The 112092-nt window shown below is 60.0% G+C and carries 107 protein-coding genes and 2 pseudogenes (2 of these 109 running past the window's edge); 58 read left to right on the top strand and 51 right to left on the bottom strand.

What is annotated here, in order from left to right; genetic code table 11:
- Positions 1–362 carry the beginning of an MBL fold metallo-hydrolase gene (locus tag HX868_RS15340; RefSeq protein ID WP_016975212.1) on the bottom strand. Its footprint begins 505 nt before the window's first position, so only the first 362 of its 867 coding nucleotides appear in the window; it begins with the start codon at positions 360–362; its stop codon lies off the left edge, out of view.
- Positions 363–466: 104 nt separating this feature from the next.
- On the opposite strand from HX868_RS15340, the gene HX868_RS15345 reads away from it, so the two are divergent.
- Complete coding sequence (locus HX868_RS15345) at positions 467–1372, top strand: LysR family transcriptional regulator (RefSeq protein ID WP_177003435.1); 906 nt, start codon at positions 467–469, stop codon at positions 1370–1372.
- A 98-nt stretch (positions 1373–1470) separates the two neighbouring features.
- Positions 1471–1647, top strand: a complete 177-nt coding sequence (locus HX868_RS15350; RefSeq protein ID WP_016975214.1) for a hypothetical protein — start codon at positions 1471–1473, stop codon at positions 1645–1647.
- Here HX868_RS15350 and HX868_RS15355 read toward each other — a convergent pair.
- Entirely contained in the window at positions 1640–2518 is an 879-nt protein-coding gene (locus HX868_RS15355) for a helix-turn-helix domain-containing protein (RefSeq protein WP_016975215.1), read from the bottom strand. The two genes, HX868_RS15350 and HX868_RS15355, sit on opposite strands and share 8 nt — an antisense overlap.
- Before the next feature lie 189 nt (positions 2519–2707).
- On the opposite strand from HX868_RS15355, the gene pobA reads away from it, so the two are divergent.
- Positions 2708–3892, top strand: a complete 1185-nt coding sequence (gene pobA / locus HX868_RS15360) for a 4-hydroxybenzoate 3-monooxygenase (protein WP_177003550.1) — start codon at positions 2708–2710, stop codon at positions 3890–3892.
- A gap of 66 nt (positions 3893–3958) precedes the next feature.
- The gene (locus HX868_RS15365) at positions 3959–5476 is read left to right on the top strand and encodes a DHA2 family efflux MFS transporter permease subunit (RefSeq protein ID WP_177003551.1); all 1518 of its coding nucleotides are present in this window, start codon (positions 3959–3961) and stop codon (positions 5474–5476) included.
- Between the two features lie 116 nt (positions 5477–5592).
- Here the strand turns inward: HX868_RS15365 and HX868_RS15370 are convergent, their stop codons facing one another.
- Together HX868_RS15370 and HX868_RS15375 are read right to left on the bottom strand one after the other, a co-directional pair.
- Positions 5593–6432 (bottom strand): cache domain-containing protein, encoded by an 840-nt coding sequence (locus HX868_RS15370; RefSeq protein WP_177003436.1) that lies wholly within the window; start codon positions 6430–6432, stop codon positions 5593–5595.
- 50 nt (positions 6433–6482) lie between these two features.
- On the bottom strand, positions 6483–7256 hold the full coding sequence (locus HX868_RS15375; RefSeq protein WP_177003437.1) for a transporter substrate-binding domain-containing protein: 774 nt from the start codon (positions 7254–7256) through the stop codon (positions 6483–6485).
- 431 nt (positions 7257–7687) lie between these two features.
- Here HX868_RS15375 and HX868_RS15380 point away from each other — a divergent pair, with 431 nt between their 5' ends.
- The 5 genes from HX868_RS15380 to HX868_RS15400 all read left to right on the top strand — a co-directional run bounded on the left by HX868_RS15380 (position 7688) and on the right by HX868_RS15400 (position 12345).
- Positions 7688–9058 carry a glutamine synthetase family protein gene (locus HX868_RS15380; protein WP_177003438.1) on the top strand — a complete coding sequence of 457 codons (1371 nt, stop codon included), beginning with the start codon at positions 7688–7690 and terminating at the stop codon, positions 9056–9058.
- Positions 9059–9159: 101 nt separating this feature from the next.
- Positions 9160–9759 carry a class I SAM-dependent methyltransferase gene (locus HX868_RS15385; RefSeq protein ID WP_177003439.1) on the top strand — a complete coding sequence of 200 codons (600 nt, stop codon included), beginning with the start codon at positions 9160–9162 and terminating at the stop codon, positions 9757–9759.
- A gap of 122 nt (positions 9760–9881) precedes the next feature.
- Positions 9882–11015, top strand: coding sequence for a ribonuclease D (gene rnd / locus HX868_RS15390; protein ID WP_177003440.1), 1134 nt, complete (start codon positions 9882–9884; stop codon positions 11013–11015).
- The gene (locus HX868_RS15395) at positions 11012–11305 is read left to right on the top strand and encodes a YcgL domain-containing protein (RefSeq protein ID WP_177003441.1); all 294 of its coding nucleotides are present in this window, start codon (positions 11012–11014) and stop codon (positions 11303–11305) included. Before rnd ends, HX868_RS15395 begins: the two co-directional genes overlap by 4 nt.
- A gap of 107 nt (positions 11306–11412) precedes the next feature.
- Positions 11413–12345: a D-2-hydroxyacid dehydrogenase gene (locus HX868_RS15400; protein WP_177003442.1), complete on the top strand. Its 933-nt coding sequence runs from the start codon at positions 11413–11415 to the stop codon at positions 12343–12345.
- A gap of 103 nt (positions 12346–12448) precedes the next feature.
- Here the strand turns inward: HX868_RS15400 and HX868_RS15405 are convergent, their stop codons facing one another.
- On the bottom strand, positions 12449–13033 hold the full coding sequence (locus tag HX868_RS15405; RefSeq protein WP_177003443.1) for a nitroreductase family protein: 585 nt from the start codon (positions 13031–13033) through the stop codon (positions 12449–12451).
- Positions 13034–13187: 154 nt separating this feature from the next.
- Here HX868_RS15405 and HX868_RS15410 point away from each other — a divergent pair, with 154 nt between their 5' ends.
- Both HX868_RS15410 and HX868_RS15415 read left to right on the top strand, forming a co-directional pair.
- The gene (locus HX868_RS15410) at positions 13188–13637 is read left to right on the top strand and encodes a YcgN family cysteine cluster protein (protein WP_003172524.1); all 450 of its coding nucleotides are present in this window, start codon (positions 13188–13190) and stop codon (positions 13635–13637) included.
- Positions 13638–13649: 12 nt separating this feature from the next.
- A complete protein-coding gene (locus HX868_RS15415) occupies positions 13650–14870 on the top strand; it encodes a hypothetical protein (RefSeq protein WP_177003444.1) in 1221 nt (406 codons plus the stop codon).
- A gap of 107 nt (positions 14871–14977) precedes the next feature.
- Here the strand turns inward: HX868_RS15415 and HX868_RS15420 are convergent, their stop codons facing one another.
- The 3 genes from HX868_RS15420 to HX868_RS15430 form a co-directional block, all read right to left on the bottom strand.
- Entirely contained in the window at positions 14978–15328 is a 351-nt protein-coding gene (locus HX868_RS15420) for a YgaP family membrane protein (protein WP_033902602.1), read from the bottom strand.
- 68 nt (positions 15329–15396) lie between these two features.
- On the bottom strand, positions 15397–15864 hold the full coding sequence (locus tag HX868_RS15425; protein ID WP_003189607.1) for an RNA methyltransferase: 468 nt from the start codon (positions 15862–15864) through the stop codon (positions 15397–15399).
- A 149-nt stretch (positions 15865–16013) separates the two neighbouring features.
- The gene (locus HX868_RS15430) at positions 16014–16388 is read right to left on the bottom strand and encodes a YajD family HNH nuclease (protein ID WP_016975230.1); all 375 of its coding nucleotides are present in this window, start codon (positions 16386–16388) and stop codon (positions 16014–16016) included.
- A 98-nt stretch (positions 16389–16486) separates the two neighbouring features.
- On the opposite strand from HX868_RS15430, the gene HX868_RS15435 reads away from it, so the two are divergent.
- Positions 16487–17407 carry a ParB/Srx family N-terminal domain-containing protein gene (locus HX868_RS15435; RefSeq protein WP_177003445.1) on the top strand — a complete coding sequence of 307 codons (921 nt, stop codon included), beginning with the start codon at positions 16487–16489 and terminating at the stop codon, positions 17405–17407.
- Positions 17408–17411: 4 nt separating this feature from the next.
- Here HX868_RS15435 and HX868_RS15440 read toward each other — a convergent pair whose 3' ends face one another.
- Positions 17412–18092: a spermidine synthase gene (locus tag HX868_RS15440; protein WP_095015115.1), complete on the bottom strand. Its 681-nt coding sequence runs from the start codon at positions 18090–18092 to the stop codon at positions 17412–17414.
- A 78-nt stretch (positions 18093–18170) separates the two neighbouring features.
- Between HX868_RS15440 and HX868_RS15445 the strand changes: the two genes are divergently transcribed.
- Positions 18171–18449 (top strand): hypothetical protein, encoded by a 279-nt coding sequence (locus HX868_RS15445; protein ID WP_025999649.1) that lies wholly within the window; start codon positions 18171–18173, stop codon positions 18447–18449.
- Here HX868_RS15445 and HX868_RS15450 read toward each other — a convergent pair.
- Both HX868_RS15450 and HX868_RS15455 read right to left on the bottom strand, forming a co-directional pair.
- Entirely contained in the window at positions 18446–18919 is a 474-nt protein-coding gene (locus HX868_RS15450) for a cyclic nucleotide-binding domain-containing protein (RefSeq protein ID WP_016975234.1), read from the bottom strand. The two genes, HX868_RS15445 and HX868_RS15450, sit on opposite strands and share 4 nt — an antisense overlap.
- A gap of 68 nt (positions 18920–18987) precedes the next feature.
- Positions 18988–21030 (bottom strand): S9 family peptidase, encoded by a 2043-nt coding sequence (locus HX868_RS15455; protein ID WP_177003446.1) that lies wholly within the window; start codon positions 21028–21030, stop codon positions 18988–18990.
- 25 nt (positions 21031–21055) lie between these two features.
- Between HX868_RS15455 and HX868_RS15460 the strand changes: the two genes are divergently transcribed.
- From HX868_RS15460 to HX868_RS15470, 3 genes are read left to right on the top strand one after another with little or no spacing between them, the layout of a single operon-like run.
- Positions 21056–21592 (top strand): MFS transporter, encoded by a 537-nt coding sequence (locus HX868_RS15460; RefSeq protein ID WP_177003552.1) that lies wholly within the window; start codon positions 21056–21058, stop codon positions 21590–21592.
- 30 nt (positions 21593–21622) lie between these two features.
- Positions 21623–22399: a class II glutamine amidotransferase gene (locus tag HX868_RS15465; protein WP_016975237.1), complete on the top strand. Its 777-nt coding sequence runs from the start codon at positions 21623–21625 to the stop codon at positions 22397–22399.
- Between the two features lie 11 nt (positions 22400–22410).
- Positions 22411–22953, top strand: a complete 543-nt coding sequence (locus HX868_RS15470) for a DUF2937 family protein (protein ID WP_032888750.1) — start codon at positions 22411–22413, stop codon at positions 22951–22953.
- A gap of 110 nt (positions 22954–23063) precedes the next feature.
- Here the strand turns inward: HX868_RS15470 and HX868_RS15475 are convergent, their stop codons facing one another.
- The gene (locus HX868_RS15475; RefSeq protein ID WP_177003447.1) at positions 23064–23984 is read right to left on the bottom strand and encodes a LysR family transcriptional regulator; all 921 of its coding nucleotides are present in this window, start codon (positions 23982–23984) and stop codon (positions 23064–23066) included.
- Between the two features lie 175 nt (positions 23985–24159).
- Here HX868_RS15475 and HX868_RS15480 point away from each other — a divergent pair, with 175 nt between their 5' ends.
- Genes HX868_RS15480 through HX868_RS15490 form a run of 3 tightly spaced genes read left to right on the top strand, consistent with a single transcriptional unit; the run spans position 24160 to position 26503 of the window.
- Complete coding sequence (locus tag HX868_RS15480; protein ID WP_177003448.1) at positions 24160–24900, top strand: 5-oxoprolinase subunit PxpA; 741 nt, start codon at positions 24160–24162, stop codon at positions 24898–24900.
- Positions 24897–25601 carry a 5-oxoprolinase subunit B family protein gene (locus HX868_RS15485; RefSeq protein ID WP_177003449.1) on the top strand — a complete coding sequence of 235 codons (705 nt, stop codon included), beginning with the start codon at positions 24897–24899 and terminating at the stop codon, positions 25599–25601. The genes HX868_RS15480 and HX868_RS15485 overlap by 4 nt, the downstream gene beginning before the upstream one ends.
- Entirely contained in the window at positions 25598–26503 is a 906-nt protein-coding gene (locus HX868_RS15490; RefSeq protein ID WP_177003450.1) for a 5-oxoprolinase subunit C family protein, read from the top strand. The genes HX868_RS15485 and HX868_RS15490 overlap by 4 nt, the downstream gene beginning before the upstream one ends.
- Before the next feature lie 102 nt (positions 26504–26605).
- Here the strand turns inward: HX868_RS15490 and HX868_RS15495 are convergent, their stop codons facing one another.
- The 3 genes from HX868_RS15495 to HX868_RS15505 all read right to left on the bottom strand — a co-directional run bounded on the left by HX868_RS15495 (position 26606) and on the right by HX868_RS15505 (position 29918).
- Positions 26606–27784, bottom strand: coding sequence for a vWA domain-containing protein (locus HX868_RS15495; RefSeq protein ID WP_177003451.1), 1179 nt, complete (start codon positions 27782–27784; stop codon positions 26606–26608).
- Positions 27784–28629, bottom strand: coding sequence for an AAA family ATPase (locus HX868_RS15500; protein ID WP_003210690.1), 846 nt, complete (start codon positions 28627–28629; stop codon positions 27784–27786). Before HX868_RS15500 ends, HX868_RS15495 begins: the two co-directional genes overlap by 1 nt.
- A gap of 212 nt (positions 28630–28841) precedes the next feature.
- Positions 28842–29918: a DUF748 domain-containing protein gene (locus HX868_RS15505; RefSeq protein WP_177003452.1), complete on the bottom strand. Its 1077-nt coding sequence runs from the start codon at positions 29916–29918 to the stop codon at positions 28842–28844.
- 126 nt (positions 29919–30044) lie between these two features.
- Here HX868_RS15505 and cysK point away from each other — a divergent pair, with 126 nt between their 5' ends.
- Positions 30045–31019, top strand: a complete 975-nt coding sequence (gene cysK / locus HX868_RS15510; protein WP_177003453.1) for a cysteine synthase A — start codon at positions 30045–30047, stop codon at positions 31017–31019.
- Between the two features lie 85 nt (positions 31020–31104).
- The gene (locus tag HX868_RS15515; protein ID WP_177003454.1) at positions 31105–32043 is read left to right on the top strand and encodes an aspartyl/asparaginyl beta-hydroxylase domain-containing protein; all 939 of its coding nucleotides are present in this window, start codon (positions 31105–31107) and stop codon (positions 32041–32043) included.
- A 146-nt stretch (positions 32044–32189) separates the two neighbouring features.
- Here HX868_RS15515 and acnA read toward each other — a convergent pair whose 3' ends face one another.
- A complete protein-coding gene (acnA, locus tag HX868_RS15520) occupies positions 32190–34931 on the bottom strand; it encodes an aconitate hydratase AcnA (protein WP_177003455.1) in 2742 nt (913 codons plus the stop codon).
- A 196-nt stretch (positions 34932–35127) separates the two neighbouring features.
- Between acnA and rlmM the strand changes: the two genes are divergently transcribed.
- Entirely contained in the window at positions 35128–36204 is a 1077-nt protein-coding gene (gene rlmM / locus HX868_RS15525; RefSeq protein WP_016975248.1) for a 23S rRNA (cytidine(2498)-2'-O)-methyltransferase RlmM, read from the top strand.
- Positions 36205–36217: 13 nt separating this feature from the next.
- Positions 36218–36469 (top strand): sulfurtransferase TusA, encoded by a 252-nt coding sequence (tusA, locus tag HX868_RS15530; RefSeq protein WP_177003456.1) that lies wholly within the window; start codon positions 36218–36220, stop codon positions 36467–36469.
- Positions 36470–36577: 108 nt separating this feature from the next.
- Here tusA and HX868_RS15535 read toward each other — a convergent pair whose 3' ends face one another.
- Positions 36578–37972, bottom strand: a complete 1395-nt coding sequence (locus HX868_RS15535) for an MATE family efflux transporter (RefSeq protein ID WP_177003457.1) — start codon at positions 37970–37972, stop codon at positions 36578–36580.
- A gap of 140 nt (positions 37973–38112) precedes the next feature.
- Between HX868_RS15535 and pdxB the strand changes: the two genes are divergently transcribed.
- Positions 38113–39255, top strand: a complete 1143-nt coding sequence (gene pdxB, locus HX868_RS15540; protein ID WP_177003458.1) for a 4-phosphoerythronate dehydrogenase PdxB — start codon at positions 38113–38115, stop codon at positions 39253–39255.
- A 53-nt stretch (positions 39256–39308) separates the two neighbouring features.
- Here the strand turns inward: pdxB and HX868_RS15545 are convergent, their stop codons facing one another.
- Positions 39309–39482 (bottom strand): PA1571 family protein, encoded by a 174-nt coding sequence (locus tag HX868_RS15545; protein WP_016975252.1) that lies wholly within the window; start codon positions 39480–39482, stop codon positions 39309–39311.
- A gap of 247 nt (positions 39483–39729) precedes the next feature.
- Here HX868_RS15545 and HX868_RS15550 point away from each other — a divergent pair, with 247 nt between their 5' ends.
- Complete coding sequence (locus HX868_RS15550; protein WP_177003459.1) at positions 39730–41514, top strand: ABC transporter transmembrane domain-containing protein; 1785 nt, start codon at positions 39730–39732, stop codon at positions 41512–41514.
- Positions 41515–41673: 159 nt separating this feature from the next.
- Here the strand turns inward: HX868_RS15550 and HX868_RS15555 are convergent, their stop codons facing one another.
- On the bottom strand, positions 41674–43602 hold the full coding sequence (locus HX868_RS15555) for a transglycosylase SLT domain-containing protein (protein ID WP_177003460.1): 1929 nt from the start codon (positions 43600–43602) through the stop codon (positions 41674–41676).
- Between the two features lie 213 nt (positions 43603–43815).
- Between HX868_RS15555 and HX868_RS15560 the strand changes: the two genes are divergently transcribed.
- Entirely contained in the window at positions 43816–45735 is a 1920-nt protein-coding gene (locus HX868_RS15560) for an ATP-binding cassette domain-containing protein (RefSeq protein WP_016975256.1), read from the top strand.
- A 171-nt stretch (positions 45736–45906) separates the two neighbouring features.
- On the opposite strand, the gene HX868_RS15565 is transcribed toward HX868_RS15560, so the two are convergent.
- Positions 45907–46347, bottom strand: a complete 441-nt coding sequence (locus HX868_RS15565) for a universal stress protein (protein ID WP_177003461.1) — start codon at positions 46345–46347, stop codon at positions 45907–45909.
- 105 nt (positions 46348–46452) lie between these two features.
- Here HX868_RS15565 and HX868_RS15570 point away from each other — a divergent pair, with 105 nt between their 5' ends.
- The 7 genes from HX868_RS15570 (at position 46453) to HX868_RS15600 (ending at position 55034) form a co-directional block, all read left to right on the top strand.
- Positions 46453–46890 (top strand): hypothetical protein, encoded by a 438-nt coding sequence (locus tag HX868_RS15570; protein WP_177003462.1) that lies wholly within the window; start codon positions 46453–46455, stop codon positions 46888–46890.
- Positions 46891–47485: 595 nt separating this feature from the next.
- The gene (gene fadB, locus HX868_RS15575; RefSeq protein ID WP_095015132.1) at positions 47486–49633 is read left to right on the top strand and encodes a fatty acid oxidation complex subunit alpha FadB; all 2148 of its coding nucleotides are present in this window, start codon (positions 47486–47488) and stop codon (positions 49631–49633) included.
- A 29-nt stretch (positions 49634–49662) separates the two neighbouring features.
- Positions 49663–50838 (top strand): acetyl-CoA C-acyltransferase FadA, encoded by a 1176-nt coding sequence (gene fadA / locus HX868_RS15580; RefSeq protein ID WP_016975260.1) that lies wholly within the window; start codon positions 49663–49665, stop codon positions 50836–50838.
- 97 nt (positions 50839–50935) lie between these two features.
- Entirely contained in the window at positions 50936–51172 is a 237-nt protein-coding gene (locus HX868_RS15585; protein ID WP_028619417.1) for a DUF1653 domain-containing protein, read from the top strand.
- A 114-nt stretch (positions 51173–51286) separates the two neighbouring features.
- Complete coding sequence (topA, locus tag HX868_RS15590; RefSeq protein ID WP_177003463.1) at positions 51287–53908, top strand: type I DNA topoisomerase; 2622 nt, start codon at positions 51287–51289, stop codon at positions 53906–53908.
- Between the two features lie 192 nt (positions 53909–54100).
- Complete coding sequence (locus HX868_RS15595) at positions 54101–54622, top strand: DUF6586 family protein (RefSeq protein WP_016975263.1); 522 nt, start codon at positions 54101–54103, stop codon at positions 54620–54622.
- 178 nt (positions 54623–54800) lie between these two features.
- On the top strand, positions 54801–55034 hold the full coding sequence (locus HX868_RS15600) for a hypothetical protein (protein WP_016975264.1): 234 nt from the start codon (positions 54801–54803) through the stop codon (positions 55032–55034).
- A gap of 207 nt (positions 55035–55241) precedes the next feature.
- Here the strand turns inward: HX868_RS15600 and sulA are convergent, their stop codons facing one another.
- Positions 55242–55715, bottom strand: coding sequence for an SOS-induced cell division inhibitor SulA (sulA, locus tag HX868_RS15605; RefSeq protein ID WP_016975265.1), 474 nt, complete (start codon positions 55713–55715; stop codon positions 55242–55244).
- Positions 55716–55725: 10 nt separating this feature from the next.
- Positions 55726–56334 (bottom strand): transcriptional repressor LexA, encoded by a 609-nt coding sequence (lexA, locus tag HX868_RS15610; RefSeq protein WP_003172575.1) that lies wholly within the window; start codon positions 56332–56334, stop codon positions 55726–55728.
- A gap of 263 nt (positions 56335–56597) precedes the next feature.
- On the opposite strand from lexA, the gene psrA reads away from it, so the two are divergent.
- Together psrA and nagZ are read left to right on the top strand one after the other, a co-directional pair.
- Positions 56598–57305, top strand: a complete 708-nt coding sequence (gene psrA, locus HX868_RS15615) for a transcriptional regulator PsrA (protein WP_016975266.1) — start codon at positions 56598–56600, stop codon at positions 57303–57305.
- A 136-nt stretch (positions 57306–57441) separates the two neighbouring features.
- A complete protein-coding gene (gene nagZ, locus HX868_RS15620; protein ID WP_177003464.1) occupies positions 57442–58452 on the top strand; it encodes a beta-N-acetylhexosaminidase in 1011 nt (336 codons plus the stop codon).
- 93 nt (positions 58453–58545) lie between these two features.
- Here nagZ and HX868_RS15625 read toward each other — a convergent pair whose 3' ends face one another.
- From HX868_RS15625 to mfd, 3 genes are read right to left on the bottom strand one after another with little or no spacing between them, the layout of a single operon-like run.
- A complete protein-coding gene (locus HX868_RS15625) occupies positions 58546–61236 on the bottom strand; it encodes a DEAD/DEAH box helicase (protein WP_177003465.1) in 2691 nt (896 codons plus the stop codon).
- Between the two features lie 9 nt (positions 61237–61245).
- On the bottom strand, positions 61246–61812 hold the full coding sequence (locus HX868_RS15630) for a CsiV family protein (RefSeq protein WP_177003466.1): 567 nt from the start codon (positions 61810–61812) through the stop codon (positions 61246–61248).
- Positions 61813–61823: 11 nt separating this feature from the next.
- The gene (gene mfd, locus HX868_RS15635; protein WP_177003467.1) at positions 61824–65273 is read right to left on the bottom strand and encodes a transcription-repair coupling factor; all 3450 of its coding nucleotides are present in this window, start codon (positions 65271–65273) and stop codon (positions 61824–61826) included.
- Between the two features lie 340 nt (positions 65274–65613).
- On the opposite strand from mfd, the gene HX868_RS15640 reads away from it, so the two are divergent.
- Complete coding sequence (locus HX868_RS15640) at positions 65614–67077, top strand: glyceraldehyde-3-phosphate dehydrogenase (protein WP_021490985.1); 1464 nt, start codon at positions 65614–65616, stop codon at positions 67075–67077.
- A gap of 158 nt (positions 67078–67235) precedes the next feature.
- Here the strand turns inward: HX868_RS15640 and HX868_RS15645 are convergent, their stop codons facing one another.
- The gene (locus HX868_RS15645) at positions 67236–67769 is read right to left on the bottom strand and encodes a chalcone isomerase family protein (RefSeq protein WP_177003468.1); all 534 of its coding nucleotides are present in this window, start codon (positions 67767–67769) and stop codon (positions 67236–67238) included.
- A 234-nt stretch (positions 67770–68003) separates the two neighbouring features.
- Between HX868_RS15645 and sthA the strand changes: the two genes are divergently transcribed.
- Positions 68004–69398, top strand: a complete 1395-nt coding sequence (sthA, locus tag HX868_RS15650; protein WP_016975273.1) for a Si-specific NAD(P)(+) transhydrogenase — start codon at positions 68004–68006, stop codon at positions 69396–69398.
- A gap of 42 nt (positions 69399–69440) precedes the next feature.
- Here sthA and HX868_RS15655 read toward each other — a convergent pair whose 3' ends face one another.
- Both HX868_RS15655 and HX868_RS15660 read right to left on the bottom strand, forming a co-directional pair.
- Positions 69441–70163, bottom strand: coding sequence for a glycerophosphodiester phosphodiesterase (locus HX868_RS15655; RefSeq protein WP_016975274.1), 723 nt, complete (start codon positions 70161–70163; stop codon positions 69441–69443).
- A 44-nt stretch (positions 70164–70207) separates the two neighbouring features.
- Positions 70208–70786 carry a PilZ domain-containing protein gene (locus tag HX868_RS15660; protein WP_016975275.1) on the bottom strand — a complete coding sequence of 193 codons (579 nt, stop codon included), beginning with the start codon at positions 70784–70786 and terminating at the stop codon, positions 70208–70210.
- 94 nt (positions 70787–70880) lie between these two features.
- Here HX868_RS15660 and HX868_RS15665 point away from each other — a divergent pair, with 94 nt between their 5' ends.
- The 3 genes from HX868_RS15665 to HX868_RS15675 all read left to right on the top strand — a co-directional run bounded on the left by HX868_RS15665 (position 70881) and on the right by HX868_RS15675 (position 74129).
- Positions 70881–72131, top strand: a complete 1251-nt coding sequence (locus tag HX868_RS15665; protein ID WP_177003469.1) for a lipoprotein-releasing ABC transporter permease subunit — start codon at positions 70881–70883, stop codon at positions 72129–72131.
- 7 nt (positions 72132–72138) lie between these two features.
- Positions 72139–72822, top strand: a complete 684-nt coding sequence (lolD, locus tag HX868_RS15670) for a lipoprotein-releasing ABC transporter ATP-binding protein LolD (protein WP_020372622.1) — start codon at positions 72139–72141, stop codon at positions 72820–72822.
- Positions 72823–72884: 62 nt separating this feature from the next.
- Positions 72885–74129 carry a lipoprotein-releasing ABC transporter permease subunit gene (locus tag HX868_RS15675; protein WP_095015141.1) on the top strand — a complete coding sequence of 415 codons (1245 nt, stop codon included), beginning with the start codon at positions 72885–72887 and terminating at the stop codon, positions 74127–74129.
- A gap of 84 nt (positions 74130–74213) precedes the next feature.
- Here the strand turns inward: HX868_RS15675 and HX868_RS15680 are convergent, their stop codons facing one another.
- Positions 74214–75554, bottom strand: a complete 1341-nt coding sequence (locus HX868_RS15680; protein ID WP_177003470.1) for a heavy metal sensor histidine kinase — start codon at positions 75552–75554, stop codon at positions 74214–74216.
- A complete protein-coding gene (locus tag HX868_RS15685; protein ID WP_028619430.1) occupies positions 75551–76231 on the bottom strand; it encodes a heavy metal response regulator transcription factor in 681 nt (226 codons plus the stop codon). The genes HX868_RS15680 and HX868_RS15685 overlap by 4 nt, the downstream gene beginning before the upstream one ends.
- Before the next feature lie 155 nt (positions 76232–76386).
- Here HX868_RS15685 and copI point away from each other — a divergent pair, with 155 nt between their 5' ends.
- Positions 76387–76899: a copper-resistant cuproprotein CopI gene (copI, locus tag HX868_RS15690; protein WP_177003471.1), complete on the top strand. Its 513-nt coding sequence runs from the start codon at positions 76387–76389 to the stop codon at positions 76897–76899.
- Between the two features lie 69 nt (positions 76900–76968).
- Complete coding sequence (queF, locus tag HX868_RS15695; RefSeq protein ID WP_177003472.1) at positions 76969–77799, top strand: NADPH-dependent 7-cyano-7-deazaguanine reductase QueF; 831 nt, start codon at positions 76969–76971, stop codon at positions 77797–77799.
- A 36-nt stretch (positions 77800–77835) separates the two neighbouring features.
- Here the strand turns inward: queF and HX868_RS15700 are convergent, their stop codons facing one another.
- Positions 77836–78102, bottom strand: a complete 267-nt coding sequence (locus HX868_RS15700; RefSeq protein ID WP_005786202.1) for a DUF4404 family protein — start codon at positions 78100–78102, stop codon at positions 77836–77838.
- Between the two features lie 110 nt (positions 78103–78212).
- The gene (pcrP, locus tag HX868_RS15705; protein WP_177003473.1) at positions 78213–78821 is read right to left on the bottom strand and encodes an HAD superfamily inactivated hydrolase PcrP; all 609 of its coding nucleotides are present in this window, start codon (positions 78819–78821) and stop codon (positions 78213–78215) included.
- A gap of 195 nt (positions 78822–79016) precedes the next feature.
- Here pcrP and HX868_RS15710 point away from each other — a divergent pair, with 195 nt between their 5' ends.
- A complete protein-coding gene (locus HX868_RS15710; RefSeq protein WP_016975284.1) occupies positions 79017–79706 on the top strand; it encodes an MlaA family lipoprotein in 690 nt (229 codons plus the stop codon).
- Positions 79707–79765: 59 nt separating this feature from the next.
- Here HX868_RS15710 and HX868_RS15715 read toward each other — a convergent pair whose 3' ends face one another.
- Positions 79766–80062, bottom strand: a complete 297-nt coding sequence (locus tag HX868_RS15715; RefSeq protein ID WP_028619436.1) for a PilZ domain-containing protein — start codon at positions 80060–80062, stop codon at positions 79766–79768.
- 276 nt (positions 80063–80338) lie between these two features.
- Here HX868_RS15715 and rssB point away from each other — a divergent pair, with 276 nt between their 5' ends.
- Together rssB and rssC are read left to right on the top strand one after the other, a co-directional pair.
- A complete protein-coding gene (rssB, locus tag HX868_RS15720; protein WP_177003474.1) occupies positions 80339–81520 on the top strand; it encodes a two-component system response regulator RssB in 1182 nt (393 codons plus the stop codon).
- Positions 81520–82002, top strand: a complete 483-nt coding sequence (gene rssC / locus HX868_RS15725; RefSeq protein ID WP_003172602.1) for an anti-sigma factor antagonist RssC — start codon at positions 81520–81522, stop codon at positions 82000–82002. The genes rssB and rssC overlap by 1 nt, the downstream gene beginning before the upstream one ends.
- 111 nt (positions 82003–82113) lie before the next feature.
- On the opposite strand, the gene tal is transcribed toward rssC, so the two are convergent.
- Entirely contained in the window at positions 82114–83040 is a 927-nt protein-coding gene (gene tal, locus HX868_RS15730; protein WP_177003475.1) for a transaldolase, read from the bottom strand.
- 251 nt (positions 83041–83291) lie between these two features.
- Positions 83292–84302, bottom strand: coding sequence for a tRNA dihydrouridine(20/20a) synthase DusA (gene dusA, locus HX868_RS15735; RefSeq protein ID WP_177003476.1), 1011 nt, complete (start codon positions 84300–84302; stop codon positions 83292–83294).
- A 103-nt stretch (positions 84303–84405) separates the two neighbouring features.
- Here dusA and HX868_RS15740 point away from each other — a divergent pair.
- Positions 84406–84981, top strand: a pseudogene (locus HX868_RS15740) (site-specific integrase); the annotation flags it as partial.
- Positions 84978–85376: pseudogene (locus HX868_RS15745) on the top strand (phage portal protein); the annotation flags it as partial. The pseudogenes HX868_RS15740 and HX868_RS15745, both read left to right, overlap by 4 nt.
- Positions 85377–85452: 76 nt before the next feature.
- Here the strand turns inward: HX868_RS15745 and HX868_RS15750 are convergent.
- From HX868_RS15750 to HX868_RS15770, 5 genes are all read right to left on the bottom strand, one after another.
- Entirely contained in the window at positions 85453–86028 is a 576-nt protein-coding gene (locus HX868_RS15750) for a hypothetical protein (protein ID WP_177003477.1), read from the bottom strand.
- A 1191-nt stretch (positions 86029–87219) separates the two neighbouring features.
- Entirely contained in the window at positions 87220–88176 is a 957-nt protein-coding gene (locus HX868_RS15755) for a hypothetical protein (protein ID WP_177003478.1), read from the bottom strand.
- Between the two features lie 353 nt (positions 88177–88529).
- Entirely contained in the window at positions 88530–90146 is a 1617-nt protein-coding gene (locus HX868_RS15760; protein WP_177003479.1) for an AAA family ATPase, read from the bottom strand.
- A gap of 865 nt (positions 90147–91011) precedes the next feature.
- Entirely contained in the window at positions 91012–91254 is a 243-nt protein-coding gene (locus tag HX868_RS15765; protein WP_177003480.1) for a CopG family transcriptional regulator, read from the bottom strand.
- Positions 91255–91412: 158 nt separating this feature from the next.
- The gene (locus tag HX868_RS15770; RefSeq protein WP_177003481.1) at positions 91413–92417 is read right to left on the bottom strand and encodes a hypothetical protein; all 1005 of its coding nucleotides are present in this window, start codon (positions 92415–92417) and stop codon (positions 91413–91415) included.
- Positions 92418–92658: 241 nt separating this feature from the next.
- Between HX868_RS15770 and HX868_RS15775 the strand changes: the two genes are divergently transcribed.
- Positions 92659–93024: a DUF6124 family protein gene (locus HX868_RS15775; protein WP_177003482.1), complete on the top strand. Its 366-nt coding sequence runs from the start codon at positions 92659–92661 to the stop codon at positions 93022–93024.
- A 146-nt stretch (positions 93025–93170) separates the two neighbouring features.
- Positions 93171–93392 carry a hypothetical protein gene (locus tag HX868_RS15780; protein WP_177003483.1) on the top strand — a complete coding sequence of 74 codons (222 nt, stop codon included), beginning with the start codon at positions 93171–93173 and terminating at the stop codon, positions 93390–93392.
- A gap of 139 nt (positions 93393–93531) precedes the next feature.
- Here HX868_RS15780 and HX868_RS15785 read toward each other — a convergent pair whose 3' ends face one another.
- The 3 genes from HX868_RS15785 to HX868_RS15795 all read right to left on the bottom strand — a co-directional run bounded on the left by HX868_RS15785 (position 93532) and on the right by HX868_RS15795 (position 96802).
- The gene (locus HX868_RS15785; RefSeq protein ID WP_177003484.1) at positions 93532–94719 is read right to left on the bottom strand and encodes an MFS transporter; all 1188 of its coding nucleotides are present in this window, start codon (positions 94717–94719) and stop codon (positions 93532–93534) included.
- Positions 94720–94838: 119 nt separating this feature from the next.
- Entirely contained in the window at positions 94839–95729 is an 891-nt protein-coding gene (locus HX868_RS15790) for an alpha/beta fold hydrolase (protein ID WP_177003485.1), read from the bottom strand.
- The gene (locus HX868_RS15795; RefSeq protein ID WP_177003486.1) at positions 95726–96802 is read right to left on the bottom strand and encodes a sugar phosphate isomerase/epimerase family protein; all 1077 of its coding nucleotides are present in this window, start codon (positions 96800–96802) and stop codon (positions 95726–95728) included. The genes HX868_RS15790 and HX868_RS15795 overlap by 4 nt, the downstream gene beginning before the upstream one ends.
- A 109-nt stretch (positions 96803–96911) precedes the next feature.
- Here HX868_RS15795 and HX868_RS15800 point away from each other — a divergent pair, with 109 nt between their 5' ends.
- Positions 96912–97538 carry a TetR/AcrR family transcriptional regulator gene (locus tag HX868_RS15800; RefSeq protein ID WP_177003487.1) on the top strand — a complete coding sequence of 209 codons (627 nt, stop codon included), beginning with the start codon at positions 96912–96914 and terminating at the stop codon, positions 97536–97538.
- Positions 97539–97816: 278 nt separating this feature from the next.
- Entirely contained in the window at positions 97817–99463 is a 1647-nt protein-coding gene (mqo, locus tag HX868_RS15805; protein WP_177003488.1) for a malate dehydrogenase (quinone), read from the top strand.
- A gap of 71 nt (positions 99464–99534) precedes the next feature.
- On the opposite strand, the gene HX868_RS15810 is transcribed toward mqo, so the two are convergent.
- Complete coding sequence (locus HX868_RS15810) at positions 99535–100371, bottom strand: LysR family transcriptional regulator (protein ID WP_177003489.1); 837 nt, start codon at positions 100369–100371, stop codon at positions 99535–99537.
- A 98-nt stretch (positions 100372–100469) separates the two neighbouring features.
- Here HX868_RS15810 and HX868_RS15815 point away from each other — a divergent pair, with 98 nt between their 5' ends.
- On the top strand, positions 100470–101369 hold the full coding sequence (locus HX868_RS15815) for a DMT family transporter (protein WP_177003490.1): 900 nt from the start codon (positions 100470–100472) through the stop codon (positions 101367–101369).
- A gap of 129 nt (positions 101370–101498) precedes the next feature.
- Positions 101499–101828, top strand: coding sequence for a YXWGXW repeat-containing protein (locus HX868_RS15820; RefSeq protein ID WP_177003491.1), 330 nt, complete (start codon positions 101499–101501; stop codon positions 101826–101828).
- Between the two features lie 7 nt (positions 101829–101835).
- Here the strand turns inward: HX868_RS15820 and HX868_RS15825 are convergent, their stop codons facing one another.
- The 3 genes from HX868_RS15825 to HX868_RS15835 form a co-directional block, all read right to left on the bottom strand.
- Complete coding sequence (locus HX868_RS15825) at positions 101836–102180, bottom strand: hypothetical protein (protein WP_095017557.1); 345 nt, start codon at positions 102178–102180, stop codon at positions 101836–101838.
- A 101-nt stretch (positions 102181–102281) separates the two neighbouring features.
- Positions 102282–102677, bottom strand: coding sequence for a type II toxin-antitoxin system VapC family toxin (locus tag HX868_RS15830; RefSeq protein WP_177003492.1), 396 nt, complete (start codon positions 102675–102677; stop codon positions 102282–102284).
- The gene (locus tag HX868_RS15835) at positions 102674–102931 is read right to left on the bottom strand and encodes an AbrB/MazE/SpoVT family DNA-binding domain-containing protein (RefSeq protein ID WP_016975299.1); all 258 of its coding nucleotides are present in this window, start codon (positions 102929–102931) and stop codon (positions 102674–102676) included. The genes HX868_RS15830 and HX868_RS15835 overlap by 4 nt, the downstream gene beginning before the upstream one ends.
- A 155-nt stretch (positions 102932–103086) precedes the next feature.
- Here HX868_RS15835 and HX868_RS15840 point away from each other — a divergent pair, with 155 nt between their 5' ends.
- Entirely contained in the window at positions 103087–103479 is a 393-nt protein-coding gene (locus HX868_RS15840; RefSeq protein ID WP_177003493.1) for a RidA family protein, read from the top strand.
- A 1-nt stretch (position 103480) separates the two neighbouring features.
- Here the strand turns inward: HX868_RS15840 and ppnN are convergent, their stop codons facing one another.
- Positions 103481–104854, bottom strand: coding sequence for a nucleotide 5'-monophosphate nucleosidase PpnN (gene ppnN, locus HX868_RS15845; RefSeq protein WP_177003494.1), 1374 nt, complete (start codon positions 104852–104854; stop codon positions 103481–103483).
- Positions 104855–105003: 149 nt separating this feature from the next.
- The gene (locus HX868_RS15850; RefSeq protein ID WP_177003495.1) at positions 105004–105828 is read right to left on the bottom strand and encodes an aspartyl/asparaginyl beta-hydroxylase domain-containing protein; all 825 of its coding nucleotides are present in this window, start codon (positions 105826–105828) and stop codon (positions 105004–105006) included.
- 308 nt (positions 105829–106136) lie between these two features.
- Here HX868_RS15850 and fabV point away from each other — a divergent pair, with 308 nt between their 5' ends.
- Both fabV and HX868_RS15860 read left to right on the top strand, forming a co-directional pair.
- Positions 106137–107330, top strand: a complete 1194-nt coding sequence (gene fabV / locus HX868_RS15855; RefSeq protein WP_016975302.1) for an enoyl-ACP reductase FabV — start codon at positions 106137–106139, stop codon at positions 107328–107330.
- A 155-nt stretch (positions 107331–107485) separates the two neighbouring features.
- Entirely contained in the window at positions 107486–108109 is a 624-nt protein-coding gene (locus HX868_RS15860) for an HAD family hydrolase (protein ID WP_177003496.1), read from the top strand.
- On the opposite strand, the gene HX868_RS15865 is transcribed toward HX868_RS15860, so the two are convergent.
- Positions 108106–109011: a LysR family transcriptional regulator gene (locus tag HX868_RS15865; RefSeq protein ID WP_177003497.1), complete on the bottom strand. Its 906-nt coding sequence runs from the start codon at positions 109009–109011 to the stop codon at positions 108106–108108. The two genes, HX868_RS15860 and HX868_RS15865, sit on opposite strands and share 4 nt — an antisense overlap.
- Positions 109012–109113: 102 nt before the next feature.
- On the opposite strand from HX868_RS15865, the gene HX868_RS15870 reads away from it, so the two are divergent.
- Positions 109114–110283, top strand: a complete 1170-nt coding sequence (locus tag HX868_RS15870; RefSeq protein ID WP_177003498.1) for an aspartate aminotransferase family protein — start codon at positions 109114–109116, stop codon at positions 110281–110283.
- Here HX868_RS15870 and punR read toward each other — a convergent pair.
- Positions 110264–111187: a DNA-binding transcriptional activator PunR gene (gene punR, locus HX868_RS15875; RefSeq protein ID WP_095015211.1), complete on the bottom strand. Its 924-nt coding sequence runs from the start codon at positions 111185–111187 to the stop codon at positions 110264–110266. The genes HX868_RS15870 and punR overlap by 20 nt on opposite strands.
- A 122-nt stretch (positions 111188–111309) precedes the next feature.
- Here punR and punC point away from each other — a divergent pair, with 122 nt between their 5' ends.
- A protein-coding gene (gene punC, locus HX868_RS15880; RefSeq protein WP_177003499.1) for a purine nucleoside transporter PunC crosses the window boundary here: on the top strand, positions 111310–112092 show its 5' portion. It continues 402 nt past the right edge of the window; 783 of the gene's 1185 nt are visible here — the first part of the coding sequence; its start codon is at positions 111310–111312; its stop codon lies beyond the right edge, outside the window.

Raw genomic sequence — 112092 nt, forward strand, 5'->3', positions numbered from 1 at the left:
GCCACGGTGGCCTTGATGTGGTCGACCACCGGTTGTGGCGCCAGTACCTTGGCGTCGGGGAAGGCGGCGGTGAGGGTGTCGAGGCCGAAGTAGTAGTCCGGGTCGCCATGGCTGATGTAGATGGTGGTGAGGTGCTTGCCGCTGGCGCGGATCTTCTGCACCAATTGTTCGGCCTGGCCTTTGCCGAATTGGGCGTCGACCAGGATCGCGTCCTTGGCGCCGCTGACCAGCACCGAGCTGACCGGGAAGATCGCGGCTTCGCCTGGGTTGTACACATCCAGCTTCAGGTCGGCCGCAGCCGCATGGGCGGCGAAGGCCAGGGCGGCGGTGGCCAGGGTCAAGCGCTTGAAGGTTGAGAACATTGGGCAGCTCCAGCATCGGTAAAGGATGCACAGAGCTTAGTTGCACAAAACCAGACTAAAAATGCGATGCTGGGACATAGTTTGTTTCTGAAAGTGGACAGATCATGGATCGCCTTCAAGCAATGCGCGTGTTTGTCACGGTGGTGGACCTGGGCAGCCAGTCCGCCGCCGCCGATCATCTGGACCTGTCGCGGCCGGTGGTGTCGCGTTACCTGGCGGAGCTGGAAGACTGGGTGGGTGCGCGTTTGCTGCACCGCACCACGCGCAAGCTCAGCCTGACGGCGGCGGGCAGTGAAACCCTGCCACGCTGTCGGCAATTGCTGGAATTGTGTTGCGACATGCAAGCCGCCGTCAGTGAGCCCGATGAAGCGCCTCGTGGGTTGCTACGTTTGAGCGTCAGCACCTCGTTCGGCCAGGCGCAATTGGCCCAGGCCATTGCCGAGTACGTCAAGCGCTACCCGCTGGTGACGGTCGACCTGCAGATGCTTGACCGCACGGTGAACCTGGTGGACGAACGTATCGACCTGGCCATCCGCACCAGCAGCGACCTGGACCCCAATCTCATTGCCCGACGCCTGACGGTGTGCCGCTCGGTGGTGTGTGCTTCGCCGGCCTATCTTTTGGAGCATCCGTCCCCTCGGAAAGTCGAAGACCTGGCCGGGCACAATTGCCTCACCCATTCCTATTTCGGCAAAAGCCTGTGGCATTTCGAGGAGCAGGGGGAGCCTGTCTCGGTGCCGATCAACGGCAATATCACCTCCAACGAGGCCAGCACGTTGTTACGCGTGACGTTGGCCGGTGCAGGGGTGTCGATGTTGCCTACTTACCAGGCCGGCGATTACATCCGGCGCGGTGAACTGGTGCGCCTGCTGCCCGACGCCGAGCCACGGCAGATGAACATCTACGCGGTGTACGCCTCGCGCAAACACATGCCGTCGGCGTTGCGCAGCCTATTGGATTTCCTGGTGCTGCGGTTTCCGGAAGAGCCGGCGTGGGATGTCGGGCTCTAGGCTGGGATCAACCTGTTGAATGTCGTCCGATAATGGCAACTTGGCCTGGTTGACCTATGCTTTAAACAGCACCCTGTAGATCCGCAGAGGTCTGTGCCATGAGCATTAAAACCAGAAAGTACCTGATGATTTTCAGCCTGTGCGCCATTGCCAGCGCACTCTACGGGACCGCCGCCTACCGCGTGGAGCAGACCCGTATGCAGCCGACCTTTGCGATCAGCTGTCATCAGGATCAATGCGTTCCCCGCACCGGCAGTTTCAGCGCGCTCAGGTAGCCGGTTGTTCGGCTTTCAACTGCTCGCGAAACGCCTTGGGTGAGAACCCGACCCGTCGGCGAAACAGCCGAGAGAAGTTGGTCGGGTCGGAAAAACCCAACACCTCCGACATCTCATTGATGGTCATGCTGGTGTAAGTCAGCAGGCGCTTGGCTTCCAGCAATTGGCGGTCATGCATGATCTGCAGCGCAGGTTGGCCGCCCAACTCCCGACACGTCCCGTTAAGGTGTGAGACCGAGATGCCCAGCTTGTGGGCAAGATCTTCGATTTTCGGGTGTTCGCGGTAATGCTGCTCGACCAACTGGGTAAAGCGCCGGAAGTATTCACGCCCCCGTGGCGCCCGTGGGTGACGGCGCTGGATGGCCTGGCGGCTGATCCATACCAGCAACACGCTGACCAACGCGTGCATCATCATGTCCCGTGCCGGTTGTTCATCGGCGTATTCATCCTGCAAGCGCGCGAACTGGCTGTTCAGGTAGTCACTGTCTTTGCCCGCCGGGTAACTGCCGAGTGTCTGCAAACCGTCCACGGTGGTGCCCAACTGTGTTTGCAGGTGGCTGACCAACGGCGCCGAAAGCGTAACCACGTAGCCTTCGACGTCCTCGGGAAAACGGAACCCGTGCACGCACAAGGGCGGCAGGACTTGCAGGGTTGCTTCGTTCAGGGTGGTGCGCTGGCCTTCGATTTCCAACTGTGCCTGGCCTTTGTGCACGTAGAGCAACTGGCACAGATCCGCGTGCCGGTGGGGTTGGATTTCCCACTGGTATTCCCGACTGCGCCGGGAAATGGTTTCGCAGTGCAACAAATCGGGGGTGGGCCATTGCTGGTGTTCCCCGTAAAGCTTGAAGACCGGAATTGCGGTTTTGGTCATGGTTTCAACCCGATACTCGAAAGAGTGGTGCGGTAATCGCCCCGATTGGCAAAAAGCGCAGGCTTTGGCGCAGTTTTCACCTTCTTATGCCGCTCACTCAAGTGAAAAATGTCAGCAACAAGACCAATGACAACTCTTTCACCCGATCCGTTCGGGTGGAACTTGCGGGCCATAAAAATAATGAAAACGCTGAAAACCCAAGTCGCCATTATCGGCGCCGGTCCTTCCGGACTGCTGCTTGGCCAACTGCTGCATCAGGCAGGGATCGAGACCCTTATCCTAGAGCGCCAGAGCGCCGATTACGTGCAAGGCCGCATCCGTGCCGGGGTGCTGGAACAAGGCATGGTCGACCTGCTGAGGCAGGCGGGTGTCAGTCAGCGAATGGATAGCGAAGGCCTGGTGCATGATGGTTTCGAGTTGGCGCTGAACGGTCAACTCACCCATATCGACCTCAAGGGCCTGACAGGCGGTCAATCGGTGATGATTTACGGCCAGACCGAAGTCACCCGCGACCTGATGGCCGCCCGTGCCGCCGCCGGTGCCACCACCCTGTATGAAGCGCGCAATGTGCAGCCTCACGCTCTCAAAAGTGATCGACCCTGGCTGACCTTTGAACATCAGGGCGAATCCTTTCGCCTGGAGTGCGATTACATCGCCGGTTGCGACGGCTATCACGGCATTGCGCGCCAATCGATCCCGGCTGAATCGCTCAAGGTCTTCGAGCGGGTCTACCCCTTTGGATGGCTGGGCATCCTCGCCGATACGCCGCCGGTACACGCTGAGTTGGTCTACGCCAAGCACACGCGCGGCTTTGCGCTGTGCAGCATGCGTTCGCCAACGCGCAGCCGTTACTACCTGCAGGTGCCGGTGGAGGAACCGATTGACGAATGGTCCGATGCACGCTTCTGGGACGAACTGAAAAGCCGCCTGCCCAGCCACCTCGTCGCTCAGTTGGTGACCGGCCCGTCGATTGAAAAAAGCATCGCACCACTGCGCAGTTTTGTGGTGGAACCCATGCAGTACGGGCGCCTGTTCCTGCTCGGCGATGCGGCGCATATCGTGCCGCCCACCGGCGCCAAGGGCTTGAATCTGGCGGCCAGTGATGTGAGCACCCTGTACCGGATCTTGCTCAAGGTCTACGGCGAAGGGCGGGTGGATCTGCTGGAGCGCTATTCCGCCATCTGCCTGCGGCGGGTGTGGAAGGCCGAGCGGTTTTCCTGGTGGATGACCTCGATGTTGCATCAGTTTCCCGAGGCCGACGGTTTCAGCCAGCGCATCGCCGAGAGCGAGCTGGAGTACTTCATCCACTCCGAAGCGGGGCGCAAGACCATCGCAGAAAATTACGTCGGACTTCCATACGAAGCTATCGAATAGCCTGCTATCGTATCGAGCATTCCCGTGGGCCGCCTTTTCCCGCGGGCCCTGCTCGAAGGTCCTGCCGTGACGCACCTCAATCAGCCCGTTCCGCCGCTGCCCGCTGTGCGCAGCATTCTCGCCTCACTGATGATGGCGATCTTCCTGGGGGCGCTGGACCAGACCATTGTCGCCGTGTCCATGCCCGCGATCTCCGCCCAGTTCCATGACGTCAACCTGCTGGCCTGGGTCATCTCTGGCTACATGGTGGCGATGACCGTCGCGGTGCCGATCTACGGCAAGCTCGGCGACCTGTACGGGCGGCGGCCGATGATGCTGATCGGCATGGGCCTGTTCACCCTGGCCTCGCTGTTTTGCGGCATGGCGCAAAGCATGGAGCAACTGGTGCTGGCGCGGATCCTCCAGGGTATCGGCGCCGGCGGTATGATTTCGGTGAGCCAGGCGATCATCGGCGACATCATCCCGCCCCGTGAACGTGGCCGCTACCAGGGCTATTTCAGCAGCATGTACGCGGTGGCCAGCGTGGCCGGGCCGGTGCTGGGCGGCTACATGACCGAGTACCTGTCGTGGCGCTGGGTGTTCCTGATCAACCTGCCCTTGGGTGCCGGCGCCTGGTATGTGGCCCATCGCACGCTGGTGGGGCTGCCGGTGCCGCAGCGCAAGCCGATCATCGATTACCTCGGCACTGTGCTGATGATCATCGGCTTGACCGCCTTGCTGCTGGGCATCACTGAAATCGGCCAGGGCCATCACTGGCGTGACAATCAGGTGCTGGGCTTGCTCGCCTGTGCGCTGGTGGCGTTGACGGTGTTTGTCTGGCACGAGCGTCGGGCGCGGGAGCCGTTGTTGCCGATGCATTTGTTTGCCAACCGCAGTGCGGTGTTGTGCTGGTGCACGATCTTTTTCACCAGCTTCCAGGCGATTTCCCTGACGGTGCTGATGCCGCTGCGGTATCAGACAGTGACCGGTTCCGGTGCTGACAGCGCGGCATTGCACCTGCTGCCCTTGGCCATGGGCTTGCCGATGGGGGCTTATTTTGCCGGGCGCATGACCTCGGTGACCGGTCGCTATAAGCCGATGATCCTCAGCGGCGCGCTATTGAGCCCCTTCGCGATTCTCGGCATGGCCCTGAGCGCGCCCCAGGCGGTGGGGCTGACGGCCCTGTTTATGCTGTTGTGCGGGATCGCGGCCGGCATGCAATTCCCGACCTCCCTGGTGGGTACGCAAAATTCGGTGGAGCAGCGCGATATCGGCGTGGCCACCAGCACCACCAACCTGTTCCGTTCCCTGGGCGGGGCGGTGGGGGTGGCGTGCATGTCGGCACTGTTGCTGGCGCTGTTGCAGGATTCCAGCTTCGCCCACCTGGCCAGCGGCGCGCTGGTGGCCGAAGGCAGTTCCGGCAACGTGCTGCTCGACGGCCTCAACGCCGCCCCCGGCCCGGCGCAGGATGCCCTGCGCGGGGAGTTGGCGGTGACGTTCCGGCATTTGCTGATGGTCAGTGCGGCGGTGTCACTGCTGGGGTTGGCGGCCGCGATTGCGATGCCTAATCGAGTGCTGCGTGGCCGTGAAGACAAAGCACGCTAACCCTGTAGGAGCTGGCTTGCCAGCGATGACGGTGGGTCAGTCAAGATATGGGTTACTGATACAACGCCATCGCCGGCAAGCCAGCTCCTACAGGGGGGAATGCATTTCAATTCTGATCAGGGGCTGTAATAACCCACCGCCACCATGAAATGCCCGGCCTTGCGCACATACGCATGCTTGTTCTCGACCTTGTCGGTCACCGGGTTTTTCCAGCGGTATTTGTATTCGCCCTGATCCTGCTCGGCCATCAGCTTGAGGATCGGCTCACCCACCGGCTTGCCGTCCGGGTCCTTGATCTTGCTGAAGTTGGTGTTGACCAGACGGAGGTTGGTGCCATGGGCTACATAACGTTGGGTATCGAGGTCCACGACGAACACATAAAGGTCATCCTGCAGGAAACCTCCCTGCAATGAGTTGATGGCCTTGAGTGTGCCGGTTTCATCCTTGAGCAAGGCGGTTGCCGCCTTGTTGCGCAGGGCCCGGGCCTGTTCCGGCGTGGCCCGTGGCAGGTAATAACCCACCGCGAGGATGCGTTCGCCCACACGCTGATAAAACACGTGCTTGTGTTCGACCTTGCCATCGTTCCAGTTCTGCCAGCGATAGTCGGCCTGCTGGATGCCCTGGCCTTCCGGCACCTTCAGCGCATCCTTGAAGGACTGGCGCAAATCCGGCCCGAGGACTTCGGATACATCACGGCCAATCAAGGCGGAGGAGGGGCCCCCGCTGGCCAGCAGCACGCCTTGGGTATCGACCACGAACACATAGCGGTCTTGGTCGACGAATTCGCCCTGTCGGCTGAAAGCGGCAAACGCCTTGTCGCCGTTGCTTTGGTAGTAGGCCAGGGCTTTTTCCAGCAGCGCCTTGGCCGCCTGGGCGTCTTCATCCTGAGTCGTTGCAGCGTGCACCTGGCTGAAACACAACAGCAGCAGCCAGGTGAGTCGGAACACTACCTTCATTACCCATCCCTCGTTATTGTTGGTGTGACAACAGCGTAGACGGCTGTGGCTCAAGGCGCCGCCAACCACTGGCTAACGATAGCGTCATAGGCCCCGGTGGCCTGGCTCAGGTGCAGCCATTGATCGACGTAGCTTTTCCAGGCCACATCATCACGGGGCAACAGGAAGGCTTTTTCGCTGTACTGCATCTGCCGCTCGGGGTTCACCGCGCACAGCCCCAGCTTGAGCTTCTGCTGGTAACGCGCTTCGCTGGCGTCGGTGATCATCACATCCGCCTTGCCCGCCAGCAGTTCGTCGAAAATGGTCACGTTGTCGTGCAGGCGAATCTGCGCCTGGCCCAAGTGGGCACGGGCGAACACTTCGTTGGTGCCGCCGGCCGGTTCGATCACGCGGACTTGGGGCTGGTTGATCTGTTCGACAGTCTGGTAGCGCTGCACATCGGCGCAGCGTACCAACGGAATCTTGCCGTCGACGCCCAGGGATTGGCTGAAGAAGGCCTTTTTCTGGCGCTCCAGAGACACCGAAATGCCGCCCACGGCAATGTCACAGCGCTGGGCCAGGAAGTCCGGCATCAGGGTTTTCCAGGTGGTGGGCACCCATTGGATCTTTGCGTTGAGGCTCTTGGCCAGGGACTCGGCCATGGCGATGTCGATGCCTTCATAGCTGCCGTCGGCGCGCAGCGAGGTGTAGGGCTTGTAGTCGCCAGTGGTGCAAACGGTCAGCGTGCCGTGCTGGAGCACCTGGTCGAGGCGCGACGGCGCGGTGTCGGCCAGGGCGCTGGTGGCCAGACTTGCCAGTACACAGAGGGCGAAAGGAGCTTTCATGCGGTCGAGTCCTCGGGGCAGGGGGCTATTGTTTTTGTAGGAGCGAGCTTGCTCGCGAAAAAATCAAGCCGCCGAGTTTATCCTGACGGCCAGCGTTATCGTTAACGACCTTCGCGAGCAAGCTCGCTCCTACAGAGGTAGAGGGAGTGTGGAGGCGGCGAATGTTTAGCCAAGACGCAACCAAACTCCGTCAACCCTGAATTTAATCACCTGTGCAGGCGTGTGACGCTGGCGGTTACCTCTAGCACTGTGATTCCTGCATGGACGGCTCCTCCGACACCCACCCCGCGACACTGCCGTCCGATCTCGCGTTCTGGGCCCTGTTCCACTGCCGACACGCACGCCCACCAGATAGCGCATTCCTACGTTGATCCATCCCCTGGATGGCGTGCACCTGCGCGCCTGCCTGACCCACACGTATGAGAATGCCCATGAGTGTCTTTGCCTGCCTGCACGAAGCCCAGTCCTTTCTTGAACAAAACCCGGACATCGAGATGTTCGAGCTGTTTATCCTCGACAACAACGGCGTGCCACGCGGCAAGTTGCTGCACCGCGATGAGTTGCTGGCGGTGTATGAAAGCGGCCGGCCGTTGCCCAGTACCATTCTTGGCCTGACCATCAATGGCGACGACGTGGAAAACTCCGGGCTGGTGTGGGAGGTGGGTGATATTGATTGCCGCGCCTACCCCATCAGCGGCAGTTTGCAGCGCATGCCGTGGCGCCTGATTCCGACGGCGGCCGTGCAAGTCAGCATGCACCCCACCGAAGGCCTGCCCGCGACCGTCGCCGATCCCCGGCATTTGCTGGCCAAGGTGATCGACGGGCTCAAGGCTGACGGTTACTACCCGGTGATGGCGGCGGAGCTGGAGTTCTACCTGCTCGACCAGAAACCCGGCAGCAACGGCCGCCCGCAGCCGGCGCGGGATGTGGACGGCGGGCGCCCGCGCTCGACTCAGGTCTACGGCCTGCGCGAGTTGGAACAGATCGAACCCTTCCTCGCTGACCTTTACAGCGCCTGCAAACTGCAAGGCATCCCGGCGCGCACGGCCATCTCCGAATATGCGCCGGGCCAGGTGGAAATCACCTTGGAACACCGCGCCGACGCCCTGCAAGCGATGGACGAAGCGGTGCGTTACAAACGCCTGGTCAAGGGTGTGGCGCATAAACACGGGATGACGGCTTGCTTCATGGCCAAGCCGTTCGACGACCTGGCCGGCACCGGCATGCACATGCACGTGAGCCTGGCGGATGCCGAGGGCAATAACTTGTTCGCCAGCGAAGCCACCGACGGCACGCCACTGTTGCGCCAGGCGGTGGGCGGCATGCTCAGCACCTTGCTCGATTCCTTGCTGATGTTCTGCCCCAATGCCAACTCCTACCGCCGCTTTCAGACCAACAGCTACGCCCCGCTGGCCGCCACTTGGGGCGTGGACAACCGCACCGTCAGCCTGCGCGTGCCGGGCGGGCCAGCGAGTTCTCGACATATCGAGCACCGAATCTGCGGTGCCGACGCCAACCCTTATCTGGCCGCTGCCGCGATTCTGGCCGGCATCCATCGCGGTATCCGCGAACAGCGCGACCCCGGCGCCCCGGTAGAAGGCAATGGCTACGCCCAGGCCAAGGAGTTGCTGCCTACCGACTGGTTGACCACCCTGCGCGCCCTGGAAGGTTCGAGCTGGGCGCGGGACGCGTTCGGCAGTGAATTCCTCGACGTGTACCTGGCGGTCAAGCGCGCCGAATACCGCCAGTTCATGGGCGAAGTGGGCGAGCAGGATTGGCGCTGGTATTTGCATCAGGCGTGATCGGCGTTTCGGTGGTGAGCGTTTCGACCTTTTTTTGACATTGCACTGGTTAAGCTGCGCATCAAGGTCGTTCACTGCCGTTCCACCCATATGAGCCCGCGATGTCGCCACAGCCACCATCCTCCATCGAGATCGAATACGCCGAGCGCTGTGACCGCGAGCACGCCAGGGTCTGCGGCGATACACGCCCGCCAGGGCTGCGGCAGCGCCTGGCGTCGTGGCGCGACGAGCGGATGGTGCGCCAGGCGCTGAAAGTCGCCGGTGAACCGGGGTTGGTGTTGGACCTGGCCTGTGGCTCGGGGCGCTTCTGGCCAGTGCTGGCCGAACACGTCAACCGGGTGATCCTGGCGTCGGACAACTCCCAGGACATGCTCGACCATGCCCGCACCCATCACCCGGCGTCCTTGCTCAAACGCGTCAAGACCTTCCAGGGCTCGGCGTTCTCCATCAGCTTGTCGGCGAATGCGGTGGATTGCATTTTCTGCCTGGAATTGTTTCGCCATGTGCCCAGCAGTGAAGGGCGCTTGGCCCTACTGCGCGAGTTCCACCGGGTCAGCCGCGACACGGTGATTGTCTCGGTCAACTCCCGTACCGCCGTCGAAGATGAGTTCCGCCAGGCGGGCTTCAAGGTCCTGCATCATCAAGAATTCATGCCCGGCTCAAGCCTATGGCGGGTCTACGTGCTGCGTAAGAGAGGATAAGTCCCGCCTGTCGGACTATTCTTCAACTCCTGTCTGAGTTTTCATGGTTGCCTGCGCACTGCGAATGCTCGCAAGTCCCTTTCGCGATATATACTGCGCGCCATTCTTCAAGGGAGAGCCGTGTGGCCATCGATATTCACTGGATCTGCGACAACGATAGCCTCGGCCAGCATTGCGCCGAATGGCAGCAGTTGCCATTCGTCGCCCTCGACACCGAATTCATGCGGGTCGACACCTTTTATCCCATTGCCGGGCTGATCCAGATTGGTGATGGCGTGCGCGCTTACCTGATCGATCCCCTGACCATCGGCAACTGGCAACCCTTGGCCGCCTTGCTGGAGAACCCGGCAGTGATCAAGGTGGTGCATGCCTGCAGCGAAGACCTGGAAGTGTTGCTGCGCTTGACTGGCAGCCTGCCAGTCCCGCTGTTCGACACCCAATTGGCCGCGGCTTACCTGAACCTCGGTTTCTCCATGGGCTATTCGCGCCTGGTGCAAGCCGTGCTGGATATCGAGCTGCCCAAGGGCGAGACCCGTTCGGACTGGCTGCAGCGGCCCTTGTCCGAGACGCAGGTCAGCTACGCCGCCGAAGACGCGGTGCACCTGGCTGAGGTCTACACGCGCCTGCGCCCGCAGTTGTCGGACGACAAATATGCCTGGGTGCTGGAGGACGGCGCGGAGTTGGTCGCTAACCTGCGCCGCGAAGTCGACCCCTACGAGGTGTACCGCGACGCCAAGCTGGCCTGGAAGCTGTCCCGCGCCCAGCTCGCCGTCCTGCGTGAGCTGTGTGCCTGGCGCGAGCAGCAGGCCCGCGCCCGTGACCTGCCGCGCAACCGCATCATTCGCGAACACTCGTTGTGGCCCCTGGCCAAATCCCAGCCGGATAACCTCGCCGCCCTCGGCAAGATCGAAGACATGCACCCGCGCACCGTGCGTCAGGACGGCCAGTTCCTGCTGGACCTGATCAAGCGTGCCGGCAGCGTGCCGATGGACCAATGGCCGCCTGCCGTTGCCGAACCGCTGCCGGTGGATGCTGCCGCGCTGATCAAGCAACTGCGCGCCTTTGGCCAGACGGAAGCCGAACGCCTGGAGATGGCGCCGGAACTGATGCTGCGCAAGAAAACCCTCGAAGCCCTGGTCAAAAGTGGCTACCCCGATGGGCCTTATAAATTGCCAGACTCGCTGCGTGGCTGGCGCCGCGAGTTGATGGGCCAGGCGCTGCTCGACAGCCTGGCCACTGCCGGAGAACAGCCTTGAAACGTATTTGCTCCATCTACCGCAGCACCAAACGCGCCGGCATGTACCTTTACGTACTCAAAAGTGATGAGCTTGAACGTGTGCCCGAAGGTTTGCTCGCGGTGTTCGGCCAGCCGCTGCTCGCGTTCAACCTGGTGCTGACGCCCGAACGCAAGCTGCAACAGGAAGACATCGTGCAGGTGTTGGAAAACCTCGACAAACAGGGTTACCACCTGCAAATGCCGCCGCCCGAGGACGAGTACATCGAACACTTGCCCGAAGAACTGCTGCGCCGCAACGACCCGATGTGATCGACCGGTGCTCCGTCCGGGGCACTTGCTTCAATGGAATCGTATAAGTGGGCGGTGGCCGTAAGGATGCGGGCGGCCGTCCGTACTGTTTTTGAAAGGTTTTAAGCATGCGTGTTCTGATTGCTGAACAGGATCACCCGCTCTACGCCCAATTGCTCGGCGAAGCGGCACCGGACCTTGAAGTGCTGACCAGCGGCGACTCGGCAGAACTGTCGCGCCTGGCCGCCGATTGCCCGGTCTGGCTGGGCCAGCCGGACCTGCTGGCGACGCTGCTGCGCCAAGGCCATCATCCGCAATGGCTGCAATCGACCTGGGCCGGCATCACTCCGTTGCTGGCTGAAGGCTTGCCCCGCGACTATCGCCTGACGCGTGCGGTGGGCATTTATGGCCAGGTCATGGCGGAATTTGTCCTCACCTATATGCTCGGCCACGAACGTGAGGTATTGGCACGTCTGGTCAGTCAGGTCGAGCGCAAATGGGACAACCGCATGGGCCAGAGCCTGGCGGGGCGCAAGGTGCTGATCGTCGGCACCGGCGATATAGGCCAGAGCGTTGCCGAGTTCCTGGTACCGTTCGGCGTGAAGCTGTACGGCATCGCCAGTTCCGCTCGGGAACAGGCACCGTTTATCCAAGTGGCCGGGCTTGAAGCCCTGGGCCGTCTGGTGGGCGAGGTGGACTACGTGATCAACCTGCTGCCCAACACGCCGAGCACCCATGACCTGTACGACGCGGCGCTGTTCAAGCAATTCAAGCCGACCGGGTTGTTTATCAACGTCGGGCGTGGCGTGTCGGTAGTGGATGCGGACCTGGTCGAGGCCTTGAAAGAAGGGCACCTGGCCGGTGCGGTGATTGACGTGTGCCGCCAGGAACCGCTGCCGCAACGTCATCCGTTCTGGACCGCGTGGGGCCTGTTGCTGACCGGGCACAGTTCTGCGCCGACGTCACCGGCATTGATGGTGGAGTTGTTCGTGCAAAATGTGCGGGCGTATCAGGCCAAGCAAGCATTGCGTGGAACCGTGGATTTCGAGCGCGGTTACTAGAACCATCACAACACTGTAGGAGCCGGCTTGCCGGCGATGAGGCCAGTGAGTTCAGCACTGTTCTCAAGGCCATCATCGCCGGCAAGCCGGCTCCTACAAGGTGTTACAGGCTGAAGTCACCTTCCGACACCAGCTCGCTCAATGGCTTACGTGGGCTCGGCGTTTCGCGACCTTGCAGGTATTCCGGCAGGCTCGACTTGTCCCCCAGCTTGCCAACCGCAACAGCGGCATGCAGTGCATAACCTTCCGGGATTTTCAGCTCTCTGCGGGTCAATTCCTGATCGAAACCGGCCATGCCGTGGGTGTGCCAGCCGCTGAGGCTGGCTTGCAGCGCCAGGTGGCCCCAAGCCGAGCCGGTGTCGAAGGTGTGCCACAGGGCCGGGGTTTCTTCCGTAGCGCCGGGGGCGGTGAAGTCGGTTTTCGACGCGATGATCACCAGGGCCGAAGCATGCTGCGCCCAGTTGCGGTTGAATTCATTCAGCAAACCCAGGAAACGCTCCCAGTCCGGCGTGTCGCGTCGCGCGTAGAGAAAGCGCCAAGGCTGCGAGTTGTAGGCGGAGGGAGCCCAGCGCGCGGCTTCGAAGAAACTCAGCAGGGTCTCCTTGGAGATGCTCTCGCCGGTGAAGGCGCGGGGCGACCAGCGGTCGGTGAACTGGGTGTGGATCGGATAGTCGGCAACACGTGTCATGGAGCAGTTCCTGATCGTCAATTCGGCGCTCAAAGCTACTGCGCGGCCACTAGACTGACAAGTGTTGTAACACCGCCAGTCGTAAGCGCTTGGCCGCAGGGGCCTTGGGCACTAGACTGGCGGCCTTTTCACATACCGATACTGATGTAGAGCCATGGCCGCCAAAGTCGAACCTTTCTGGATACGCAAAACCCTTGAGCACCTCGACCAGGAGGAGTGGGAGTCGTTGTGCGACGGCTGTGGCCTGTGCTGCCTGCAAAAGCTAGAGGACGAAGACGACAACAGCGTCTATTACACGCGGATCGCCTGCAAGCTGCTCGACCTGAAAACCTGCCAGTGCACCGACTACCCCAATCGTCGTGCGTCGGTGCCGGATTGCATCCAGCTCACCCCAGGCCAGGCCGACCAGTTCAAATGGCTGCCGCCCACCTGCGGCTATCGCCTGGTCAGCGAACGCAAGGACCTGCCGCTGTGGCACCACCTGGTCTGCGGCGACCGTGACGCCGTGCACCATGAACGCATTTCCCAGTCCGGGCGCATGCTCAGCGAAGGCAGCGTGCCCGAAGACGACTGGGAGGATTACCTGATTTTCCGCGCGGGCTGACAAGGAGTGGGTATGAGGGGGGCAATCAAGCTGGCGGCATCGTTGGTGTTGCTGACGCTGAGCACATCGGCGTGGTGCGCGAAGAAAGTCGACCTGGATTATCACGTCAAACTGTTGCCCCAGAGTGATCAGGCCGAGGTGCGGGTGAGTCTGTCCCAGGGCTCGGCGGTGCGCAGCCTGAACTTCGACCTAGGTGCTGATGGTGACTACAGCGACTTCAAGGCCGACGGCCAGTGGAGCGTCACCGAGCATCGTGGCCTGTGGCAACCCAGCGCCAACAAAGCCAGCCTGACTTACCGCGTACGCCTCACCCATGCACGCAAGGCCGGTATCTATGAAGCGCGGATGACGCCGAGCTGGGCGTTGTTTCGCGGCGAAGACCTGGTGCCGACCGCGCGGCTCGACCAGCAGGACGGCGTCGAGTTGGTCTCACGCCTGATGTTCGAACTGCCGGCCAGCTGGAAAAGCGTCGAAACCGCTTGGCCGCGCATCGGCAAGCACAAATTCCGCATTGATAACGTCTCCCGCCTGTTCGACCGGCCCACCGGCTGGATGCTCGCTGGCAACCTCGGCAGCCGCCGTGTGCGCCTGGGCGAGACGGAAGTCACCGTGGCTTCACCCAAGGGCCAGGCCATGCGCCGCATGGATGTGCTGACATTGCTGACCTTCGTCTGGCCCCAAGTGGAAGCGGCCTTCCCGCGCCATCCGGCCAAGCTGCTGGTGGTGGGCGCCAGCGACCCGATGCGCCGTGGCGCGTTCTCGGCGCGGGATTCGATCTACCTCAACAGCCGCACGCCGCTGGTCAGCGAAAACGGCGGCAGTCCGTTGATCCGTGAAGTGGTGCAGGCGATCGGGCGCTTCAATGACCACGATACCAGTGACTGGATCAGCGAAGGCCTGGCCGAGTACTACGGCATCGAACTGGTACGTCGGGCCGGTGGTATCACCGACGAGCGGTATCAGGCAATACAGGCGCGGTTGGTCAAGGAAGGCAAGGACGTGACCAGCCTGCGTGGCGAGCAGGTCAGCGGAGCGACGGTGTCACGGGCGGTGGTGGTGTTGCAGGAGCTGGACCGCGAGATCCGTGTGAAGACTCACAACAAACGGTCATTGGATGACCTCGCGCAGGCGGTGATGCGTGCCAACAACATCACCACCGCGGAGTTTGTGAAGCTGGCTGAGAGCATCATCGGCGAGTCGTCGGTGGTGCTGGACAACAAGCTGCTGCGTTGAACCCTTGCTGAACCTCCGCAATTCCTTGTAGGAGCCCGGCTTGCCGGCGATAGGGCCCTCAAGGACGCCATCGCCGGCAAGCCGGGCTCCTACAGGTCGGGTTGGTGTCAGCCGGTGGTTTTGGTGGCCTTCTCGGCCGCGACTTCGGCCTTGGTTTTCAGATTCTTCAGCTCGGCCCCGGCGCGTTCGATCTTGGTGCGCACCGTGTTCATTTCCTGGCGGCCCTGTTCCAGCTTGTCCTTGAGCGAGCTGTGCCCGGTAAAACCACGGGCCAGCGCCACGCCGCCGATCGCTACCTGGATCAAACCGAAAATCCCGCCACGGCGCAGGCCTTTGCCGACCATCATCACGCCACCGGCCACCGAGCCGATGCGTTCCCAGCCGTGCACGTTCTGTGTGGGCTGGGTCTCGAAAGGCGTGTGTTCGATGATAGGTCGCAAGGTTTTGCTGTCGCTCATGATCTGTCTCCAACGAGGGCTATTGATAAGTAGCTGACTGCCCGCAGGCACCGGATGTTCCCGAAAGATCAGTACTTGGGGCCCGAACGGGTGTTGTTGCCCTTGGCCAGACGGTCGTAGAGCACCACGTTGACGGTAGCGGCAAGGTTCATACAGCCGGTGGTCGGGATGTAGACCACGTCTTCGCACCAGTCGCGGATCTCTTTATCCAGCGACCCGTCTTCCGGGCCGAAGATGTACAGCGCGCGGTCGGGGTGGGTGTATTCCGGCAGGGGGCGAGCGCCTTCCACCAGCTCCACGGCGACAGGAATGCAGCCCAAGGGCAGGATCTTTTTCAGGTCATCGATGCCGATCAGCGGAATGTCGTGGTGGACTTTCTTGGTGTCGGTGATGAAGTCCCGCGCGCGCTCGTAACGCACGCCGGTGTAGAACACCGAGGCCACGCCGTAGCAGCCGGCAGCACGCATGACCGAGCCGACGTTTTCGGGGGATTTGGGGTTATACAGACCGATGCAGCTGTAGCGTTTATTGCCCACGGGGAAGGGTGCCTTGGCGAAAAAGACCGCAGTATAACTGTAGGAGCGAGCTTGCTCGCGAAGAACTCGAGATCACCGCGTTCATACTGAATGCACGCGTTATCGTTGACGATCTTCGCGAGCAAGCTCGCTCCTACAGAGAGGGAGGGTCAGCTGTCTTTCTTCATCAACCCTGCCAACGCCGCAAACGGATTATGCGTGGCCTTGGCAATCGTCGGGCTGCTGGTGGAGCCGTCGCCAAAGTATTGCTGGTCGGTATACCGCGAGTGTTCGTTGTCATGGCAATACAGGCACAACAACTCCCAGTTCGAACCGTCCTGGGGGTTGTCATCATGATTGTGGTTTCGATGGTGTACGGTCAGCTCGCTCAGGCGTTTGCCGGCGAACTCACGGGCGCAGCGGCCGCACACGTGGGGGTACATTTTCAAGGCTTTATCGCGGTAGCCCATTTCCCGGTCGCGCTGGGCATCGGCAAGGATGCGATCCAGCTTGGCGGTGTGGGAGGGCGGGTTGGTCGAGCTCATCATGGCTCCTGGCTATTTTGGGGTTCACGGATAGGGTTGATTCTAGCCGCTCGCGATGCAAATAACCGCTTCACTTTATCGATAAGGATCTGAAACTCATGCGTTTGCATTCATGGACTGTTGCACTGTTGTTGTGTGGGCTCACGGCCCAAGCCCAAGCATTCTCTACACCCCAACCCGGCCAGGTGATCGAGGTGGCCCTCGACCAATTGCACCCGACCCAGGCCGTGGTGGGTTTCGACCAGATTTACTACAGCCTCGGCCTGTTCGCTGACAAACCCGCCAAGGTCTTTGATGAATACTGCGAAACCAACGGCCAGGGCGAAGCCGACAACGTGCCCAAGGGCGCGGACCTGCACAAACCGGCGAGTTTCACCTGCAAGGACCCGGTGGGCACCCATCCCGAGGACATGAAGACCGTGGTGGTCGGCCCTGGCGGCCAGTTGTACCTGACCGACGGTCACCACAGCTTCACCACCTTGTGGGAAGTGCCCGGCGGCGGGCCTCGCCTGAACATGTGGGTCAAGGTCACCGACGACTTCAGCAACAGCCCCACCCTGGCCAATTTCTGGCAGCGCATGCAGGCCGCGCGCAAGGTCTGGCTCAAGGACAATCAAGGGCAGACCCTGCCGCCCGAGCAACTGCCGGCGCACCTGGGCTTCAAGAACCTGCAGGACGACACGTTCCGCAGCCTGGTGTATTTCACCCGCAAGGCCGCGTATGGCAAGCCTGAGGCTGGCGAGATCGCGCCGGAGTTCCTGGAGTTCTATTGGGGCAATTGGCTGCGTACTCAAATTGACCTGGGCAAGTACAACCTGAACAAGAAGGGTGGCTACAAGGACGCCATTGAGGCCGTGGCCAAGCGCATGGTCAGCCTGGCGCCGGGCTCACAGGTCGGCGATAGCGGTTTCACCGCCCATCAACTGGGCGGCATGACCAAACTCGACCGTAACGAGCTGGAAAAGACCTTCGACAAAAAAGTCCCGTACGTGATCGACTACCGCAATTCCCTGCGCTAACCGATCACACCTTCTGCGCAATCCAGATGGTGTGCCGGGTGCCCTTGTTGCCATGGGCAAACACCTGCACTTCCTCGGCCTTGAAACCGGCCTTGCGCAGTTTGTCGCTGAACAGCTTGTCCGCGCTGGCCGACCACACGGCCAGCACGCCTTTGGGGCGCAAGGCCTTGGCGCAGGCGGCCAGGCCGCCGGCGGAATAGAGCCAGCTGTTGGCCTTTTGCGTGAGGCCTTCGGGGCCGTTGTCCACGTCCAGCATGATCGCATCAAAGCCCTGGGGTTCGGCCTGCAGCACCTTGGCCACGTCTTCCAGGCGGATCACCGTGCGCGGGTCCAGCAGCGGGCGGCCGGATTTTTCGCCCAGCGGTCCACGGTTCCACTCCACAACGCCGGGCACCAGTTCTGCCACGACCACTTCAGCACTCTTGCCCAGGTGCTTGAGGGCTGACGCCAGGGTAAATCCCATGCCCAAGCCACCGATCAACACCCGTGAGTCCGCACGCCCGGCGACTTTGCGGCAAGGGATCTCCGCCAACGCATCTTCGGAACCGTGCATGCGCGTGTTCATCAACTGGCCGCCGTCACCGCCCTGAATCTTGATGACGAAATCTTCACCGTATTCGAACAGGCACAAGGCACCGCCGTTGTCGGGGATCGGGGTGGTGTCCAGCAGAACGAAACGTTTCATGGAAATCTCATTGGGAAGGGCATTCTTGCGCGGTTGGGAGTAGCCTTACGACATTCCGGTCAGGCCATGGAGCCATCGATGAAGTGCAGCATTCTAACGGTCATTGTGTTGAGCGCGCTCGCCTCTGGTGCGGCGCAGGCTCAGGAGTTGCAAACCGTACCGGTCGCGCCCGCCCCAACGCCAGGCGCGCCGGGCACCCCGACGCCGACGTTGTACCCGCAAGTCACCCCACCGGCCGTGCCCAAGACCAACGGCTCGCCGCCCTTGGTGCCCATCGTGCTGCCCACGCCACCCAAGGACCAGACGGTGCCGGGCCTGCTGCAGAATGACAGCAAGCCGAAGACGCCGGGCGGCTAAAACTGTTGCGAAAGTAATTGCCCGTCGGCCATGCGCAGGCGCTTGGACAGGGCGATGGCAATCGCGCGGATGATCTTGGCGGCGACCCTGGGCGCTTCGTTGAGCATTTTTTCCAGGGAATCCTTGCCCAGGTTCAACAGCACGCAGTCACTGGCCGCCATGCAACTGGCCGAGCGCCGCTCGCCGTCGAGTACCGCCATTTCGCCAAAGGCCCGGCCGCTGCGCAGGGTGGCGATGGTCAGGCGTTGGCCGTCGTGGTTGGTTTTTTGCACCGCCACTTGGCCGCTGTGGAGGATACACATGAAGGTGCCGGCATCGCCCTCAAGGAAAATTACCTCGTCACGGGCGATGCTGCTGATATTGAAATAGCCGGCGGCGACGTGAAAGTCTTCCGGCAACAGCGGGTCGAACAGGCCGCAATCCATGAGCATGTCGCGGATTTCGGTATTCATTAGCGTCGGTAGTGCCATGGCTGCAATCTTGGTCCATCAATCAGTAGGCGGTCCTGTGTTCAGACAGAACCGCTCTACGAAGTTCCTTAAACCAGCCCCAGCGCCCTGAACACAAAGCCATATTCGAGTGCTACGTCACGTAATCCCTGGTAACGACCGCTCATGCCACCGTGGCCGGCGCCCAGTTCGGTCTTGAGCAGCAACAGGTTGTCGTCGGTCTTGGTGTCGCGCAGCTTGGCCACCCACTTGGCGGCTTCCCAATATTGCACACGGCTGTCGTTGTAGCCGGCGATCACCAACAGGTGCGGGTAGGCCTGGGCGCGAACGTTTTCGTAGGGCGCATAGGCCTTGATGCGCTCGTAGACGTCCGGTTGTTCCGGGTTGCCCCACTCGTCGTACTCGGTGATGGTGAGCGGCAGTTCCGGGTCGAGCATGGTGTTGAGCACATCGACAAACGGCACTTCGGCAATCGCTGCCTGGAACAGCTCCGGACGCTGGTTGAGCACTGCGCCGATCAACAGGCCGCCGGCACTGCCGCCGCTGATGGCCAGTTGTTTGGAGGTGGTCAGGCCCTCGGCGATCAGGTGTTCGGCGCAGGCGATAAAGTCGCTGAAGGTGTTCTGCTTGTGTTCCTGCTTGCCGTTGCGGTACCAGGCCTCACCCAGCTCTCCGCCGCCGCGCACATGGGCGATGGCAAACGCCACGCCTCGGTCCAGCAGGCTCAGGCGTGCGTGGGAGAACCACGGGTCAAGGCTCGAACCGTAGGCGCCGTAGCCGTACAGGTACAGGGGTGTTGTTTTACCCAACTGGTCGCGCTTGACCACCAGGCTGATCGGCACCTGGGTACCATCTGGCGAGGTGGCCCACAGGCGCTGGCTCACGTAATCGTCGGCATTGAACACGCCGAGTACCGGGGTTTCCTTGAGCACCTGTTGCGCGCCGCTGGCCAGTTCCAACTGACGCACCTGGGCCGGACGGTTCAGGGCTTCGTAACGCAGGCGGATCTTGTCGCTGACAAATTCCAGGCTGTTCTGTACGTAGAGGCTGTAGGCGGCGTCAGGCAATTCCACGCGATAGGCCGGCAAGCCCTGCGGGTGCACTTCGATCACCGGCAGGCCACCGATGCGCAGGCTCAAGGTCATGGCATGGGTGTTCAGGCTCACGCCGTCGAACATCACCTCATCGCTGTGGGGGATCAGGTTCTGCCATTCAGCTTCGGTCGGCACGTCGCCAATGTCGGTTGCCACAAACAAGGCGTAGTTGATGCCATCGCGGTTGCTGCGGATAAACCAGGTCCAGGCGCCATTCAACTGGCCGTGGTCGACATCGTATTCATGGTCTTCGACCCGGGGTGCCAGGCAGGTGAAGTCCAGGTGTGGCTGATCGGCGTCCAACGCCCAGACTTCGCTGGTGGTCTTGCTGCCGAGGGACAGCAGCAACTGGCGCTCGGAGCTGGAGCGGTAGCAATGCAGGAAGAAACGTCCGTCGGGTTCATGGAACACTTCCTGCGCCGCCGTGCCGTCCAGGCGATAGCGATACAGTTTGTGCGGGCGATGGGTGTCGTCCAGTTCGCCAAAGAACAGGGTCAGGCTATCGTTGGCCCAGGTCATGCTGCCGTCGCAGTCTTCAAACGCCAGTTCGCTGACTTTGCCGGTGGCCAGTTCCTTCACGTACAGGGTGTAGATCTCTTCACCGCTGGTATCTAGGCTGTAGGCCAAGCGTTGGTGGTCGGGGCTGATGCTGAACGCGCCGAGGGAGAAGAAACCGCCATTGGCCAACACGTTCGGGTCCAGCAACATCTCTTCGCTGCTGTCGTCCACCTGATTGCTGTCGTCGGCCGGGCGGCGGCAGCGGTAGTGGCGGGCGTATTCGTCACCGGCGGTGGTGCGGGTGTAATACAGATACGGGCCCCACGGTGACGGCAGCGACAGGTCGGTTTCGAGAATGCGGCCCTTGATCTCCTCGAACAGGGTTTCGCGCAGCGTTGCCTGGTCGGCGAGTTGCGCTTCCTGCCAGGCGTTTTCGGCCTTGAGGTAATCGAGCACCTCAGTGCTGTCGCGCTCTTGCAGCCAGGCGTACGGATCTGGACCTTGGGCCTTGCGGGCAATCGGAGCGGTCGATGTAGGCATGGGATTATTCTCTATCGGGCGGACGGTGGCAGGCTTTGCAGCCGCGACACGCAAAAGCCGTTATCATAGCCGCCTGTTTGCCAACCTTGCCATGGACACCATGACCGAGAACGACTATCTGACCGCTTGGGGCCTTTACGCCTTCGCCGCTTTGGGCTGCCTGTTGGTGTGGTGGCGCATGACTCGCTGGATCTGGCGCTGGCTGCGCGAGCCGCTGCAATTGCTGATGGCGGTGCTGCTGTTCAGTCCGACCATCGTCGACCCGGTCAAGACCCAGTTCGCGCCGGCCGTGGCCATCACCGCCCTGGACCTGGTGCTCAAGGTCGGCAATAACGCCTGGCGGGCCATTTCCGATCTGTTCATGTACAGCATGATCGCCTTTGGCGTGTACCTGGTGTTTGTGCTGATTCGTTGGCCCATCGAGCGCGCCGCCAAGGCCCGCCGTGAGCGCAAGGCCGCCGCGGATGCCGCGCTGGCTGCCGAACCGGATCAAGACGACGATGACTTGCCTTTGCGCCGTCCCGCACCCGTGAGCGGTCTGCGCGTCGAACCGCGCCTTTAACGTTGTCCGCCCTGCTGCGAGAGCCCTGGCATGTGTGAATTATTGGGCATGAGTGCCAACGTCCCCACCGATATCGTGTTCAGCTTCACTGGGCTGATGCAGCGCGGTGGGCGCACCGGTCCCCACCGTGACGGTTGGGGCATAGCGTTCTATGAAGGCCGTGGCCTGCGCCTGTTCCAGGACCCGGCCGCCAGCAGCGAATCGGAAGTCGCGCTGCTGGTACAGCGTTACCCGATCAAGAGCGAAGTGGTGATCGGCCATATCCGCCAGGCCAACGTCGGCAAGGTCAGCCTGGCCAACACCCACCCGTTCGTGCGCGAACTGTGGGGCCGCAACTGGTGCTTTGCGCACAACGGCCAGTTGGCCGACTTCAACCCACGCGCTACCTTCTACCGTCCAGTGGGCGATACCGACAGCGAAGCGGCCTTCTGCGATCTTCTCAACCGCGTGCGCGAAGCCTTCCCGGAGCCGGTGGACATTGAAAAAGTCCTGCCTGACCTGATCGCCGCCTGTTCCGAATACCGCAGCAAAGGCGTGTTCAATTGCCTGCTCAGCGACGGCGACTGGCTGTTTTGCTATTGCTCGACCAAGCTTGCGCAGATTACCCGTCGCGCTCCATTTGGACCGGCACGCTTGAAAGATGTCGACGTGATCGTCGATTTTCAGGCCGAAACCACGCCCAACGACGTAGTGACCGTGATCGCCACCGAGCCTTTGACCGACAACGAAAACTGGACCCGCTACGAACCGGGCCAATGGAGCCTGTGGCGACGTGGTGAATGCGTCAGCCAGGGCATCACCGAGTAAGGATATCGACCATGTTGCTCAGTTATCTGCGGTTGGTGCTGTTTGCCATTGGCCTGTTGGTCGGCGTGCAAGTGCCGGGGTTCATCAACGACTACGCCAAGCGCGTCGAAGCTCATCTGATCGAGGCCCAGACCGGCCTCAGCGGGTTTGAAACCACCGCACGGCAGTTCTTCAACGGTGACTTGAAGGCGTTGGTCGCGCATTACCGCGCCAGTGATGACCCGGTGTTCCAGAGCGACGCCAACAGCCTGGGCGCCATGCTTGACCGCCAGGTAGCCTTGGACAAGCAATTCCAGGCCATGCAAGGCCCGTGGTACATCCGCGCCCTGCAAGTGGCGGTGGCGGCGGACCCGGATATTCGCCAGGAAACCTGGAACGGCTACAGCTACCAGATCCTGCTGACACCCGAGGCCATGGGCTGGGGGCTGGGCGGGGCGATGCTGTTGTCGTTCGGCCTGGAGTGCCTGTTCCGTTTGATCGACTGGGTGGTGCTGGGCGGCAAGCGCCTGCGCCAGAGCCGGCCGATCGAAGAGCGGGACCTGAAGGGGCTCTAAAAGCTCAACTCGGTCTAATGTGGGAGCTGGCTTGCCTGCGATAGCGGTGGATCAGTAAAAGATGTGCTGGCTGACCCACCGCTATCGCAGGCAAGCCAGCTCCCACAGGTTTAATCGGTCTTTGTCAGTTGCATCCTGTCTTCACCGACTTCTAGGGCATACCGCGCCACCACTTTCTGGCACAACCCCACAATCTCCTCCACCAGCTCCACCCCCACGCGCCACGACACCACCACCTGCAAGTTCGGCAGTTTCTGCGCCATTGGCAGCATCACCAATTCGCCGCGCGCCAGTTCTTCGCTGACCAGCACCGGCGGCAGCGCGCCAATGCCAAAACCATCGCGCAGCAAACGGGTGATGGCCGACACCGAATTCACGCAGTTCATGCGTGGCGCGGCCACGCCGTTGGCTTGCATCAGGCTGATCACGTCCTGGTGCGGGTGGGAGTTTTTCGAGTAGGTGATGATGCGCTCCTGGGCCAGTTCGGCCAGGGAGGCGTAGTCACGGTTGTAGATCGACTGGCTGGCGACGATCCAGGCCATGGGGTGGCTGCACAACTCCAGGCTGCGCACGGTCTCGAGGCGCAGCAGGTCGGTTTGCAGGATCAGGTCGAGGAAGCCTTTTTGCAACTGATCGCTGAGGTTCAGTGCGGTATCGGCGACCAACTCGATTTCCACCAGGGGGAAGTGGTCCATCAGTTCTGCGACCAACGGGCTCAGCCAGGTGTGGATCACCGTGTCCATCGCGCCGATGCGGATGCGCCCGACTTTGCTGCTGGTGGTCTCCAGGGACTGCTTCAGGCCCTGCATGGTCACCATCATCTGCTCGGCATAATCGAGCACCTTCAAGCCTTCCGGTGTCAGGCTCACACCGCGTGAGTCGCGCAGAAACAGCTTCACGCCCAACTCGCTTTCCAGCACGGCGATGCGGCTGGAGATCGACGCCTGGGTGGTGAACAACTTCTCGGCGGTCAGGCGGAAACTCTTGAGCTTGGCCACCCAGACGAAGGTTTCGAGGAACTTCAAATTCATGGGATCAACTTTTTCTTATGCATGGATCGGTTTTTATTAGTTGGACGCCGCACCGGGCCAGCGCCAAAAATCGAGCTATTCCACGATAAGCGCCGTTGGGGTGTCAGGACAAGTTGCGAGTTCTGCGTAAAAAATCCCACACTACAAAAAAATAAAGCCTACAGGAGCACCTACCGTGAGCCGCCTTCTTCTGAATTGCGACATCGGCGAAAGCTTCGGCAACTGGACTATGGGTCTGGACGCCGAGGTCATGCCGTTCATTGATTGCGCCAACGTGGCGTGCGGCTTCCATGCCGGCGACCCGAGCATCATGCGCAAGACCGTCAGTCTGGCGCTCAAGCACGGCGTGCAAGTCGGTGCGCACCCGGCTTACCAGGACCTGCAAGGTTTCGGCCGTCGCTCCATGGCCTACACGCCCCAGGAAATCCAGGATCTGTTGCACTATCAGATCGGCGCCCTCGACGGCATCTGCCGGGCGCAAGGTGGGCGGGTCAGCTACGTGAAGCCCCACGGCGCGATGTACAACGACATGATGGCCAACACGGCGCAATTGCGCGCGGTGATCCAGGCCGTGGCGGCTTACGGCGACCTGCCGCTGATGTTGCTGGCAACCCGCGACAACAGCGCCGCGCAGGCCTTAGGCGATGAATATGGCGTCACCCTGTGGTTTGAAGCCTTTGCCGACCGCGCCTACGACAATAAGGGCCACCTGGTCTCGCGGCAGTTGCCCGGCGCCGTGCACCACGATGCCGACACCATCCTGCAGCAAGCCCTGACCATTTCCAGGGGGGAAGCGCTGACCGCCAGCGACGGCAGCTTGCTGGTCCTGCAAGCCAACACCCTGTGCGTACACGGCGACAACGCCAGCTCGGTCGCCGCCGTGCAGCGTATCCGCGAGGCATTGAAGTCAGCATGAAGCCTCGGATTGAAGTGGTGGCCATCGACTGCCTGATGGTGCGTCTGTTTGATGCAATCGCCGAAGCCAACATGCCTTGGATGCTCGCCGCCACCCAGCGCCTGCGCAGCGGTTTCGGCGCGGCGTTGGTCGACCTGGTGCCGTCCTACACCACCTTGATGGTGCATTACGACCTCGGCGCATTGAACCCAGCCCAGGCACGGGAATTGATTGACCAGGCCCTGACCGACCTGCAACCGCAGACCCAGGGCAGCGGCCAGTGCCATGTGCTGCCGGTGTGGTACGACCTGAGCGTCGGTCCCGAATTGAGCCTGCTCAGCCAGCGCAGCGGCCTGGCCATCGACGACGTGATCCGCCGCCATAGTGCCCACGAATACCAAGTGTTCGCCCTCGGCTTCGCCCCCGGTTTTGCCTTTATGGGCCTGGTGGATGAAATCCTCGCTGCGCCACGCCTCAACACCCCGCGTAAACGCGTAGCGGCGGGCAGTGTCGGCATCGCCGAACGGCAAACCGCCGCTTATCCGGTGGTCTCGCCGGGCGGCTGGAACCTGATAGGCCGCACGCCGGCCAAACTCTTCGATCGTGAGCGAGACGGCTACAGCCTGATGCAACCGGGCGACACGGTGCGCTTCGAATCGGTCGATCACGCCGAATTCATCAAACTGGGTGGCGATGACACGCCGTTGGAGGCGCAGGCATGAGCCGCTTGATCATCGAGGCCAGCACACCGCTGTGCCTATTGCAGGACGCTGGCCGTTTTGGCGTACGCCACCTGGGCGTGACCCAGGGCGGCGCGCTGGATTGGGTGTCGATGTCCTGGGCCAACTGGCTGCTGGGCAACGCGCTGGACGCGCCGGTGGTGGAAATTACCCTGGGCGGTTTTACCGTACAGGCGGAGGATTATTGCCTGCTGGCCCTCGCCGGTGCTGACTTGGGGGCTTACATCGACGAACGCGCCATCAGCCCAGGCCGCAGTTTTATCCTGCAAAAGGGCCAGCGTTTGCGTTTTACCCAGCCATTCAATGGCGCGCGGGCTTACTTGGCCGCGCCGGGCGGGTTCGATGCGCCGGACGTGTTGGGCAGTTGCGCCACCGTTGTGCGTGAAGAGCTGGGCGGCGTGGACGGTTTCGGCAAGGCACTGGCCGAAGGCGGGTGCTTGGCGTATTCCGGCGTCGGCGGCGCAATGAAGGTGTTGAGCGATCCAGGCCTGGCCAAGGCTGCATTGGACGTGATCGTCGGTGCCCAGATCGGCCAGTTCAGCGGGCAAAGCCTGTTCGATGCGTTCAACACCGAATGGACCCTGGACAGCCGCGCCGACCGCATGGGCATGCGCCTGCTGGGCACGCCGTTGCAGTATCAGGGGCCGTCACTGATCTCCGAGGGGATTCCCCTGGGGGCGATCCAAGTGCCGCCGGATGGGCAGCCGATCGTGTTGCTCAATGATCGGCAGACGATTGGCGGTTACCCGCGCCTGGGCGCGTTGACGCCGTTGTCGCTGGCGCGGCTGGCGCAGTGCCTACCGGGGGAGACGGTGCGGTTGGCGCCGGTGGTGCAGGAGACGGCGCACCGGCAGCATGTCGACTTCTTACAGCGTTTTCACTGACCCCTGTAGGAGCCCGGCTTGCCGGCGATGGCGTCCGCCCGTCTTGCATAAGGCTCAAGGGCGCAATCGCCGGCAAGCCGGGCTCCTACAGGTCGTGCGGGGTTACTTGGAGAGGAAGCGCATCCCTTCCTCAAGCCCGCGCAACGTCAGCGGATACATCTGATCCTCCACCAACTCCCGCACAATTCCCGTCGACGCGGTATACCCCCAGGTGTCCTTCGGATACGGGTTAATCCAGATCAGCTTCTTGTACTTGGCCATGAAGCGCTGCATCCACACATAGCCCGGCTCCTCATTCCAATGCTCGACGCTGCCGCCGGCCTGGGTGATCTCGTACGGCGCCATCGACGCATCGCCGATAAAGATCACTTTGTAATCGGCGCCGTATTTGTGCAGCAAATCCTGGGTCGAGGTGCGTTCCGAGGTGCGGCGCTGGTTGTTTTTCCACACCGATTCGTACACGAAGTTGTGGAAGTAGAAGTATTCCAGGTGCTTGAACTCGGTCTTGCACGCGGAAAACAGCTCTTCGCAGATCTTCACGTGGGCGTCCATCGAGCCGCCGATATCGAACAGCAATAAAAGTTTAATGGTGTTGCGCCGCTCCGGGCGCATCTGGATGTTCAGCAACCCAGCGTCACGTGCGGTGTAGTCGATGGTGCCGTCAATATCCAGCTCTTCGGCTGCACCCTGGCGCGCAAATTTGCGCAGGCGGCGCAGGGCGACCTTGATGTTGCGCGTGCCCAGTTCCACTTGGTCGTCGAGGTTCTTGTACTCGCGCTGGTCCCACACCTTAACGGCCTTGCCCTGGCGCTTGCCGGCGTCGCCGACGCGGATGCCTTCCGGGTTGTAGCCGCCGGAACCAAACGGGCTGGTGCCGCCGGTGCCGATCCACTTGTTGCCGCCGGCGTGGCGCTCTTTCTGTTCTTCCAGGCGTTTCTTGAATTCCTCGATGAGTTTGTCGAGGCCACCAAGAGACTGGATCTGCGCCCGCTCCTCATCGGTCAGCGAGCGTTCGAATTCCTTGCGCAGCCAGTCTTCGGGGATCAATGCCTGCAGGTGGTCGTCGAGTTTTTCCAGGCCATTGAAATAAGCGCCGAAGGCCCGGTCGAACTTGTCGAAGTGCCGCTCGTCCTTGACCAGGATCGCCCGGGCCAAGTAGTAGAACTCGTCCATATCGGCGAAGGTCACGCGCATTTTCAGCGCGTTGATCAGGTCGAGCAGCTCGCGCACCGACACCGGTACCTTGGCGGCACGCATCTCGTTGAACAGGTTGAGCAGCATCAGCGATTACCGCGACGGCTCATGAACGCCAGACGCTCCAGCAACTGCACGTCTTGCTCGTTCTTCACCAACGCACCGGCCAGCGGCGGGATGGCTTTGGTCGGGTCGCGCTCGCGTAGCACGGCTTCGCCGATGTTGTCGGCCATCAGCAGCTTGAGCCAGTCCACGAGTTCGGAGGTGGAGGGTTTTTTCTTCAGGCCCGGTACTTTGCGCACGTCGAAGAACACGTCCAGCGCTTCGCTGACCAGGTCTTTCTTGATGTCGGGGTAGTGCACATCGACGATTTTCTGCAGGGTGGTGCGGTCGGGGAAGGCGATGTAGTGGAAGAAGCAGCGACGCAGGAAGGCGTCCGGCAGTTCTTTTTCGTTGTTGGAAGTAATGATGATGATCGGGCGTTTCTTGGCCTTGATGGTCTCATCGATTTCGTAGACGTAGAACTCCATCTTGTCGAGTTCTTGCAGCAGGTCGTTGGGGAACTCGATGTCGGCCTTGTCGATTTCATCGATCAGCAGGATCACCCGCTCTTCGGATTCGAACGCTTCCCAGAGCTTGCCCTTTTTCAGGTAGTTGCGCACATCGTGGACCTTGTCCACACCCAGCTGCGAGTCGCGCAGGCGGCTCACCGCGTCGTACTCGTACAGGCCCTGGTGGGCCTTGGTGGTGGACTTGATGTGCCAGGTGATCAGCTTGGCGCCGAAGGACTCGGCCAATTGCTCGGCGAGCATGGTCTTGCCGGTGCCGGGCTCGCCCTTGACCAGCAGCGGCCGCTCCAGGGTGATGGCGGCGTTGACGGCCAGTTTCAGGTCATCGGTAGCTACATAGGCCTGGGTGCCTTCGAACTTCATCGGTGTTTCCTCGCATTCATCAATGCCCGGACTATACCGCGCAGCCCCGGCGACTGTGAACGCAGGCGGCTTATTCAGTATCTGAATGGCCAGTCACGAACGCTGTAGGAGCGAGCTTGCTCGCGAAGGGCGTCAACGATGACGCGGGGCTACTGATGCCCCGCGGTGTTCTCGGGTTTTTCGCGAGCAAGCTCGCTCCTACAAGGGAGGGGTTAGTCCGCGCTGGGCTTGGGTTGCTCGTAGCGGGCATTGAAGGCCTGGATAAAGCCGTTGCGCAAAATCGCCAAAAACGCGGAGAACGCGCTGACATTTTGCTGGTGCACGCTGCCACTGAGTTCAACACGGGTGGCGAACTGGTTTTTCGCCTGGTTTTTCAGCACGGTTTCGCTGGCGCCGACCACGGCTTCCCAGATCGAGCGGAAGATATTCTTGTCTTTGTTTTCCACGTCCTGTTGCCAATCGAACACTTCGACGTCGCGCAGCAGCGGCTTGATATAGCCGGTCAACTGGCCTTTTTCCGCCTGGGCTTCGATCACCACGTCGCCGGTGCCAGCCTTGAAATCGAATTTGCCGTAGGCCGAGGCAAAGTCATTCATGCGTTTGAGCTGCAGATCCTTGGCGCGAAAACGGAATTCGAAGTTCTCGAAATTGCTTAGCGGGTCGAAGGTGGCAGTGGCCTCCAGCGGCGCCTGGCCTTGCAGCAGGGCTTTGCCCTCGAAGCGAGCGTCGCGCTTGCCTTTGACGTCGACGACGTTGGTCAGGTTATAGAAGCTGGCGTTGACCTCGGTGGCGTTGATGTTGACCGGTGGTTTGGAACTGAAGTTGTGGAAGGCGATCTTGCCGTCTTCGATGCGAACCTCGTCGAGGGTGATGGGCGCCAGCTTGCTTAACTGCTCGCGCCAGTCGGTGCCTTTACCGGTCTGGGACGCCTGCTTGTTGGCGCCGCCGTCGACGAAGTTCACTTCGGGGTTGATAAAACGCACCTTGGCCACCACCGCATGGTCGTACCACAGCGAGTGCCAGCTCACCGCCAGGTCGATCAGCGGCGCCTTGACGAACGGTACGGGCACTTTGCCGTCGACCTTGATGATCTCCAGACCGTTGATCTTGTAGGCGCCGCGCCACAGGGCCAGGTCCACATCGGCCACCTGGCCACGGTAGTCGCCCATGTTGGCGAGTTTTTCATTCAGATAGTTACGCACCAGATAGGGCAGGGCGATGCTCAGGGCGACAAGTACTACCAGTAATCCGGCGACGGTCCATAGTGGCCAGCTGTAGCGACGTTTCATGGTTCAGTCCTCCTTGCTCGTAGGAGATTGACTACTGTGAAGCGCGCAACGTTCCTCCGACTGGACGCTTCGCGGCACGAGGCATACCCTTGTGGCCTTCCAGAAGACCGCCCAATAGGACCCGTCATGAGCCGCATCTTTGCAGACAACGCGCACTCCATCGGTAACACGCCCCTGGTTCAGATCAACCGGATCGCACCGCGTGGCGTGACCATCCTGGCCAAGATCGAAGGGCGTAACCCAGGCTACTCGGTGAAGTGCCGCATTGGCGTAAACATGATCTGGGACGCTGAAAGCACCGGCAAACTCAAGCCGGGCATGACTATTGTCGAACCCACCTCTGGCAACACCGGCATCGGCCTGGCATTCGTCGCCGCCGCCCGCGGCTACAAATTGCTGTTGACCATGCCGGCCTCCATGAGCATCGAGCGCCGCAAGGTGCTCAAGGCCCTCGGCGCCGAGCTGGTGCTGACCGAGCCGGCCAAGGGCATGAAGGGTGCGATCGAGAAAGCCGGCGAAATCGTTGCCAGCGACCCCGCCACCTATTTCATGCCAGCCCAGTTCGAAAACCCGGCCAACCCGGCGATCCACGAGAAAACCACCGGTCCGGAAATCTGGAATGACACCGATGGCGCCGTGGACGTGCTGGTGGCGGGGGTGGGCACCGGCGGCACCATCACGGGTGTGTCGCGCTATATCAAGAATATTGCGGGCAAACCGATCCTGTCGGTGGCGGTCGAGCCGATTGTGTCGCCGGTGATCACCCAGGCGCTGGCCGGTGAAGAGATCAAGCCCAGCCCTCACAAGATCCAGGGCATCGGCGCAGGGTTCGTGCCGAAGAACCTTGACCTGTCGATGGTTGACCGCGTGGAGCTGGTGACCGACGACGAATCCAAGGCCATGGCCCTGCGCCTGATGCAGGAAGAGGGCATTCTGTGCGGCATTTCCTGCGGCGCCGCGATGGCCGTGGCGGTACGCTTGGCCGAGAAACCGGAGATGCAGGGCAAGACCATTGTGGTGGTTTTGCCGGACTCAGGTGAACGCTACCTGTCGAGCATGCTCTTCAGCGATTTGTTTACCGATCAGGAAAACCAGGCTTGATGTGTGTCAGCACTGACACCTTGGGCCTTCTGCATACTGGCCCAAGTGTTTATGATGCCCGGCGCATTTTTTCAGGAGTTGCTGCATGACCTTTTCTTTAGCGGCCAAGCTGTCGGTGTTGTTGGTGTTTATCGGCAGCACACTGTACGTGCACCTGCGCGGCAAGGCGCGTTTGCCGGTATTGCGTCAGTTCGTCAACCATTCGGCGCTGTTCGCCCCGTATAACGCCTTGATGTACCTGTTCTCGGCCGTGCCGTCCAAGCCATACCTGGACCGCAGCAAGTTCCCGGAACTGGATGTGCTCAAGGACAACTGGGAAGTGATCCGCGAAGAGGCCATGCACCTGTTCGACGAGGGTTACATCCGTGCGGCCGAAAAGAACAACGACGCCGGTTTCGGCTCGTTCTTCAAGAAGGGCTGGAAGCGTTTCTACCTCAAGTGGTACGACAAGCCCCTGCCGTCGGCCGAGGCGCTGTGCCCGAAAACCGTGGCGTTGGTGAGCAGCATTCCGAACGTGAAAGGCGCGATGTTCGCGCTGTTGCCGGGCGGCAGCCACCTCAACCCGCACCGCGATCCGTTTGCCGGTTCCCTGCGTTATCACCTGGGCCTGTCCACGCCGAACTCCGACGACTGCCGCATCTTTGTCGATGGCCAGGTGTACGCCTGGCGTGACGGTGAAGACGTGATGTTCGACGAAACCTATGTTCACTGGGTCAAGAACGAAACCGAGCAGACCCGTGTAATCCTGTTCTGCGACATCGAGCGCCCCCTTAGCAACCGCGTGATGACCCGCGTCAACCGTTGGGTCAGCAAGCAATTGGGTCGCGCCACTGCGCCGCAGAACCTGGATGACGAGCGCGTGGGCGGCATCAACCAGGCGTACGCCTGGAGCAAGACCTTCAGTGACAAGTTCAGCGGCGTGGTCAAGCAGTGGAAGCGCAAGCATCCGAAGGCTTACCGGATTGCGCGGCCGGTGCTGGCTGTTGTTGTGCTGGTGTTGCTGTGGAAGTGGCTGTTCGGCTGATCCACGCCGTATAAAAAAGGCGCCGCATCGAAAGATGCAGCGCCTTTTTCATATCTGGAATGCGATCACCGCCTTTGTAGGAGCCCGGCTTGCCGGCGATAGCGTCCTTGAAACCGCTATCGCCGGGAAGCCGGGCTCCTACAGGGTTATGAGGCGATCAGTTGGCGCAGTACGTAATGCAGAATCCCGCCCGACTTGAAGTATTCCACCTCATTGAGCGTATCGATCCGGCACAACACCTCCACCTTCTCGCTGCTGCCATCCTCCCGCGTAATCACCAGCGTCAGGTTCATCCGCGGCACGATCTCCACGTCAGTCAGCCCGAGAATGTCGATCTTCTCCTTGCCGGTGAGCTTGAGCGTCTTGCGGTTCTGATCCAGCTTGAACTGCAACGGCAGCACGCCCATGCCCACCAGATTGGAGCGGTGGATACGCTCGAAACTCTCGGCGATCACCGCCTTGACCCCCAGCAGGTTGGTACCCTTGGCTGCCCAGTCACGGCTGGAGCCGGTGCCGTATTCCTGGCCGGCGACCACCACCAAGGGCGTGCCCGAGGCCTGGTACTTCATCGACGCGTCATAGATCGCCATCTTCTCGCCGGTGGGGATGTACAGCGTATTGCCGCCTTCCTCGCCGCCGAGCATTTCATTGCGGATACGGATATTGGCAAAGGTGCCACGCATCATCACTTCATGGTTGCCCCGGCGTGAGCCGTAGGAATTGAAGTCGCGCGGTTCCACGCCTTGTTCACGCAGGTAGCGACCGGCGGGGCTGTCGGTCTTGATATTGCCGGCCGGGGAGATGTGGTCGGTGGTCACCGAGTCGCCCAGCAGCGCCAGCACGTTGGCACCTTTGACGTCTTTGATGACTGGCAGAGGCCCGGCAATGTCGTCGAAGAACGGCGGATGCTGGATGTAGGTGGAATCCTTTTGCCACACGTAGGTGGCGGCCTGTGGCACTTCAATGGCTTGCCACTGCTCGTCACCGGCGAACACCTCGGCGTATTCCTTGTGGAACATACCGGTGCTGACCTGGGCCACGGCATCCGCGATTTCCTTGCTGCTGGGCCAGATGTCCTTGAGGTACACCGGCTTGCCGTCTTGGTCATTACCCAGCGGTTCGCTGCTGATATCGATGCGCACGGTGCCCGCCAAGGCATACGCCACCACCAGTGGCGGCGAAGCCAGCCAGTTGGTTTTTACCAGCGGGTGCACGCGGCCTTCGAAGTTGCGGTTACCCGACAGCACTGACGCCACCGCAAGGTCGGCTTTCTGGATGGCTTTTTCGATCGGCTCGGGCAGCGGGCCGGAGTTGCCGATGCAGGTGGTGCAGCCGTAACCCACCAAATCAAAGCCGAGCTTGTCCAGATATTGGGTGAGGCCCGCCGCTTTGTAATAGTCGGTAACCACTTTGGAGCCTGGCGCCAAGGAGGTCTTGACCCAAGGCTTGCGCGTCAGGCCCTTTTCCACGGCCTTTTTCGCCACCAGCCCGGCCGCCATCATCACGCTGGGGTTGGAGGTGTTGGTGCAGGACGTGATCGCGGCGATCACCACCGCGCCGTTTTTCAGGCGATAGGTCTGGCCGTCGTATTCATAGTCGGTTTCGCCCACCAAGTCGGCATTGCCCACGGCAACCCCGCCACCGCCTTCGCTTTCCAGGCGGCCCTCTTCTTTGTTGGTGGGTTTGAATTGCAGGTCGAGGAAGTCGCTGAACGCCTGGCCGACATTCGGCAGCGCCACACGGTCCTGCGGGCGTTTCGGCCCGGCCAGGCTAGCTTCGACGCTGCCCATGTCCAGGGCCAGGCTGTCGGTGAATACCGGCTCCTGGCCCGCGTTGCGCCACAGGCCCTGGGCTTTGGTGTAGGCCTCGACCAGCTTCACGGTTTCGGCAGGGCGGCCGGAGAGGCGCAGGTAGTCCAGCGTCACTTCATCCACGGGGAAGAAGCCGCAGGTGGCGCCGTATTCCGGGGCCATGTTGGCGATGGTGGCGCGGTCGGCCAACGGCAGATCAGCCAGGCCGTCGCCGTAGAATTCGACGAATTTACCCACCACGCCTTTCTTGCGCAGCATCTGGGTGACGGTCAGCACCAAGTCAGTGGCGGTGATGCCTTCTTTCAATTTACCGGTGAGCTTGAAGCCGATGACTTCCGGGATGAGCATCGACACCGGCTGGCCGAGCATGGCCGCTTCCGCTTCGATCCCGCCCACGCCCCAGCCGAGTACGCCCAGGCCGTTGATCATGGTGGTGTGGGAGTCGGTGCCGACCAAGGTGTCGGGGAAGGCGTAGGTGCGGCCGTCTTCGTCCTTGGTCCACACGGTGCGGCCGAGGTATTCGAGGTTGACCTGATGGCAGATGCCGGTGCCCGGTGGCACCACGCTGAAGTTGTCAAAGGCGCTCTGGCCCCAGCGCAGGAAGGCGTAGCGTTCGCCGTTGCGCTGCATTTCGATGTCGACGTTCTGCTCAAAGGCGTCGGCGTTGCCGAACTTGTCGACCATCACCGAGTGGTCAATCACCAGGTCCACGGGCGATAGCGGGTTGATGCGCTGCGGGTCGCCCCCGGCCTTGGCCACGGCGGCGCGCATGGCGGCCAGGTCGACCACGGCGGGTACGCCGGTAAAGTCTTGCATCAAAACTCGGGCGGGGCGGTACTGGATCTCACGGTCGGACTGGCGTTCCTTGAGCCAGGCGGCAATGGCCTTGAGGTCGGCGCCGGTGACGGTCTTGTTGTCTTCCCAGCGCAGCAGGTTTTCCAGCAGCACCTTCAGCGACATCGGCAGCTTGTCCAGGTCACCCAGGCTCTTGGCGGCTTCGGGCAGGCTGAAGTAGTGGTAGGTTTTGCTGTCTATTTCAAGGGTCTTAAGGGTACTCAGGCTATCAAGCGATGACATGACACGACTCCTTATGGTCCGCACGGCTACGGACCTGACGGGACGAACAGAGCTATCAACTTAGCCCTGTTTTCATTAGCAGGCTAATAACTGGACTCTATCGTTAAGTCCAAGGTTCCGAACTCCGTTATCATGCGCGGGTTTTCATGACAGGCATTGCGACAGCGCAACGTCAGTTGATTCACTTGGAGAGTTGATGAACACCCTTTTTATGCACTGCCGCCCGGGTTTTGAAGGCGAAGTCTGTTCCGAGATCGCGGACCTCGCCGCGCGCCTGAACGTTTCCGGCTACGCCAAGGCCAAGACCGGCAGCGCCTGCGCCGAATTTGTCTGCACCGAAGAAGACGGCGCCCAGCGCCTGATGCACGGCCAGCGCTTTGCCGAGCTGATCTTTCCTCGGCAGTGGGCGCGCGGGGTGTTCATCGACCTGCCGGAAACCGACCGCATCAGCGTGATTCTCGCCCACCTGCGCGAATTCCCGGTGTGCGGCAGCCTGTGGCTGGAAATGGTCGATACCAACGACGGCAAGGAACTGTCCAACTTCTGCAAGAAATTCGAAGTGCACCTGCGCAAAGCCCTGCTGAACGCCGGCAAGCTGGTGGACGACCCGAGCAAGCCGCGCCTGCTGCTGACCTTCAAGAGTGGCCGCGAAGTGTTCATGGGCCTGGCCGAGTCGAACAACTCGGCGATGTGGCCGATGGGCATTCCGCGTTTGAAATTCCCCCGCGAAGCGCCCAGCCGTTCGACCCTCAAGCTGGAAGAGGCCTGGCACCACTTCATCCCCCGCGACCAGTGGGACGAGCGCCTGCACGGCGACATGACCGGCGTCGACCTCGGCGCAGCGCCCGGCGGCTGGACCTGGCAACTGGTCAACCGTGGCATGCTGGTGACCGCCATCGACAACGGCCCGATGGCCGAAAGCCTGATGGACACTGGCCTGGTGCAGCACTTGATGGCCGACGGTTTCACCTTCGTGCCCAAGCAGCCGGTGGACTGGATGGTCTGCGACATCGTCGAAAAGCCGGCGCGTAACGCCGCGTTGCTGGAAACCTGGATCGGCGAGGGGCATTGCCGCGAGGCGGTGGTGAACTTGAAGCTGCCGATGAAACAGCGCTACGCCGAAGTGAAGCGCCTGCTGGAGCGCATCGAAGACGGCTTCAAGGCGCGCGGCATCCGCGTGGAGATCGGCTGCAAGCAGCTGTACCACGACCGTGAGGAAGTGACCTGCCACCTGCGTCGGTTGGTGGATGTGAAGAAAACCAAGGCCCGTTAATGAGGAGTAATCAATGAGTGATATTAACGACAGCCCTGTTGACGGCGTTCTCGACGCCACCGGCCTCAATTGCCCGGAACCCGTGATGATGCTGCACCAGCACATCCGCGACCTGGCGCCCGGTGGCTTGCTCAAGGTGATCGCGACCGACCCGTCCACGCGCCGCGATATTCCCAAGTTCTGCGTGTTCCTCGACCACGAACTGGTGGGTCAGCAGGAGCAGGCCGGCACGTACCTGTACTGGATCCGCAAAAAAGCCGACTGATCACTCGATGTACTGTAGGAGCGAGCTTGCTCGCGAAAATCCTCAAGGATAACGTGGCGCACCTGGGTTAACGCGGCGCTCTCGGGTTTTTCGCGAGCAAGCTCGCTCCTACAGGTGTGCCTTGTCAGCGCGGATACGCCGGCGTGCACTGCGCGCCAGGCGCACAAGCAACATCCCCGCCGCACAGCTCAGCCCCACGATCAGCCCTTGCCACAAGCCGCTTGGGCCGCTCGGCTCGCCCAGCCAATTCGTCAGCCCTAGGGCGTAACCCACCGGCAGGCCAACGCCCCAATAGGCGAACAAGGTCAGTACCATCGTCACTCGGGTGTCCTGGTAACCACGCAGTGCGCCAGCCGCCGTGACCTGGATCGAGTCGGAAAACTGGAACAGTGCCGAGAACACGATCAGCGTCGAAGCCAGGTGAATGACCACCGGGTCCGGCGTATAGATCGCCGCAATCTGCTCGCGAAACAGCAACATCAGGCTGCAGGACAGGCAGGCGTAGGCCAATGCCGTGCCCATGCCCACCCCTGCGGCGAAGCGTGCTTCACGCGGTTCGCCACGCCCCAGGGCCTGGCCGACTCGCACAGTGACGGCCATGCTCAGGGAGTAGGGGATCATGAACACCAGAGAGCTGACGTTCAGCGCGATCTGATGACCGGACACCACCGTGGCTCCCAAGCTGCCCAGCAGCAGGGCGATCACCGCAAAAATGCTCGACTCGGCAAAGATCGCCACGCCAATCGGCAGGCCAATGCCCAGTACGCGCTTGATCACCGCCCATTGCGGCCAGTCGAAGCGCTTGAACAATTCGCTGCTCTGGTAGGCCGGCCCCCAGCGGGTCCAGGCGGCCAGGCCAAGCATCATCGCCCACATCGAAATAGCCGTGGCCCAGCCGCAGCCTACGCCGCCCATGGCCGGCAGGCCGAGGTGACCGTAGATGAAGATGTAGTTCAGCGGAATGTTCAGCGCCAGGCCGAAGAGGCCCATGACCATGCTCGGCAGCGTACGACCCAGGCCGTCACTGAAGCAGCGCAGCACGTAATAGAACGCAATGGCCGGCATACCGGCGGCGATGCCATGCAAGTAACCCATGGTGGGCGCGATCAGGTCCGGCTCAACCTTCATTGCATGCAGGATCGGCTCGGCGCAGAGCAGCAGCAGTGAGCCGATGATGCCGACCACCAAGGCCAGCCACAATGACTGACGCACCAGAGGCCCGATTTCGCTGTACTGGCCCGCGCCGTAGCGTTGGGCGACTTTCGGCGTGGTGGCCAGCAGCGTACCGCTCATCAGCAGGTAGACCGGAATCCAGATCGAGTTGCCCAGGCCCACCGCCGCCAAGTCTTGGGGACTGACGCGGCCGGCCATCACCGCATCGACAAAACTCATCGCAGTAGTGGCCAGTTGGCCGACCATGATCGGCAGGGCGAGCGTCAGCAGGCCGCCGACTTCCCGGCTGATGCGGGCGGGGCGGCTGAGGGTGGCAGAGGCAGTGTTCACGTACAGGTGTCCAATAAAGGGATGCGCAAGGACCGCGGATTCTACGCTTTGACGCATTGGTCAGGAAAAATCCTGTGTTAGGGATTTGTAAGCGCGGGCCGCGATCCCTGTACACTGCGGGTCCGCGAAAGGAGCCTGCCATGCTGATTGTTGCCGACGAAAATATTCCGCTGCTCGATGCATTCTTCCAGGGATTTGGCGAGATCCGCCGCGTGCCCGGCCGTTCCATCGACCGCGCCACGGTCGAACAGGCTGATGTGTTGCTGGTGCGCTCGGTGACCAACGTCAACCGAGCCCTGCTGGAGGGCACGCACGTGCGCTTTGTCGGCACCTGCACCATCGGCACCGATCACCTGGACCTCGATTATTTCAAGCAGGCCGGCATCCAGTGGTCCAGCGCCCCCGGCTGCAATGCCCGTGGCGTGGTGGATTATGTGCTGGGCAGCCTGATGACCCTGGCTGAAATCGAAGGTGCCGACCTCACTCAGCGCACCTATGGCGTGGTCGGGGCCGGTGAAGTCGGCGGGCGGCTGGTCAAGGTGCTCAAGGGCCTGGGCTGGAACGTGCTGGTGTGTGACCCACCACGGCAGATTGCCGAAGACGGCGATTACGTCAGCCTGGAGCAGATCATCGAGCAGTGCGATGTGATCAGCCTGCACACGCCGTTGACCAAGTCCGGCAATGGCTCCACCTGGCACCTGTTCGACCGCCAGCGGCTCAACCAGCTCAAGCCCGGCACTTGGCTGATCAACGCCAGCCGTGGCCCGGTGGTGGACAACGCCGCCCTGCGCGAGGTGTTACTGGCGCGCGAAGACCTGCAAGCGGTGCTGGATGTGTGGGATGGCGAGCCTGAAGTGGACGTGGACCTGGCGGACCTGTGCGTGCTGGCCACGCCGCACATTGCCGGCTACAGCCTGGATGGCAAGCAACGCGGCACGGCGCAGATCTATCAGGCGTTCTGCGCGCACCTGGGGCAGGCGCCGAGCATTCAGTTGAGTGATTTGCTGCCGCCGCCGTGGTTGGCCGAGGTGCAGTTGAATGCGTCCACCGACCCGGCCTGGGCGCTCGCGACCCTGTGCCGCAGTGTGTACGACCCACGCCGTGATGATGCGGATTTCCGGCGTAGCCTGGTAGGAACGGTTGAAGAGCAGCGTAAGGCGTTTGACATGCTGCGCAAGCACTACCCGGAGCGCCGCGAGATTGATGGCTTGAAGGTGCAAATCAACGGTGAATCGGCGGTGCTATCGAACATCGTCGAAGCATTGGGCGCCGTGAGCGTTTAGACCCCCATAAAAAACCCGGCCACCTGGGCCGGGTTTGCAAGAGCGTCGGCGCTTCAGCCTTGCTGGGCAGGCTTGACCAGTCGCTGTTCCAGTTCGCTGCACGCTTGCTGGATCATCTCTTCGGTAATCTGCACATCTTTGCCATTGGCATCGACGTACCAGCAGGGCAATTGCTGCGGCTGGCGGATTACTTCAATCTTGGCATCGCTGCTGTTTTGCAAGGTCATGGCCTGTCTCCTCATCAGGTTGTGTACCCATTCTGCTTATCACTCTAAGCCGCCCGCGTGACCAGGCTGTTACAACTCCTTTCAAAGTCACCGGTTCGAATACCCAGTCCACCAGAAACCGATACAAATTTCCAGCCAGGGGTTAGACCGATAGCCTCTAGGGTTAGGTATCGGCGGGCATAATTAACCTGACTCATTGTTATTTACCCAAGTTCCCCCAATGTTGAGTACAGGTTCCTCATTGGTGATGCCCTCCATGTTCTCAGTCCGTCAACGCCGCGCGATCCGCCTGGCCAGCCGCTTCATCGCGCCCTACCGCTGGCAGGCGCTCGGCGCCCTGTTGGCGCTGATCGTCACGGCCGGTATCACCTTGTCCATGGGGCAGGGCATCCGCCTGCTGGTGGATCAGGGCTTCATGACCCAATCCCCGCACTTGCTCAACCAGTCCATCGGCCTGTTCATGGTCCTGGTGCTGGGGCTGGCAGTGGGCACCTTCGCACGGTTTTATCTGGTGTCGTGGATCGGCGAGCGGGTGGTGGCGGACATCCGTCGGCAAGTGTTCAACCATTTGATCTACCTGCATCCAGGCTTTTACGAGAACAATCGCAGTTCGGAGATCCAGTCGCGGCTGACCACCGACACCACGTTGCTGCAATCGGTGATCGGCTCGTCGTTATCACTGTTCCTGCGTAACGCCTTGATGGTCATCGGCGGCATCGTGTTGCTGTTTGTCACCAACCCCAAACTCACCAGTATCGTGGTGGTGGCGTTGCCGTTGGTGCTGGCCCCGATACTCATTTTCGGCCGCCGGGTGCGCACCCTGTCGCGGCAAAGCCAGGACCGCATCGCCGACGTAGGCAGCTATGTGTCCGAGACCCTCGGCCAGATCAAGACCGTGCAGGCCTACAACCACCAGGTGCAGGACGAGCAGCGTTTCGCCGTGACCGTGGAAGACGCCTTCACCACTGCGCGCAAACGCATCACCCAGCGCGCCTGGCTGATTACCCTGGTGATCATGCTGGTGCTCGGTGCCGTGGGTGTGATGCTGTGGGTCGGCGGCATGGACGTGATCAGTGGGCGCATATCCGGCGGTGAGCTGGCGGCGTTCGTGTTCTACAGCCTGATCGTCGGCAGCGCCGTCGGCACCCTGAGCGAAGTGCTCGGTGAGTTGCAACGCGCTGCCGGCGCCGCTGAGCGGATTGGCGAGCTGTTGCAGTCGAGCAACGAAATCCAGGCGCCGAGCGCAGGCACCGTCCAATTGCCCGCCCGTGTCAGCGGCCGCATGGAGCTGCAAGACCTGCGGTTTTCCTATCCCTCACGGCCGGACAGCTACGCCATCGACGGCCTAAACCTGACCATCAATGCCGGCGAAACCCTCGCGCTGGTGGGCCCCTCCGGCGCGGGTAAATCGACGATTTTTGACTTGCTGCTGCGCTTCTACGACCCCCAGCAAGGCCGCATCCTGCTCGAAGGCCACCCGCTGACCGAACTCGACCCCATGGACCTGCGTCGTCACTTCGCCCTGGTGTCCCAGAGCCCGGCGCTGTTCTTCGGCAGCGTCGAAGACAACATCCGCTACGGCAACCCGACCGCCACTCGGGAACAGGTCGAAGCCGCTGCTCGCATCGCCCATGCCCACGACTTCATCCTGCAAATGCCCGACGGCTACCAGACCCACCTCGGCGACGGCGGCATGGGCCTCTCCGGCGGCCAACGCCAACGCCTGGCCATCGCCCGCGCGCTGCTGGTGGACGCGCCGATCCTGCTGCTCGACGAAGCCACCAGTGCCCTCGATGCCCAGAGTGAACACTTGATCCAGCAAGCGCTGCCGCAGTTGATGCAAGGGCGCACCACCCTGGTGATCGCCCATCGACTGGCCACGGTGAAGAACGCCGACCGGATCGCGGTGATGGACCAGGGCAAGTTGGTGGCGGTGGGCACGCATCAGCAGTTGATTGCGAGCAATGCGTTGTATGCGCGATTGGCGGCGTTGCAGTTCAGTGATGGGCTTGAAGAACACGCATCACACTAAAGTACAGTCCATAAAAAATGCCCGCATTTCTCAATGCGGGCATCGATGTCTCTGTAGGAGCGAGCTTGCTCGCGAAAAACGTCAACGATAACGTAGCTATCCTGGTTTTAAGCGGCGTCCTCAGGTTTTTCGCGAGCAAGCTCGCTCTTACATAGTGGCCTACTGATCATCAAAATACCGCTCATGCCAATCCACCAGCGGCTGTGGTGAATTGAGCTTCTGCCCGTAGATCACCGAATAAGACAGCACGTTCTGCACATACTGGCGGGTTTCGTCGAACGGGATGCTTTCCACCCACACGTCGAAACTCAGGTGGTCCGCGCCGCGCAGCCACTGGCGTACACGGCCGGGACCGGCGTTGTAGGCGGCAGAGGCGAGTACGCGGTTGCCGTTGAACTGGCTGTGCACCTGGCTCAGGTAGGCGGCGCCGAGCTGGATGTTCTTGTCCGGGTCCAGCACTTGGGCCGGGGAGGCCAGGGGGATGCTGAACTTGCGCGCGGTTTCCTTGGCAGTGCCAGGCATCAGTTGCATCAGGCCACTGGCACCGACGCCGGAGCGGGCGTCGTCCATGAAGGCACTTTCCTGACGGGTAATTGCGAACACCCAGCTGGAATGCAGGCCGCGCACCTTGGCTTCACGCACCAGCGTGTCGCGGTGCGCCATCGGGAAGCGGATGTCCAGGTCATCCCAGTACTGCGCTTGGCTGATGGTGCGGATCGCTGGGAAGTACCACTTCATGTCATAGGCCAGCTTGGCCTGGGCGACCATCTCGTCACGGTTGAAGTGACGGCTGACGTGGTACCACTCACGACGGCCATCGACGATCTGGCCACGGGCATAGAATTCCAGCGCACGGCGTACGCCCGGAGTGTTGCGCACTTTGTTGACCAGCGCCTGGCTCATCAGTAGCGGTTTGTTCTTCAACTGATACGGGGCTTTGGAGCGATCTGCCGCAAGGAAACCGTAGAAGTCACGCTCTTGTGCCAGGTTCTTGTACAACACCAGTGCTTGGGGGTTCTTCGGCTCGGCCAGCTCCAGGCTGCGGGCCTGCCAGTAGCGCCAGCGGTTGGTGGTCGCCAAGTCCTGTGGGAGTTTGCGGGTCAACTGGTAGGCATCTTCCCAACGTGCCAGGCGCAGCAGCAAGCGCAGGCGCCATTCGGAGACGGTGTTGTCGCGCAACTCGGGATCGTACTTTGTCATCACTTCAAGGGCGCGGGGGTCATAGCGCTTGGCCAACGTCAGGCCGATTTCCCGGGCGATCGACACTTTTTCGTCACGGGAGAAGTGCATGCTGCTGGCGTAGCCGTCGAGCAGGGCCATGGCCTTGTCCGGATCCTGGCGGGCCAGGCGACGCAAGCCCAGGCCCACGGCGTCCGACATGGCCTCGGTAGCCGGCAGGAAGCGTGACGGGTCGCTGAGCATGTCGGGCTTTTGCGCCACGTCCACCATCAGGCGGCCTTGGGCGCCGAGGGTGGGCAGCGTTTTCACCAGGCTGTTGGCGAGTGCGTAGTTGCGCGCTTCGGCGGCGAGTTTGGCGCGGTCCCAGATCTTCTGTTCGGTGAGCTGCCCGTCAGCCGCCCATTGGCCGAAGGTGGCATCGCAGGCAGCCGGTTGAGACTTGCCGGTCATCCAGAGCTTTTCGGTGGTCTTGTAGCCTTCGGCTTTCAGGTTGTGGGTGAGCTGGTACTGGCCCTGAAGGCAGTCCAGCTCAACGAAATTGAGCTTGGTGTCGTAGTACTTTTCAAAGGTCTGCCAATCGCCACGCTCGGCCAGCCAGCGCAACCAGCGCAGCTTCATCCAGTTGGCCTGGGGCAGGTCGCCGTTTTTGGCGAGGAACTGCTCGATTTCCTGGTTGCTCGCGGTTTTCAGGCGCGCCGTCAGTTCGTCGTAGGCCAGGTAAGGCGTCAGCGGGTAATCGGCCAGGGCCTGGCTGTATTGCATGTACGGGCCGGTATCGCCCTTGGCCAAGGCGCGTTTGGCTTCATCGTAATATTGACGTTGGGTGGTGAGGTCCACGGCCTGGGCGGATTGAACGGCGGTGGCGGAAAGAAGCAGAGAAGATAAAAAGCTGAAAAGGCGACTGCGCATGAGACGTCCGTGCAGAGGAATCTGGACAAGTGCCGACGTCGTCGACACTGATTGCCCCTAGCTTAGCCTTTTGCCCGACGCAGACGAAAGCTTTGCTGGGCGGTTCGTTCAAGTTCGTTGGAAATGTCCTACAGAACGTGTCGGCAACGAAAATGCCAGCCGCATCCCACCCCTAACTCAGGTAGAATGCGCGCCCAGTTTTTGGAGAAGCGTATGACCCTGCTCAAATTCAGCGATGTGTCCCTTGCTTTCGGCGCTATGCCGTTGTTGGACAAGGTGTCCTGGCAGATCGCCCGTGGTGAGCGGGTGTGCATCATCGGCCGCAACGGCACCGGCAAATCCAGCATGATGAAGCTGGTAAAAGGCGACCAGAAGCCCGATGACGGCTCCGTATGGCGCGCGCCGGGCCTCAAGATCGGCGAATTGCCGCAAGAATTGCCGGTGGCCGACGGACGGACAGTGTTCGACGTGGTTGCCGAAGGCCTCGACGGCGTGGGCGCACTGCTCGCCGAATACCATCACCTGGCGCAGAACTGCGTCACCGAAGACGACCTGAACAAGCTGATGCACGTCCAGCAAGACCTCGAAGCCCGTGATGGCTGGCGCTTGCAGCAACTGGTCGACAGCACCTTGAGCCGCCTGCAACTGCCGGCCGACAAGACCCTCGCCGAGTTGTCCGGCGGCTGGCGTCGCCGCGTGCTGCTGGCCCAAGCCTTGGTGTCCGAGCCGGATCTGCTGCTGCTCGACGAACCGACCAACCACCTGGACATTGGCGCGATTGCCTGGCTGGAAGAAGCCCTCAAGGAATTCCAGGGCGCCGTGCTGTTCATCACGCACGACCGTTCCTTCCTGCAGAACCTGGCGACCCGCATCCTCGAACTGGACCGTGGTGGCCTGATCGACTGGAACGGCGACTACGCCAGCTTCCTGGTGCACAAGGAAGCTGCGCTGGCCGCCGAAGAGACCGCCAACGCGCTGTTCGACAAGAAGCTGGCCCAGGAAGAAGTCTGGATCCGCCAGGGCATCAAGGCCCGTCGTACCCGTAACGAAGGCCGCGTAAGGGCTTTGAAAGCGCTGCGTGTCGAGCGTAGCGAACGCCGCGAGCGCACCGGCAAAGCGAATATCCAGCTGGACACCGCCGACAAGTCGGGCAAGCAAGTGATGGTGCTGGAGAACGTCAGCTTCCATCACCCGGACGGCCCGTTCCTGATCAAGGACTTCTCCATGGTCCTGCAGCGCGGCGACCGTATCGGCCTGCTGGGCGCCAACGGCACCGGCAAGACCACCTTGCTCAAGCTGATGCTCAGCGGACTGCAGCCGACCAGCGGCACCGTGGAAGAGGGCACGCGCATTGACGTGGCCTACTTCGACCAGTTGCGCCATCAGTTGGACCTGGAAAAGACCGTGATCGACAACGTTGCCGAAGGCCGCGACTTTATCGACATCGACGGCCAGAGCCGCCACGTGCTCAGCTACCTGGGCGACTTCCTGTTCAGCCCGCAGCGTGCACGTACCCCGGTGAAAGCCTTGTCCGGTGGCGAGCGTGCGCGCCTGCTGCTGGCCAAGCTGTTCAGCAAGCCGGCCAACCTGCTGGTGCTCGATGAACCGACCAACGACCTCGACGTGGAAACCCTCGAACTGTTGGAAGAGGTGCTGCTGACCTTCAACGGCACTGTGCTGATGGTGAGTCACGACCGGGCATTCCTCGACAACGTGGTCACCAGCACCCTGGTCTTCGAAGGTGAAGGCAAGGTGCGTGAATACGTCGGTGGTTACCAGGACTGGCTGCGCCAGGGCGGCTCGCCGCGCCTGCTGGGTGTGACCGAGAGCAAGTCTGGCAAGGCCGACTTGAACTCGGCGGTGGTGGCCCCAGTGGCGGCGGCTGCGCCGGCTGTAGAGGCGGCTCCGGTGGGCAAGAAGAAGCTCAGCTACAAGCTGCAGCGTGAGCTGGAAGCCTTGCCGGGTGATATCGAGGCCAAGGAACAGCAGATTGCCGCCGTCGAAGCGGACATGGCTGACGCCGGTTTCTACCTGCGTCCGGCGGCGGAAACCGCCAAGGTCATCGCCTCCCTGGAGAAACTGAACCAGGAGCTGGAAGTGCTGGTTGAGCGTTGGGCCGAGTTGGATGCCTGAGTGAATCCAGTGCATTAAAAAACCCGGTGCTCATCTGATGAGCACCGGGTTTTTTATATGAAATGCGCTTCAACTGTAGGAGCTGGCTTGCCAGCGATTGCATTCTGTCAGTTGATACATGTGCTGGCTGACACTCCGCTATCGCTGGCAAGCCAGCTCCTACAGGGGGATTTATGAGGCTTTGTTCAGTTTGACGGCCAGCACATCGCACGGCGCACCGTGCAGCACGTCATTGGCTGTAGAACCCAGCAACAATGCCAAACCGTGACGGCCATGGCTGCCGACCACGATCAGGTCACAACCCTTTTCCTTGGCCAGATGATGGATTTCCTGGCGCGGTTGGCCGTAGGTGAGGTGGCAGTCTTCCTTTTTCAAGTGCGGGTATTTGAGAATCAAACGGTCGAGGCGCTCTTTGGCCTGATCGAACTGTTGTTGCTGCAACTGGGAAAGATCCATCGGCACGTCACCGCCAAAGGCCATGGCCATGGGCTCGACGATATGCACCAGCGACAGTATGGCGCCATTGGCCAATGCTGACTCCTGCGCGCGCTTGATCACTGGATCGCACTCTTCGGTCAGATCAACAGCGACCAGAATATGTTGGTAGGGCATGAGGCGTTCCTCCAAGGGACTGCAATAAGTTCAGTATGGCTGCTTTCAAGCGGATGGGGTTGCGTCAGGTCAAATCCGCTCATCTAGAAATTCGGGAGTACACATATGACGGTCTGGATAGTGGTGTCAATCCTTGTGGTGGTTCTGAGCCCTCTGGCATGGCTGCGCCCGTCGCGCCATCAGAGCGGGCGCATGGCCCTGCGTATGGAGGCACGCCGCATTGGCCTGGCCATGCAGTTGTCGCCCCAGGAATGGCCGCATTGGCTCAAGCAAGAGCCGCCGAGCCCGTGCGCGCAGTATTGCCGGCCACGACGCGGCAGCACGCCGGCGATCTGGAGTTACTGGCAGTTGGAGCCGGGGGTATGGGTGAATCAGTGGCGTGAAGTCTGCACTGATGAAAAGTTGTTGCCGTATTTTGCGAAGCTGCCGGACAACGTCTACAAGATCGAGGCGGACAAGCAGATGATCGCTCTGTATTGGGGTGAGAAGGGTGAGCCCAGCGTCCTGAAGGATATCGATACGCTGCTTAAAGCCCTGGCCTGAGAGCGGCTCTCTGTAGGAGCGAGCTTGCTCGCGAAAAGCCCGAGGGCGCCGCATTAACCCAGATGCGCTGCGTTATCGTTGACGATTTTCGCGAGCAAGCTCGCTCCTACAGAAACGCTGGGCAATAAAAAGCCCGACATCATCATCGGGCTGGAGTTGGCCAGGCAGGCCGGTAATTCTGTGTTCCCTGCGTCGGATATTCATCCAGGCGCGGTACGGTTGTCGCTAGCGTAGCGGCATATCCCGTTCTGTACAGCCCTTTCCCACATCTTTTACCTTATTGATTTCGTGAATAGTTGAATATTGACGAGTCGCGGGCTTAGGGTTGGGGTTCTGAAATGACTGGAAAGTCGCGTTTTTCCTAGCCTTTCGAGCGATTGACAATTGCCCGGAATTGGATGAAGGTGGCGTACCCAAATCAAACGGGCGTATGAATTGAGCGTTTGTCTGTCAGACCGCTCATACAGAATCCCGACTATCGCATTGGCGGGTGTGCCTGGCGGATTGGCGTGAACATTGGCGAATTCGTCAATGTCCAACCAGAGGCCAGCGTCCAATGTGTACTGTTCAGCTTCCATATCGTGGAGATCAGTTGATGATTTACGAAGGTAAAGCCATCACGGTTAAGGCTCTTGAAAGTGGCATCGTCGAACTGAAATTCGACCTCAAGGGTGAGTCCGTCAACAAGTTCAACCGTCTAACCCTGAATGAATTGCGTCAGGCCGTAGACACCATCAAAGCAGATGCTTCGGTCAAGGGCGTGATCGTTTCCAGCGGCAAGGACGTGTTCATCGTCGGCGCTGACATCACCGAATTCGTCGACAACTTCAAGCTGCCCGATGCCGAGCTGGTGGCTGGCAACCTCGAAGCCAACAAGATTTTCAGCGATTTTGAAGACCTCAACGTACCGACCGTCGCCGCGATCAACGGCATCGCGTTGGGCGGCGGCCTGGAAATGTGCCTGGCGGCAGACTTCCGCGTCATGTCGGCCACGGCCAAGATCGGCCTGCCTGAAGTCAAGCTGGGCATCTACCCAGGTTTCGGCGGCACCGTACGCCTGCCGCGCCTGATCGGTGCCGACAACGCCATCGAGTGGATTGCCGCCGGCAAGGAAAACCGTGCTGAAGACGCGCTGAAAGTCGGTGCCGTCGACGCTGTGGTTGCCCCGGAAAAACTGGCCGAAGCCGCACTGAACCTGATCAAGGGCGCCATCAGCGGCGAATTTGACTACAAGGCCAAGCGTCAGCCGAAGCTGGAAAAACTCAAGCTCAACGCCATCGAGCAAATGATGTCGTTCGAAACCGCCAAAGGTTTCGTGGCTGGCCAAGCCGGCCCGAACTACCCGGCGCCGGTTGAAGCGATCAAGACCATCCAGAAAGCCGCGAACTTCGGTCGCGACAAAGCCCTGGAAGTGGAAGCAGCTGGCTTCGTCAAACTGGCGAAAACCTCCGCAGCCCAGAGCCTGATCGGCCTGTTCCTGAACGACCAGGAGCTGAAGAAAAAGGCCAAGGCCTACGACGAAATCGCCAAGGACGTGAAACAGGCTGCCGTACTCGGCGCCGGTATCATGGGCGGCGGTATCGCCTATCAGTCGGCGTCCAAAGGCACGCCGATCCTGATGAAAGACATCAACGAGCACGGCATCGAGCAAGGCCTGGCAGAAGCCGCCAAGCTGCTGGTCGGCCGCGTGGACAAAGGTCGCATGACCGCCGCGAAAATGGCTGAAGTGCTTAACGGCATTCGTCCTACGCTGTCCTACGGCGATTTCGGCCACGTCGACCTGGTGGTCGAAGCGGTTGTCGAGAACCCGAAGGTCAAGCAAGCCGTGCTGGCCGAAGTGGAAGCCCAGGTTAAGGACGACACCATCCTCGCGTCCAACACCTCGACCATTTCCATCTCGCTGCTGGCCAAGGCCCTCAAGCGTCCGGAAAACTTCGTCGGCATGCACTTCTTCAACCCGGTGCACATGATGCCGCTGGTGGAAGTGATCCGTGGCGAGAAGTCCAGCGAGCTGGCGGTTGCCACCACCGTTGCCTACGCCAAGAAAATGGGCAAGAACCCGATCGTGGTCAACGACTGCCCGGGCTTCCTGGTCAACCGCGTGCTGTTCCCGTACTTCGGCGGTTTCGCCAAGCTGGTCAGCGCCGGTGTGGACTTCGTGCGCATCGACAAAGTCATGGAAAAATTCGGCTGGCCGATGGGCCCGGCGTACCTGATGGACGTGGTCGGCATCGACACCGGCCACCATGGTCGCGACGTCATGGCTGAAGGTTTCCCGGACCGCATGAAAGACGACCGCCGTTCGGCGATCGACGCGCTGTACGAGGCCAAGCGCCTGGGCCAGAAGAACGGCAAGGGTTTCTACGCCTACGAGGCCGACAAGAAGGGCAAGCAGAAGAAAGTGGCCGACCCGTCGGTGCACGAAGTGCTGGCTCCGGTCATCTACGAACAGCGTGAGGTGTCGGACGAAGACATCATCAACTGGATGATGATCGCCCTGTGCCTGGAAACCGTACGTTGCCTGGAAGACGGCATCGTCGAGACCGCCGCCGAAGCCGATATGGGCCTGGTGTACGGTATTGGTTTCCCTCCATTCCGTGGTGGTGCGCTGCGTTACATCGATTCGATCGGTGTGGCCGAGTTCGTTGCCCTGGCTGATCAATACGCTGATTTGGGCCCGCTGTACCACCCGACCGCGAAGCTGCGTGAAATGGCCAAGAACGGCCAGCGCTTCTTCGGTTAAGTGCCCAGACGACTAGAGCGAGAATATTTATGAGCTTGAATCCAAGAGACGTCGTGATCGTCGACTTCGGTCGTACGCCGATGGGCCGCTCCAAGGGCGGCATGCACCGCAACACCCGTGCCGAAGACATGTCGGCACACCTGATCAGCAAACTGCTGGAACGTAACGTCAAGGTCGATCCGAACGAAGTCGAAGACGTGATCTGGGGCTGCGTCAACCAGACCCTGGAGCAGGGCTGGAACATCGCGCGCATGGCCTCCTTGATGACCCAGATCCCGCACACCGCCGCCGGCCAGACCGTGAGCCGCCTGTGCGGTTCGTCGATGAGCGCGCTGCACACTGCCGCCCAGGCGATCATGACCGGCAACGGTGATGTGTTCGTGGTCGGTGGCGTGGAGCACATGGGCCACGTCAGCATGATGCACGGCGTTGATCCCAACCCGCACATGTCGCTGTACGCGGCAAAAGCTTCGGGCATGATGGGCCTGACTGCGGAAATGCTCGGCAAAATGCACGGCATTACCCGCGAAGCCCAGGACGCGTTCGGCCTGCGTTCCCACCAACTCGCCCACAAGGCGACGGTGGAAGGCAAGTTCAAGGATGAAATCATCCCGATGAACGGTTATGACGAGAACGGTTTCCTGAAATTGTTCGACTACGACGAAACCATTCGTCCGGATACCACCCTGGAAAGCCTGGCGGCCCTCAAGCCTGCCTTCAATCCGAAGGGCGGCACCGTGACAGCCGGTACTTCGTCGCAAATCACCGACGGCGCTTCGTGCATGATCGTGATGTCGGCGCAACGTGCCCAGGACCTGGGTATCCAGCCGCTGGCCGTGATCCGTTCGATGGCAGTGGCGGGTGTGGACCCGGCAATCATGGGCTATGGTCCAGTACCGGCCACACAAAAAGCCTTGAAGCGCGCGGGTCTGACCATCAACGACATCGATTTCTTCGAGCTCAACGAAGCTTTCGCCGCACAAGCCCTGCCAGTGCTGAAAGATTTGAAAGTGCTCGACAAGATGAATGAGAAGGTTAACCTGCACGGCGGCGCGATTGCCCTGGGCCACCCATTCGGTTGCTCCGGTGCGCGTATCTCCGGCACTTTGCTTAACGTGATGAAGCAAAATGGCGGCAACCTCGGGGTTGCAACCATGTGCATTGGTCTCGGCCAAGGCATTTCCACCGTCTTCGAACGCGTCTAAGCGTTGGGTTGACGGAAGCCGGGGCCCAGTGCCCCGGTTTTTGTTTTTGGGTGGTTTTGTATTTTTTTTTTAACAAATTTTGTAAGGGGGCCAGAGCATGAAAGTCGAACCAGGGCTCTACCAGCATTATAAAGGTCCGCAGTACCGTGTTTTCAGTGTGGCGCGCCACTCCGAGACCGAAGAAGAAGTGGTGTTCTACCAAGCACTGTATGGCGATTACGGCTTTTGGGTGCGCCCGTTGAGCATGTTTGTGGAGACCGTCGAAGTTGACGGCGAGCAGGTCCCGCGCTTTGCTTTGGTCCAGGCCGAACCCAGTCTTTTTTCAGGGCAATAACGGCAGGTAGCGCAGAATGCTGCGCTTGACCTCACCTTGTTGCCACTATATATAGCGTTGCCGCGACAGGCGCCAACTGCCTTTCACTTCTCGAATTCAGGAATTTTCCGATCCATGGGCAAATCGCTGGTCATTGTGGAATCCCCGGCTAAGGCCAAGACCATCAACAAGTACTTGGGCAACGAGTACGTGGTGAAGTCGAGTATCGGCCATATCCGAGACCTGCCCACCAGCGGTTCGGCTAGCGCCAGCAAGGAGCCAGCCGCCAAGCGCGGCAAGGCGGCTGCGGGCGAAGGTCCGGTGCTCACCCCTAAAGAGAAAGCGCGCAAGCAGCTGGTCTCGCGCATGGGTGTGGACCCGGAACATGGCTGGAAGGCCAAGTACGAAATCCTTCCAGGCAAGGAAAAGGTCATCGAAGAGCTGCGCCGGCTCGCCAAGGATGCTGACACCATCTATCTCGCGACGGACTTGGACCGCGAAGGGGAAGCCATTGCCTGGCACCTGCGGGAAGCCATCGGCGGCGACGACAGCCGCTACAAGCGTGTGGTGTTCAACGAAATCACCAAAAAAGCCATCCAGGAAGCCTTCTCCAAGCCGGGCGAACTGGACATCGACCGCGTCAACGCCCAACAGGCCCGTCGTTTCCTCGACCGCGTCGTGGGTTATATGGTTTCGCCGCTGCTGTGGGCCAAGATCGCCCGTGGCCTGTCGGCCGGCCGTGTGCAGTCGGTTGCGGTGAAGCTGGTGGTGGAGCGTGAGCGCGAGATCCGTGCGTTCATCCCCGAAGAGTACTGGGAAGTCCACGCTGACCTCGGCACTGCCAAGGGCGCAAACGTGCGCTTTGAAGTAGCCCGCGAGAAAGGCGAGGCCTTCAAGCCGCTGAACGAAGCCCAGGCCATGGCCGCGCTGGAAAAGCTCAAGGCTTCCAGCTACAGCATCGTCAAGCGCGAAGACAAACCGACCAGCAGCAAGCCGTCTGCGCCGTTCATCACCTCCACCCTGCAACAGGCCGCGAGCAACCGCCTGGGCTTCGGTGTGAAGAAAACCATGATGATGGCCCAGCGCTTGTACGAGGCCGGCTACATCACTTACATGCGTACCGACTCCACCAACTTGTCGGTGGACGCGGTCGCGATGGCGCGTACCTATATTGAAGAAGAGTTCGGCAAGAAGTACCTGCCGGAGAAGCCGAACGTCTACAGCAGCAAGGAAGGCGCACAAGAGGCTCACGAAGCGATCCGTCCTTCCGACGCCAACACCACGCCTGCCAAGCTGAGTGGCATGGAGCGCGACGCTGAGCGCCTCTATGAGTTGATCTGGCGCCAGTTCCTGGCTTGCCAGATGCTGCCGGCGCAATACCTGTCCACCACAGTGACTGTGGGGGCTTCGGATTTCGAGCTGCGTGCCAAAGGCCGTATCCTCAAGTTCGACGGTTATACCCGTGTGATGCCGCAAATCGCCAAGCCTGGAGATGACGACGTGCTGCCGGACATGGCCCAGGGCGACACGCTCAAGCTGATCCAGCTCGACCCGTCCCAGCACTTCACCAAGCCGCCGGCGCGTTATTCGGAAGCCAGCCTGGTAAAAGAGATGGAAAAACGCGGTATCGGTCGTCCTTCGACCTATGCGGCGATCATCTCGACCATTCAGGACCGTGGCTACGTTGCGCTGCACAACCGTCGTTTCTACTCGGAAAAGATGGGCGACATCGTGACCGAGCGCCTGTCCGAGAGTTTCTCCAACCTGATGGACTATGGCTTCACCGCCGGTATGGAAGAGAACCTCGATGACGTGGCTCAGGGCGAACGCGACTGGAAAAATGTGCTGGACGAGTTCTACGGCGACTTCAAGAAAAAGCTTGAAGTAGCCGAAAGCCCTGAACACGGCATGCGCGCCAACCAGCCGGTGATGACCGACATTCCGTGCCAGACCTGCGGTCGGCCGATGCAGATTCGTACAGCGTCCACTGGCGTGTTCCTCGGTTGCTCGGGCTACAGCCTGCCGCCGAAAGAGCGCTGCAAGGCCACCGTGAACTTGGTGCCAGGTGATGAAATCGCCGCCGATGACGAGGGTGAATCCGAGTCGCTGGTACTGCGTGGCAAGCACCGTTGCCCGATCTGCAGCACGGCGATGGACGCCTATCTGCTGGACGAGAAGCACAAGCTGCACATCTGCGGTAACAACCCGGATTGCAACGGCTACGAGATTGAAGAAGGTACCTATCGCATCAAGGGCTACGAAGGTCCGAGCCTGGAGTGCGATAAGTGCGGCAGCGAGATGCAACTCAAGACTGGCCGTTTCGGCAAGTTCTTCGGCTGCACCAACCCGACCTGCAAGAACACCCGCAAACTGCTGAAAAGCGGTGACGCGGCGCCGCCGAAGATGGACCCGGTGAAGATGCCCGAGCTCAAGTGCGAGAAGGTCAACGACACCTACATCCTGCGTGACGGCGCTTCGGGGCTGTTCTTGGCCGCCAGCCAGTTCCCGAAAAACCGCGAGACCCGTGCACCGTTGGTGCTGGAGATCGTGCCGCACAAGGACGAGATTGATCCGAAGTACCACTTCCTGTGTGAAGCGCCGAAGAAGGACCCGGATGGTCGCCCAGCCGTGATCCGCTACAGCCGCAAGACCAAGGAGCAGTACGTGCAGACCGAAGTGGACGGCAAGCCTACCGGCTGGAAAGCGTTCTACGACGGTGGCAAGTGGAAGGTTGAGGACAAGCGCCAGGGCGCTTGATCAACTAATCTGCGAAATACAAAGGCCGCCTGCACAGGCGGCCTTTTTTTGGGTGTGGGTGCGAGCTAGCTCGTGAAAATCGTTAACGATAACGCGGGAAGCCAGGTACATAATGGCGCTCTCAGGTTTTTCGCGAGCAAGCTCGCTCCTACACAGCCAGCATCGCGCTTATTCGTTGTGGAGATTGCCGTCATGGCCAACGAACTCTATACCCGTACCAATCAGAAAATTTACTTCGCGGGTCTATCCCTGGAAGCCCTTGGCCGCGCCGAGGAAGGGAAAGAGATGAATGCCATCGCGCTGGTCCAGGCGGGGCGTGAAGCAGCGTTGTTTCACCTGTATGGCGCCTTGCTGGGTTTGTGCCATGAAATCGCCGGGTTTTACCGTCTGCCTCAGGCCGGTTCACCCCGTGCAGAAATGATCATGAATCGCGAAGTCCTGGACGCGATGGCCATTCCTGAGCTGGCCGAACTGGTTGAAATGGCTCAAAGCCCTGACAGTTGGGTGGCGCGTTTGCTCAAGGCGCATGCGGATATGTTCCAGCCACCGCGTATTCCGCATGTGCCCAAGGGCGATGTGACGCAGCCGCTGATCGTGGCGGTTGCGGTGGAAGAGGAAGAACCCAAGCCGTTGAGCCGTGAAGAGCTGGAGGGCTGGCGTCAGGAACTGAAAAAGATGGCGCTGCGCTTTCGCGAAGGCCTGAATGAATGCTGATCCCCTCGTAGGAGCTGGCTTGCCGGCGATGCAGGCACCTCGGAGTGTGAGGCGCAACGCGTTGTAGCCATCGAAGCCGGCGACCATTCATCAAACTGTCAACAAACCTGTTCAGATCCTCTGCGGGGCTGGGTGGATGACTGATATAATCCCGGCCTTTCGTGGAGAACAGACTTTTATGCCAACGTCCTTTCTAGAAATTGTTGAGTTGCCTGACGGCCGAATCGAGCTGCGCCGGGCTGAGGACGAGGGTTCTCTGGTCATCCTGGATTTTTCCGAAGATGCCAAGCAGTTCCTGCAAGGCCAGCACGTGGAAGTGGCTAAAGCCATGTTGAGCGTGGGCGTGCAGATGGCCGGTCGCCTGGCGGAAGGCGAGCCGGAGAAAGACGAGGGGCCGCGGGTTCTTCACTAAGCCCTGTGGTGAAGAGCGCTATTGTGGTTGCTGCGGCTTCTGTGGCGAGAGAGCTTGCTCGCGTTGGGCTGCGAAGCGGCCCTGAATAGATTGATGCGGTGCATCAGGCATTCCACGGTGTCTGGTTTTCGGGCTGCTTCGCAGCCCAGCGCGAGCAAGCTCGCTCGCCACAGCAAGCGCGCTGACCATAGGCCAGGCTTGGTGACTTTATCCCAATCGAATATTCAAACTCTGAGCATCGCCCGTACGTGCAGCACTGATCAGTTGCTGCTTGGCGCTTGCATTCAACGGATTCAACCAGCTCACCACCGTATGGCTGCGGCCCAGGCGTAGTGCTTCGCAGGTCAACTGCTGGGCACTTTGCGTGCCGCGCGGTTGCAGCAGCAGGATGCGTTCGCGGTTGAGGCCGGCATCCCGCAGCCAGGCCTGAGTCAGGCTGGCGGGTGGGGCGATCAGCGTCAGCCAGCGGGCGTCCTGTTCCTCGCTCAGGTCACGCAGGATCGGCGCCAGCAGGCTCAGGCAGCTCCCCGCTGCACCGCGCAACGACAATTCACTGAACGCCTCAGGTTCGGCGCCCCAGGGCGCCTCGACCGTTTCCTTGAGGATAGGCGCAAGGGGTTGGGCCATGAAGGCCTCGAACAGCGACAGTTGTGTGTGTTGTGGGGTGTGGACGAGTTGCATGATGCCTCCTCTAGCGGCGAATGACGCCGACGCTCAAGCCTTCGATCACCAGGTCCTGATCTTTCAGGTTCACTTCAATCGGGGCGAACTCAGGGTTCTCGGCCAGGAGCCAGACCTTGCTGCCTTCGCGCTTGAAGCGTTTGACGGTGACTTCATCGCCGATACGGGCGACGACGATCTGGCCATTACGGGCTTCGCGGGTGGTGTGGACGGCCAGCAGGTCGCCATCGAAGATGCCCACGTCCTTCATGCTCATGCCATGGACGCGCAACAGGTAGTCGGCGCGAGGATGGAAGAAGGTCGGGTTGATGTTGCAGGATTCCTCGACGTGCTGCTGCGCCAGGATCGGCGCACCGGCGGCGACACGGCCGATGATCGGCAGGGTCGATTCGTCGGCCTTGGCTTCGAAACCAGGGATGCGAATACCGCGCGAGGCACCGGGGGTCATCTCGATCGCGCCTTTGCGAGCGAGGGCCTTGAGGTGTTCTTCAGCGGCGTTGGGGGACTTGAACCCCAGTTCCAGCGCAATTTCCGCTCGTGTCGGCGGGTAGCCGTTGTCATCGAGGCAGCGCTTGATAAAAGCCAGAATCTCAGCTTGGCGTGGCGTCAGTTTTAGCATGTTGATCGCTCTGTCTTTTTATACAGTGACTGGGATTATATACAGTGAACTGCGCTTGGCAATCATCCTTTTCTGCCCCTCCGCTGGACGGTCATCGGGCATGCTTCCCACAAGCCAGGGATAGCGCTGCCTACAGACCGGTATGGATGTGATTAAATAGCGATGAAATGTATGACTGCCCGGCCGGAAAGCGAACCCGCAGGCTTGACAAGACACACCCTGAAACGTATGTTTCAAACAAGTGTTTGTCAGGCGGAGTAGCCATGGCCCAGTCGGAAACCGTTGAACGCATTCTCGATGCTGCCGAGCAATTGTTCGCGGAAAAAGGATTTGCTGAAACCTCATTGCGGCTGATCACCAGCAAGGCTGGCGTCAACCTCGCAGCTGTGAACTACCATTTCGGCTCGAAAAAGGCCCTGATCCAAGCGGTGTTCTCGCGCTTCCTGGGGCCGTTCTGCGCTAGTCTTGACCGTGAGCTGGAGCGTCGCCAGGCCAAGGCTGACCATAAGCCGACCCTGGAAGAGTTGTTGGAAATCCTCGTCGAGCAGGCCCTGGTCGTCCAGCCCCGCAGCGGCAACGATTTGTCGATTTTCATGCGCTTGTTAGGCTTGGCGTTCAGCCAGAGCCAGGGTCACCTGCGCCGTTACCTGGAAGACATGTACGGCAAGGTTTTTCGTCGCTATATGTTGCTGGTTAACGAGGCGGCTCCGCGTATTCCGCCGATCGAGCTGTTCTGGCGCGTGCACTTCATGCTCGGTGCTGCCGCGTTCAGCATGTCCGGGATCAAGGCGTTGCGGGCCATTGCCGAGACCGATTTCGGCGTGAATACCTCAATTGAACAGGTCATGCGCCTGATGGTGCCGTTCCTGGCCGCCGGCATGCGTGCCGAAACCGGTGTGACCGACGCCGCCATGGCCGCTGCTCAATTGCGCCCACGCAGCAAGTCCGCGCCAATACCCGCCAAGGTTTGACCGCATCGGGTGGGCGCGACCGCTTGCATCCGCTAAGCTAGCGGCCCATGCCGAATTCAGCTATTTACTCGCAACCCGTTGTGCTCACTGTGCCTGGTGAGGGCAACGGGTTGTGTGCGTTATTTAAGGAAGGTTTATGACTGCTGCCCTGCAAGGTTCTTTGATGGTCGACGTGGCCGGCACCTGGCTGACGGCCGAGGACCGCCATCTGCTGCGCCAGCCTGAAGTGGGCGGCCTGATCATTTTCGCGCGCAACATCGAGCATCCGCGCCAAGTGCGGGAGTTGAGCGCAGCGATTCGCGCCGTGCGCCCGGACTTGCTGTTGGCCGTCGACCAGGAAGGCGGTCGCGTACAACGCCTGCGCCAGGGGTTCGTGCGCCTGCCGGCCATGCGTGCATTGGCGGACAACCCCAACGCCGAGTACTTGGCCGAGCAGTGCGGCTGGATCATGGCGACAGAAGTGTTGGCCGTTGGCCTGGACCTGAGCTTCGCCCCGGTGCTGGACCTGGACTACCAACGCAGCGCCGTGGTCGGCACCCGTTCCTTCGAAGGCGACCCCGAGCGTGCCGCCCTGCTGGCTGGCGCATTCATCCGTGGCATGAACAGCGCCGGCATGGCCGCCACCGGCAAGCACTTTCCCGGTCACGGTTGGGCTGAGGCCGATTCCCACGTCGCCATTCCCAATGATGAACGTAGCCTGGAACAGATTCGCGCCAATGACCTGGTGCCTTTCGCACGCCTGAGCAAGCAACTTGCCGCCGTGATGCCCGCGCACGTGATCTACCCGCAAGTCGACGCCCAGCCAGCTGGGTTCTCGCGCCGCTGGTTGCAGGACATCTTGCGTGGTGAGTTGCAGTTCGATGGGGTGATTTTCAGTGATGATCTATCGATGGCGGGTGCCCATGTGGTGGGCGACGCTGCCAGCCGCATCGAAGCGGCGCTGACGGCGGGTTGCGACATGGGACTGGTATGCAACGATCGTGCGGCGGCTGAATTGGCGTTGACTGCCGCTCAGCGGATGAAGGTCACGCCATCGCCACGCATTGCGCGGATGCGTGGGCAGGCAATTGCTTCGACGGACTACAAGCAGGATCCGCGTTGGCTTGCGGCGCTGACTGCGTTGCGGGATGCTCAACTGATTGAGTGAGACCGTGTTGCGTCTATCGCCGGCAAGCCGGCTCCTACAAGGGGATGCGTTCCAGTTGTAGGAGCCGGCTTGCCGGCGATGGCGATCTAACCGTCAGCGCTTTTCCTGTTTGTTGGGCAACGGCGCAAACAACGCCTCAATATCCTCATTGCCCAACTGCCAATCCCCCGTCGTACGCCCATCCAGCACACCCGCTGCCAGGTCGGACTTTTCCTTCTGCAGGTGCTGGATTTTCTCCTCCACCGTGCCCCTGGCAATCATCTTGTAGACGAACACCGGCTTCTCCTGACCAATGCGATAGGCACGATCGGTGGCCTGGTTCTCCGTGGCCGGGTTCCACCACGGGTCGTAGTGGATCACCGTATCGGCTTCGGTCAGGTTCAGGCCCACACCTCCGGCCTTCAAACTGATCAGAAAAATCTGCAGCTTGCCGCTCTGGAAGTCCTTCACCGGCGTGCGCCGATCTCGGGTCTGGCCGGTGAGCAGTGCGTAGGCCACGCCACGTTTTTTCAGCTCGACTTCGATCAGGCTCAACATCGAGGTGAACTGGGAAAACAGCAGGATCCGCCGACCCTCCTCAAACAGCTCCTCAAGCATTTCCATCAAGCTATCGAGTTTGCCTGAGCTGCTGCCACGGGCGGGCAAGGTCGCGTCGTTGACCAGCCGCAAGTCACAGCACACTTGGCGTAACTTGAGCAGCGCCTCAAGGATGATGATCTGGCTGCGTGCCACGCCTTTGCGGGTGATCTCGTCGCGGACTTTCTTGTCCATGGCCAGGCGCATGGTTTCGTACACGTCGCGCTGGGCTTCGTTGAGGTCGACCCAGTGGATGATCTCGGTCTTGGGTGGCAACTCAGTCGCCACCTGTTCCTTGGTGCGGCGCAGCAGGAAAGGTTTGATCCGACCGTTGAGGTGTTGCAACCGCACATCACTGGCACGCTTTTCGATGGGCACGCGGTAGTCGCGGTTGAAGCTTTTCACGTCACCGAGCCAGCCCGGCAGCAGGAAGTGAAACAACGACCACAGCTCGCCCAGGTGGTTTTCCAGCGGTGTACCACTCAGGCACAGGCGCTGGCGAGCATTCAGCTCGCGCGCCGCCTGGGCCGCCTTGCTGGACGGGTTCTTGATGTACTGGGCTTCATCGAGGATCAGCACATGCAAGGGCAGGGCGGCGAGTTGTTCGATGTCCTTGGGCAGCAGCGCATAGGTGGTCAGCAGCAGGTCATAGTCCTGCAGGTTGGCGAAATGTTTCTTACGCCCTGCGCCATACAGCGCCAGCACCTTGAGTTGCGGTGTAAAGTGCGCCGCCTCATCCAGCCAGTTGGGAATCAGGCTGGTGGGCATCACCACCATGCACGGTCGATCCAGGCGACCGGCGGCCTTCTCGCTGAGAATATGCGCCAGGGTCTGTAGGGTTTTACCCAGGCCCATGTCATCCGCAAGTATGCCGCCGACATCCAGCTGACGCAGCGACTGCATCCAGCTCAAGCCTTCCAGTTGGTAGGGGCGCAGGGTTGCGTTCAGCCCTTCAGGCGCTACGCAGGTGAAATCCTTGATGTCCCGCAGGCGCTGGGCAAAGTTGCGGATCTTCTCGCCACCTTCCCATTGCAGCGGCAGGTCTTCCAGCGGGTTAAGCCGGATCGCATCGGCCTTGGCCAAGCGCAACGTAGTGGTGCCTGCTTCCTGCAGGTAAAACTCACCGAGGGTCGCCAGCACCGGTTTCAATCGACCGTAGGGCAGCGCGACTTGTATCGGGCCGTGACCATTGGGCAGGCCCGGGATGTTCACCAGGATCAGCTCATCATCGCGGCGTCGCGCGAGCTTCTCCGGGTTGAGGATCTCGGTGTGGGAGCGCATCAGGTTCAGCAGGATCGGCAACAGGCTCAGTCGCTCGCCATTGACGATAATCCCCAGCTCCAGGTCGAACCAATCACGCTCCGGACCTTCATCAACCGTGGCGTACCAGTCATCGACGGCGCTGAGGTCGAAGCCGAAATCATCATCGATCAGCAGCTCCCAGCCCTCGGCTCGCAGTGTCGGTGTGGCATTGAGGGTGAAGTTCAGCCACGCACTGTCATTGACCATTTCGAACAGCTCGCCGGCGCTTTCCGGCAGTGCCTTGCTCTGGCGCGTGGCGATCTTGAAGCCCAGCAGGCGCAGTTGTTCGCGATAGGGTTGCTCAAGCTCCGGATGCCGCTTGATGCGCAGGCTCTGGGTGTCCTGGCGCACGATGATGTCGGCGTTTTTTTGCCCGCTGACGTAGTTGCCCAAGTAGTTGAACGACAGCGCCGCCCGGTGCTGGATATAGCGCTGCATCTTGCCGTTGCGCGGTTCAAAGGCGCTGAATTCGACGCTGGCCATCCACAGGCGCGGCACCGGCACCACGTCTTCCATCACCACTTGCGGCAGCACCGCACGGTTTTCCAGCACGGCCTGGAGTTTTTCCAGCAGTTCGGCATCCTGTGCGGCGGCGGGGTAGGCCAGGGTTTCCTGGACTTTCAGCAGCACTGCCGCGATATGTTTGCAATTGGTGTGCACCGGGCAGGTACAGCGGCTGTCCACCAGGATCAAGGTGCCCTTGGCCGATTCACGCAACGAGATGGTCTGCCGATATACGTTGCCCCCGGAGCCTTCGCAACTGGCGACGATGGTGCTGTCGCCGCACTCGACGATGCGCACCCGGTTCTCCAGGGCATACCGTCGCCCGCGCTCAAGGCTCTGCTCTTTAAAGCGATTGGCCCAGGAAGGGGCCAGGGGTTTGGTCAGCGACGACGTGAGGGACATGGTGCTGGATCAGTCCTGAATGTCGGGCGGTGGCGTGCTGGGTGGCTTGGCGGTCAGCGAGGTGATCTTGATCAGCAGCGCCAGGTGGCCACCGTCCAGGTAGTTGAGCTGGTTGTTCTTGGTGCGCACGTCGGCCTGGCTCAGGTGCTCGCTGGCGATCACGCTGCCGTTGGCGTCGAACTGGTTGATCCAGAAGTTCGCATCAATGTCGGTAAAACGGCCCAGTTGCAGGCTCAACACGCCCTCGATCGGAAACTGGCCGAATTGTTCCTGGCCGTCGGTGATCGCGATCTTGACCGGCTGCTCGCCCAGGTTCTGTTCCCACGCCTTATGCAGCAGCACCGTGTAGGTAGAGTCGGCACGCAGCTTGTCGACAATGTTGGACAGGCGCGGCGGGCTCAGTCTGTCGCCCAGGCGCGCCGCTCCGGCATCCCAGTTTTCCGGCGCGGCACGACTGTTGATCACCGGCTCGGCGTTCTGGCGTACCAGGATCATTTCCACCTGGTACGGGCTGTCGGCGAACGCCGCAGGTGCCACGACCACCAACAACAGGCTCAACATGCGGAACAGGCGCATTGGGGCGTCCTTCAAGCAGATTTCGGGATGAGGCGCTCGAACAGCGCCTCCAAGGTATTAAAGCGTTCTTCGGCGCGTTCCATCGGCACCATGAACTTGAACAGCGTAGCCCCTTCGAACTTGTAGCGGTTGGGCTGGCCCTGGATCAGCTTGATCAATACCAGCGGGTCCACCGGCGTCTGCGCTTCGAATTCGATGCGCCCGCCTTGCGGCCCGGCGTCGACCTTCTTGATGCCGAGCTGCTCGGCCTGCAATTTGAGCAGGGTCAGGCGCACCAGGTTCTTGGTCGGCTCCGGCAGCAAGCCGAAGCGGTCGATCATCTCGACCTGCAGGTCTTTAAGGCCTTCTTCATCGGTGGCCGAGGCGATGCGCTTGTACAGGATCAGCCGCGCATGCACGTCCGGCAGGTAGTCCTCGGGAATCAACGCGGGCAAGCGCAGGTTGATTTCCGGCCCGCCGCCCAGCGGTTGATCAAGGTTCGGTTGTTCGCCTTTGCGGATGGCTTTCACCGCGCGCTCAAGCATCTCCATATACAGCGTGAAACCCACCGCCTGGATCTGCCCGCTCTGGCCGTCGCCCAGCAGTTCGCCGGCGCCACGGATTTCCAGGTCGTTGGTGGCCAGCACAAAACCGGCGCCCAGGTCCTGGGTGTTGGCAATGGCCTCCAGGCGCTTCTCCGCGTCGGAGGTGATCTGCTGGCGCGGCGGCGTCAGCAAATAGGCGTACGCCTGGTGGTGACTGCGCCCGACCCGGCCACGCAGCTGGTGCAATTGCGCCAGGCCGAACTTGTCGGCGCGCTCGATGATGATGGTGTTGGCGCTCGGCACGTCGATGCCGGTCTCGATGATGGTCGAGGCGATCAGCACGTTGAAGCGCTTGTGATAGAAGTCGCTCATCACCTGTTCGAGTTCGCGCTCGCGCATCTGCCCGTGGCCGATGGCGATACGCGCCTCCGGCACCAGCTCGGCGAGGTCGGCGGCGCATTTCTCGATGGTCTTCACGTCGTTGTGCAGGTAGTACACCTGCCCACCGCGCAGCAGTTCACGCAACAGCGCTTCCTTGACCGTGCTTTTGTTCTGCTCCATCACGAAGGTGCGCACCGACAAGCGGCGCGCCGGCGGCGTGGCGATGATCGACAGGTCGCGCATGCCCGACACGGCCATGTTCAGCGTGCGCGGAATCGGCGTGGCGGTCAGGGTGAGGATGTCGACTTCACTGCGCAGGGCCTTGAGCTGTTCTTTCTGACGCACACCAAAGCGGTGTTCTTCGTCGATGATTACCAGGCCCAGGTTCTTGATCTTCACGTCGTCCGACAGCAGCTTGTGGGTGCCGATCACGATGTCGATCTTGCCTTCGGCCAAATCGGCGATGGCGGCATTCACTTCCTTGGCGGACTTGAAGCGGCTCATCACTTCCACGGTCACCGGCCAATCGGCAAAGCGGTCGCGGAAGCTGTTGTAATGCTGCTGGGCGAGCAGGGTGGTCGGCACCAGGATGGCTACCTGGCGGCCGCCGTGCACGGCAATGAAGGCGGCGCGCATGGCCACTTCGGTCTTGCCGAAGCCCACATCGCCGCAGACCAGGCGGTCCATGGGCTTGGGCGCGAGCATGTCGGCGCGCACCGCTTCGATAGTGGTTTGCTGGTCCGGGGTTTCTTCGAAGGCGAAGCCGGCGCTGAAGGTGGCGTAGTCGGCTTTCGGGTCGGCGAACGCATAACCTTCGCGGGCGGCGCGGCGGGCATAGATGTCGAGCAGTTCGGCGGCGACATCGCGCACCTGCTCGGCGGCTTTACGCTTGGCTTTCTGCCAGGTTTCCGAACCCAGGCGATGCAACGGCGCCAGGGCGTCATCGCTGCCGGTGTAGCGCGCAATCAAATGCAGGTTGGCCACCGGCACGTAGAGCTTGGCGCCCTCGGCGTATTCCATGGTGAGGAATTCGGCGGCCTGGTTGTCGATCTCCAGGGTCTGCAGGCCGAGGTAGCGGCCGACGCCGTGGTCGATGTGCACCACCGGCGCGCCTTCGCGCAGTTCGGTGAGGTTTTTGATCACGGCATCGTTGTTGGCGTCGGCGCGTTTTTCGCGGCGACGACGCTGCATCACGCGCTGACCGAACAACGGGCTTTCGGCGATCAGCGCCAGGGCCGGATCATCCAGCAACAGGCCTTCGTCGAGCGGTGCGATGGTGATCGCCAGGCGCTCTTTGCTTTTGACAAAGTCCGGCCAGCTTTCGACGGTTTTCGGGCGCAGCTTCAGGCGTTCGAGCAGTTCCAGCAGCACTTCGCGACGGCCAGCGGATTCAGCGGTAAACAGCACGCGGCCGGGGAAGTCACCGAGGAAATTGGACAGCGCTTCCAGCGGTTGCGTGGCTTTGGCCTGGATCGCCAAATCCGGCAGTGTTCCCGCCGGGAAGCGTTCGCGGCCGACGCCGGTTTCCACATCCTGCTGGCTGGCGACCACGCGCGGCCAGCTTTTCAGGCGCGCGAAGCAGTCTTCCACCGGCAGGAACAATTCGGCGGGCGGCAATAAAGGACGGGAGGGATCGACGCGACGCTCTTCATAGCGGTTGCGCACGTCGTTCCAGAAATTTTCCGCCGCCTGTTCGATGCCCGGCAGCGAGAACACCTGGGTGTCCTGGGGCAGGTAATCGAAGAGGGTGGAGGTTTCGTCGAAGAACAGCGGCAGGTAGTACTCGATACCGGCCGGTGTAATCCCGCTGCTCAAGTCCTGAAAGATCGGGCAACGGCGGAAGTCGACGTCGAAGCGTTCACGGAAGCGCGCCTTGAAGCGGGTCACCGCGTCTTTTTGCAGCGGGAATTCCCGCGCCGGCAGCAGCTTGACCGAGTCGACTTTATCGATGGAGCGTTGGTTTTCCGGATCGAAGGTGCGCAGGGTCTCGATTTCGTCATCGAACAGGTCGATTCGGTAGGGCAGTTTGCTGCCCATCGGGAACAGGTCGATCAGCGCGCCACGCACCGCGAACTCACCGTGCTCGTACACCGTGTCGACGCAGCGATAGCCGCTGGCTTCCAGGCGCGTGCGCATCTGCTCGACGTCCAGCTTCTGGCCGATATCCAGCACCAGGCTGCTGCCCAGCAGGAACTTGGTCGGCGCCAGGCGATGCAAGGCCGTGGTGATCGGCACCACCAGCACGCCGTGGGCCAGTTCCGGCAAGCGGTACAGGCTGGCGATGCGCTGGGAGATGATGTCCTGGTGCGGCGAGAACAGGTCGTAGGGCAGGGTTTCCCAGTCGGGGAAATGCAGCACCGGCAAATCGGGGGCGAAGAAGCTCAGCTCCTGCTCCAACCGTTCGGCGCTTTGGCTGTCGGCGGTGAGCAGCAGGGTAAAACGCTTGGCTGCGCTGGCAGCCTCGGCGATGGCCAGGCTCAGGGCGGCACCGGGCAAGTTGCCCCAGTGCTGTTTACCTGCCGCAGCAGGGAGAAGCGGTAGACGCAGGACGGGCACGGAAGGTTGAGCTCCAAGCGTTGCGACAAAGTCGGTAATTGTAACGGGCCAAGGTGCCGCCTGTCAGTTTCTGACTGAGCCTATAACGGTTTGTAGGAAATGTAGTGGCTAAGACAAACAATGGCGGGTTTTGACTCATTATGTAGTGCCAAAATGTACGCGTTTTTCGGAGGGTTACGGACAAGTCGTCCTGCACGTGCCATTGGTGGCCTTCTGGACCCCGCGTATTTACTGGGCTGTAGCGGGGTGTCAATTTTCTGCAAGGACTTTTTGTTGCCGGACGCGCATTGCTCCGAGGGCGGTCGGGCGGCATAATGTAGCCCCTTTTTTCTGCCCCTACATGTGGAAGGTTCCCGTGACTCAGAAGCCCGACCAGTGTCTTGGTGAATGGATCGACCGTGAAGCACTCGCTGAAGCGATGATTCCGCTTATCGGTCAGCTGTACCGCAATAACAATGTGGTGAGCTCGATCTATGGCCGCAGCCTGATCAACCAGTCCGTCATCGCGATTCTCAAAGCCCACCGCTTTGCGCGTCACCGTTCCGCCGACGACAGCGAACTCTCCGTCCACGAAACATTCCCACTGCTTAAAGCCATGAGCGAGCTCAAGCTCGGCGCGGCTTCGGTAGACCTGGGCAAGCTGGCCTACAAATTCCGCAAGGAAGGCGCCGGCCGTACCGCCGAGCAGTTCGTGCGTGAAGAAATGGCCGATGTGGTTGGCCAGCAAAACGCCGCTGCCCGCAAAGGCACCGACGTGGTGCTGTACGGCTTCGGTCGTATCGGCCGCCTGCTGGCACGCATCCTGATCGAAAAAACCGGTGGCGGCGACGGCCTGCGCCTGCGTGCCATCGTCGTGCGCAAAGGCGCCGAGAACGACCTCACCAAACGCGCCAGCCTGCTGCGCCGCGATTCGGTACACGGTCCGTTCAACGGCACCATCGTCATCGACGAAGAAAACAACACCATCACCGCCAACGGTAACCTGATCCAGGTGATCTACGCGAAGAACCCGTCCGAGGTGGATTACACCCAGTACGGCATCAAGGACGCCCTGCTGGTGGACAACACCGGCGTATGGCGTGACGCCGAGGGCCTGGGCCAGCACCTGGCCTGCCCGGGTGTGGATCGCGTTGTCCTGACTGCGCCTGGCAAAGGCAAGCTGAAGAACATCGTTCACGGCATCAACCACGCTGAAATCACTGCAGACGATAAGATCGTGTCCGCCGCGTCCTGCACCACCAACGCCATCGTGCCGGTGCTGAAGGCTGTAAATGACAAGTTCGGCATCGTCAACGGCCACGTCGAGACCGTTCACTCGTACACCAACGACCAGAACCTGATCGACAACTTCCACAAGGGCGATCGCCGTGGCCGTAGCGCCGCGTTGAACATGGTGATCACCGAGACCGGTGCTGCCACCGCTGCTGCCAAGGCCCTGCCTGAGCTGGCCGGCAAGCTGACCGGCAACGCGATCCGCGTTCCGACGCCAAACGTGTCGATGGCCATTCTCAACCTGAACCTTGAGAAAGCCGCCACCCGTGAAGAGATGAACGAGTACCTGCGCTACATGGCGCTGCACTCTGACCTGCATAAGCAGATCGACTTCGTCAATTCCCAGGAAGTGGTCTCCACCGACTTCGTTGGCTCGCGCCACGCCGGTGTGGTGGACGCGGAAGCGACCATTACCCAGGACAACCGCGTTGTCCTGTACGTGTGGTACGACAACGAGTTCGGCTACAGCTGCCAGGTGGTTCGCGTGATGGAAGACATGGCTGGGGTCAACCCGCCTGCGTTTCCGCGCTAAGCACATGCGTTGAATGAGAAAGCCCCGACTGGTTCGGGGCTTTTTCATGCCTGGGAGTTTTTGGTGTTTGTGCGGGCCTCATCGCCGGCAAGCCGGCTCCTACAGGGTGGCGCATTCCATTGTAGGAGCCGGCTTGCCGGCCATTGCGGTCTATCTGGCTACCTGAGCAGCCTGTCACGCAAACTATCCGACAACCCCTTGGGCGCCAGCCAAATGCCCAGGTAAGCCCTCGCCAGCTCGTCATCACGACTGCTGGACACCACCTGCCCATTGATCTCCAGATTCAGCCCACGTCCCGGACGAAAGTCCAGGGCATACCGATCACCGCTGCGGATATTGCGAAAGCTGGCGTGCAGTTTGTCTATTTCCGGTTTGAGGCGGGCGCTGGTCTGCTGACGCTCCAGCGTGGCAGTGGCGGCTTTGATCACATCATTGCGGTCGATGTCTCGGAAGTAATACAGCGTCAGGCGCAGCGCTTTCTGTTGCGCCCAGGCCTGCTTGGCGCTCAGGTCCGACGGAGCATACAGCGCAGCCGCGTAGACATCCGCCCAGAGATAGGTGAGCACCGCCTGGTTTTTTAGGATCAATTGCTGGGACTGTGCCGGAAAATCGGCCTGCTTCAGCCGTTCCGCCTCATTGGCCTGTGCCGTGATCGACAGCATCAGCAATAAACAGAAAGCGACATGTCGCATAATGACCAGTCCTGCAAAGGGGCTTGCTGGCAGTGTAATTGCAATTTCCTGATGGTGTAGTAAAGGCAACACTGGCCTACGACGCGACCAAGGGTTAATGTTCGCGGCGTTGAGCCTTATATAGACTGTGCCCCGGCTCACACACTTGAGCCAAATTGTCCTTCATGACCGCTGGCCGCGGCATGATTTAGCCCGGCGTCCAACCGTACGCCTGGCCTGTTCTGAGGAGTACGCATGGCTGTCTACAACTACGACGTGGTGGTACTGGGTTCCGGCCCGGCTGGAGAAGGTGCGGCGATGAACGCCGCCAAAGCGGGGCGCAAGGTGGCGATGGTCGATAGCCGTCGCCAGGTCGGCGGTAACTGCACCCACCTGGGCACCATCCCGTCCAAGGCCTTGCGTCACTCAGTGCGCCAGATCATGCAGTTCAACACCAACCCGATGTTCCGGGCCATTGGTGAGCCGCGCTGGTTCTCGTTCCCGGACGTGCTCAAGAGCGCCGAGAAAGTCATTTCCAAGCAAGTCGCCTCGCGTACCGGCTACTACGCCCGTAACCGCGTCGACCTGTTCTTCGGTACCGGCAGCTTCGCCGACGAGCAAACCATCGAAGTGGTCTGCCCCAATGGCGTGGTCGAGAAACTGGTGGCCAAGCACATCATCATCGCCACCGGTTCGCGCCCGTATCGCCCGGCGGACATCGATTTCCACCACCCGCGTATCTACGATAGCGACACCATCCTCAGCCTGGGCCACACCCCGCGCAAGCTGATCATCTACGGCGCCGGTGTGATCGGCTGTGAATACGCCTCGATCTTCAGCGGCCTGGGTGTACTGGTGGAACTGGTGGACAACCGCGACCAGTTGCTGAGCTTCCTCGACTCGGAAATCTCCCAGGCGTTGAGCTACCACTTCAGCAACAACAACATCACCGTGCGGCACAACGAAGAGTACGAGCGGGTCGAAGGCCTGGACAACGGGGTGATCCTGCACCTCAAGTCCGGCAAGAAGATCAAGGCCGATGCTTTGCTGTGGTGCAACGGTCGTACCGGCAACACCGACAAGCTGGGCATGGAAAACATCGGGGTCAAGGTCAACAGCCGTGGCCAGATCGAGGTGGACGAAAACTACCGCACCTGCGTGGCGAACATCTACGGCGCCGGTGACGTGATCGGCTGGCCGAGCCTGGCCAGTGCGGCGCATGACCAGGGCCGCTCGGCCGCTGGCAGCATCGTCGACAACGGCAGCTGGCGGTATGTGAACGACGTGCCGACCGGGATCTACACGATTCCCGAGATCAGCTCAATCGGCAAGAACGAGCACGAACTGACCAAGGCCAAGGTGCCTTACGAAGTCGGCAAGGCGTTCTTCAAGAGTATGGCGCGTGCGCAGATCGCCGGTGAGCCGCAAGGCATGCTGAAGATCCTGTTCCACCGTGAAACCCTGGAAGTCCTCGGCGTGCATTGCTTCGGCTATCAGGCCTCGGAGATCGTGCACATCGGCCAGGCGATCATGAACCAGCCGGGTGAACTGAATACCCTGAAGTATTTCGTCAACACCACGTTCAACTACCCGACCATGGCGGAAGCCTATCGGGTAGCGGCCTACGACGGCCTCAACCGGCTTTTTTGAGCGGCTCCGGCCGGTGGCCTGAGCCGGCCGGGGAGACCGATTTCAGTAATTCCCGAGAGTGGCAGTGGCCAAACCGGGAAAGTCTGTAATCAGGCTATCTACGCCGAAGTCGGCGAGCCTGCGCATCAGCGCGGGTTCGTTGACGGTCCACACGGACACGTGCAAGCCCTGGCGCTGGGCTTTTTCCAGTCGCTCAGGGGTGCACAACGTCCAGTTCAACGCCAGAATCTCACAGCCATAGTTCTGCGCGACCTTCAGCGGGTCGAGCCAGGCGTATTCCGCCACCAGTCCGCGTGACAGGTCGGGAGTGAGTTCAACTGCGGCCTTCAGTACTTCTCGCGAACTTGAGGTCACGGTGACCTTGTCCATCAGCCCGAAACGCACGGCCATTTCACGAATCGCCAGCACGGTGGTGGCGGCGCGGGTGCGCGAGGCGCTTTTGACTTCCAGTTGCCAGTGATCGAAGTCGCACTTTTCGAACAGTTCTTCCAGACGCGGAATCGGGCACGGCTTGACCCAGCCTGGGCCGCCTTTGCGTGCGTCCATCTTCACCAGGTCGGCCGCCGAATACTCGACGACTTTGCCGCGCCGGTCGGCGGTGCGCTTGAGGGTCGGGTCGTGGATGACCATCAGCTCGCCGTCCATGGACAGGTGCAAATCCAGTTCGCAGCGGCGTACGCCGTGCTTGAGGCATTCCTGAAAGCTGGTCAGGGTGTTTTCCGGTGCTTCGCCTTTGGCACCGCGGTGGCCGTAGATCAGGGTCACAGTTGCTCCTTCGCGCCAGGATAGCTGGCGTAGTGAATACGAATTCAGATGTCGTCGTTTTGTTCCCGCGCCAGGCGCCGTTCCTGGGCCTGTTTCTGCAGGATGTAGCGCGCCAGCAGTTGGCGTTGGGCATCGGTCATGGCTTCGAATTCCGTGCCGACATCAAAGCCTGCGCCTTTGGGGTCGCAATGGGTGACCCGCGCACGCAGCAGCAGGCCGAGCGCCTGTGGCATCAGCACCAGCTTGACCGCCAGGTGCGCACCGGCCGGCAGAGGCGTGGGGTGTTGGAAGTCGATGCCGCCTTCGGAAATGATCACCGGCTGCGGTGCGCCGACCTCATCCAGCAGGCCGCGCGCCATGATCTGGCTGAGCAGGTCCAGGCGTTTGTTCTGCACGCGCAGGAAGGCGGCGAGGGTGCGATCCTTCTCGCTGAGCTGGCGCAGCAGGTGCTGGGCTTCGAATTCACTCAGGTGCAGTTCACTGAGTAAATTGAACAGCGGAGAATCATCCAGCAACACTTCCTTGCTCGCCGCCTCGGGGGCAGACAGGCTTTTGATTTGAAGTGCGATCATGTCGTCGATACGGTAGTATTCGCGGCGTTCTTCTTCATCTAATGTCGACATGGCGAACCCCAGCTAGCGGTAATGGTCAGAGTGTAAAGCTGCTTACCAGACCCCGCCACCGGGACGTCTTCTTTTCCTCCGAACAAGCCCCGACATGTTCAGACCTCTCTTCGTATTTATCGGCACGCGTTATACCCGTGCAAAGCGTCGCAATCATTTTGTGTCGTTCATTTCCCTGACCTCGATGATCGGGCTCGCCTTGGGCGTGGTCGTGATGATCGTGGTGTTGTCGGTGATGAACGGCTTCGATCATGAGATGCGCACCCGCGTGCTGGGCATGGTGCCCCACGCGACCATCGAGGGCGATGCGCCCATCAGTGACTGGCAAAGCCTGGCCGACAAGGTCAAGCAGAATCCCAAGGTGCTGGCCGTCGCGCCATTCACTCAGATGCAGGGGTTGCTGACCCATGACGGCAAGGTGCAGAAGATCCTGCTCAATGCCATCGACCCGGCCCAGGAACGTAACGTCTCGATCATCGACAAGTTCATGCTACAGGGCAAACTTGACGACCTGACGCCCGGCAGCTTTGGCATCGTCATCGGCGACAAGGCCGCTGCCAAGCTCGGCGTGGGCATCGGCGACAAGCTGACCTTCGTCGCGCCGGAAGTCACCGTAACCCCGGCGGGCATGTTCCCGCGCATGAAGCGCTTTACCGTGGTTGGCACTTTCCACGTCGGCGCCGGCGAGATCGACGGCTACCTCGGCCTGACCAACCTCACCGACCTGGCGCGCCTGCATCGCTGGCAGCCGGACCAGGTGCAGGGCCTGCGCCTCAAGTTCGCCGACCTGTTCGATGCGCCACGCGGCGCCTGGGAAATCGCCCAGCACTTGGGCGAATCCCAGTATTACGCCCGCGACTGGACCCGTACCCACGGCAACCTGTACCAGGCCATCCGCATGGAAAAAGCCATGATCGGCCTGCTGTTGCTGCTGATCGTCGCCGTGGCGGCCTTCAACATCATCTCCACGCTGGTGATGGTGGTGAACGACAAGAAGGGCGATATCGCCATCCTGCGCACCCTCGGCGCCACGCCGGGGCAGATCATGGCGATCTTCATGGTGCAGGGCACCGTGATCGGCGTGGTTGGCACCTTGATCGGTACGGCGGTGGGCATTCTCGCCGCATTGAACGTCAGTGCGGCCATCGCCGGCCTCGAAACCCTGATCGGCCACAAGTTTCTCAACGCCGACGTCTACTTCATCGACTACTTGCCGTCCCAGGTTCAGGCCCAGGACGTGTTGATGGTAGGCGGCGCTGCGTTGGTCCTGAGTTTCCTTGCCACCCTGTATCCAGCCTGGCGCGCGGCACGTACCCAGCCAGCACAGGCCTTACGTTATGAGTGAATCGGGCATGAGTGAAAAAGCAATCCTGAGCTGCCGCGACCTGGGCAAATCCTACGAGGAAGGCCCGGAGTCGGTGGTGGTGCTGTCCAACCTGCAACTTGAGCTGCACCCGGGCGAGCGCGTGGCGATCGTCGGCAGTTCCGGTTCCGGTAAAAGTACCTTGCTGAACCTGCTGGGCGGCCTTGATACGCCATCCCAGGGCAGCGTGTGGCTGGCCGGTGAAGAGCTGTCGGCCCTCGGTGAAAAGGCTCGCGGTCAACTGCGTAACCGTTCGCTGGGTTTTGTGTACCAGTTCCACCACCTGCTGCCGGAGTTCACCGCCCTGGAAAACGTGTGCATGCCGCTGCTGATCGGCAAGACCGCGATCCCGGAAGCCCGCCAGCGCGCTAAAGCACTGCTGGAGCGCGTCGGCCTCGGCCATCGCCTGGAGCACAAGCCGGCTGAATTGTCCGGCGGCGAGCGCCAGCGTGTGGCCATCGCCCGCGCCCTGGTCAACAACCCAGGGCTGGTGATGCTCGATGAGCCGACCGGCAACCTCGACTCCCACACCGCCCAGGGCATCAAGGATTTGATGCTGGAACTGAGCACCCAGATGCGCACCGCGTTCCTGGTGGTGACCCATGACATGAGCATGGCCCGCCAGATGGACCGCGTGCTGCACCTGCAGGAAGGTCATCTGGTCGCCATCTGACCCGTTTCAAGCCCGGCGCTTCAAGCGCCGGGCTTTTTCATTTTTTCAGGCGGTGCAAGCGAATGTTCAGACCGTTATCGATTTTCATCGGCACGCGCTATACCCGCGCCAAGCGCCGCAACCGTTTTGTCTCGTTTATCTCGATGACCTCGATGATCGGCCTCGCCCTGGGCGTGTTGGCGATGATCGTGGTGTTGTCGGTGATGAACGGCTTCCAGCGCGAAATGAGCTCGCGCATCCTTGGCATGGTGCCTCACGCCACCATCGTCGGCGTGAACCCGATTGACGATTGGCAGCCGGTGGCTGCTGCCGCGATGAAGAATCCGGAAGTGACTGCCGCCGTACCTTTCACGCAGATGGACGGCATGTTCTCCTACAAGGGCGCCATGCAGCCGATTGAGATCAGCGGCATCGACCCAGCGCAGGAAGGCAAGGTGTCGATCGTGGCCCAGCACATCGTGCGCGGCAGTCTGGAAGACTTGAAGCCTGGCGAGTTCGGTGTGGTCATCGGCGACATCACCGCGCGCCGCTTTCGTCTGAATGTGGGCGACAAAGTGACCTTGATCGTGCCGGAAATCAGCACTGCACCGGGCGGTATCACCCCGCGCATGCAGCGCTTGAATGTCGTGGGCATTTTCAAGGTCGGTGCCGAGCTGGATGGCTCCATGGCGATGATCCACATGGCCGACGCCGCAGAGATCCAGCATTGGCAGCCGAACCAGGTGCAAAGCGTGCGCCTGGCGGTGAAAGACCTTTACGCGGCCCCGAAGGTCTCGTCGGACATCGCCGCCAGCCTGGGCGCCGCCTACAAGCCTGACGACTGGACCCACACCCAGGGCAGCCTGTTCAGCGCGATGAAGATGGAGAAGACCATGATCGGCCTGTTGTTGCTGATGATCGTCGCCGTCGCCGCGTTCAACATCATCGCCACCTTGATCATGGTGGTGAACGACAAGGGCGCGGATATCGCGATTTTGCGCACCATCGGCGCGACGCCCCGGCAGATCATGGCGATCTTCATGGTGCAGGGCACGGTGATCGGTATCGTCGGCACCTTGATCGGCGGGGTATTGGGCGTGATTGCCGCGCTGAACGTGAGTGAGCTGGTGGGCTGGGTCGAGCGGGTGACCGGGCAGCATATTTTCAGTTCGGACGTGTACTTTGTCAGCAACCTGCCTTCGGAACTGCAAGGCGGCGATGTGCTGCTGATCTGCACGGCCGGGTTTGTGTTGAGCTTTCTGGCGACGCTGTATCCGGCGTATCGGGCGGCGAAGATTGAGCCGGCGCATGCCCTGAGATATTCGTAAGCCTTTAGACCGCTATCGCCGGCAAGCCGGCTCCTACATTGGATTGCGTGTTACCTGTAGGAGCTGGCTTGCCGGCGATGGCGCCTATGCGGGCAACTCAATGACAAATCTTGTCCATCCCGCCTCAGATTCACCATAAATCCTCCCCCCATGCGCCCGCACAATCGACTGGGTAATCGCCAGTCCCAATCCCGCATGTTCACTGCTGCCTTCATGGCGCGCCGGGTCCGCCCGGTAGAAGCGGTCAAACAACCGCGGCAGCAGCTCCGCTGGAATGCCATCCCCGGTGTTCTCAACTGAGAGCCTCACGCCATCCTCTATCCGCACACGCACTTCGCCACCCGGTGGAGTAAACCGCAAGGCGTTATCCAGCAAGTTTGACAAGGCCCGGCGCAGCATCCCGCGATCACCCGCCGTAGAGGCTGCGCCCTCACGAACCAGGCTGATCTGCCCGTCTTCCGCCAGCAGTGCAAAAAACTCCAGTAGCGCGTCCACTTCATCCGCCAGCGCCAAGGTTTCGCGCTTGGGCATCAGCAGGCCGTGATCCGCCTTGGCCAGGTACAACATGTCATTGACCAGTTGTGCCATCCATTGCAGCTCTTCCAGGTTGCTGTGCAACGCCTCGCGGTAATCCTCCAGCGGGCGCGGCTGCGTGAGGATGACCTGGGTCTGGGTCAGCAGGTTCGACAGCGGCGTGCGCAGTTCGTGGGCGATGTCAGCGGAAAATGCCGAGAGGCGCTGGAACGCGTCGTCGAGTCGGCCGAGCATCGCGTTGAAGGCCAGGGCCAGGTCGGCCAGTTCCGTGGGCATTTCCTGTTGAGGCAAACGTTGGGTCAAGGAGTGGGCCGACACGCTGGCGGCCACTTCGCCCATGCGCCGCAGTGGCCGCAACCCGCTGCGCGCAGCCCAGGCACCGAGCAGGGCGGTGGCCAGGGCTGACAGGCCCACGGTGAGCCAGATCAGATGCTGCATGCGCTGCAAGAAGTGCTGATGGTGAGTAATGTCGAGCATCAGGCTCAGTTGCGGCGAGTCGGGTTGGCCTGCCCGCAACGGCGCGTTGTAGACCCGGTAGTCGGTGTCGGCGTTTTGCAGGCTGTGCAGGCCGGGCGCGTCGGGCAAGGTCACGCTTGGCGCATCGTCCAGCCAGCGTTGGCCGGCGGCGGTGATGCGCAGCGTGAGGTCGGGCTGGCGACTGAGTTCGGTGCGCAATTGCGCTTCACGCCGGGCAAAGGCCTCCGGCGAGTCGACGCCCTGTAACGTACTGCGCAGCGCCACCAGCTTGCTGTCGAGTTGTTGCTGGTCCAGCTCAATGAAGTGCGCCTCGCTCGCGCGATTGAACAGCACACCGGCGATCAGCGACACCACCGCGGTGCAGGCGGCAAACAGCAGCGCCAGGCGGCTGGCCAGGGACAGGCGCTTGATCAATTGACCCGCTCCTCCAGCACATAACCCATGCCGCGTACGGTGTGGATCAGCTTGTTGGGGAAGTTGTCGTCGACTTTCAGACGTAGGCGGCGGATCGCCACTTCGATGATGTTGGTGTCGCTGTCGAAGTTCATGTCCCACACCTGGGAGGCGATCAGCGATTTGGGCAGCACCTCGCCTTGGCGGCGCAGCAGCAGTTCCAGCAGGGAGAATTCCTTGGCGGTCAGGTCGATGCGCTGGCCGTCCCGCTCGACGCGGCGGCGGATCAGGTCCAGGCGCAGATCGGCCAGTTGCAACGCGGTTTCCTGCGGTGTGCTGCTGCCACGGCGCAGTAGGGTGCGCACGCGGGCTAATAATTCGGAAAACGCGAAGGGCTTGACCAGATAATCGTCGGCGCCCAGCTCCAGGCCATGCACGCGGTCTTCCACGGCGTCGCGGGCGGTGAGGAACAGCACCGGAATGTCCATGCCGGCACTGCGCACAGCCTGGAGGATCTGCCAGCCGTCGCGGCCCGGCAGCATCACGTCGAGGATCAGCAGGTCGTAGTCGCCGGTCAAGGCGAGGTGCTGGCCGCTGGTGCCGTCGGCCACCAGTTCGGTGGTAAAGCCCGCCTCGGCCAGGCCCTGGCGCAGGTAGTGGCCGGTTTTGGGTTGGTCTTCGACGATCAGCAGTTTCATGGGCGGCTCTTGGCAACGGTGGACGACGGCTTTATACCTTGAGTGCCAGGGCAGGGGAGCAACCTGACAAAGTTGTAATCTAGCAGTCAGCTAGCTGGCAGCGGCGCAATCTTAAAGTGCTGCCCAAGCTGTTCCTATATTTCTGGAGAAGACCGATGGCGTTGCGTACACCCCTGTTGTTGGCGGGTTGCCTGTTGGCGTTGAGTTTTAATGCGCTGGCCGATGCCGCCCACACCTATGCATTCGGTGAAGCTGCACCGGCGAGCAAAGCCACGCGTACCGTGGAAGTGACCCTGCAGGATATTTCCTTTTCGCCCAAGTCCCTGGACGTAAAGGCCGGTGAGACGGTGCGCTTTGTACTGGTCAACAAGGGCCAATTGCTCCACGAATTCAACCTGGGCGACGCGGCGATGCATGCCGAACACCAGAAGGAAATGTTACAGATGCAGGCCAGCGGCATGCTCACCGCCACCGGCATGGGCAAGATGGACCACGCTGCCATGGGCCACGGTGCGATGAAACACGATGATCCCAATAGCGTACTGGTTGAGCCGGGCAAAACCGCCGAGCTGACCTGGACGTTCACTAAGGCCACGGGCCTGGAGTTTGCCTGCAACCTTCCGGGGCATTACCAGGCGGGTATGGTCGGCAAGCTCAACGTCGATTGATCCGCTGGCACTTAGGCACGGGGGCAAAGGCTGGTAGACTGGCGCGGTTTATTTAGCCAGGTTTCCGCCATGCATCCCGCAGCCGAACATTCGCCGCTGGGCAAGTCCAGTGAATACATCTCCACCTACACACCTTCGTTGCTGTTCCCGATCCCACGTGCCGCCAAATGGGCCGAGCTGGGCCTGAGCGCCGAGACCCTGCCTTACAAGGGCGTGGATTTCTGGAACTGCTTCGAATTGTCCTGGCTGCTGCCGTCCGGCAAGCCGGTGGTGGCCATCGGCGAATTCAGCATCCCGGCCGACTCGCCGAACATCATCGAATCCAAGTCGTTCAAGCTGTACCTCAATTCGCTGAACCAGACCGCGTTTGCCGATACAGCCAGCCTGGAAGCGACCTTGCGCACCGACCTTAGCGCCGCTGCCGGCAAGCCTGTGAGCGTGCGCATCTGCAGCCTGGCCGAGATCGAGGCCGAAGGCGTGATGGCGTTGCCGGGGGTGTGCATCGATGGTCTGGATATCAGCGTCAGCAACTACGAGCACCCGCGCCCGGAGCTGCTGCGTTGCGATGATTCGCGCGTTGTCGAGGAGAGCGTCCACAGTCACCTGCTCAAATCCAACTGCCCGGTGACCAGCCAGCCGGACTGGGGCAGTGTGGTGGTGGAGTACCGTGGTCACGCGTTGGATCACGCCAGCCTGCTGGAGTACATCGTGAGCTTTCGCCAGCACTCGGACTTCCATGAACAATGCGTAGAGCGCATCTTCCTGGACTTGCAGCGCTTGCTGAAGCCGGAGACGTTGACGGTGTATGCGCGGTATGTGCGGCGGGGCGGGTTGGATATCAACCCGTATCGCAGTACGGAGGATGTGGCGTTCCAGAATGTGCGCCTGGCCCGTCAGTAACATTGAAAAGCCCCGCGATTGCGGGGCTTTTTGCTATCAGATCCCAATATTGCCCAAGGTGATCATGATATTTCGCAAGGTCCCGGAAATCACCGGGTGCTCAGCGTCGAACTCGATGGCCGCTTGATTCACATCGTCGGAAATACTCGGTGTTTGAGTGGCCGGCTCAAGTTCAAGTTGCAATTCAAACTTGGCAATCAAGGCTTCCAGCGCTTCACGTTTTTCTTCCGACAGCGGCGGTTCCTGTTCCAACTGCCCGCGCAGGATCTCGACCTGTTCTTCCAGTTTTTTGCGATCAGGCATGACGTGTTTCCTTTTATCGATAGGCACTGGCATAGACCACGGCACGCCGAGAAAGGTCTACGGGCTGACCTGTAGATTAATCCACTGGCGTCGACTGTGCATGATCCGTGTCAGGGCTTCTCGCCTTTGAGCTGGCGCAGGCTGATGTCGGCCAGGCAGGTGCCGAGTTCGCCCAGGTGATCGATCACCGAGTGCACGCCCAGCCCGTACAGGGCAACGGTGGCCTTGCCGCGCTTATGCTCGCGTTCCGGTTCGCTCAGTGCTTGCCATTGCTCCGGCGCCATGCCGCACAGCGAGCCGCAGGAGGCCAGCCCGATGGTCCACAAACCGGCATTGAGCCCGGATTGCAGCAGGCGCGGTTCCCCACTGACCAAGACGCAGCCTTCCAGGCGTTCGATGTTCAATTCCATCAAGGCTTGCCAGCAGGCGTGGGGCGCAGGCCAGCGAATCGAGCAGGGCGATGTCGCCTTGACCCACGCAGGCAGTGTGGCGGCCAGCGGGGTGGTGACGCCGGGGGGCAGTTCATCCAGCCAGGCGCAAGGGACGCCTTGGTCTTGGAGGCTGCGCAGTATTTTCAGTGCGCCCGGTGTGGCTTGGGAGTCCGGGGAGGGTGAGTCGGTGCGTGCGCGGGAACCGAAGTCCACCAGGCAGCCACTCAGGCCAAACAGAACGGCAGTCAACGCAGGAGCGCTGGCGATGGCTATCTCGGCGTGAGGCATGTCGACATCCCTGAAATAGCGTCAACGCTATCGGGCCAGGATGACAACTCGATGACAGGATTGTTAATTGTAGGAATTTTGTCCATTTTTGGTCTGACGTTTCCTAGTTACTGCCTAATTGGCGACTTCCGTCATATACTGACGGCCTTATTCAGGGCATAGCGCCCATGACAGACCATTCAAGGAGCAAAAGCTATGCGCTGGAGCCACTACTTCGCTCAGCTGTCGGTGTGTGCCACTGTCCTGCTGGCGCCGTTCGCCGTACAGGCTGCGTCGGAAGACGATCCATGGGAAAGCGTCAACCGCCCGATCTTCACCTTCAACGACACCGTTGACACCTACGCGCTCAAGCCATTGGCCCAGGGTTATCAGTTCGTGACCCCGCAATTCGTTCAGGATGGCGTTCACAACTTCTTCCGCAACATCGGCGATGTCGGCAACCTGGCCAACAATGTGCTGCAGCTCAAGCCACAAAAGGCCGGCGTAGACACGGCCCGTTTGCTGGTCAACACCACCTTCGGCGTGCTGGGCTTTATCGATGTCGGCACCAAAATGGGGCTGCAGCGCAGCGATGAAGACTTCGGCCAGACCCTCGGCTACTGGGGCGTAGGCAGCGGTCCATACGTAATGCTGCCTTTGCTGGGCCCGAGCACCTTGCGTGATGCGCCGTCCAAGTACGTGGACAGCTACACCCAACCGTACCGCTACATGAACGATATTGGCTGGCGCAACAGCACCTTCGGCCTGAATATCGTTGATACCCGTGCCAGCCTGCTCGACAGCGAGAAGCTGATCACCGGTGACAAGTACACCTTCATTCGTAACGCTTACCTGCAGAACCGCGAGTTCAAGGTCAAGGACGGCAAGGTCGTCGACGACTTTTAAGCTGTGACGTTTTGAAATGAAAAAGGCGACCCTGCGGTCGCCTTTTTTGTGCGCGCTTTTCAGCGCATTTTCAGGATCTTGAGGCCCAGGTGCTGGTCGTCACCGCTGGTTTTGGTCCATACCACCTCGGTGTCCGCCTCCAGGCCCTTGAGCGCCGCGTGCTCCGAATCGATGCGCACCGTCAACCGGTCGCCTACATTGAACTGGCGCGGCGCCTGCACTTGCATGCCGGAGCTGGAAAGGTCCACACAAACCCCGGCAATCTCCTGCCCCGCGTGGATCAGAGACACATCGGCATCCACACGCATGCGGATGAAATCGCGTTTTTCGGCGTAGTCGCGCTCGTGTTCGCTCATGGGCTTCATCCTTACTTTGTGTTGTGGTCGTGCCTGTTCTTATAACTCCCGGTGATTTGCGGTGTAAAGACGCCCGGCGACCATCGGCATGAGCTTGAAACCCCTGACGGATGGGAGTACCGTCTGCGCCTTAGAAGGGCACCTCTGCTTTACCGTTGTGCATGGGGAAAATCCCAATGCTTTGTAGGACAGAGAGGCTAGAAAGCGAATCCAGTACGTGAGCCCGGCCATTGTCGCGCCACCTACGCCAACCTAATTCTGGCGCCGTTTGCCCACATGCAAAAAACCAGTGCCACGCTGCTGATAATCGATGACGACGAAGTAGTGCGCGCGAGCCTCGCGGCCTATTTGGAAGACAGTGGCTTCAGCGTCCTGCAGGCCAGTAATGGCCAACAGGGTCTCCAGGTATTCGAGCGCGACCAGGCCGACCTTGTGATCTGCGACCTGCGCATGCCCCAGATGGGCGGCCTGGAACTGATTCGCCAGGTGACTGAACTCGCCCCGCAGACGCCGGTGATAGTCGTGTCGGGCGCCGGGGTGATGAACGATGCCGTCGAAGCCCTGCGCCTGGGGGCCGCCGACTACCTGATCAAGCCCTTGGAAGACCTGGCGGTGCTGGAGCACTCGGTGCGCCGTGCCCTTGATCGTGCACGCCTGCTGGTGGAAAACCAGCGCTACCGTGAAAAGCTCGAAACCGCCAACCGCGAACTCGAAGCCAGCCTCAACCTGCTTCAGGAAGACCAGAACGCCGGTCGCCAAGTGCAGATGAACATGCTGCCGGTCAGCCCCTGGACCATCGACGACTTCCAGTTTGCCCACCAGATCATCCCGTCGCTGTACCTATCGGGTGATTTTGTCGACTATTTCCGCGTGGATGAGCGACGTGTGGCGTTCTACCTGGCCGACGTTTCCGGCCATGGCGCTTCCTCTGCTTTCGTCACCGTGTTGTTGAAATTCATGACCACACGGTTGCTGTTCGAATCCAAGCGCAATGGCACCTTGCCGGAGTTTACCCCCTCCGAGGTGTTGGGCCACATCAACCGGGGCCTGATCAGCTGTAAGCTGGGCAAGCACGTGACGATGGTCGGCGGCGTGATAGATGAAGAAACCGGTCTTTTGACCTACAGCATCGGCGGTCACCTGCCGATGCCGGTTTTATACACTCCAGACAGTGTGCGTTACCTGGAAGGTCGTGGCCTGCCGGTGGGCTTGTTCAATGAAGCCACCTACGAAGACCACATCCTGGAGCTGCCGCCGACGTTCAGCCTTACGCTGATGTCAGACGGCATCCTGGACCTGCTTCCAGAGCCTACACTCAAAGAGAAAGAAGCCGCCTTGCCCCAAAAGGTCAAGTCGGCGGGCGGCAGCCTGGATGGCCTGCGGCAGGTTTTTGGATTGGCCACGCTAGGGGAGATGCCGGATGATATCGCCCTATTGGTGTTGAGCAGGAATCTTTGATGAGTACCGGAAGAATCCAATTCGCCGAGCAAGACGGGACCTTCGTCCTGAAATTTGTCGGTGAAGTGCGCCTGACCTTGTGTTCGGCGCTGGATGCGACGATTGAGCGGATCTTCACAGCGCTGAACTTCTCGGCGATCGTGATCGATCTGACCGAAACCCGCAGCATCGATAGCACCACCTTGGGCCTGTTGGCCAAGTTGTCCATTCTGTCTCGGCAGAAGGTCGGCCTGTTGCCGACTGTGGTCACCACCCACGAAGACATCACCCGTCTGTTGCAGTCCATGGGCTTCGATCAGGTGTTCAACATCGTTGACCGCCCGATTCCGTGCCCGGAATGCCTGACCGACCTGCCTTCGCAAGACCAGTCCGAAGAAGTCGTTCGCGTCAAGGTGCTGGAAGCGCACAAAATCCTGATGGGCCTCAACGAGTCCAACCGCGAAGCTTTCCACGACCTCGTCAACGCCCTCGAACGCCACTGACGAACCACGCTCCCTGTGTAGGAGCTGGCTTGCCAGCGATGGCAACAGTCCAGGCATCATAAAAAAGGGCGGAACCCTCACAGGTTCCGCCCTTTTTGCAGTCGCCGCCTTTTACAGCTTGGCAGTCAGCAACGCCTCCAGCTTCTCTTGGTCGCGAGCAAACTGACGAATCCCTTCCGCCAGCTTCTCAGTCGCCATCGCATCCTCGTTGGACTCCCAACGGAACTGCGCTTCAGTCAGATGCACCCGCGCTTCACCGGCATGGCCTGGTGACAGCTTGCGCTCCAGCTTGCCTTCATCCGCTGCCAGCTTCTCCAGCAGGTCCGGGCTGATGGTCAGGCGATCACAGCCAGCCAGCTCTTCGATCTGGCTCAGGTTACGGAAGCTTGCGCCCATCACCACGGTCTTGTAGCCATTGGCCTTGTAGTAGTTGTAGATGCGCGTCACCGACTGCACGCCCGGGTCTTCAGCACCGGTGTAGTCGTTGCCGTTGGCCTTCTTGTACCAATCGTAGATACGGCCCACGAACGGCGAGATCAGGAACACGCCGGCTTCTGCACAGGCCACAGCCTGGGCGAAGGAGAACAGCAGCGTCAGGTTGGTCTGGATACCTTCTTTTTCCAGCTTCTCGGCGGCGCGGATGCCTTCCCAGGTGGAAGCGATCTTGATCAACACGCGGTCGCGGCCAACGCCGGCTTTGTCATACAGGTCGATCAGACGGTGTGCGCGCTTGAGAATGGCGGCTTCATCGAACGACAAACGGGCATCCACCTCAGTGGAAATACGGCCCGGTACCACTTTGAGAATCTCTTGACCCACCGCCACCGCAAAACGGTCGCTGGCCAGGCCCACGTCACCGTTGCAGTCTAGCACGGCCTCATCTAGCAGCTTGGCATAGCCCGGAATTGACGCAGCCTTGAGCAGCAGGGAAGGGTTGGTGGTGGCGTCTTGCGGCTTGAGCTTGGCGAGGGTGGAAAAATCGCCGGTATCGGCAACGACAGTGGTGAATTGCTTGAGTTGTTCCAGCTTGGAAGTCATGGGCGTGCTCTGTCCTGTGGGTCTGATGACATTACCCGAGCGCTGGCAGGCGCTCAAGGGCGCAAATGCGTTCGATCGTTTGCGAGGGCAACAACCTGAAAACAGCCGTTTGAATGCCCCGCCTTGGTGCTAAATAGGAGGGCAAAACCGCCAGCAGGTTCAACCCAACTGCGACTGGCGACTCGATCAACTGTAGGAGCTGGCTTGCCAGCGATGACGGCAGCCCGACCACCCCTTACATCAACTGACCCTCACCGCCCCTCCAGCAAAGCCCCCGCCTGATCCAGCAATGCCAACGGATCACTCGCCTTGTGAATATCCACCGACAACAACTGCCTGAACTTGCGCGCCCCCGGAAAACCGGTGCCCAACCCCAGAATATGCCGAGTGACATGGTGCATCGAGCCACCACTCGCCAAATGCTGCGCAATATAAGGCCGCAACTGCACCAACGCCTCCGCCCGACTGATCACCGGCGCCTCACTGCCAAACAACTGCTGATCCACCTCTGCCAGCAAATACGGATTGTGATAAGCCTCCCGCCCCAACATCACCCCATCAAACGTCTGCAAATGCTCATGGCACTGCTCCAGCGTCTTGATCCCGCCGTTGAGAATGAACTCCAGCTCAGGGAAATCTCGCTTCAACTGCGCCGCGACGTCATAACGCAACGGCGGAATGTCGCGGTTCTCCTTCGGCGACAACCCCTCCAGAATCGCAATCCGCGCGTGCACAGTAAAGCTGGTGCAGCCTGCGTCCTTCACCGTCCCCACGAAATCACATAACTCGGCGTAGCTGTCCCGGCCATTGATGCCGATACGGTGCTTTACCGTTACCGGAATCGACACCGCGTCACGCATGGCCTTCACGCAATCGGCAACCAGGGCTGGGTGCGCCATCAGGATTGCGCCGATCATGTTGTTTTGGACGCGGTCGCTTGGGCAGCCGACGTTGAGGTTTACTTCGTCGTAACCGGCGGTTTCGGCCATACGGGCACAGGCCGCCAAATCAGCTGGAACACTACCACCTAACTGAAGGGCCAGCGGGTGCTCGGCTTCGTTGTGACGCAGGAAACGGTCGTGGTCACCGTGGAGGATTGCGCCGGTGGTGACCATCTCGGTGTAGAGCAGGGCGTGTTTGGAGAGCAGGCGCAGGAAGAACCGGCAGTGGCGGTCGGTCCAATCCATCATGGGCGCAACGCTAAAGCGCCGAGACAGCGCGGGGCTTGATTCTGTGGGGCTAAAGCTCTGTTTATCTAGCATTTTCTTCAACGTGTTCTGGGCGGTATTTCGGGCGTTTTCAGGCGTTTTTGAGGGCTCGGTGGTACGATGTACCACTTCAAAACTGACGCGTACCACTTTCGTTATGGCGACTATCAGGGCAAGAAAACTGGCGGATGGGACGGTGAGCTACACGGCTCAGATCCGCATCAAGCGCGACGGAGTGCAAGTCTACCAAGAGAGCCAGACCTTCGCCCGAAAACAGGCCGCCCAGGCCTGGGCGCGTAAGCGCGGGGCAGAGTTGGATGAGCCTGGCGCGATCGAGCGAGCGAGCCGCAAGGGCGTTACCGTCAAGGAAATGATCGACCAGTACCTGCTGGAGGTGGGGAAGGCCCGGCCGTTGGGCAAAACCAAGAAGGGCACTCTCACTGCCATCGGCGAAACGGACTTTGGCAAGTTGAACGATACCGACATTAACACTCAGTGCCTGGTCGACTTCGCTCTCTGGAGAATGAGCCGAGAGGGTGGTGGGGTTCAGCCGCAAACCGCCGGCAACGACTTGGCGCATCTTGGTGCTGTTCTGGCGATCGCCAAAGACGCATGGGGTTACCAGGTCGATCCGCTGGCCATGGGAGGCGCCCGTCGAGTGCTGCGCAAGCTGGGCTATAACCTGAAAAGCCGGGAGCGTGATCGCCGGCCGACGTTGGACGAGTTGGGAAAAACGAATCCGACATCGATGACTTGCGCACGGCGCTGAAAAACTCCAAAGGGCCTGGCAATTTTCGCAACCTGTTTGTGTACGCGCCGAACGGGAAGAAAGAGGGCATTCAACTGATACCGGTGAGCGAGGTATCGGCGAAAGACGAGTTCAACTCGATCAAGGATCAGACCCAGGGCGATGTGCTTGCCGCGTTGCGGGTCTATCCACAACTGATGGGCATCGTGCCGAAGAACGCGGGGGGCTTTGGTTCGCCGCAGGAGGCGGCAGGTGTGTGGGCAACCCTGGAGCTTGAGCCCATTCAGACACGGCTGGCCTTGCTCAATGACTGGATCGGTGAGGAGGTGGTGAGGTTCAAACCCTTTGAGGTCGTGGTGGGGGGCAAATCACCCGCTTGATTGCACATGCTCAAACTCAACACAGCAAAAAGCCGCTCTTCAGCGGCTTTTTCTTTGATGCGTTTGTCTGAACGTGTCAGTTAGCTTCCACTTCTAACTCAACGGAGACAAGCAGCTCCGCAGGCAAGGCTACTTTTGAGATCAGCGCCAAATGGTACTCTTGCGCATCATCCTCAGCCCAGAGCTGGTCCTCAAGGTTGTTCAATTCCTCTTGGTTCTTGATAGCTTCAAGATCCGCTGTGAGCATCTGATAGTAATAGACATGCAAGCCAAGAGCTAAAGCATTGGACATCTGACGCTGCCAGAAGAACTTACCTTCACCCGTTTGCTGGTTGTCCGACAAAATCACATCGTATCGATCAAGGATGTAGTGGAAGAATACCTTCTGAGCCACATCTCTCAGAACGGCCGAATGCTGAGCGTCAGGTGAGCGCCATACAAGATTTTGTGTTGCCGGTCGGCAATTCAGATCAACAATGTTGGAAATGGCTACACGGTTGTAGTAAACCACGGCCTTGACCACATCGTTGATGAGGGCAATCTCGAACTCGTCGCTAGACGGCCGTACACGGTGATCGATCCGTAGCAGGCGATAGCCAGGTGCCAAAATACACTGAGCATCTGCGCTGATATCGGTGGTTCGTTCAGCCATTGTGAGCAAATCGTACAGATGCGAGTTTTCCGCCGACCGCATCAGATGTGCGAACGTTTTACGAATCTCGGTATGTTGAACGATTAGCTTAGGCATGGCTACCAACGAAAAATGAAGGTTTTCCTGTTCGTTCAAGCTAACAAAAGACGGCTATTTACACAAGTAAATGCAAGCAAACACGACGAAGTGCAAGCCGAAGCGACCGTCGAAGGTGTCATTGAAGACACCACCGAAGACACCACTGAATGCCAGTTCGCAAAGACTCCCGAAGAAGATCAGCGAAGACAGCACTATTTTGGTGCGTTGCGCGGGGCACTGACGTGCTTCAGCACCCGGCGCGCGCCGTCGTCCCCCCACCTCGCCTGCGGGCTAAATGGGTCGTTTTTTCTGCGTACCTTCGGGTGCCTCGGGGCGGCCCAGGCTGGGTGCTTGGTTGGCTTGGTGGGAGAGGTGAATCCCTGCAAAACCCTGCAAGGGTTGGGAGTAAGGCGGGATGGTCCATGGGCTGGCTGTGGCTTTTTTCAGGAGGCGCGTCGGAAAAAGGTAATTAGGAAATATGGTGCATGGAAAGTGCATGTAGGCCCCGTATTCATTGGGTTTCTTTGATTACTTGTGGAAGTTATTTTTAGTAATTCCTAAGGTAATTTTAACGTAACTCATTGATTTGTAATGGTTACATGCCTTTCAGATATTACCTTTTAGAATAGTAATTACATTACTTATTTATTTCTTAGATATTACCTTTCTCGTTCCGCCTCAAAGCCTTTGAAAATAAGGGCTGCACCCAGCAAAATGTCGCGACTTGCTTGTCTTACCTTTTTCCGATGCGTCACCCAAAAAAACATCCCGCTCGCATGCGGCGTTGCTGCGTGGCGCATCACACATTCATGAAGATGATTTACGAGCTTACTAGTACACCGGTTGGGACCGCGTGTATGCGCTGGCGGACACTGCCTGAATCGGAGCGAAAAGCTAACGCTCCTAACCCATTCCCTCTAAAGCAACGTAAAAATTCAGATGCGCTTAGGAACAAAGAGTCGGTAAATGTCGAGCGGAAAAAGGTGCTTGGTTTCAAGTGCGTAGCTGCTCTAGGAATTTCAGTAGAGTACGAACTCTGACTCCGTTGAGAGTGATCTCTGGAAGCTCAGGAAATCGTAAAGCGAGTGCATATACTTTGACGCAGTGGATATTTTAGTAGGGGGGATAGAAAGACCATGCACTCAGGGAGCGTAATTGTGCTATCCACATAAAATAATCGACGGTCTTTAATCTCCGCTCTTCGAAATCTTGTTGTATTTCAAAAAGCGAAATTAATAGTGCAAGACTTAACATAGTTCCCCCTATGGTTTGAAAATTTGTAGAACCATGGAGAGACTGATTTCGCCACCCATAAATTAAATCGAAAGGGTCTTGAGTCTTATCAAGATTGGAAAGATGGCTTCGGAAGAGGTCCAGTAGGTTTTTATGATCTGGCAGGGCGACGTAGGTGCTGTGCAGAAACAGAAAGTCGCGGAGGCTATTACATCTTTTTTTGCCTTTGCCAGGTGCTCCGGCAGGCCGATATTCCACGCTTGTTAAAGGATTTTTTGGGTCGGGAACCGAAAATGGTTTGAGCACGTAACCGTCTAGGGCAACATAATTTGCACATGCTCTTTTAAGCACAGCTTCAAGAAGAGGGAATGTTAAATAGGCGAGGACTAAACTTGAATGCTCGAGAAGTTGATTCGCATGTTTTGAATGATGAGTACGTTCGTCATCAAGTTGCTTCCTCAATTCATCCCCATTTTGGGGGGGCTTACGGCAGCCTGCCAAAGCAGCGTGGATAGAGGCTTGATAAAGAGACTGAATTTCTCGTTGTTCGTCGGCGAATATACTGGAAGGGCTAGTCACAAGAAGTTGACCGCACCATGACCAGGCAAACATGTGGTCATTACTGGTAATCGAGTTAAAGCCTGGGCGTAAAAGGACTTTAGAAAGAGATATCAGAGTTCTGCAAAGCGTTTCATGGTCCAGCTCATGGAAGACGACGCCGTTTTTCAAGAGCCTAAATTCAGCAGTTTCACTATCAGGTCCTAGGCCGCCCATGCTTGACGCGGCACACCAGTTGTCGCAGAGCGACTCAATGTCTGTTGCCGTTAGATTCGGCATGGATTCAACTCTCTTCATGTATGCGAAATGGTGCAAAACACCAGTCTTTTCAATTGGGGCGGGCTGAAAAGGACAGGACGCTTGAGGCAGTAGAGTAGCCGGTTGGTACGAAAGTGGTACGGAGATTTTTTGAGTGCGCTGGAGGGTATGCAAAACGGGCTGTGTTGCCTCAGTGGTCCAATCCATCACCGCTCAAACTGTTGATCTTGCGCCTGATAGGCAGCAACCGCCCGAAAGCAGCCACTGGTAGTTGGAGATTTTAATAAGATGAGACGGGCTCAGCTGCTGAGTCCGTCCACATCTAGAAAAGGAGGGCTGAAAATACACCGCGAACAGAGCAACGAAGTCCGTGATTAGCTTGCTTGTACGGGCGGTAGGACCCTTTTGAACGCTACAGCCAAGTCGGAAGCGACCACCACATCTCGTAGCATCCTTGTTAGCCACCCCTCAAAGGAAGCCAATCTAGTATGTTTCAAGTGTTGAGCGGCAAGGGCGAGCATTCCTTTGTTGTCGTAAATGGTCAGTAGGCTAGGCAAGTCACCAGTTGCCAGGGCGTCCTGAATCTTCCTGGTCGCGCCTGCTGCGATGCCTGCGATATCCAAGGCAGCGGTTTGGGCCGCATACTCCGAAAGTAATCCATCAACGCTCTCGGACCCCGAAAGGTCGACCTTCTTAAGTGCTCGATCGATTCGTCTCCGGCAGTATCTGACCACTACATCCTCGATTGCAGCTCGCGATTGCAAGGTGTTGAAGATAGCCGTCTGTAGTTTGGACAATTGTTGTTCGAGATCCGCCCCTGCGTAGCCTTCGGTTTGCGCGATAACACGGCTGACTTCAGGTAGCAGAATTAGGTTTTCAACCTCGGATACCGGCAGTGGGTATACCCCTAAACCATTCAGATAATGGATTTCGTCTGACGTGTAGTCATCGGCATCGACAATTCCTGCGCAAGTGACACGTGTGAGCTGAGCATTTGCGCGCATGGTGACTACGGCGTGCACGACTTGTTCGCACGAGCCCCGTGGTATCACAGTCCATTCCGAATAGCAGCACCGATAGATTGCGAGATCCAGACTTGTCCCTGCACCCTCCACGAACAAAATTGGGCGACGGCTGCCAAGTATCAGTGTTGTCAACTCCTCGCTAAAACCGGTGTCATCCGGAACACTTTCTATCGACCAAGAAGGCGGCGAGGTGTACGACTTGATTACGTATTTTTGGGCTGCTCGGGTCGCAGCGAAGTGCAAATCATGAGTGATGAAGATAAATGCGCAATCCTTTCGCGCGGCTTCAATCTCGTCCCAGAGATTCGACATAATAGATGGGTGAACGTGCAGTTCAGGTTCATCGATGATAAGAAGAGAAGAATCGGCGGCGACCAGAGCTTGTGCTAGAAGATAGAAAATCGCGCGTTCTCCATCACTCATGTCCGACGCGGGATAGGTGCCGGAGCCACCAATAAATGAGACTTGGATGTCATCACCAGAAATAACCAAGTGCCGGTGGGGAAGAAGGCGTTGCCAGATTTCCGAAAGGGTTTCGAACTTTGTAGGCATCGCTTGCGTAAGCGTACCGGTCCTAGCCTTATTGTGCGTTTCCAAGGTTGTAGCCGACTGGTCTGCGAATAGCGCTTGAAGCAAACTGTCGAAGTCGTTCAGCATTGCCACTGCGGGCTTTGACTCGGCCCACCGACTCCCCGAACGGTTATTAACTGATGCGCTCTCATGTTCCCACCCGAATCTGAGCTTGCGGAGCGCCTCGGCACCACGAATTTTCGGTACAGCAGGATTGAGCTTGAGGGCCCGATGAGCCGAAATGCGGTGAGCATCACTGCCTGCCGCATCTTCAATGAATACAGCCAAGCGCGTTTTTCCTGATCCATTTGCCCCGACGAAGACAACTGACGAGCCAGGCTCGATAGCTATAGGGGTAAGCTGGTCTGAATTAGGAATTTGAAAAGTGAACGTCAAGTGGAAACTCCTTTTATGATGGCGTTGACCGAAGTAGATCTACGCTAGGCCACCTTTTTTCTCCCGTCCCGGGCCTTGTCTTTCCCCACTGGGCGCCTGCAACCAATCTTATCATTAAACCTGAATCAGCTATCGTTAACAGCGAATTGCTTCTGGCTCACATATCTGCGTCTGGCTATAACTGACATTTGGGAGAGGGCCACCCTCCCAGTCGAGCCACGCCTTGTTTGATATGGCCCGCGTTTTCACAAGTCGTGTGAAGTGCTCCCCCAACATTCTCACCCACTTCTAAAGCCTGTTGCTGCTCAGCCCAAAGAGTCAAACCCATCACAGCCGCTTCCAGAGCCAGTTGATTTGATAAAGCCGATCCAGCACGTCCGTCAGAGAATGCGCTTGTCATGGTATGCGACTCGTTAGAAAAAATTAAACATAGCACTGATGACTCTCGGAGCTGCGAAAGCCATCGAAAAAGGCGTAGGGGGTTAGCAGGGGGAGTAGTGCTGGTACGAAAGTGGTACGGATTGGTTAATGAGGTGCTGTAATGCCCGTTCTGTAAGGTCCATAGGCTTAGTCGTTCCAATCCATCATCGGGGCGACGGAGAAGCGGTGGGAGAGTGGGGCGGTTTGTAGGGACATGGGGGGATCTGAGTCAGCGAGGCGAATGGCGCGCAGTTTATCAGGGATGGATACTGGGCGTGGGAGAGGCGTGTCCCGTGCTCGTCATCACTTCGTACGGGGCCGTTCTATGGCGGGAAAGTGCGCCAGTTTGTCGACGCTGGCGAAAATGGCATCAGAAAACTCGTCAGATGCCTTTGGGTTCCTGAGAGGAATGTAGTTAGCTTCGTCTTCCAAATTTTCAAGGCACTCAACCCGCATTCTGATTCCAGCGCCTGGCACGCATGGCTGCCACTTGGTCGTAGGTGGCGAATTTATCTTGATCGGCTTCCTGTACTGCCAGCTCAATCTGATCTGTCAGTGTTTTTTCGTGTTCGGTGTAGTTACGACGGACGTGCATCGCCAGGTTGCCCGCCGTTTGGTTGTTGGTTTTGGCCAAGTCGGCGAGAGAGTTGGATAGGCATTCCGACAGGTTCATGGATATTCCAGTCATGGGAGCCATCGATGATGGACTGTAGCGAAGCATCGTCAGCCGTAGAGCGTGGTGTTGAATCAGCAGGTCTTCGCTAGGCATATTTGAATGTGAAACTTTAGCTGTTCCCTACCAATCCAGCGCCGGAATATTAAGATCCAACCCTGATATGCCGACCTTCACACCTCAGATGGAAGTTTGACTTGGCGATACTCGAGTGGAAGATTCAGTTTCTCAGTAAGGTACTTTAAATATCTTACGTCCTCAGGGCTCATGGCGGTCCGACCAACCGCAACAAGCCTAACCGTTTTTTCTGGACTCCCATTCCAGTAGTACGCGTACTCGAGTAACTGCCCAATCGCCAAGCGCAAAACTCTGCGGGTACAGAAATCTGACTTAATCTCGAAGAGTATGCGCTCCGTTTGCGTCGTGACGGTGACATCTACAAAGTTTTCTTCGAATATGATGTCAGCCTCAGGGTATTCAATCTTCAGCACCTCATGCAGCGCGGCCTGCATTATCCCGTGCTCTGGCGAGCACTCTCGTCCCGAGCCACCGTTCCTGAAATAGCTGTCTTGGGTGGGAGGAAGACTCTGTCCTTTCCGCGCTGGGCGGCGTGTATTCACCGTTGCTGGTATTGATGCTTGGTGATTAAGCTCAATCAGCTGATAGCGGTTGTAGTGCTGCACTGGGTCCGTAGCTTCGGCAAATGTGTTCGGCGCATACCACTCAACATCTTCTGGGCGAAAACGAACATTCAACACATACGGGGCCCATTCGCCGTTCCCCAAACCACTTCGATCACCATCTACAGCGTCTATTTCCTCCAGCATGCGTTCATACCAACCAAGGCGTTTATAGTGATCCAACGCCGCAGTACCTTGAGCATCATCCAGGAACTCGATATGGCGAATACGGGCCACATAACGTCGTCCATCAGGAGTAAGGGTGTAGAGCACAACCTCTCCTGCACGTTCACCACGCAGGAGTCGAGACTCCCGTCCCTTGTTGACTCCCTGAAGAAACCCATATTGCCAGCCTCCAATTTGCCATTCGAATCGAAAAAGCCATTCCTCATGGCCATAGCCATGCTGTGAGGAAAAAGTGTTCGATGCTTCGGCTGAGCTCCGGGTGGGGTACTGCCAATTGGAGTCATTTTGACAGATGCGGGTAATATATTTCATTGCTGTCCTTGTCGTCGTTTTTGGCGAATTACCAGTATAAATAGTGGCAAAATAATGGCGTCTCGGTCAAAGGTGACAGCCTGATTAGGAAAACTGTTGGGAAATTTCTTACGCTTTTCTCGGCTTGCCCGTCTGAACTCCCGCAGCTAATCTCCTCAAGCCGTTGCAAACCCAGCGGCCGGAGGTGGAAGTCCGTATTGCTAAGGCGTTTTAACTCCCGAAACTATTTGGAGCTTCGCCCATGCACAACAAAACAAGTAACCCTTATGTCGATCACAACGCTGCTCCCACTGATGCCAATCCTCACGCAACCGGCCAGCGAGAGATTCATCCTTACCTGCCGTTGACTGACAACGATGCCCCCGCTAAGCAATCAAGCAACGACCTATTCCTCGTCAGCCCCAACATCGACACCGAAACCCTCCTTGCCAACGCCGCCGAAAACCTTGCATCCGCCAACCAAATGGCCGCCACCCTGGCGTTCGACCTCGATGACCCGCACCGCGCCATCGTCCTGGGCATCCAACAACTCATCGACCTAAGCGCTCTACTCGTCGACCGAGTCCAGGAGCAGGTCGCACCTAGCGCCTGTAAGGTCACGGCCTGACACCCAACCCCGCCGCCTTACCCCAAGGCGGCAACCTGAACCCATCCTGTCACCCAGCAAAGTTTCATCATTCCCGGCGCTTTTGAGGTCTACGATCCTCTCCAAGAGAGGACCCTCACGCCTCCCGTCCACAGGGAACTGAAAACATGATCTCGAACCTCGTTAAAGTCGTGATGATTGCTGGCACGTTGCTGTTGAGTGCCTGTTCGTCGGGTTCTTCCGGCGTGAGCAGCGACCCTTGTTTTTCAGGCGGATGCCAGGCGTTTGGGGACCATATGCCCAGCAAAGCCGCCAAGATGAATTTTGGCAGCAGTGGGTTGGGGAGTAGTTACGGGGAGTACGGTTCGGGGTTGTTGCACGACGATTGATGTCGCGCCAGGCGGCCCGGCGCAGTAATGATATGTAGGAGCGAGCTTGCTCGCGAAAAACCTGAGGGCGCAGTGTTGAATCAGGATGCTCGCGTTATCATTGGCGATTTTCGCGAGCAAGCTCGCTCCTACAGAAAAGCTAGTGGCCGCCCTTCATGCGGCGGGCGATGAGGTAGATGCCCAGGCCGACCAACGCGGTAGCGGCACCAATGTAGCCGGTGCTCGTCCACCCATACCCCGCCGTAATCGCCATCCCGCCCAACCACGGGCCCAGCGCGTTTGCCAGGTTAAACGCCGCATGGTTGGAAGCCGCCGCCAAACTCGGGGCTTCATGGGCAATATCCATCAGGCGGATTTGCAGGGGAGCGGCCATGGCGATCATGGTGCCGACCAGGCCAATGCCCAGCAGCACGCTCCACAGTGAGCTGGCAGCGAAGGTGAAGAAAATCAGCACGGCCATCGACCACACCATAATCCAGCCCACCGCCCGAAATTGCAGGCGGTCAAACAGTTTACCGCCCGCAATGTTGCCGATGATTCCGCCGACACCGAACGCGGCCAGACCAAACGGAATCCACTGCGGCGACACTTTGGTCACTTCCAGCATGGTCGGCGCCAAATAGCTGAACACGCAGAACATCCCGGCAAACCCGATTGCGCCGATGGACAGCGCCATCCACACCTGCGGTTTGGTGAACGCACGCAATTCCTTGCGCGGGTCGCTGCGCGGTTCGTCGTGGCGATCCGGCACGAACTGCCAGACTAGGGCAATGGTGCACAGGGCAATCACGCTGACCAGTGCAAACGCCGAGCGCCAGCCCAGGTGTTGGCCGAGGAAGGTAGCGATGGGGTTGCCGAGCAGCATGGCCAGGGTCAGGCCCATCATTACGCGGGCTACGGCGCCGGCGCGTTTGTCGTTGGGCACCATGCTGGAGGCGACCACGGCGGCGATGCCGAAGTAGGCGCCGTGGGGCAGGCCGCTGATAAAGCGGAAGGCTACCAGCGAGCCGAAGGTCGGGGTGAAGGCTGTGGCGAGGTTGCCCAGGGCGTACAGGCCCATCAGCAACAGCAGCATGTGTTTGCGCAGCAGCTTGGCGCCGAGGATGGCCAGCAGTGGCGCGCCAACCATCACGCCCAGGGCGTAGGCGCTGATGGCGTGGCCAACCTGGGGTTCGCTCAAGCCCAGGTTTTGGGCGATGTCGGGCATCAGCCCCATGATGGCAAATTCGCCAGTACCGATCGCGAAGGCGCCCACGGCCATGGCCGCTTCCATTTTGGCGGCGCTGCGCGCGGGCAGCACGTGCCCGGGTGTTTGCTGGATAGTCATGGGTAACTCTAGGTTTGGATGGAGAGCACGAAGGAGAGCCGCTGATGCTACGCAAGCAGCGGCGAGGGTGTCTAGAACAGCCTTTTACGCAGGAGTTCCCCTAAAGTGCCGCTAATCCCTTACGGCGCCGGGTGCGCTATCAAAAAATCGAGCAAATGTTGGCAAAACGCCCTTGGCGCTTCTTCCATCACAAAATGCCCGCAGTCCGCGATGATCGCCCCGCGCAGATCCACTGCACGCTCCTCCAGCGTCACCAGTGGCGCATCGTTGGTGGCGTGTTCGGCGCCGATCGCCAGAACCGGCATCTGCAATTGTCGGGTTGCCCGGGCTTGGTTTTGTCGGATGGTTTCGGGAATCGCGCGGTAGTAGTCAAACCCCGCGCGCAGCCCGCCCGGGGATGAGTACGCACGGATGTAGACCTCGGAGGCGACTGCATCGCGGTGAAACGCCCAGCGATCAAACATGAAGTTGAGGTAGGTTTCTTCGCGCCCGGTGATCAGCGCTTCGGGCAGGTCCTGGACTTGGTTGAACAGAAAATGCCAGAGGAAGATGTTCTGTTCCGGTGCGACGAATATGGGCGGTGCTGGCGCGAGGCCGGGGATCACGGCTTCGGTCAGCGTGAGTGTGCGCACGGCCTGTGGCTGGTCACTGGCCAGCGCATAGCCCACCCACATCCCGATATCGTGCCCGACAATGTGATAGCGCGTGATATCCAGCGCGAGCAGCGCCCGGTGCAGTACATCGGCAATATTGCCGGTGTCGTAACCCTGTTCCGGTCGGTCCGAGTTGCCGAGCCCTGGCGGGTCGACGGCGATGGCTTGGTAACCCTGGGCAGCCAGGGCGTGCATGACGTGGCGGAAGGCATACCAGGTTTGTGGCCAGCCGGGTATCAATAGCACCGGGTCGCCGTCTCCGGCCATGACACAGTGGAGTTTTTTGCCATCAACGCGGACGTAATGGTGGGTGAAGATGTCTTCGGTATTCAGGGATGGAGCCGTCGCTGCGTTCATGGGCGTGCCTCAAGCGGTTGCGTCAGGCCGAGCATGGCCTGGATCTGTTGGGGCGCGACCGAGGCGTCGGCGAAGTCGTCGAAGATGCGGTCGGTGACGCCGATAATGTGGCGGTTGATGAACTCCACGCCTTCGCGCGCGCCGTCTTCCTGGTTTTTCAGGCAGCACTCCCACTCCAGCGTCGCCCAGCCGGGGTAATCGTATTGGGCCAGTTTGGAGAAGATGCCCTTGAAGTCGACTTGGCCATCCCCCAGCGAGCGGAAGCGTCCGGCGCGGTCGGCCCAAGCGCTGTAGCCGCCGTAGATGCCTTGGCGGCCGGTGGGATTGAACTCGGCATCCTTGACGTGAAACATGCGGATGAATGACCTGTAAATGTCCAGGTAGCTCAGGTAGTCCAGCTGTTGCAGGACGAAGTGGCTGGGGTCGAACAGTATCCGGCAACGCGCATGCTGGCCGACGCGCTCATAGAAGCGCTCGAAGCTGGTGCCGTCGTGCAGGTCTTCGCTGGGGTGGATTTCGTAGCAGAGGTTGACGCCGTGTTGCTCGCCCAGATCCAGAAGCGGTCGCCACCGTCGGGCCAACTCGTCGAAGGCTGCATCGATCAGGCCGTCCGGGCGTTGTGGGAAGGGGAACAGATAGGGCCAGGCGAGCGAGCCGGAGAACGTGCCCAAGTCTTCAAGGCCCAGCCGTTGCGAGGCAATGATGCTCATGTGCATGCGTTCGATCGCCCATTGCGTGCGTGCCTGCGGATTGCCCCGTAGCGGTGCTGGGACAGAGGCGTCCCACAGAGCGTCGTAGGCGGGATGCACCGCGACCAGTTGGCCGAAGATGTGGCTGGTCAGTTCGCTGATCTGCAAACCGTGGCTGGCGAGGGTGCCTTTGATGTCGTCGCAGTAGGTCTGGCTGCCAGCTGCCAGTTCGACGTCGAAGAAGCGACTGTCCCAGGCGGGAATTTGCAGTGCCTTGAAGCCTTTGGCCTTGGCCCATTGGGCAATCGCGTCCAGGCTGTTGAACGGTGGCTCGGTGTGACTGAATTGCGCCAAGTGCAGGCTGGGACCTTTAAGCGTACGCATCGAAATGTTCCTATTGTTTGTCGATCGACAAAGAATAGGCCGGCAGGTTTGTCAGCGTCAACTCGATATGCGTTAAAGTGGCGGCACACCACCACCAGGTAAGCGAACAATGGCCGGACGTCCGCGCGAATTTGATAGGGAAGCCGCACTGGAACGCGCCATGCGGCTGTTCTGGGAGCAAGGTTACGAGGGCACCAGCATGTCTGCATTGGTGGAGGCCTTGGGCATTGCCTCGGCGAGGATCTATGCCGCGTTTGGCAGCAAAGAGGGGTTGTTTCGCGAGGCTGTGGCTCTGTACGAACAGGCCGAGGGCGGTTTTGCGGGCCGTGCACTGCTTGAACCGGGCGTTAGAAGCGCCATCAAACGCATGCTTGACGATGCCATCACCACCTACACGCAACCCGGCCGCCCCGCTGGGTGCCTGGTGGTGAGTGCTGCGAGCAGCACCAGCCCGGACGGTGCGGATGTTCAACAATGGTTGCGTGAACGCCGCAGGCAACGCACCGACTCGATCATCGCCAGGCTGCAGCAAGCCAAGGTCAATCAAGAGCTCGGTGAGGATGTCGATGTGCAGGGGCTGGGCGATTTCTACGCGACGTTCCTGCACGGTATTTCTACCCAGGCGCGAGACGGCGTCCCTGCGGATCGCCTCCACCAGTCCGTCGACGTGGCGCTGAGCCTGCTGCCTGTAGAACCGTCGAGTCTAGAACAGACGCCCGATCCCGTCGGAGCATGATATTCTGCGCGCCATCTTGGTCTAGTCTCTCTTGGGTACGTACATCCGTATACGTCCCAGCGATTGGCTCTCACCCAGGTAGCTGAAGCCAATAATGATAAGAAGTCAGCGCAGAAGGGACATAAACAGTGAGGTCGATACGTCGGCCTTGTGTGCCCACCCTGCGGTTCTCTCGTGAATGTGCAAACCCCGCGATGCGTTGCCTGGCGCAGCGTGATGGAGGGTTGCCCATGATCAGGGGCGGCAGGGCGGATGGCGTTTTATCATAGGTGCTACTGATGTTTAAAAAAGTAAACACTGCCCTGCTGGGGCTGGCTTTGTCGCTGGGGATCAGCTCCGCTCACGCGGAAGAGGCAAAGAAAGTCGATGTGCTGCTGATTGGCGGCGGCATCATGAGTGCAACCCTGGGTGTATGGCTCAATGAGCTGGAGCCGGGCTGGTCGATGGAGATGGTCGAGCGCCTTGATGGCGTGGCCGAAGAAAGCTCCAACGGCTGGAACAACGCCGGTACTGGTCACTCGGCCCTGGCTGAGCTGAACTACACCCCGGAAGACAAGAACGGCAACGTTGAGATCCCGAAAGCGGTCGAGATCAACGAAGCGTTCCAGATCTCCCGTCAGTTCTGGGCCTGGCAGGTGCAGCAGGGCGTGCTGAAGAACCCGCGTTCGTTCATCAACACCACGCCGCACATGAGCTTTGTGTGGGGCGATGACAACATCAAGTTCCTGAAAAAACGCTACGAAGCCCTGAAGGCGAGCCCGCTTTTCGCCGGTATGCAGTACTCCGAAGACCCGGCGCAGATCGCCAAGTGGGTCCCGCTGATGATGGAAGGGCGTGACCCGAACCAGAAAATCGCGGCCACCTGGAGCCCGCTGGGTACCGACATGAACTTCGGCGAGATCACCCGCCAGTTCGTCGCTCACCTGCAGACTACGCCGAAGTTCGACCTGAAGCTGTCGAGCGAAGTGCAGGACATCACCAAGAACGCCGACGGTTCGTGGCGCGTGAGCTACAAAAACCTGAAAGACGGCACCAAGACCGAAACCGACGCCAAGTTCGTGTTCATCGGCGCGGGCGGTGGTGCACTGCACCTGCTGCAAAAGTCGGGCATTCCTGAAGCCAAGGAATACGCTGGCTTCCCGGTAGGCGGCTCGTTCCTGGTAACCGATAACCCAACCGTGGCCGAGCAGCACTTGGCCAAGGCCTACGGTAAAGCGTCGGTGGGTGCACCGCCGATGTCGGTTCCGCACTTGGACACCCGTGTGCTGGATGGCAAGCGCGTTATCCTGTTTGGCCCATTCGCGACCTTCTCGACCAAGTTCCTGAAAGAAGGCTCGTACCTGGACCTGCTGACCAGCACCACCACCCACAACATCTGGCCTATGACCAAAGTCGGTATTCGTGAATACCCACTGGTCGAGTACCTCGCTGGCCAACTGATGCTGTCGGATGACGACCGCTTCAAGGCGCTGCAAGAGTACTTCCCGAACGCCAAGCAATCCGACTGGCGCCTGTGGCAAGCCGGTCAGCGCGTGCAGATCATCAAGCGTGACGAAGAGCAGGGCGGCGTCCTGAAACTCGGTACCGAAGTGGTCAGCTCCGCCGACAACACCATCGCCGGCCTGCTGGGTGCATCGCCAGGCGCGTCCACCGCGGCTCCGATCATGCTGACCGTGCTGCAGAAAGTGTTCAAGGACAAGGTCGCGACCCCTGAATGGCAGACCAAGCTGCACCAGATCGTACCGAGCTACGGCACCAAGCTGAACGACAGCCCTGAAGCAGTTGCCAAGGAGTGGGCCTACACCGCCAATATCCTGCAACTGCCGACTCCGCCTGTGATTCCGCAAGCCACTGCTCCTCAGGCTACCGAGGCTGCCAAGCCTGCGGCTGAGCCGAGCAAGCCGGCCTCTGACCTGGCGCTGTAAGCCAAGTATCGAGCCGATATAAAAAGCCCGCTGAACCGGTAACGGTCAGCGGGCTTTTTTGTCCCTGGCGTTCACACCTTGAAGTGCCTGACTTGCTCATGCAGATGCAATGCCAGCGCATTGCCGGTATCGCACAACAGGTACAGGTGCTGCGTCGGCAACGAGGGTAGATCTGTCATTTGCCTGAGCCCTTCACCCATGCGGCTTTCCTCCATCAGGCCTATCGCCACGCCACTGCGGATACAGGCTTCGACGGCGGATGAATTGGGGCTCTCCAGCAGCATGCGATGATAAATCCCATGATCCTTCAATACCTGCAAGGCCGCGGCGCGATACGGGCAACCGGCGATGGGCACAGTGATGGGGAGCGGCGCATTCGACGGACAGCTGAAGTGCTCGGCCGCAACCCACAGCGGCTGCACGGAGCCTAGGCGTTCTCCCTGGGCGAGAGGGTGTGCGCTGACGGTGATGGTCAGGTCCAGATGGTTGGTCATAAACAGGTTGAGCAGCTCACCGCTGGTGCGCGCTTCGACTTCCAACTCCAGCAGCGGGTTATCGGCGATCAGCCGTGGCAGAAATGCCTGGATGAATCCAGGTGCATAAGTATCCGGCACGCCCAGGCGGATCTTGCCCTGCATGCGTTGGGGCATCAGCGAGATCAGCAGGCGATCATGACTCTTGAGGAACTCAGTGGTTTCGCCCAGCAGTTTCTTGCCATAGAGCGTCAATTCCACGCCTTGGTTGCTGCGGCTGAACAAGCGCTGGCCTACCTGATCTTCCAGCTTTTGTACCTGTGTGGTCACGGTGGACGCACTGCGGTGCACATGCTCGGCCGCTTCGTTGAAACGCCCGAAGCGCGCCACGGCGTGGAAAGTACGCAACAGGTCGATATTCAGTTGTTTGGCCATGGTTTCACTTTTGCGGATTGATTGTTCAGGTTATTCAAATATACAGAATCATGTGTGGCCTTTAGCCTTTCAGTCAATGCGCACTGACGGGAGGCTTCATGACGCGATCAACGTTAAAGCGGCTGCTGTTGCAGGTGGCATTTGTGCTGTCGTGGAGTTCTGGCTATATCGGTGCCAAATTGGGCACGCAGGGCGGCGGGGCGTTCAACCTGCTGTTCTGGCGATTCCTGTTGGTTTCGGTTTGCCTTGGACTGTTCCTCAACGTGAGGTTGTTGAAGGTTTCATGGGTACAGGTCCGCCATTACGCCATCATCGGGTTTCTCTCGCAGTTCCTGTACCTGAGTTGCCTCTACGTCGCGATCCAGAATGGCTTGCCGCCCGGGATCGCCGCGATCATTGCGGCGCTGCAGCCGTTGATGACGGCGGCGTTGTCGACTGGCAATGTGACCGAGCGCAGTGGGGGCTGGCAATGGAGTGGCCTGATGCTCAGTTTCGTTGGCGTTTCCATCGTGATTGCCGGGCAGTACGACAGTGGCGGGACGGGCGTCGGCCTGGTCATGTACCTGTTGCCGCTGGCGGCAGCGCTGGGGCTGACGCTGGCAACCCTGTATGAGCGTCGTACCGTGCAAAATCACGACGCGGGTTTGGTCCTGCCGCTGTTCCTCCAGTCGCTGCTGACCTTGATCGGTTTTACCGCCGCAGTGCTCTATACCGACACGCTGAGTATTCCCCATGACCCTGACGTTTTGATCTCAATCGTCTGGCTAACGGTGTTCTCTACCTTCGTTGCCTACCTGAGCCTATGGATGCTGCTACGTGTGATGACCGCAACCCACGTGGCGGCGTTGGTCTACCTGGAGCCGCCCGTGACGCTGGTGTGGGCGGCGCTGATGTTTGGCGATGCGATCAACGCCTCGACCTACGCCGGCATTGCCGTGGTAGTCGCCGGACTGCTGCTAGTGCGCCTGAAACGACCGACTGTCGCGTGTGCCACTTGAGGCGTGCGGGTTCAGCGAGCTGACAGACACCACCTGTTAAAAATACCCACAGCCAAGCAGGAGCGCGGCTGTAACAACGGGGGATTTTCAGCAGTGCAAGTGTTGGGCGCCAGCGCCCGAGGGTTTTGTATGTGGCTACGTTATGCGGCATTGACGGCCATGGTCGTTGCAGCATCCGGGTGTGTGCAAGAGCGCGTCGTGCATGAGCGCAGGCCGGTGCAACGCGAATATGTAGAAGTTATCGCGCCACAACCGCCGCCGGTGCAGGTGATTGAAGTCGAGCCACCGGTGCGCTACGGCTATGTATGGTCACGTGGTTACTGGCGTTGGGAAGGCGGGCGTTATGTCGCGGTGCACGGTCATTGGGAGCCTGTACGCGAAGGATACCGCTATGTGCATCCGCATTGGGTGCAGCGCAATGACGGTTACCATTGGCAAGGCGGTGGCTGGGTTCGCTGAACCTTGGCTAGATCGGCTTCGTGGTGCCCAGGAGTCGAACCTCACGCAGCAGCGCGGCGCCGAGTTGATCGGTGCCCAGCTCCTTGTAGCCCACGGCTTTGATTTCGCCGTTCTCTTCGGCCTGGATAAGGATCACCGGGGTTTCCTTGCCGGTGGTTTCGTCGATGTGCAAGGCATACTGCGGAATATCCAGCTTGATCGGCGTGCCCGCCGCCTGGCCTTTGACATTGATCAGGAACGCCGCGCAGCCCGCGTCGACGTCCATGCTGGTGGCCGAACGGCCACTGACGAAGCAGGTTTTTGGCAGGTCGGGCCAGGTGATGGTGTCGGCGACGGCCATGCCGGAGGCCATCGTCAAGGTAGCGAGAAGGAGCATGCGCACGTTGATCGTTCTCTTGATGAAGGTTGAGCGCGATTTTTACCAAAGCCTGAAGGACGTCGCAACGGCAAGCCTCAGACCAGACGTTGCATGCCTACCGTCTTGGCAGCGTTCAGATCAAAAGTGGCCGTGTATTCGCAGCCTGCAGCATGGCCACAGCGTTCGATCAGGCAGTCCGCGAAATCAGCCTTGCTGGCGGTGAATCGTCGCAGTGCCTTCCAGATGATCTCGGCGTGTTCGATGGTCAGTTCTCGGGTGCGTAGCAGCGTTTCGAGAACGGTCACCACATCACCCTTGGCAGACTGATAACAACTTTGCAGGACCCATACCAATTCCACCACGGACACCAGGCTGACAAAGCCCGGTGCAAAGGCGGTGAGCGATTCAATCAATTCAGATGCCTTAGGCGATTGGACGGGATCGTCCTGAGTGACATAACGCACCAGCACATTGGTATCCAGCCCGATCATCCAGCTTTCGCCCCTTGTGCCGCGATGGCACGGTTCATCTCATCCAGGGAGACGGCCTTGGCAGGTTTTCGGATCAGGCCTTTGAGGTCGTGTACGGTTTTGCTGGCGGCAATCATGGAAAATTTACCGTCTTCCATTTCGACAAATTCAACGCGATCACCTGTCTCCAGGCCCAGGGCGGTTCTGACCTGGACGGGAATGGTGATTTGCCCTTTTGAAGTAAGCGTGGCGGTGGCCATAGTGAAGATCTCCATCGTGATGCTCCTTACCTTAGGGTAAGGAATTATGGAGGACAAGATCCGTTGGTCCATAGGTTGCTCTTCTGGTGTGAGTTGATCGGAACAGGTAAAAAGATAGCCTGAGTTATGCCGATGGCATGCCCGAAAACGCCCGCAAAGAGATACAGCATATGACCGACCGCCAGCTCATTATCCCTCCCGTCATGCAGCCCATCGTCGAACGCGCCGGCTACGTCCCTGCCGTCAAGGTCGGCAAGACGTTGTACTGCGCAGGGCAGGTCGGCCGCACGGCAGAATTGGCGGTGATTGAAGATCCAGAGGCGCAATTCATTGCCGCCTGGGAGAACCTGAGGCAGGTCTTGGAGGAGGGGGGGTGTACGTTCGAAGAGGTGGTGGACATGACCACCTACCACGTCAACATGAGCCAGCACATGGCGGTTTTCCGAGACGTGAAAAACCGCCTGTTCCCACGCGGGCATTGCGCCTGGACGACAATCGGGGTGTCCGAACTGGCACGCCCCGGTCTGCTGGTGGAAATCAAATGCGTGGCGGTGCAGCGCTAGCTTATTGCACCACGCGGTAGCACGGCACATACGCCGCGCCGCCCGGTAACTTCATGCGGTGCTGGGCGACAAAGGCCTGTAGCAGTTCGTCCAGCGGCTTCATGATGGCCGGGTCACCGTGGATTTCGTACGGGCCGTTCTGTTCGATCAGACGGATGCCCTTGTCCTTCACGTTGCCCGCCACGATCCCCGAGAACGCACGGCGCAAGTTGGCCGCCAGTTCATGGGGCGGCAGCGCGTGGCTCAGTTGCAGGCTGGCCATGTTCTCGTGAGTCGGATCGAACGGGCGTTGGAAGCCTTCGTCGATCTTCAGTAGCCAGTTGAAGTGGAAGGCGTCGTTGCGCTCACGGCGGAATTGTTTCACCGCCTTGAGGCCGACAGTCATCTGACGCGCCACTTCGGCCGGGTCATCAATGATGATCTGGTAGTGCGCCTGCGCGGCTTCGCCCAGGGTGGCGCCGACAAATGCGTGCAACTGTTGCAGGTACGGCGCGGCGTGTTTTGGCCCGGTGAGGATGACCGGGAACGGCAGGTCGCGGTTGTCCGGGTGCATCAGGATGCCCAGCAGGTACAGGAACTCTTCGGCCGTGCCAGCACCGCCCGGAAAGATGATGATGCCGTGGCCGACACGCACGAAGGCTTCCAGGCGTTTTTCGATGTCCGGCAGGATCACCAGCTCGTTGACGATCGGGTTCGGCGCCTCAGCGGCAATGATGCCTGGCTCGGTCAGGCCCAGGTAACGCCCGCCGGTAATGCGTTGCTTGGCGTGGGAAATGGTCGCGCCTTTCATCGGACCTTTCATCACGCCAGGGCCGCAGCCGGTGCACACGTCGAGACTGCGCAGGCCCAGTTCGTGGCCGACTTTCTTGGTGTATTTGTATTCTTCGGTATTGATCGAGTGCCCGCCCCAGCACACCACGATCTTCGGCTCGACACCGGGGCGCAGCGTACGGGCGTTGCGCAGCAGGTGGAACACGTAGTCGGTGATGCCCTGGGAGTTGCTCAGGTCGATGCGCTGGCTGTCCAGCTCGTTTTCGGTGTAGACGATGTCACGCAAGGCGCTGAACAGCATTTCGCGGGTGCTGGCGATCATCTCGCCATCGACGAAGGCGTCGGCCGGGGCATTCAACAGTTCAAGGCGCACGCCACGGTCTTGCTGGTGGATACGCACTTCAAAGTTTTTGTAGGCGTCGAGGATGGTCTTGGCGTTGTCGATATGCGCGCCGGTGTTGAGGATCGCCAGGGCGCACTGGCGGAACAGGGTGTAGATGCTGCCGGTACCGGCTTCGCTCAGTTGCTGGACTTCACGCTGGGACAGGGTTTCGAGGCTGCCCTTGGGGCTGACGGAGGCATTGATGACTTGACGTTGGGGCATTCTGATTCCTTGAAAGCGCAGCCACCGCCCCCGTGACGGGCCGCGATGGCTTGAGAATGATGGCGCCGAATTCGGTCGCACGAGACGGATATTTACCTCAGGCGCAAGGCCGAGCGCAAACACTGTCCAGCACCATCATGCCGCAGAACTCACTGAATCAGCTTCCAGTTTTTGTAGAAAACCCGACGCAGGGTAAAGGCGATCCCGGCAAACCCCGCGATCACGGCGTTGAGGACCTGTGGCACCGGTGTCGGCCGCACGATATCGATAAACAGGCAGTAACGCTTGGCATCATTTTTGTTGAAAGACGCATGCATCAGCGTGTCATCAAAAATAAACAGCGGGTCGTCATGCCAGTAATGCTTGTGCTTGCCCACCTGGATATAGACGCCCTCGTGATGGGGCGCCGGTGCCATGTTGTAGAGCACGCGGAACATCATGCGCAGGGGGCCGAAGTGAAAGGACGTGGAGCGGTTTTCATTGAATACCGACACGCCGATGGTCTTCACGAACGGCAGTTTTTTGCGCAGTTCCGGGAGGTCGAGCGTGGTCTCGATGGGTTGGCCATACCACTGGAAAAACAACATGCCGCGCTTCTTCTCGGCCATGCGTTCGTCCAGGTAACCGATGATTTCGCCCTTGTGGGCCATGGCGTCATCGATCACGTGCTGCAGGTCTGCACGCCAGGCCGGCGGCAGGTCGGCCATGGTGTAGACATGGCGGTTAGGCGAACTGAACAGGTCGAACAGGGTGTTGAACGGCGCCAGCAGCCAAGTGTTGCGGCCACTGCCGATGAAATATTTCTTGAAAGTGTCACGGTCATACAGGCCGTTGCGCAGGAAGTCGTAGACTCCGCAGGTCACCACAAGGCCAAGAAATACCGCAGTCGTCAGGGGGATCAGGCAAATAATCAGAAGAACGCCGAGTACCCAAGCGACCGACACGGCTTTTTTGCGTAAGGCAGACTTGCTCATGAAACTCAGCTCCAGCTGGACGCCATTCGACAGATCCGGATCCGTGGCTGCGAGTGGGAAAGTTTGAAACATATTGAAACAACTGCGTCATGATAAGGCGTTCGGCGCTGGAGAGGCGTTTTAAATATTGCAAAATTGTGAAGGCTCAACACAGTTTTTAACCGTATCAGCGCTAAGTGGATTGGATTTTGTAAACAGAAGATTTGCGACTATCGTGACGCTTCGGTTTTTTAGACGTCATAGACCGGTACGATTGAAGTTGAATGGCCACCACTGGCCTTCGGCACCTTGGAAGAGGCAGAAATTTTATGATCATCAAACCGCGGGTTCGTGGCTTCATCTGTGTGACCGCTCACCCTGTTGGCTGTGAAGCGAACGTCAAAGAGCAGATCGACTACGTGACTCAACACGGCGTCATCGAAGGCGGCCCGAAAAAGGTGCTGGTCCTCGGTGCGTCCACCGGCTACGGTCTGGCCGCGCGTATCAGTGCTGCCTTCGGTTGCGGCGCCGACACCCTGGGCGTGTTTTTTGAGAAAGAAGGCGAAGAAGGCAAGCTGAGCTCCGCCGGCTGGTACAACAGCGCCGCGTTCGAGAAGTTTGCTGTCGAGAAAGGCCTGTACGCCAAGAGCATCAACGGCGACGCGTTCTCCGACGAGATCAAGCGCCTGACCATCGAAACCATCAAGAAAGACCTGGGCAAGATCGACCTGGTCGTCTACAGCCTGGCCGCGCCACGCCGTACCGACCCGCAAGGCGTGGTGCACAACTCCACCCTCAAGCCGATCGGCAAGGCCGTGACCCTGCGCGGTATCAACACCGACAAGGGCGTTGTGGTCGACACCACGCTGGAACCTGCGACCCAGGAAGAAATCGACGGCACCGTCAAAGTGATGGGCGGCGAAGACTGGCAGCTGTGGATCGACGCCCTGCGTGACGCCGACGTGCTGGCCGAAGGCGCCAAGACCACTGCGTTCACCTACCTTGGTGAGAAGCTGACCCAGGATATCTACTGGAACGGCTCCATCGGCGAAGCCAAGAAAGACCTCGACAAGAAAGTCCTGACCCTGCGCGACAACCTCGCTGCACTCAAGGGCGATGCCCGTGTGTCGGTGCTCAAGGCCGTGGTCACCCAGGCGAGCTCGGCCATCCCGATCATGCCGCTGTACCTGTCGCTGCTGTTCAAAGTGATGAAAGAGCAGGGCACCCACGAAGGTTGCATCGAGCAGGTCTACGGCCTGTTCAAGGACAGCCTGTACGGCAGCCAGCCGAAACTCGACGCCGATGGCCGCCTGCGTGCCGACCTGGCCGAGCTGGAGCCGAAGGTCCAGGACGCCGTGGCAGCTCTGTGGAACCAGGTCACCGACGACAACGTCAACGAGATCAGCGATTTCGCCGGCTACAAGGCTGAATTCCTGCGTCTGTTCGGCTTTGAAATCGACGGCGTGGACTATGACGCTGACGTGAACCCGACCGTGAAGATCAACGGCCTGATCCAGGCATAAACGATCCGGTTTGAGAAAACGGCCCTTCGGGGCCGTTTTTTATGGCCTGCAAAAAAGGCTGCTCCCAGAACCCTCCTACACATTTTTGAGCAGCGCCTGATCCCTCCGATATGCCAGACTCCGTGCGCTATCAACGCGTACTAACGGAGGATCTAATGACGATTCGTGCAGTGGTTTTTGATTTCGGCGGTGTCCTGTTCGATTGGAGCCCGCAGCACCTATACCGCAAGCTGATTGCCGACGATCACGAGCGGCAATGGTTTCTCGACAACATCTGCACCCAGGCCTGGAACACCGAGCAGGACGCCGGTCGCTCCCTGGCCGACGGCACCCTCAGCCTGATCAAGCAGCACCCAGACCATGAGCACTTGATCCAGGCCTATTACGACCGCTGGCACGAAATGCTGCGTGGTCCGCTACCGGAAGGCGTGGCGATTCTCGAGGCGCTGCACCAGGTCGATATGCCGCTGTTCGGGCTCACCAACTGGTCAGCTGAGACATTCCCTTATGCGCGGGCCAACTACCCGTTCCTCCAGCGTTTTCGCAATATTGTGGTGTCCGGCGAGCTGAAATTGATCAAGCCCGACGCCGCCATCTACAACGCCAGCCTAAACCAGGTTCGGGCGCACCTGCCGGATATCCAGCCGACGGAAGTGGTATTTATCGATGATGTGGCCGGCAATATCGAAGCGGCCATCGCCCTCGGCTGGCAGGGGATCCACCATGTGTCTGCCGAGCGCACTGCCGCGCAATTGAGAGCGTTGGGTGTGGGCTTCTAGCGCGCCCACTTTTCCATCGCGAAATCCACGAAGGCGCGCAGTTTGGGCAGCCGATAACGGTCTTGGCCGTAGAGCAGGTGCATGGGGCGGCTGGGCAGTCGATAGGTGGTGAGCAAGGCCACGAGCTTGCCGCTTTCCAGGTCCGGTTGTACCAGGGCATCGGCCAGCATGATGATGCCCATGCCGTTGACGGCCGCCTGGCGCAAGCCTTGCGAGCTGTTGATGGTCAATGAGCCGGAGACCGGTACCTCCACCTCGCCGTCCTCGCCTGTCATGCGCCACAGTTTGTCGGCGTCGCGCCAGTTGTCACTCGCTGGGTAGGCGAACGCCAGGCAGTCGTGCTGTTGCAGGTCATCGGGTGTTTGCGGCGTGCCCCGTCGCGCCAGGTATTCAGGTGAGGCGCAGAGGGTGAGGGTGTAGTCCTGCATTGGCCTGGCGATCAGGCTGGACGTTTCCAGCTCGCCGAGACGGATCGCCACGTCAAAGCCACTGTCGACCAGATCCATCCGCTCATTGCTCAATACCACGTACAGGTTGATCAGCGGGTAGCGTTGGGAAAATTCACTCAAGGCGGGTGTAAGGCGTTCGGTGCCGAACACGGGAGGCGCGGTGATGCGCAGATTTCCTTTGGGAACATCGCTGTGAGCTTGTTCGGCGAGTTGCTCTGAGTCGGCCACCAGCCCCAGCACTTCCAGGCAACGCTGGTAATACTGCCCGCCAAATTCCGTGAGGCTCTGTTTGCGCGTGGTGCGTTTGAGCAGGCTGACGCCGAGTCGCTGCTCCAAGGCACGCAGGTGATTGCCAACCATAGTGGTCGACATGCCGCAGGCCTGGGCTGCCGCTGTCATGCTGCCGGTCTCGACCACTTTCACGTACACCGACATTGCCTGGAACAGGTCCATTATCAAGCCTTGATTTAAAGTCATTGCAGGAATGTGCAGTTTATCCAGCTCAGGTGGCTAACGATACTGCAGCCATCACTACGATGCACTGGAGACCGCACCATGACCGCCGCCTGCCTGATGACCACTTACCAACCCTTGGCCCTGAGCTTCACGCGCGGCCTGGGCACGCGACTCTGGGATCAGCAGGGCCGCGAATACCTGGACGCAGTCGCCGGCGTGGCGGTGACCAATGTCGGTCACTCGCACCCTAGGTTGGTAGCGGCCATCAGCGAGCAAGCCGGACTATTAATGCACACCTCCAACCTCTACAGCATCGACTGGCAACAACAGTTGGCCCGGCGCCTCACCCAGCTATCCGGGCTGGACCGCGCCTTCTTCAACAATTCCGGCGCCGAGGCCAACGAAACAGCGCTCAAGCTGGCACGCCTGCATGGCTGGAAAAAGGGCATCGAAGAGCCGTTGGTGGTGGTGATGGAGAACGCCTTTCATGGCCGTACCCTCGGCACCATGGCCGCAAGCGATGGCCCCTCGGTGCGCCTGGGCTTCCAGCGGCTGCCGGGGGATTTTCTCAAGGTGCGGTTTGGCGATCTGGCGGCGCTGGAAGCGATTACCACGGCATTTGGCCCGCGCATCGCTGCGGTGCTGTTGGAGCCGATTCAGGGTGAAAGTGGCGTATTGCCGGCGCCGCCGGGTTACCTGCAAGCCCTGCGCGAGCACTGCACAGGTCATGGCTGGCTGATGATGCTGGACGAAATCCAGACCGGTATCGGCCGCACTGGCACCTGGTTCGCCTTCCAGCATGAAGGCATCGTCCCGGACGTGATGACCCTGGCCAAGGGCCTGGGCAATGGTGTACCCATCGGCGCGTGCCTGGCCCGGTCTGCCGTGGCGCAGTTGTTTACGCCGGGCAGTCACGGCAGCACGTTCGGCGGCAATCCGTTGGCGTGCCGGGTTGGCTGCACGGTGCTGGACATCATCGAAGAACAAGGTTTGCTGCAGAACGCCGCGCAACAGGGCGAACGCTTGCTGGCGCGGTTGCGCGTGGCGTTGAGTGAGCATCCGCAGGTTGTGGCGATTCGTGGTCAGGGGCTGATGATCGGCATCGAGTTGGCCAGCCCTTACCGGGACCTGGCCCAGCGCGCCGCCCAGGAGCACAGCCTGCTGATCAATGTGACGCGGGGCAAAATCATTCGCCTGCTGCCGCCGCTGACTCTGGATACCAAGGAGGTCGAGATGATCGTGCGGGCCATTACTCGGTTGCTGGCGTAGGCCCGTTGAGCCATTCCTGATTCAGCGTTTCGGTGTCGCCCAGGTATTCCAACAACCACGCCATGGCCGGGGACAGCTTGTTCTGCGCCCAGGCCACACACGACGGGCTGGCCGGAAACGGCCGGCTCAATTGCAGTGCCACCAATTCACCGCGCTCGATCCACGGCAACACCTGATGCGCTGGCGCCATGCCGACGCACAGACCGTCGCGCAGGCAGTCGATGGCAGAAGCCCAATTTGGCACCACCAGGCGTCGCTGGTTATCCAGGGTCCAAGTGTCACGCTTGGGCAGGTTGCGCGAGGTGTCGGTCATGCACAAGGAAGCGTAGGGACGTAGTTGATCGTCGCTCAACAGCCCTTGTACGCCGGCCAGAGGGTGCCGCGCGCTGACGACGCACAGCCAGTTCAACAAGCCCATGTCGCGAAAGGTGAAGTGACTGGCCACCGGCACCGCGCTGGTGGCACCGATCACAATGTCGGTGCGTTCATCTGCCAGGGCATCCCACACGCCGTTGTACACCTCGTACTCCAGCAACAGCTCGACTTCGGGAAACTGTCGGTAGAAGTCCAAGACCAACTGTCGGCAGCGCTGGGGTTTGACGATGGAATCCACTGCGACCTTCAACTGACCGCTCCAGCCATTGGCGACTTGCTGGCACAGGCGTCGGGTGCCAAGCATTTTCTTCATCACGCCACGGGCTTCGTCGATAAACAGGCGGCCGGCGGGCGTCAGCTCCACATCCCGGTGGCGTCGCACGAACAGTGGCACCGCCAGCCATTCTTCCAGCTGCCGCACGGTATAACTGACGGCCGACGGCACCCGGTGCAGCTCCTGGGCGGCGGCGCTGAAGCTACCATGGCGCGCCACGGCATCGACCACATCCAGGGAATATTCTGACCACATGGCGGCTGCCTTCAAATTTATTGATAAGAGTGTCCAATTATTATCGCTTCACAGAGAAACTGTCAGCCTCATAATGGGCGCCAGTCAGCAAATAGTTTGATGGCAGGATTAACAAGGCTTCAATGAAAAATTCTTTTGGTTTCACTTGGTATCTGGCGGGGCTGAGCATGCTCGGTTACCTCGCCATGGACATGTACTTGCCGGCATTCGGCGCCATGGGCGAACAGTTGCAGATTGGCGCAGGCGCGGTGGGTGCCAGCTTGAGTATTTTCCTCGCCGGCTTTGCGGTGGGGCAGTTGTTGTGGGGGCCGTTGTCCGACCGCCTGGGACGCAAGCCCGTCCTGCTCGCTGGCCTGAGCCTGTTTGTGCTGGGTTGCGCAGGGATGTTCTGGGTCGAGACCGCGCCGCAATTGCTGGCGCTGCGTTTTGTCCAAGCGATTGGCGTATGTTCCGCCGCCGTCAGTTGGCAGGCGTTGGTGATCGACCGATACCCCGCCGACAAGGCTCATCGCGTGTTCGCCAGCATCATGCCGCTGATGTCGTTGTCGCCTGCGTTGGCGCCGCTGTTGGGCGCGATGGTGCTGAATCACTTGGGTTGGCAGGCGATCTTCGGCGTACTGCTGGGTGTCTCATTGCTGTTGCTGCTACCGACGTTGTTCTTGCGCACCGTGGCGAAACATCAGGCAGAAAAGAGCGAACGTTCGCGCCTCGGTTATGGGCAGTTACTGACCTCTCGCGTGTTTACCGGCAACGTCATGATCTTCGCCGCCTGCTCGGCCAGCTTCTTCGCCTGGCTGACCGCTTCGCCCTTCATCCTGGGCGACATGGGCTACAGCCCGAATGACATTGGCCTGAGTTACGTATTGCCGACATTGGCGTTTTTGGTCGGTGGCTATAGTTGCCGC

Source organism: Pseudomonas reactans, from assembly GCF_013385825.1.
Lineage (GTDB): Bacteria > Pseudomonadota > Gammaproteobacteria > Pseudomonadales > Pseudomonadaceae > Aquipseudomonas > Aquipseudomonas reactans.

What these genes read in the sequence shown, in the direction of transcription:
- HX868_RS15710 (WP_016975284.1), top strand. Translation starts at nt 79,017, where the DNA reads ATGCGCTGGAGCCACTACTTCGCTCAGCTGTCGGTGTGTGCCACTGTC.
- HX868_RS15375 (WP_177003437.1), bottom strand. Translation starts at nt 7,256, where the DNA reads ATGAAAGCTCCTTTCGCCCTCTGTGTACTGGCAAGTCTGGCCACCAGC.
- HX868_RS15795 (WP_177003486.1), bottom strand. Translation starts at nt 96,802, where the DNA reads ATGCGTACGCTTAAAGGTCCCAGCCTGCACTTGGCGCAATTCAGTCAC.
- HX868_RS15410 (WP_003172524.1), top strand. Translation starts at nt 13,188, where the DNA reads ATGGCCGCCAAAGTCGAACCTTTCTGGATACGCAAAACCCTTGAGCAC.
- HX868_RS15560 (WP_016975256.1), top strand. Translation starts at nt 43,816, where the DNA reads ATGACCCTGCTCAAATTCAGCGATGTGTCCCTTGCTTTCGGCGCTATG.
- HX868_RS15660 (WP_016975275.1), bottom strand. Translation starts at nt 70,786, where the DNA reads ATGTCGACATTAGATGAAGAAGAACGCCGCGAATACTACCGTATCGAC.
- HX868_RS15835 (WP_016975299.1), bottom strand. Translation starts at nt 102,931, where the DNA reads ATGGAGATCTTCACTATGGCCACCGCCACGCTTACTTCAAAAGGGCAA.
- HX868_RS15810 (WP_177003489.1), bottom strand. Translation starts at nt 100,371, where the DNA reads ATGGCCAAACAACTGAATATCGACCTGTTGCGTACTTTCCACGCCGTG.
- HX868_RS15755 (WP_177003478.1), bottom strand. Translation starts at nt 88,176, where the DNA reads ATGCCGAATCTAACGGCAACAGACATTGAGTCGCTCTGCGACAACTGG.
- HX868_RS15355 (WP_016975215.1), bottom strand. Translation starts at nt 2,518, where the DNA reads ATGACCAAAACCGCAATTCCGGTCTTCAAGCTTTACGGGGAACACCAG.
- HX868_RS15350 (WP_016975214.1), top strand. Translation starts at nt 1,471, where the DNA reads ATGAGCATTAAAACCAGAAAGTACCTGATGATTTTCAGCCTGTGCGCC.
- HX868_RS15830 (WP_177003492.1), bottom strand. Translation starts at nt 102,677, where the DNA reads ATGATCGGGCTGGATACCAATGTGCTGGTGCGTTATGTCACTCAGGAC.
- fadA (WP_016975260.1), top strand. Translation starts at nt 49,663, where the DNA reads ATGAGCTTGAATCCAAGAGACGTCGTGATCGTCGACTTCGGTCGTACG.
- queF (WP_177003472.1), top strand. Translation starts at nt 76,969, where the DNA reads ATGCATCCCGCAGCCGAACATTCGCCGCTGGGCAAGTCCAGTGAATAC.
- HX868_RS15775 (WP_177003482.1), top strand. Translation starts at nt 92,659, where the DNA reads ATGCACAACAAAACAAGTAACCCTTATGTCGATCACAACGCTGCTCCC.
- HX868_RS15785 (WP_177003484.1), bottom strand. Translation starts at nt 94,719, where the DNA reads ATGACTATCCAGCAAACACCCGGGCACGTGCTGCCCGCGCGCAGCGCC.
- HX868_RS15405 (WP_177003443.1), bottom strand. Translation starts at nt 13,033, where the DNA reads ATGACACGTGTTGCCGACTATCCGATCCACACCCAGTTCACCGACCGC.
- HX868_RS15685 (WP_028619430.1), bottom strand. Translation starts at nt 76,231, where the DNA reads ATGAAACTGCTGATCGTCGAAGACCAACCCAAAACCGGCCACTACCTG.
- HX868_RS15865 (WP_177003497.1), bottom strand. Translation starts at nt 109,011, where the DNA reads ATGGACCTGTTCCAGGCAATGTCGGTGTACGTGAAAGTGGTCGAGACC.
- acnA (WP_177003455.1), bottom strand. Translation starts at nt 34,931, where the DNA reads ATGTCATCGCTTGATAGCCTGAGTACCCTTAAGACCCTTGAAATAGAC.
- HX868_RS15490 (WP_177003450.1), top strand. Translation starts at nt 25,598, where the DNA reads ATGAGCCGCTTGATCATCGAGGCCAGCACACCGCTGTGCCTATTGCAG.
- HX868_RS15765 (WP_177003480.1), bottom strand. Translation starts at nt 91,254, where the DNA reads ATGACTGGAATATCCATGAACCTGTCGGAATGCCTATCCAACTCTCTC.
- HX868_RS15570 (WP_177003462.1), top strand. Translation starts at nt 46,453, where the DNA reads ATGACGGTCTGGATAGTGGTGTCAATCCTTGTGGTGGTTCTGAGCCCT.
- HX868_RS15495 (WP_177003451.1), bottom strand. Translation starts at nt 27,784, where the DNA reads ATGCTGCTCAACCTGTTCAACGAGATGCGTGCCGCCAAGGTACCGGTG.
- HX868_RS15750 (WP_177003477.1), bottom strand. Translation starts at nt 86,028, where the DNA reads ATGGCTGAACGAACCACCGATATCAGCGCAGATGCTCAGTGTATTTTG.
- HX868_RS15665 (WP_177003469.1), top strand. Translation starts at nt 70,881, where the DNA reads ATGTTCAGACCTCTCTTCGTATTTATCGGCACGCGTTATACCCGTGCA.
- HX868_RS15555 (WP_177003460.1), bottom strand. Translation starts at nt 43,602, where the DNA reads ATGCGCAGTCGCCTTTTCAGCTTTTTATCTTCTCTGCTTCTTTCCGCC.
- HX868_RS15400 (WP_177003442.1), top strand. Translation starts at nt 11,413, where the DNA reads ATGCGTGTTCTGATTGCTGAACAGGATCACCCGCTCTACGCCCAATTG.
- HX868_RS15420 (WP_033902602.1), bottom strand. Translation starts at nt 15,328, where the DNA reads ATGAGCGACAGCAAAACCTTGCGACCTATCATCGAACACACGCCTTTC.
- HX868_RS15715 (WP_028619436.1), bottom strand. Translation starts at nt 80,062, where the DNA reads ATGAGCGAACACGAGCGCGACTACGCCGAAAAACGCGATTTCATCCGC.
- HX868_RS15380 (WP_177003438.1), top strand. Translation starts at nt 7,688, where the DNA reads ATGAGTGTCTTTGCCTGCCTGCACGAAGCCCAGTCCTTTCTTGAACAA.
- psrA (WP_016975266.1), top strand. Translation starts at nt 56,598, where the DNA reads ATGGCCCAGTCGGAAACCGTTGAACGCATTCTCGATGCTGCCGAGCAA.
- HX868_RS15435 (WP_177003445.1), top strand. Translation starts at nt 16,487, where the DNA reads ATGCGTTTGCATTCATGGACTGTTGCACTGTTGTTGTGTGGGCTCACG.
- HX868_RS15645 (WP_177003468.1), bottom strand. Translation starts at nt 67,769, where the DNA reads ATGCGACATGTCGCTTTCTGTTTATTGCTGATGCTGTCGATCACGGCA.
- tusA (WP_177003456.1), top strand. Translation starts at nt 36,218, where the DNA reads ATGAGTGATATTAACGACAGCCCTGTTGACGGCGTTCTCGACGCCACC.
- dusA (WP_177003476.1), bottom strand. Translation starts at nt 84,302, where the DNA reads ATGCTAGATAAACAGAGCTTTAGCCCCACAGAATCAAGCCCCGCGCTG.
- HX868_RS15780 (WP_177003483.1), top strand. Translation starts at nt 93,171, where the DNA reads ATGATCTCGAACCTCGTTAAAGTCGTGATGATTGCTGGCACGTTGCTG.
- HX868_RS15790 (WP_177003485.1), bottom strand. Translation starts at nt 95,729, where the DNA reads ATGAACGCAGCGACGGCTCCATCCCTGAATACCGAAGACATCTTCACC.
- HX868_RS15550 (WP_177003459.1), top strand. Translation starts at nt 39,730, where the DNA reads ATGCCCTCCATGTTCTCAGTCCGTCAACGCCGCGCGATCCGCCTGGCC.
- HX868_RS15630 (WP_177003466.1), bottom strand. Translation starts at nt 61,812, where the DNA reads ATGCGCCTGTTCCGCATGTTGAGCCTGTTGTTGGTGGTCGTGGCACCT.
- HX868_RS15500 (WP_003210690.1), bottom strand. Translation starts at nt 28,629, where the DNA reads ATGAAGTTCGAAGGCACCCAGGCCTATGTAGCTACCGATGACCTGAAA.
- rssC (WP_003172602.1), top strand. Translation starts at nt 81,520, where the DNA reads ATGAGTACCGGAAGAATCCAATTCGCCGAGCAAGACGGGACCTTCGTC.
- HX868_RS15815 (WP_177003490.1), top strand. Translation starts at nt 100,470, where the DNA reads ATGACGCGATCAACGTTAAAGCGGCTGCTGTTGCAGGTGGCATTTGTG.
- fabV (WP_016975302.1), top strand. Translation starts at nt 106,137, where the DNA reads ATGATCATCAAACCGCGGGTTCGTGGCTTCATCTGTGTGACCGCTCAC.
- HX868_RS15640 (WP_021490985.1), top strand. Translation starts at nt 65,614, where the DNA reads ATGTGGAAGGTTCCCGTGACTCAGAAGCCCGACCAGTGTCTTGGTGAA.
- HX868_RS15850 (WP_177003495.1), bottom strand. Translation starts at nt 105,828, where the DNA reads ATGAGCAAGTCTGCCTTACGCAAAAAAGCCGTGTCGGTCGCTTGGGTA.
- copI (WP_177003471.1), top strand. Translation starts at nt 76,387, where the DNA reads ATGGCGTTGCGTACACCCCTGTTGTTGGCGGGTTGCCTGTTGGCGTTG.
- cysK (WP_177003453.1), top strand. Translation starts at nt 30,045, where the DNA reads ATGAGCCGCATCTTTGCAGACAACGCGCACTCCATCGGTAACACGCCC.
- HX868_RS15485 (WP_177003449.1), top strand. Translation starts at nt 24,897, where the DNA reads ATGAAGCCTCGGATTGAAGTGGTGGCCATCGACTGCCTGATGGTGCGT.
- sulA (WP_016975265.1), bottom strand. Translation starts at nt 55,715, where the DNA reads ATGCAACTCGTCCACACCCCACAACACACACAACTGTCGCTGTTCGAG.
- rlmM (WP_016975248.1), top strand. Translation starts at nt 35,128, where the DNA reads ATGAACACCCTTTTTATGCACTGCCGCCCGGGTTTTGAAGGCGAAGTC.
- HX868_RS15470 (WP_032888750.1), top strand. Translation starts at nt 22,411, where the DNA reads ATGTTGCTCAGTTATCTGCGGTTGGTGCTGTTTGCCATTGGCCTGTTG.
- HX868_RS15455 (WP_177003446.1), bottom strand. Translation starts at nt 21,030, where the DNA reads ATGCCTACATCGACCGCTCCGATTGCCCGCAAGGCCCAAGGTCCAGAT.
- HX868_RS15600 (WP_016975264.1), top strand. Translation starts at nt 54,801, where the DNA reads ATGCCAACGTCCTTTCTAGAAATTGTTGAGTTGCCTGACGGCCGAATC.
- punR (WP_095015211.1), bottom strand. Translation starts at nt 111,187, where the DNA reads ATGTGGTCAGAATATTCCCTGGATGTGGTCGATGCCGTGGCGCGCCAT.
- rssB (WP_177003474.1), top strand. Translation starts at nt 80,339, where the DNA reads ATGCAAAAAACCAGTGCCACGCTGCTGATAATCGATGACGACGAAGTA.
- HX868_RS15860 (WP_177003496.1), top strand. Translation starts at nt 107,486, where the DNA reads ATGACGATTCGTGCAGTGGTTTTTGATTTCGGCGGTGTCCTGTTCGAT.
- fadB (WP_095015132.1), top strand. Translation starts at nt 47,486, where the DNA reads ATGATTTACGAAGGTAAAGCCATCACGGTTAAGGCTCTTGAAAGTGGC.
- HX868_RS15385 (WP_177003439.1), top strand. Translation starts at nt 9,160, where the DNA reads ATGTCGCCACAGCCACCATCCTCCATCGAGATCGAATACGCCGAGCGC.
- tal (WP_177003475.1), bottom strand. Translation starts at nt 83,040, where the DNA reads ATGACTTCCAAGCTGGAACAACTCAAGCAATTCACCACTGTCGTTGCC.
- sthA (WP_016975273.1), top strand. Translation starts at nt 68,004, where the DNA reads ATGGCTGTCTACAACTACGACGTGGTGGTACTGGGTTCCGGCCCGGCT.
- HX868_RS15870 (WP_177003498.1), top strand. Translation starts at nt 109,114, where the DNA reads ATGACCGCCGCCTGCCTGATGACCACTTACCAACCCTTGGCCCTGAGC.
- lolD (WP_020372622.1), top strand. Translation starts at nt 72,139, where the DNA reads ATGAGTGAAAAAGCAATCCTGAGCTGCCGCGACCTGGGCAAATCCTAC.
- HX868_RS15505 (WP_177003452.1), bottom strand. Translation starts at nt 29,918, where the DNA reads ATGAAACGTCGCTACAGCTGGCCACTATGGACCGTCGCCGGATTACTG.
- HX868_RS15800 (WP_177003487.1), top strand. Translation starts at nt 96,912, where the DNA reads ATGGCCGGACGTCCGCGCGAATTTGATAGGGAAGCCGCACTGGAACGC.
- HX868_RS15415 (WP_177003444.1), top strand. Translation starts at nt 13,650, where the DNA reads ATGAGGGGGGCAATCAAGCTGGCGGCATCGTTGGTGTTGCTGACGCTG.
- HX868_RS15595 (WP_016975263.1), top strand. Translation starts at nt 54,101, where the DNA reads ATGGCCAACGAACTCTATACCCGTACCAATCAGAAAATTTACTTCGCG.
- pcrP (WP_177003473.1), bottom strand. Translation starts at nt 78,821, where the DNA reads ATGCCTCACGCCGAGATAGCCATCGCCAGCGCTCCTGCGTTGACTGCC.
- HX868_RS15445 (WP_025999649.1), top strand. Translation starts at nt 18,171, where the DNA reads ATGAAGTGCAGCATTCTAACGGTCATTGTGTTGAGCGCGCTCGCCTCT.
- HX868_RS15515 (WP_177003454.1), top strand. Translation starts at nt 31,105, where the DNA reads ATGACCTTTTCTTTAGCGGCCAAGCTGTCGGTGTTGTTGGTGTTTATC.
- nagZ (WP_177003464.1), top strand. Translation starts at nt 57,442, where the DNA reads ATGACTGCTGCCCTGCAAGGTTCTTTGATGGTCGACGTGGCCGGCACC.
- HX868_RS15370 (WP_177003436.1), bottom strand. Translation starts at nt 6,432, where the DNA reads ATGAAGGTAGTGTTCCGACTCACCTGGCTGCTGCTGTTGTGTTTCAGC.
- HX868_RS15440 (WP_095015115.1), bottom strand. Translation starts at nt 18,092, where the DNA reads ATGAAACGTTTCGTTCTGCTGGACACCACCCCGATCCCCGACAACGGC.
- HX868_RS15820 (WP_177003491.1), top strand. Translation starts at nt 101,499, where the DNA reads ATGTGGCTACGTTATGCGGCATTGACGGCCATGGTCGTTGCAGCATCC.
- pdxB (WP_177003458.1), top strand. Translation starts at nt 38,113, where the DNA reads ATGCTGATTGTTGCCGACGAAAATATTCCGCTGCTCGATGCATTCTTC.
- HX868_RS15475 (WP_177003447.1), bottom strand. Translation starts at nt 23,984, where the DNA reads ATGAATTTGAAGTTCCTCGAAACCTTCGTCTGGGTGGCCAAGCTCAAG.
- HX868_RS15675 (WP_095015141.1), top strand. Translation starts at nt 72,885, where the DNA reads ATGTTCAGACCGTTATCGATTTTCATCGGCACGCGCTATACCCGCGCC.
- HX868_RS15430 (WP_016975230.1), bottom strand. Translation starts at nt 16,388, where the DNA reads ATGAGCTCGACCAACCCGCCCTCCCACACCGCCAAGCTGGATCGCATC.
- HX868_RS15840 (WP_177003493.1), top strand. Translation starts at nt 103,087, where the DNA reads ATGACCGACCGCCAGCTCATTATCCCTCCCGTCATGCAGCCCATCGTC.
- HX868_RS15565 (WP_177003461.1), bottom strand. Translation starts at nt 46,347, where the DNA reads ATGCCCTACCAACATATTCTGGTCGCTGTTGATCTGACCGAAGAGTGC.
- lexA (WP_003172575.1), bottom strand. Translation starts at nt 56,334, where the DNA reads ATGCTAAAACTGACGCCACGCCAAGCTGAGATTCTGGCTTTTATCAAG.
- HX868_RS15770 (WP_177003481.1), bottom strand. Translation starts at nt 92,417, where the DNA reads ATGAAATATATTACCCGCATCTGTCAAAATGACTCCAATTGGCAGTAC.
- HX868_RS15450 (WP_016975234.1), bottom strand. Translation starts at nt 18,919, where the DNA reads ATGGCACTACCGACGCTAATGAATACCGAAATCCGCGACATGCTCATG.
- HX868_RS15345 (WP_177003435.1), top strand. Translation starts at nt 467, where the DNA reads ATGGATCGCCTTCAAGCAATGCGCGTGTTTGTCACGGTGGTGGACCTG.
- HX868_RS15700 (WP_005786202.1), bottom strand. Translation starts at nt 78,102, where the DNA reads ATGCCTGATCGCAAAAAACTGGAAGAACAGGTCGAGATCCTGCGCGGG.
- HX868_RS15585 (WP_028619417.1), top strand. Translation starts at nt 50,936, where the DNA reads ATGAAAGTCGAACCAGGGCTCTACCAGCATTATAAAGGTCCGCAGTAC.
- mqo (WP_177003488.1), top strand. Translation starts at nt 97,817, where the DNA reads ATGTTTAAAAAAGTAAACACTGCCCTGCTGGGGCTGGCTTTGTCGCTG.
- topA (WP_177003463.1), top strand. Translation starts at nt 51,287, where the DNA reads ATGGGCAAATCGCTGGTCATTGTGGAATCCCCGGCTAAGGCCAAGACC.
- HX868_RS15545 (WP_016975252.1), bottom strand. Translation starts at nt 39,482, where the DNA reads ATGACCTTGCAAAACAGCAGCGATGCCAAGATTGAAGTAATCCGCCAG.
- HX868_RS15625 (WP_177003465.1), bottom strand. Translation starts at nt 61,236, where the DNA reads ATGTCCCTCACGTCGTCGCTGACCAAACCCCTGGCCCCTTCCTGGGCC.
- HX868_RS15465 (WP_016975237.1), top strand. Translation starts at nt 21,623, where the DNA reads ATGTGTGAATTATTGGGCATGAGTGCCAACGTCCCCACCGATATCGTG.
- HX868_RS15825 (WP_095017557.1), bottom strand. Translation starts at nt 102,180, where the DNA reads ATGGCCTCCGGCATGGCCGTCGCCGACACCATCACCTGGCCCGACCTG.
- ppnN (WP_177003494.1), bottom strand. Translation starts at nt 104,854, where the DNA reads ATGCCCCAACGTCAAGTCATCAATGCCTCCGTCAGCCCCAAGGGCAGC.